The sequence below is a fragment of the Qipengyuania sp. L-5Y genome (assembly GCF_056859455.1).
This window is the reverse complement of the sequence record NZ_JBSXOM010000017.1, coordinates 1-84472: the sequence shown is the minus strand read 5'-3', so window position 1 is coordinate 84472 and position 84472 is coordinate 1. Positions and strand designations below refer to the sequence as shown.

Annotated in this window: 69 protein-coding genes and 1 pseudogene; 36 read left to right on the top strand and 34 right to left on the bottom strand. The window is 61.3% G+C overall.

Translation table 11 applies throughout. From position 1 onward, the window contains the following. Positions 1-51: 51 nt before the first annotated feature. From AC13F2_RS01970 to AC13F2_RS01960, 3 genes are all read left to right on the top strand, one after another. Entirely contained in the window at positions 52-1908 is a 1857-nt protein-coding gene (locus AC13F2_RS01970; RefSeq protein WP_482970446.1) for a strawberry notch C-terminal domain-containing protein, read from the top strand. 104 nt (positions 1909-2012) lie between these two features. Then, positions 2013-3986, top strand: coding sequence for a ParB/RepB/Spo0J family partition protein (locus AC13F2_RS01965; RefSeq protein ID WP_482964125.1), 1974 nt, complete (start codon positions 2013-2015; stop codon positions 3984-3986). Positions 3987-4052: 66 nt separating this feature from the next. Then, positions 4053-4721 carry a DUF805 domain-containing protein gene (locus tag AC13F2_RS01960; protein WP_482970445.1) on the top strand — a complete coding sequence of 223 codons (669 nt, stop codon included), beginning with the start codon at positions 4053-4055 and terminating at the stop codon, positions 4719-4721. 16 nt (positions 4722-4737) lie between these two features. Here AC13F2_RS01960 and AC13F2_RS01955 read toward each other — a convergent pair whose 3' ends face one another. Further along, positions 4738-5370, bottom strand: a complete 633-nt coding sequence (locus tag AC13F2_RS01955; RefSeq protein WP_230292594.1) for a tyrosine-type recombinase/integrase — start codon at positions 5368-5370, stop codon at positions 4738-4740. A 687-nt stretch (positions 5371-6057) separates the two neighbouring features. On the opposite strand from AC13F2_RS01955, the gene AC13F2_RS01950 reads away from it, so the two are divergent. The 5 genes from AC13F2_RS01950 (at position 6058) to AC13F2_RS01930 (ending at position 8318) form a co-directional block, all read left to right on the top strand. Next, on the top strand, positions 6058-6465 hold the full coding sequence (locus AC13F2_RS01950) for a hypothetical protein (RefSeq protein ID WP_230832554.1): 408 nt from the start codon (positions 6058-6060) through the stop codon (positions 6463-6465). Positions 6466-6583: 118 nt separating this feature from the next. Further along, the gene (locus tag AC13F2_RS01945; protein ID WP_230292596.1) at positions 6584-7009 is read left to right on the top strand and encodes an organic hydroperoxide resistance protein; all 426 of its coding nucleotides are present in this window, start codon (positions 6584-6586) and stop codon (positions 7007-7009) included. Further along, a complete protein-coding gene (locus tag AC13F2_RS01940) occupies positions 7006-7476 on the top strand; it encodes a MarR family winged helix-turn-helix transcriptional regulator (RefSeq protein ID WP_046903469.1) in 471 nt (156 codons plus the stop codon). The genes AC13F2_RS01945 and AC13F2_RS01940 overlap by 4 nt, the downstream gene beginning before the upstream one ends. Before the next feature lie 129 nt (positions 7477-7605). Next, complete coding sequence (locus AC13F2_RS01935; protein WP_046903470.1) at positions 7606-7875, top strand: hypothetical protein; 270 nt, start codon at positions 7606-7608, stop codon at positions 7873-7875. 65 nt (positions 7876-7940) lie between these two features. Beyond that, the gene (locus AC13F2_RS01930) at positions 7941-8318 is read left to right on the top strand and encodes a hypothetical protein (RefSeq protein WP_063612560.1); all 378 of its coding nucleotides are present in this window, start codon (positions 7941-7943) and stop codon (positions 8316-8318) included. 422 nt (positions 8319-8740) lie between these two features. Here the strand turns inward: AC13F2_RS01930 and AC13F2_RS01925 are convergent, their stop codons facing one another. The 3 genes from AC13F2_RS01925 to AC13F2_RS01915 form a co-directional block, all read right to left on the bottom strand. Further along, positions 8741-9199: an ion channel gene (locus AC13F2_RS01925; protein WP_087910621.1), complete on the bottom strand. Its 459-nt coding sequence runs from the start codon at positions 9197-9199 to the stop codon at positions 8741-8743. A 71-nt stretch (positions 9200-9270) separates the two neighbouring features. Beyond that, positions 9271-9816: a sensor histidine kinase gene (locus AC13F2_RS01920; protein ID WP_230292598.1), complete on the bottom strand. Its 546-nt coding sequence runs from the start codon at positions 9814-9816 to the stop codon at positions 9271-9273. A gap of 417 nt (positions 9817-10233) precedes the next feature. Continuing rightward, positions 10234-10896, bottom strand: a complete 663-nt coding sequence (locus AC13F2_RS01915; protein ID WP_230292599.1) for a TetR/AcrR family transcriptional regulator — start codon at positions 10894-10896, stop codon at positions 10234-10236. A gap of 113 nt (positions 10897-11009) precedes the next feature. On the opposite strand from AC13F2_RS01915, the gene AC13F2_RS01910 reads away from it, so the two are divergent. Both AC13F2_RS01910 and AC13F2_RS01905 read left to right on the top strand, forming a co-directional pair. After that, positions 11010-11831 (top strand): IS5 family transposase, encoded by an 822-nt coding sequence (locus AC13F2_RS01910; protein ID WP_063506712.1) that lies wholly within the window; start codon positions 11010-11012, stop codon positions 11829-11831. Positions 11832-12294: 463 nt separating this feature from the next. Then, positions 12295-13809 (top strand): mechanosensitive ion channel family protein, encoded by a 1515-nt coding sequence (locus AC13F2_RS01905; RefSeq protein WP_063612715.1) that lies wholly within the window; start codon positions 12295-12297, stop codon positions 13807-13809. Positions 13810-13830: 21 nt separating this feature from the next. Here the strand turns inward: AC13F2_RS01905 and AC13F2_RS01900 are convergent, their stop codons facing one another. The 6 genes from AC13F2_RS01900 to AC13F2_RS01875 are packed head-to-tail and all read right to left on the bottom strand — an operon-like array spanning position 13831 to position 22658. After that, positions 13831-15312 carry a phospholipase D-like domain-containing protein gene (locus tag AC13F2_RS01900; protein ID WP_482599924.1) on the bottom strand — a complete coding sequence of 494 codons (1482 nt, stop codon included), beginning with the start codon at positions 15310-15312 and terminating at the stop codon, positions 13831-13833. A 29-nt stretch (positions 15313-15341) separates the two neighbouring features. Further along, complete coding sequence (locus tag AC13F2_RS01895) at positions 15342-15731, bottom strand: hypothetical protein (RefSeq protein WP_230292602.1); 390 nt, start codon at positions 15729-15731, stop codon at positions 15342-15344. Between the two features lie 32 nt (positions 15732-15763). After that, positions 15764-16996 (bottom strand): patatin-like phospholipase family protein, encoded by a 1233-nt coding sequence (locus AC13F2_RS01890; RefSeq protein ID WP_158246558.1) that lies wholly within the window; start codon positions 16994-16996, stop codon positions 15764-15766. Continuing rightward, positions 16983-18470, bottom strand: a complete 1488-nt coding sequence (locus AC13F2_RS01885) for an efflux transporter outer membrane subunit (protein ID WP_053833465.1) — start codon at positions 18468-18470, stop codon at positions 16983-16985. Before AC13F2_RS01885 ends, AC13F2_RS01890 begins: the two co-directional genes overlap by 14 nt. Positions 18471-18473: 3 nt before the next feature. Continuing rightward, positions 18474-21614: an efflux RND transporter permease subunit gene (locus AC13F2_RS01880; protein WP_160728978.1), complete on the bottom strand. Its 3141-nt coding sequence runs from the start codon at positions 21612-21614 to the stop codon at positions 18474-18476. Positions 21615-21617: 3 nt separating this feature from the next. Beyond that, a complete protein-coding gene (locus tag AC13F2_RS01875; RefSeq protein WP_482964126.1) occupies positions 21618-22658 on the bottom strand; it encodes an efflux RND transporter periplasmic adaptor subunit in 1041 nt (346 codons plus the stop codon). Positions 22659-22767: 109 nt separating this feature from the next. Between AC13F2_RS01875 and AC13F2_RS01870 the strand changes: the two genes are divergently transcribed. The 7 genes from AC13F2_RS01870 to AC13F2_RS01840 all read left to right on the top strand — a co-directional run bounded on the left by AC13F2_RS01870 (position 22768) and on the right by AC13F2_RS01840 (position 28451). Continuing rightward, positions 22768-24120: an NAD(P)/FAD-dependent oxidoreductase gene (locus AC13F2_RS01870; protein WP_482964127.1), complete on the top strand. Its 1353-nt coding sequence runs from the start codon at positions 22768-22770 to the stop codon at positions 24118-24120. A 462-nt stretch (positions 24121-24582) separates the two neighbouring features. After that, positions 24583-24753 carry a CPBP family glutamic-type intramembrane protease gene (locus AC13F2_RS01865; RefSeq protein WP_230292605.1) on the top strand — a complete coding sequence of 57 codons (171 nt, stop codon included), beginning with the start codon at positions 24583-24585 and terminating at the stop codon, positions 24751-24753. A 154-nt stretch (positions 24754-24907) separates the two neighbouring features. Then, positions 24908-25837, top strand: coding sequence for an ArdC family protein (locus AC13F2_RS01860; protein ID WP_482964128.1), 930 nt, complete (start codon positions 24908-24910; stop codon positions 25835-25837). A 14-nt stretch (positions 25838-25851) separates the two neighbouring features. Beyond that, a complete protein-coding gene (locus AC13F2_RS01855) occupies positions 25852-26292 on the top strand; it encodes a hypothetical protein (RefSeq protein ID WP_482964129.1) in 441 nt (146 codons plus the stop codon). 219 nt (positions 26293-26511) lie between these two features. After that, entirely contained in the window at positions 26512-27471 is a 960-nt protein-coding gene (locus tag AC13F2_RS01850) for a DUF2493 domain-containing protein (protein WP_482964130.1), read from the top strand. Positions 27472-27516: 45 nt separating this feature from the next. Beyond that, positions 27517-27786, top strand: coding sequence for a hypothetical protein (locus AC13F2_RS01845; RefSeq protein ID WP_050599525.1), 270 nt, complete (start codon positions 27517-27519; stop codon positions 27784-27786). Positions 27787-28052: 266 nt separating this feature from the next. Then, positions 28053-28451 (top strand): single-stranded DNA-binding protein, encoded by a 399-nt coding sequence (locus tag AC13F2_RS01840; protein WP_006832472.1) that lies wholly within the window; start codon positions 28053-28055, stop codon positions 28449-28451. A gap of 67 nt (positions 28452-28518) precedes the next feature. Here AC13F2_RS01840 and AC13F2_RS01835 read toward each other — a convergent pair whose 3' ends face one another. Beyond that, positions 28519-28785 carry a DUF6437 family protein gene (locus AC13F2_RS01835; RefSeq protein ID WP_230292609.1) on the bottom strand — a complete coding sequence of 89 codons (267 nt, stop codon included), beginning with the start codon at positions 28783-28785 and terminating at the stop codon, positions 28519-28521. A gap of 344 nt (positions 28786-29129) precedes the next feature. On the opposite strand from AC13F2_RS01835, the gene AC13F2_RS01830 reads away from it, so the two are divergent. From AC13F2_RS01830 to AC13F2_RS01810, 5 genes are all read left to right on the top strand, one after another. Further along, positions 29130-29351 carry a hypothetical protein gene (locus AC13F2_RS01830; RefSeq protein ID WP_230293779.1) on the top strand — a complete coding sequence of 74 codons (222 nt, stop codon included), beginning with the start codon at positions 29130-29132 and terminating at the stop codon, positions 29349-29351. Between the two features lie 730 nt (positions 29352-30081). After that, positions 30082-30414, top strand: coding sequence for a hypothetical protein (locus AC13F2_RS01825; RefSeq protein ID WP_482964131.1), 333 nt, complete (start codon positions 30082-30084; stop codon positions 30412-30414). Next, positions 30404-32716, top strand: coding sequence for a type IV secretion system DNA-binding domain-containing protein (locus tag AC13F2_RS01820; RefSeq protein ID WP_482964132.1), 2313 nt, complete (start codon positions 30404-30406; stop codon positions 32714-32716). Before AC13F2_RS01825 ends, AC13F2_RS01820 begins: the two co-directional genes overlap by 11 nt. A 59-nt stretch (positions 32717-32775) precedes the next feature. Continuing rightward, the gene (gene mobF, locus AC13F2_RS01815; RefSeq protein WP_482964133.1) at positions 32776-35700 is read left to right on the top strand and encodes a MobF family relaxase; all 2925 of its coding nucleotides are present in this window, start codon (positions 32776-32778) and stop codon (positions 35698-35700) included. Positions 35701-35779: 79 nt separating this feature from the next. Continuing rightward, the gene (locus tag AC13F2_RS01810; protein ID WP_482964134.1) at positions 35780-36682 is read left to right on the top strand and encodes an HNH endonuclease; all 903 of its coding nucleotides are present in this window, start codon (positions 35780-35782) and stop codon (positions 36680-36682) included. Between the two features lie 10 nt (positions 36683-36692). Here the strand turns inward: AC13F2_RS01810 and AC13F2_RS01805 are convergent, their stop codons facing one another. Continuing rightward, entirely contained in the window at positions 36693-37328 is a 636-nt protein-coding gene (locus tag AC13F2_RS01805; protein WP_006832465.1) for a S24 family peptidase, read from the bottom strand. A gap of 473 nt (positions 37329-37801) precedes the next feature. Between AC13F2_RS01805 and zorA the strand changes: the two genes are divergently transcribed. The 11 genes from zorA to AC13F2_RS01750 all read left to right on the top strand — a co-directional run bounded on the left by zorA (position 37802) and on the right by AC13F2_RS01750 (position 61459). Continuing rightward, positions 37802-39727, top strand: coding sequence for an anti-phage ZorAB system protein ZorA (gene zorA / locus AC13F2_RS01800; RefSeq protein WP_482964135.1), 1926 nt, complete (start codon positions 37802-37804; stop codon positions 39725-39727). 68 nt (positions 39728-39795) lie between these two features. Continuing rightward, on the top strand, positions 39796-40455 hold the full coding sequence (locus AC13F2_RS01795; protein ID WP_482964136.1) for an OmpA/MotB family protein: 660 nt from the start codon (positions 39796-39798) through the stop codon (positions 40453-40455). Continuing rightward, on the top strand, positions 40452-41858 hold the full coding sequence (locus tag AC13F2_RS01790) for an EH signature domain-containing protein (RefSeq protein ID WP_482964137.1): 1407 nt from the start codon (positions 40452-40454) through the stop codon (positions 41856-41858). The genes AC13F2_RS01795 and AC13F2_RS01790 overlap by 4 nt, the downstream gene beginning before the upstream one ends. Continuing rightward, positions 41852-45667, top strand: a complete 3816-nt coding sequence (locus AC13F2_RS01785) for a DEAD/DEAH box helicase (RefSeq protein WP_482964138.1) — start codon at positions 41852-41854, stop codon at positions 45665-45667. Before AC13F2_RS01790 ends, AC13F2_RS01785 begins: the two co-directional genes overlap by 7 nt. A 110-nt stretch (positions 45668-45777) precedes the next feature. After that, complete coding sequence (locus AC13F2_RS01780) at positions 45778-49077, top strand: STY4851/ECs_5259 family protein (RefSeq protein ID WP_482970444.1); 3300 nt, start codon at positions 45778-45780, stop codon at positions 49075-49077. Further along, on the top strand, positions 49064-55030 hold the full coding sequence (locus AC13F2_RS01775) for a DEAD/DEAH box helicase (RefSeq protein WP_482964140.1): 5967 nt from the start codon (positions 49064-49066) through the stop codon (positions 55028-55030). Before AC13F2_RS01780 ends, AC13F2_RS01775 begins: the two co-directional genes overlap by 14 nt. 85 nt (positions 55031-55115) lie before the next feature. Beyond that, positions 55116-56753, top strand: a complete 1638-nt coding sequence (locus tag AC13F2_RS01770; protein WP_482964141.1) for an ATP-binding protein — start codon at positions 55116-55118, stop codon at positions 56751-56753. A gap of 1 nt (position 56754) precedes the next feature. Continuing rightward, the gene (locus AC13F2_RS01765) at positions 56755-57579 is read left to right on the top strand and encodes an HNH endonuclease (protein WP_482964142.1); all 825 of its coding nucleotides are present in this window, start codon (positions 56755-56757) and stop codon (positions 57577-57579) included. A gap of 148 nt (positions 57580-57727) precedes the next feature. Beyond that, positions 57728-59398, top strand: coding sequence for a DEAD/DEAH box helicase (locus AC13F2_RS01760; RefSeq protein ID WP_482964143.1), 1671 nt, complete (start codon positions 57728-57730; stop codon positions 59396-59398). Continuing rightward, on the top strand, positions 59398-59832 hold the full coding sequence (locus tag AC13F2_RS01755; RefSeq protein WP_482964144.1) for an EcoRII N-terminal effector-binding domain-containing protein: 435 nt from the start codon (positions 59398-59400) through the stop codon (positions 59830-59832). Before AC13F2_RS01760 ends, AC13F2_RS01755 begins: the two co-directional genes overlap by 1 nt. Positions 59833-59899: 67 nt before the next feature. Continuing rightward, positions 59900-61459: a hypothetical protein gene (locus tag AC13F2_RS01750; RefSeq protein ID WP_482970443.1), complete on the top strand. Its 1560-nt coding sequence runs from the start codon at positions 59900-59902 to the stop codon at positions 61457-61459. On the opposite strand, the gene AC13F2_RS01745 is transcribed toward AC13F2_RS01750, so the two are convergent. The 4 genes from AC13F2_RS01745 to AC13F2_RS01730 form a co-directional block, all read right to left on the bottom strand. Next, positions 61412-61933, bottom strand: coding sequence for a very short patch repair endonuclease (locus AC13F2_RS01745; RefSeq protein WP_482970442.1), 522 nt, complete (start codon positions 61931-61933; stop codon positions 61412-61414). The two genes, AC13F2_RS01750 and AC13F2_RS01745, sit on opposite strands and share 48 nt — an antisense overlap. Then, on the bottom strand, positions 61926-63158 hold the full coding sequence (dcm, locus tag AC13F2_RS01740) for a DNA (cytosine-5-)-methyltransferase (RefSeq protein ID WP_482964147.1): 1233 nt from the start codon (positions 63156-63158) through the stop codon (positions 61926-61928). The genes AC13F2_RS01745 and dcm overlap by 8 nt, the downstream gene beginning before the upstream one ends. Before the next feature lie 114 nt (positions 63159-63272). Continuing rightward, positions 63273-64571 carry a type II toxin-antitoxin system HipA family toxin gene (locus AC13F2_RS01735; RefSeq protein ID WP_482964148.1) on the bottom strand — a complete coding sequence of 433 codons (1299 nt, stop codon included), beginning with the start codon at positions 64569-64571 and terminating at the stop codon, positions 63273-63275. Next, positions 64568-64927, bottom strand: a complete 360-nt coding sequence (locus AC13F2_RS01730; RefSeq protein WP_482964149.1) for a helix-turn-helix domain-containing protein — start codon at positions 64925-64927, stop codon at positions 64568-64570. Before AC13F2_RS01730 ends, AC13F2_RS01735 begins: the two co-directional genes overlap by 4 nt. A gap of 149 nt (positions 64928-65076) precedes the next feature. Here AC13F2_RS01730 and AC13F2_RS01725 point away from each other — a divergent pair, with 149 nt between their 5' ends. After that, positions 65077-65280 carry a hypothetical protein gene (locus AC13F2_RS01725; protein ID WP_482964150.1) on the top strand — a complete coding sequence of 68 codons (204 nt, stop codon included), beginning with the start codon at positions 65077-65079 and terminating at the stop codon, positions 65278-65280. A gap of 3 nt (positions 65281-65283) precedes the next feature. Here the strand turns inward: AC13F2_RS01725 and AC13F2_RS01720 are convergent, their stop codons facing one another. The 18 genes and pseudogenes from AC13F2_RS01720 to AC13F2_RS01635 form a co-directional block, all read right to left on the bottom strand. After that, the gene (locus AC13F2_RS01720) at positions 65284-67986 is read right to left on the bottom strand and encodes a conjugal transfer protein TraG N-terminal domain-containing protein (RefSeq protein ID WP_482964151.1); all 2703 of its coding nucleotides are present in this window, start codon (positions 67984-67986) and stop codon (positions 65284-65286) included. Between the two features lie 12 nt (positions 67987-67998). Then, entirely contained in the window at positions 67999-69435 is a 1437-nt protein-coding gene (locus AC13F2_RS01715) for a conjugal transfer protein TraH (RefSeq protein WP_482964152.1), read from the bottom strand. After that, a complete protein-coding gene (locus AC13F2_RS01710) occupies positions 69425-70255 on the bottom strand; it encodes a conjugal transfer protein TraF (protein WP_482964153.1) in 831 nt (276 codons plus the stop codon). Before AC13F2_RS01710 ends, AC13F2_RS01715 begins: the two co-directional genes overlap by 11 nt. Continuing rightward, positions 70252-71985: pseudogene (locus tag AC13F2_RS01705) on the bottom strand (conjugal transfer protein TraN). The gene AC13F2_RS01710 and the pseudogene AC13F2_RS01705 overlap by 4 nt, the downstream one beginning before the upstream one ends. Then, positions 71982-72734 (bottom strand): type-F conjugative transfer system pilin assembly protein TrbC, encoded by a 753-nt coding sequence (gene trbC, locus AC13F2_RS01700; protein ID WP_482964154.1) that lies wholly within the window; start codon positions 72732-72734, stop codon positions 71982-71984. The pseudogene AC13F2_RS01705 and the gene trbC overlap by 4 nt, the downstream one beginning before the upstream one ends. After that, a complete protein-coding gene (traU, locus tag AC13F2_RS01695) occupies positions 72731-73744 on the bottom strand; it encodes a conjugal transfer pilus assembly protein TraU (protein ID WP_050599555.1) in 1014 nt (337 codons plus the stop codon). Before traU ends, trbC begins: the two co-directional genes overlap by 4 nt. Continuing rightward, positions 73741-74379 carry a type-F conjugative transfer system protein TraW gene (traW, locus tag AC13F2_RS01690; RefSeq protein ID WP_082835680.1) on the bottom strand — a complete coding sequence of 213 codons (639 nt, stop codon included), beginning with the start codon at positions 74377-74379 and terminating at the stop codon, positions 73741-73743. The genes traU and traW overlap by 4 nt, the downstream gene beginning before the upstream one ends. Next, on the bottom strand, positions 74376-74897 hold the full coding sequence (locus tag AC13F2_RS01685) for a S26 family signal peptidase (RefSeq protein ID WP_050599556.1): 522 nt from the start codon (positions 74895-74897) through the stop codon (positions 74376-74378). The genes traW and AC13F2_RS01685 overlap by 4 nt, the downstream gene beginning before the upstream one ends. Then, on the bottom strand, positions 74894-75280 hold the full coding sequence (locus AC13F2_RS01680; RefSeq protein ID WP_482970441.1) for a type-F conjugative transfer system protein TrbI: 387 nt from the start codon (positions 75278-75280) through the stop codon (positions 74894-74896). The genes AC13F2_RS01685 and AC13F2_RS01680 overlap by 4 nt, the downstream gene beginning before the upstream one ends. Continuing rightward, positions 75273-75653 carry a hypothetical protein gene (locus tag AC13F2_RS01675; RefSeq protein ID WP_482964155.1) on the bottom strand — a complete coding sequence of 127 codons (381 nt, stop codon included), beginning with the start codon at positions 75651-75653 and terminating at the stop codon, positions 75273-75275. The genes AC13F2_RS01680 and AC13F2_RS01675 overlap by 8 nt, the downstream gene beginning before the upstream one ends. Then, positions 75650-78193, bottom strand: coding sequence for a type IV secretion system protein TraC (gene traC, locus AC13F2_RS01670; RefSeq protein WP_066284723.1), 2544 nt, complete (start codon positions 78191-78193; stop codon positions 75650-75652). Before traC ends, AC13F2_RS01675 begins: the two co-directional genes overlap by 4 nt. Then, positions 78190-78777, bottom strand: coding sequence for a hypothetical protein (locus AC13F2_RS01665; protein ID WP_050599560.1), 588 nt, complete (start codon positions 78775-78777; stop codon positions 78190-78192). The genes traC and AC13F2_RS01665 overlap by 4 nt, the downstream gene beginning before the upstream one ends. Further along, the gene (locus AC13F2_RS01660; RefSeq protein ID WP_050599561.1) at positions 78774-79646 is read right to left on the bottom strand and encodes a DsbC family protein; all 873 of its coding nucleotides are present in this window, start codon (positions 79644-79646) and stop codon (positions 78774-78776) included. The genes AC13F2_RS01665 and AC13F2_RS01660 overlap by 4 nt, the downstream gene beginning before the upstream one ends. Further along, on the bottom strand, positions 79643-80959 hold the full coding sequence (locus tag AC13F2_RS01655) for a TraB/VirB10 family protein (protein ID WP_006834211.1): 1317 nt from the start codon (positions 80957-80959) through the stop codon (positions 79643-79645). The genes AC13F2_RS01660 and AC13F2_RS01655 overlap by 4 nt, the downstream gene beginning before the upstream one ends. Beyond that, positions 80959-81774, bottom strand: coding sequence for a type-F conjugative transfer system secretin TraK (locus AC13F2_RS01650; RefSeq protein ID WP_006834210.1), 816 nt, complete (start codon positions 81772-81774; stop codon positions 80959-80961). Before AC13F2_RS01650 ends, AC13F2_RS01655 begins: the two co-directional genes overlap by 1 nt. Continuing rightward, entirely contained in the window at positions 81771-82340 is a 570-nt protein-coding gene (locus tag AC13F2_RS01645) for a type IV conjugative transfer system protein TraE (protein WP_066284719.1), read from the bottom strand. The genes AC13F2_RS01650 and AC13F2_RS01645 overlap by 4 nt, the downstream gene beginning before the upstream one ends. 12 nt (positions 82341-82352) lie before the next feature. Then, positions 82353-82640: a type IV conjugative transfer system protein TraL gene (gene traL / locus AC13F2_RS01640; RefSeq protein WP_006834208.1), complete on the bottom strand. Its 288-nt coding sequence runs from the start codon at positions 82638-82640 to the stop codon at positions 82353-82355. 31 nt (positions 82641-82671) lie between these two features. Then, complete coding sequence (locus AC13F2_RS01635) at positions 82672-83004, bottom strand: hypothetical protein (protein ID WP_482964156.1); 333 nt, start codon at positions 83002-83004, stop codon at positions 82672-82674. 368 nt (positions 83005-83372) lie between these two features. On the opposite strand from AC13F2_RS01635, the gene AC13F2_RS01630 reads away from it, so the two are divergent. Then, on the top strand, positions 83373-83864 hold the full coding sequence (locus AC13F2_RS01630) for a hypothetical protein (protein ID WP_063511185.1): 492 nt from the start codon (positions 83373-83375) through the stop codon (positions 83862-83864). After that, positions 83857-84072, top strand: a complete 216-nt coding sequence (locus AC13F2_RS01625) for a helix-turn-helix transcriptional regulator (RefSeq protein ID WP_063511184.1) — start codon at positions 83857-83859, stop codon at positions 84070-84072. Before AC13F2_RS01630 ends, AC13F2_RS01625 begins: the two co-directional genes overlap by 8 nt. Positions 84073-84472: the final 400 nt, after the last annotated feature.

Below are 84472 nucleotides of genomic sequence, written 5' to 3'. Positions count from 1 at the left end.
ATCTTGTTGGCATGGTGGTTCCTTCGACATGTTGAGGTCGAAGGACCGGTAATTATCTGGAGTAAAATCATGACGAACCGACGCAATCCCGCGCCTCCGGCTGCGACGCTCGACATAAACTGCGACTGCAAAGAATACGTCATCGACTACCTCGCCAAGAGCTTTCCGGTGCGCCTAATGCAGGTCTTCGCCGACGAGGATGGCAATCTTCGCTCCGAGGCGATGAGCGACGATGAGGGCAATCCCGTCTTCTGCCCGCGTGCCATTGCTGCGCGCGATGCGCTGATCGAACAGCTCTGCGCACTGCCGCCCATCGCAACGGCACTTGATGCGATCATTGAGCACTTCGGGACTGAGGCCGTCGCCGAGGTCACGGGTCGCACCCGCAGGCTGGTGATGGGACGCGATGGTCAGCAACGCCTCGAACGGCGAAGCCCCAGCGCCAATGTCGCCGAAGCCCAAAGCTTCATGGAAGGGACCAAGCGCATCCTGGTCTTCTCGGATGCAGGCGGCACGGGGCGTTCCTATCATGCCGACTTGGGCGCCAGGAACCAGCAGCGCCGGGTTCACTTCCTGCTTGAACCGGGATGGCGCGCCGACAACGCCATCCAGGGGCTCGGTCGTACCAACCGCACCAATCAGGCCTCGGCCCCGCTGTTCCGCCCGGTTACCACAGACGTAAAGGGCGAACGCCGTTTCATCTCGACCATTGCGCGAAGGCTCGATGCATTGGGCGCGCTTACGCGCGGCCAGCGCCAGACCGGCGGACAGAACCTGTTCGATCCGGCAGACAATCTCGAAAGCGACTATGCGCGAGATGCGCTCAGCCGCTGGTTCCAGTTGCTCTATGACGGCAAGCTCGAAGCCACGAGCTTCGGTAACTTCGTCGAGCGCACCGGCCTCCGGCTTGAAAGCCCCGATGGCGGGCTGACCGACAATCTCCCCACCATCCAGCGCTGGCTCAATCGCATTCTCGCGCTACCGATCGCGCTTCAGAACGCGATCTTCGACGAATATCTTGGCCTCGTCGAAGCGCGGATCGAAGCCGCACGCGAAGCCGGAACGCTCGACCAGGGGCTTGAGACTGTCAGGGTCGATCGCTTCACGGTCCTGGCAGATGAACTCCTGCGCACCGACCCCGTGACCGGAGCAGAAACACGTCTCATCTCGCTCGAAGTGACGAGGTACCTTCGGCCTTTGCAATTGCAGCGCCTCGTCCGGATGCACGAGATTGGCAACCTGCATGCGATCCCGATGCGCAATGCGCGCTCGGGCAAAGTCGCGCTCTCGGTTCCGGCCCGTCGCCTCATCGCCGACGACGGGGCCGTGATCGAACGCCGACGCCTGCTACGCCCGCTCAAGTCCGCGAACTGGACATTCGAGGCACTCGCTGAGAGCCACTGGGAAGAAATTGGCGTCACCGCGTTCACCAGCACCTGGCGGGCCGAGGAAGAGGAGGCCGCCGCTTCACCGGTGACCGAGCGCGTCCATCTCGCCACCGGACTTCTGCTTCCGGTCTGGAAGCGCCTCCCCGGCGATCATGTCCGCGTTACCCGGCTCGTTGCCGAGGACGGTCAGTCAATCATCGGCCGCGAAGTGCTCAATGTCGATCTCGCCGCAATTGCCGAGACCTTTGGCCTTTCCGGGGTTGTCGGACCGGCACCCGATCAGATCGGCGACCTCGTCCTCGCCAGCGGCAAACCGTTGGGCCTCGCAAGCCACGATCCACTCACAGTGAAGCGTGCGCTGGTTGGCGGCGAACAGCGCCTTGAACTGACCGGATTCTCGCCCGATCGCCTCGACTGGTACAAGAACAAGGGCTGCTTCACCGAGATCATCCGTTACCGCACGCGGCTGTTCGTGCCAGTTTCCGGAGCCTCGTTGGTCCTCCCCGCACTTGCCGCCTGATCCCTCGGACCGACGCCAGTCTCAGAATGAGAGTGGAGGGAGCCCTTTGGGCTTGTGGGCCTCGTGATCCTCACCTGCGCCTTCATTCCATCAGGAGAACACCCATGATCCAGTCGATTCCCTTGAAGAAGCTCGTCCCGAGCCCGCGTAACGTTCGCAAGTCGAGCGACGTGCTGGCCGACCTCCAGCTGCGGGCAGACATTGCCGCGCGCGGCCTGCTGCAGAACCTCGTCGTGCGCAAAGGAAAGCGCGGCAAGTTCGAGGTCGAGGCTGGCGGTCGCCGGCTCGCCGCGCTGCAGGCGCTGGCCGAAGAGGGCACCTTGCCTGACACGCACGAAGTCACCTGCCTCGTCATCGAAGGCGAGGAAAGCGAAGTGCGCGAAGCCAGCCTTGCCGAGAACTTCCAGCGACTCGCAATGAACCCGGCCGACGAGGCACAGGCCTTCGCCTCCATCATCGAAGCAGGAGCTACCACCGAAGACGTGGCGCGCCGCTTCGGCCTCACCCTCCGGTTCGTCGAAGGGCGCCTGCGTTTGGCAAGTCTGGCACCCTGCGTCTTCGAAGCGCTCGCCGAAGGCACGATCACGCTCGACATGGCCAAGGCCTACGGCGCGATCTCCGACGTCGAGCGCCAGGCGCATGTCTATGCCGAGCTGCAGGACGCCTGGTACCAGATCACGCCCGACACGATCCGCCGCATGGTGCTTGATGCCACGGTGCGCGGTTCCGATCCGCGAGCTGTGCTCGTCGGACGCGATGCCTACATCGCAGCGGGTGGCCGGATCGAGCGCGAACTTTTCGATGATGATGCCAGTGAAAGCTGGATCGATGTCGCGCTGCTCGAGGATCTCGCGCACAAAGCCATGGAAGAAGCCGCAGGAAAGGCCGCGCTCGAATTTGGCCTTGCCTGGGTGCGTCCGACGCTTGGCAATTATGTCAGCCATGACCTTGTCGAAGGTATGAGCCGCTTGCCTTGCGAACCTGCGCCGATGACCGAAAAGGAAGTACGGGAACTCGGAGAACTTGAGGCCGACTACGACCGCGTCGCCGCCGTGCTCGAAGACGAGGACAGCGACGAAGAGGAGATCGCCAAAGCCGAACGCGAACTGGTCGTCATCGACCGGGCCATGCGCGAGCTCAATGATCGTCCCCCTGTGCTTGCCGACGAGCTGAAATCCGAGGCCGGTGCCTTCCTCGTCCTCTCGCGCAATGGCGAGCCGACCTTGGTCCCACAGTACTACACCGAAACCGAAGTCATCGCTGACGAAGGTGTTGTCGAGGCAATCGAGGAAAGTGGAGCGGCAAAGCCCAAAGGGAGCTCTCTCTCACAGCGCCTGCTTGACGAACTGGCTATGCAGCGCCGGGACATCCTGGCGATCCATCTCGCTAACGATCCGGCCCTGGCGCTCGATTTCATGGTCTTCACGCTCGCCGATGCCGATGGGCACGACTGGCGTGCCAAGAAAGCGTCGACGCTCGTTGGGTCGGTGGCGTCGGGCCCGGTCACCGGGTTCGAGGCCAAGGATGCACCGGCGAGTGCTGCTCTGGCCGAGTTCGCCGGGTCGCTCGATGAAAGCTGGCGCTCGGGTGAGACCGACGTCGAGCGGTTTGCCAGGTTCCGAGCGCTTTCCGAAGAAGCGCGTTCGGCCTGGCTTGGCCATGTCCTCTCGCGCACGCTCGTCGCCAGCCTTGCCTGCGAAGACGAGCGTTCGGTCCCCATGCACGAAGCGCTCGGGGCTCTTCTGGAAATCGAAACCGCGCAGTGGTGGCGTCCCACTGCGGCCAACTACTTCGACCGCGTGGCCAAGGCCCGCACCCTCGAAGCGCTCGATGCTGCAGGTGGTCCGGAGCTGGTCAGTCGATACGCTGCTTCGAAGAAGGCTGAACTGGCGAGCGCAGCCGAGCGCATCTTCTCCGGCAACTTCATCGGCGAGGCCGAGGTCAAGGGACGGGCGCAGGCCTGGGTTCCACGGATCATGCGGTTCACCGATGCTGAGGAGGTCGCGCACGTGGATGCCGAAGTCCACGTACCGGTCAGCGACGACGCGACTGACGAAATTGCCGAGCAGGCTGCCTGACCCCTCCTGACAGGTCCAGGTCACTCGGCGGGCGGTCCGTCCCAAACGGGACGGGCCGCCTTTCGCATGTCAAATTTGGGGCCGTTAGCGGTCTGGCAGCTCTTGGTGTGGCACCGGCGGAAAGCTGCCATTCAGCTTCCGACCCCATTGCGGACATTTCTTTGCGCGCGTAAAAAGGCGATTGAAATTGGGGGGACAATGTTGCGTCAGCCTGCCGGGCGGATCGAATCCGAACACTTCATGAGAAGCGTTAAGTCGACCGTCGCCAACACATTCCGATTGTCGGGACGCTCTCGCCGGAGCGAGTTCATATTTTATTGGGTTGCGGTAGCCGCAGTGGGCATGATCCCCTTTGTCCTGCATGAAGCTATCTCTTACGGCGGCGACATCGGACGATCCGTTTTTGTACTTTCGGCTATCTTACTAATCCCCTTCCCAGCACTATTAGTGCGTAGGCTGCATGATCAGAACCGCAGCGGCTGGTGGGCTTTCGCATGGGCTCCTGCCGTTTTAACAGGGATCGTCAAAAGTGGAGAACCGATAGGCTTAGCTCTTGGCATCCTAGTGGGGCTCGGAAATCTTCTTGTCCTAGCGTTCCTGCTCTGGCCGGGTTCAACCGGCTACAACAGGTTCGGGCCGAGCCCCCGCGCCAATGTGAATAGCAGCTTTCCACCCAAAGCTTGTCGCGCTTCTCGCATGCGGAGGAACCTAGAAGCGGTCGATCAGTACTGCTGAGCGACCGCTCCTTTCGTCAGATTTCGGTTCTCTCCGCCAGCAGCAAGGCGTCTTCGACATCTACGCCAAGATACCGGACGGTGTTCTCGATCTTCGTGTGGCCGAGCAGAATTTGGATAGCCCGGATATTGCCGGTGGCACGATAGATCATAGCCGCCTTCGTTCGGCGCAGCGAATGCGTCCCGTATTCTGCCTTTCGCAGTCCAATCGCAGTCACCCATTCATCAACCAAACGCGCATACTGTCGCGTGCCCATATGGCCGGCGTAATCCACACGGCTCGGGAACAGATAGTCGCCTGTCGACCCGCCCCGGCGCTCGATCCATGCTAGCAGCGTGGCTCGAACGTCGGCCGTGAGTTCGAACTGCACGGGCCGATTGGTCTTCTGCTGAATGACGGTAGCGCGATTTCGTATCTCAGCGCCCGCAACCACGTCACCAATCTTGATCTTCACCAGATCGCAGCCGCGTAGCTTGCTGTCGATGGCGAGATCGAAAAGAGCCTTGTCCCTCAATCGTTCCTCGCGATCGAGATGGAAGCGGATCGCCCAAATCTGTTTCTGCGTCAGTGGGCGCTTCGTTCCGACATTCTTGCCAGCGTTCCAAGCCTGACGATGCCGCGTCGCTGCATCAAATCCTGAGTTTCCCATTCTGTTTCTCCTTGGCCATGATTGGCCAGAGGGAGAACGCTCGAGATGGTGCAGATTGGGCCGGTTGCTGACTGTCTGCTTTGGGCAGGCAACCAATGCAAATCGGCCATTTTGCTTCCGACCCCATGGCAGACCACCCATGTATGCCCAGCACCTGTTCAATGGCAGCCGTTTGTCGTGTCTCTACAATACATCAGGTAGCAGAAGCCCATGAAGTTCATCACTCTCAATCGCGCCTCGACCCTTTCCGTTGGGCTGAGCTGGCCGGGTTTCCGGCTCGTGAAGCAGCAATGCCGCTCGACCATACGCGCCTAATCGATACTTCTCTGCGCTTGGCGCAGATGCCATTGCCCGCTTCGTTCGCGACGGCTTCGTCTGGGTGGGTGCTGCATTTTCATCCCAGGTGGCCGCAGAAGTGCGCGCGATCCTGTGGGTGGCCACGGGATGCGATCCCGATGACTCGACCACCTGGACCCGGCCCGTCTCGAGCGGTTCGATCAGGCTCCGTTTCACGAAGCGGCAAACACAACCGCCCTGCATACAGCATTCGACCAGCTTGTGGGCAAAGGTCGGTGGCTGCCGCGGGGCGGACTCGGAACATTTGCTGTTGGCTTTCCATCTGCCGAAGAACCTGGAGACGACGGGTGGCACATCGAGGTCAGCTTCGCTTATGAGAAGCCCGACTTCATGGAGTGGCGGGCCAATGTGCACCGCAAGGGCCGCGCCCTGTTGATGCTGTTCCTATTCTCGGATGTGGGTATTCACGATTCCTCAACGCGCATTCGGGTCGGCTCGCATATCGATACAGCGCGACAACTCGCACCGGCCAAGGAAGCCGGTCTGACCCTTCGAGAGTTGGCCTCGGACGGATTCGCCGGATCGGCCCATCGCCTGGAGCAACTGGCAACGGGTCCGGCCGGCAAGGTGTATCTGTGCCACCCTTTCCTCGTGCATTCTGCATATAAGGATTACGGTAAGCAGCCGCGCTTCATTGCGCAGCCGCCACTGCTACCGCGTGAGCCGATCAGTCTCGAGCGTTCCGACAATAGCTACTCGCCGGTCGAGAAGACTATTCTGAGGGCTTTGGGCAGGTGACGCGGTCAGAATTTGACGCAAAGGCGTGTCTGCCAGCATGACGCGCCTTGCAAATTATATATTGCGCACAATATAATTGGATACTATTTATCCTGCTGTCTAACCGTAAGGAGCTAACATGAAAAATTTCTACAACACTCGCGTTAACGCCTATGGTGGCCGCGCCGGAAAGGTCAAAAGCGAAGATGGCATTCTCGAGCTCGACCTCGCTCTACCGAAGGAACTCGGTGGCAAGGGCGACGCGACTAATCCCGAGCAACTCTTCGCTGCTGGTTATGCGGCTTGCTTCGAAAATGCCGTGATCCATGTAACGCGGGCACAGACCGACAAGGTGGGTGACGACGACATTGAAGTCTCCTGCCAGGTCGGCCTCTTGCCGAATGGTAATGACGGGTTTAATCTCGCTGTCACACTGGATGTCGAAATTGCCGGGGTCAATCAGGCAAAGGCTGACGAGATCGTGAAGAACGCCCACGCTGCTTGCCCCTATTCCAACGCAGTTAGCGGAAACGTCGATGTGAAAATTAATGTGTTCGCCCAATGAATGACGGGGTGGCAGCAGCACAGGACCCGCGCGATCCCTTGTTGCTCGATCGACAGGTTTGCTTTCCCCTTTATGCTGCCACCAACCTCCTCAGCCGCCTCTATGGCCCTGTTCTTCGGGAGCTGGGTCTCACCTATCCGCAATATCTGGTCATGCTGGTATTATGGGAGAAAGAACCCCAGACGGTGGGCTCCCTCGGCGCGCGGCTTTACCTCGATAGCGGAACTCTCACCCCTCTGCTGAAGCGTATGGAGGCCGCCGGCCTGGTTCGACGAACACGCGATCCGGAAGACGAGCGCCGAGTGGTTATCGAACTGACCGAGAGTGGAAAAATACTGCGCAACCAGGCAGTGTATGTTCCCGAAACCCTCGCGAGGGGGCGCAAATCCGAAGGGATTGACGAACTGCGGGACAGCGTGCGCAGGCTTGTCGAACTGCTTGCGGAGCAAACCGGCTCGAAGAGGTGAAGCCTCTCAGCAGGTGTCGCACGTCTGCGAGGATTGCCTGTCCGATCTTCGTGGGGCGTCCACTGGGACGCTTGGCGATAGTCGAGCGACCTTGCGATGCAGTTCGTTTCCTCTCGCCCGCCCGCGTAAATGAGGACTGCCGACCCGACTTTACAGACCTATCTCGACCGCAATGTCGCCGGTGCCACTCTACTGGTGGCACCCGAGACCGGACAGCCAACATCGGGCGATCCGATCGAAATCGTCCTGACCGGCCCCGACATGTTGAAGCTGCAAGAGCTGTCGCAGGACGTGCAGGCGCTGCTGGAAGACGAGGTTGGCGTAGTCGACGTTCGCGACAATCTCGGTAGCATCAAAGGTGAGATCGCACTTCAGCCAAACCGCGAGGCTTTCCGATGAATCGGCAAGGTCAGAGACGTCGAGCCGTTCCACCGACCTGGCTCTTGCCGATATCCCGTTCAACCATGGCCGCCGCATTTCTGGAGAATGGCCAGGCGCGGACCCTGTGGCTGTCGGGCGTTCACCGGAGAAGTGCCACGAAGGCCGATGCCAAGATCCTTGCCGGACAGGATCTGGACTATTCGCTCGACCCCTTTGATGACCAGAGCTTCTACCGGTCGGCCGCGCGTTCGCGCAATGCCGCGCTGGAAGTTACCGTGGGCGTGTCGCCCAAGGCCTCGCGGGTCTGGCTTGGCAAGGCAAATTCAATCGAAGGGTTTGCCGCTTCGGCGGCGCTGCTCATCAACGCTGTCGCGGCCGCGAAGCAAGGAACCGCCGAGCCATTCCGCTTTCTCGCAACCCCGGTGCAGGCGCTCGACCCTGCACAAGTCAAAGGCGGATAAAGACCGAACCCAGGTCGCTTTGTTGCCACCGTTCGAGATGTCCTTAAGCCCAATCCATCTCCGTTAAGCCGACTAATCCTATTGTCCGATATGGGCATCGCTCCGACGCCCTCGAACCGACGTCCGCTTTCGGAACGTAGCCCTCAATGCTCGGATGACTGGGATGAGAGGGCGAAGCCGACCTGAGCGCATGCCATGCGAACATCTGCTTCTGGCGAACCGCCGAGTTGGTGGTTAGGACCGACATTAGAGTCGCAACCCGCCATTCCACTTTTGACCATCCAGTCTACGCAAGCGCCAAGCCCCAGACTATTTGTCGAAACCCGGGCGGATCGGCGTTTTCTACTTGGACAAGGCGATGCGGGTAGAGTGGGCAGGCACAATCGTTTATGCTAGCCAAAGTGAGCCGGTTCTGTACGAAGTCATTCTGCCGTCGAAATGTGGGATCGCGTCGAACTGCCTTTCTCCTCGCGCACCTGACCCACGAATTCGAGAAGAAACGCAGTGCTCAAACCGAACATGACGAGGCCGTTGGCAGCCACGATCGCAGACAGCAGCCGCACATCCTGCGAGAGGATAACGTCGCCGAAGCCTAGCGTCGTCAGGGAAACCGTTGCGAAATAGAGCGCCGGTTCCAGCGCTTCGAAGGCACCCAATACAATAAACAGGCCCGCCCAAATCCAAGCCGCCAGCGTGATAGCGAGCAGCATCCATATCGTAGAAGCGGCAAGAAGCAAGGTCGCTCCAAAGCGTGTTGTTCGCGTGCGAGGCGGCGTGAAGCGATCATCGACTGAGAAGGCTATTGCGGCAAAACACGCTTGCATGATGATGGTAAGTGCAACGGTCACCGTTCCGATCGCGAGTTGAGCGACGATACTCATCGTTGATGATCCTCAATTTTATCAATTTGATTTACTCCTCCGATTATTATCAGTCTGCAGTGGAGTCTCGCTCATTCTGAGCTTCTACCCGCCGACAACAGCACGACTTGCACATGCAGTCCTCGGCCCGGCTTGGACCGGAACGAGACGGAGCCGCCTATGGCTTCGGCAAGTCCGCAGACGATCGCTAAGCCAAGGCCGGCTCCGCCCGTCTGTCGATCGCGTGACGGATCGAAACGGGCATAGGCCGTGCCTAACGTCAGTTGTTGGTCGGGCGCAACTCCCGGGCCATCGTCCTCAAACGACCAGCAGGTCTTACCGCCATCCGAAACATTCCTTACCGTGACGGTCGAGGCGTGGCGCAGGGCATTATCGACGAGGTTATCAAAAATCCGTCCGAGCGCGGTGGGATCACCCAGCACATGGCTTGCCGGCGAAAGGTCGAGGCCGATGCGGTCCTCATCTGAATGCAGCGCCAATAGATCACCAGTCAGAGCCGTAAGGTTGACCTCCACCGTCGCCCAGACCGCGGCGTCGTTCTCTTTATAGTAAGAGGGCGACGCTGCGCTTCGTGAAAGTTTTGAGGTCAGGAGAGAGGCTCCCGACCGGCCCGTCATGGAGAAAACTCATGGGCTCCGCCGCGAACCCGAACTGCCCGATCATCTCGATATCGCACGAGAAACGCCGGACTCGTTACCGACCGGCGAGTTCGCGATTTTCGACGATGACCCGGATGAAGCTGCGCGCGCATCGGCCTTGCGGCGACGGATGCAAGGGCTGGCGCGACAGGCCTCGCAACCCCGACGACGGCATTGATCTGTAGGAGATCGTGATGCGAAGCGTTACTAAGGGTTTATCGAGACGCTCGGGCGGCGGTACGCCTCTGGCAGAACATTGCTCGACGAGATTCCAGAGCACATTGAGCCGGGGCCATCTTCTGGACACTCCGATCACGATGAATCCGAAGGATACTGAAATATCTTTAGGTTCAAACCAATGCAACGAAGTTACTGATTTATAAGATATGCGCCAGCTTACCGCCCATTCGTCGAAAAGACGACGCCAGTGCGAAGTGCAGCCATCACGAAATCAAGTTCCTTGTCCAGGCTGACGGATTGGCTGCCATGATATTCGGGACCCATGCCCCTCAGTATTTCATAATTCGGCAAGGAGAATAATAAGTCGAAGACTATCTTAGCGATCGCCGGGAAGTCTGAGAACGCAATTTCTCCGTTTGCGTAGCCGTCCTTTAGAATTTGGTTCATAACGCCGGTAACGTCAGCCACGGCTTTGGCCCTGATCTTGTTCTGCAAATCGGGGCGGTAATTGGCAAGCCATGTCAGCAAGGTCTGTATGCCGCGGCCTTCTGCGGTGAGCGAGGCTTCTAGAAATTTATGCGCAACGGCTTCGAGGCGCTCGCGAATGGGGCCATTGGCAGGAAGAGTGCTCACCGGACGGATGTGCTTCGCAATACCATAGTCCATCGTCGCACATAGCAGTTCATCCTTGGATTTGTAGCGTGCGTAAAGTGTTCGCTTCGATACGTGGGCCGAAGCGGCGATCGCGTCCATCCGGGACGCATCGAGGCCCTTAGCGATAAATTCCTGCAGCGCTTCCTGCAATATGTGCTCGCCTAGTTTCTCGGCCTCCTCTTTTGAAGGACGACCGCCGCTTGAGGTTCTGCGGGGAAGTGACATCTATTCTCTCAGAGCCTGACCCGAAACTAAGTTGGGTGATATCAGCGAGTTAGCTTGACGGCCAAATCCAGGGCTGATTCAGGAGTTTTGCGAAGAACTTCTGGAGATCAGTGATGTGGACCGATACCACCCGTTCGCAGTATGCGCGCAAGGGGCTGGCTTTGCCAAGCGATTTGACGGATACGGAATGGGCGCTTCTGGAGCCCTTCTTCCCCGCACCATCCGATACTGGTCGTCCGCGCAAATGGCCGATGCGGCGCGTGGTGGAGGCGATCCTCTACCTTTTGCGTGGCGGCCTGCCGTGGAGGATGTTGCCGCCCTGCTTTCCACCAGTCTCGACAGTTCAGCGCTGGTTCTACCAGTGGCGCGATGCGGGTCTGTGGGAACTGATCAACCATTACCTGTTGCAAGACCTTCGCACTGCGCAAGGCCGGGAGGCATCGCCCAGTGCAGGAGTGATCGACAGCCAGTCTGTCAAAACCACCGAAAGCGGCGGTCCGTGCGGCTATGACGCAGGCAAGAAGATCAAGGGGCGCAAGCGCCACATCATCACCGATACCGACGGCAATCTGGTTCATGGCATGATCCACACTGCCGACATCCAGGACCGCGATGGTGCTCCGCTGGTGCTGGCCGAGATTGTTACATCCTTCCCGTGGCTACGGCATCTCTTCGCCGATGGCGGTTATGCAGGACCGAAACTGAAGCGCGGCATCGCCCGTCTCGGACAATGGACCATTGAGATCATCAAGCGATCCGACAAGGCAAAAGGCTTCGAGGTCCTGCCTCGGCGCTGGGTCGTCGAGAGAACCTTCGCCTGGCTGGGCAGAAACCGCCGCCTCGCTAAAGACTTCGAGACCACCATAGCATCAGCCCGGAGCTGGCTCTTCACCGCGGCCGTGCAGATGCTCACTCGCAGACTGGCAAACCTATGAACTTACGCCAGATAGTTTCGAGTCAGACTCTCACTATTGCATTGGTTCGGCCATCTGATCTGCTGCCCAGTAGGACGAGGCCTTTGTGGTATGGCCAGGCAAAGCTCCGCAGCGGGCAACGCGGACTAATGATGCCCACATGAACGCTTGCCTGCCGCAACGGAAAACGGCATGGTACCGGTGAGTTTACTTTCTTTCATCGCCGGCGCCAGCAAAAATGGCCTTTCCCCCAAGGCAATCTCTCCGATCGATCAGTGAGCCGAGCTTTAGCGGTTGGAATGCAATCTCTGTCTTTCGTAGGTTCGTAGGGTTGAAGCCATTGCGGAACTGCGATGGCCAGCGCCTTCCAGATAATATCCCGATCGGACCGATATCGGTTCTCCGTCTTTCTGCCCTTTTATTGCTGGTCGCCTGCGCCGCCTTAACACCGGCTTCCGCTCAAATCGCTCCTGTGGCGGAGCCGATGGCCGAGCAGGCCGCTGAAGTGGCTACCGACCCTTTCGGTCGCGAGACGCCGCGTGGAACGGTGACCGGCCTGATCAGCGCCCTGGCGGCGAAGGACTACACGAGGGCTGCTCACTATTTCCACCTGTCTGCGGAAGAGGATGAGGCTCAACTTGTCGATCAAGGAGCGATCTGGGCCACCAAGCTGCAAGCCGCGCTCGACCAACAGGGGACGCTCCTGCCTTTCGGTGCCTTGTCGAACGAAGCGAGTGGGCGTCTCGACGATGAACTGCCGGCCGACACCGAAGAGGTAGGCAGGCTCGGCGGCGAGGAAAGTCTGCCGATCCTTCTCACCCGGACCGACAGCCCTGTCGGCAGCGAGGTCTGGGGGATTTCGCAGGAGACCGTTGAAGCTCTCGAAGCAGTGTCTGTGGCGGCGACAAATCCGGCTGAACCGGAAGACGGTGAAAGCGCCGAGGTGGCCGGAGCCCCGCTGCAGGACTGGGCTCTCTTGCTCGGGAGCGCAGCCGGCAGTTTCTTTCTCTACTGGCTTATATCGGCCGGACTTCTGGCCATCATGCGGCGTTTTGTGGCCGACCGCGAGAAAAGCGCGATCTACCGCTTCACGCAGGCCGCCTTGCCGCCGCTCAGCCTGTTTCTCGCAGTGGTGACCTTCCACCTGTGGACGGGCAGCATCGAGGCGTCCATCGTCGCGCGCCAGACCTTGCTGCGCTATATCGGTATCGTTGGCTGGGTAGCGCTTGCTTGGTTTGCGCTGCGCCTGGTCGATGCCATCGCACGCGTTGCTAGTGCCCGGATGGAACGCCGCCAGCGGCGGCAGGCAGTGTCGGTCGTCGTCCTGTTGCGGCGTACGGCAAAGATAGTGCTCTTCCTATTGGCGACGGTAGCGGTCCTCGACACGCTGGGGGTCGATGTGACCACGGGCATTGCCGCATTGGGCATTGGCGGCATCGCCTTGGCGTTAGGCGCACAGAAGGCCGTGGAGAATTTGATCGGCAGCCTGAACGTCATCGCAGACCGCCCTGTTCAGGTCGGAGACTTCTGCCGCGCGGGAGATATTGTCGGCACCGTAGAGGATATCGGTATGCGCTCGACGAGGATTCGCACGAATGAACGCACGCTCGTCACCATCCCGAACGGTGATTTTTCCTCCCGCGAGATCGAAAACTTCGCCAAGCGCGACCGCTTTCTCTTCAATCCCACGATCGGCGTCGAATACGGTATCTCCGCAGGCCAGCTGCGCCGGGCCGTGGAGATTATCGAGCAGATCCTGCGCGATCACCACCTGATTGAAAAGGATGGCCTCCGTGCTCGATTTGCTCATTTCGGCGAGAGCTCGCTGGATATCGAGATCTGGTCCTACATCATGGTTGCCGATTACGCGGAAAGCCGACTGATCCGGCAGGAACTGCTGCTGGCCATTTTCGAGAGGTTGAAGGCAGCCGGTCTCGCTATCGCCTACCCGACGCGGACGGTCCATTTGGTGACCCAGGAGAATGACGTCGGCGCGTAGGTCGCCGCGCCCAGATGGTATTCACAGCAGCCAATCGATCGGCGTTTTGCTGAGAAGGCGAGTGAGCACTCGCGACCACCATGTGGTTCCAGGCTCGGCCAGTTCACATTGACGGACATCGTCGCGCATGTCCATCCAGTTCAGTCGGCCTTTGTCATCCACGACGATTTTGTAGGAGCCGGACGCGATCATGGTATCGAAGGCGTGGTGCATCTGTGCCGCCAGATTCTCACTCTGGATGACGATCCCGAGCTCAGTATTGAGAGCGAAAGAGCGCGGATCGAAATTGAAAGAACCGACAAAGACCCGACGGCCGTCTACAGCGAACATCTTGGCATGCAGGGTGGAATTCTCGTTTGTGTTGCGCGGCGAAGGTCGACGCAGAGATTTGCGGGTGGTCTTGGGCCGGTCTCCAGGGGCAGGCATCTCATACAGACGCACCCCCGACTTCACGAGAAAATGCCGATGCTTTGCATATCCGGCATGAACCATAGCGACATCGGTCGAAGCAAAGGAATTGGTCAGGACGCGCACATCGACCCCGTTGCGTGCCATTTGCGCAAAGGCCCTGGCACCTGATGAGGTCGGCACGAAATAGCCCGAAACGACGAGCAATTCCCTTTCCGGTTGACCGATGAGACCCCTGAGGACGCTAGCCATGAGATCGCCTTGACGCGATTGTCCGAGAACCTTGGCGGGCCGATCGCTGACCAGCTCGACGGGCACCCATTCGAATTCAATCCGTCCGGCCCGCGCACGCTCTAGCAAAACAGATCCGGCGGCACGGCTTAGATAATCGGTCGCGGAGGGGCCGGAAACTGACCGCGTGAAATCAGTTGCCCCGCTTGCCGCGTACTGCTTCGGATCTTCCTTCACGATGCAGTCGATTTCGACTGCAGCGGGAAAATTCCAGAACGCATCGAAACATTCGGAGACTTCTTGCACCACCGCGCCTACGCAAAGCGCATCCACATCGGCAAAAATCCCCTGCTCTCGGTTGGCGAAGTACTCGTCTCCGACATTACGCCCGCCGACACAGGTTATCTGATTGTCGACTGTAAAGCTTTTCGAATGCATCCTGCGATTGACGCGGTGGAAATCCAGCAGGAAATCGAGCGGCTTGAAGTGTCGGTTTCGAAACGGATTGAAAATGCGGATTTCGAAATTGCGGTCGCTGGCCAGCCAGCGCAATTTGCGGTCGAGGCCGGGAATGCCGTTATCGTCAACCAGCAGACGGACCCGTACACCCCGCGCTGCCGCTCTGCGCAAGTCTTCCAGCAGGAGATTACCGGTCAGATCGTCGCGCCAGATGTAATATTGCAGGTCGATCGATCTTTCGGCCGCGGCGATGAGTCGAGAGCGGATGGCAAACGCGTCTATGCCGTCCTCGACAAGTGCAACGCCCGTCAGGCCGGGATGGCCCACCGCGTGCTTAGCGACACTTAAGCCGATTGCGGAAAGTGCCGTATTTCCGAACGCATGAGAAGCTGCGCGCTGTATCATGAACGGAGGGTGCCGGTCGCGCATCCGCGTTACGGTGCGCTGTCGGGAGGCGTTGTCTGCGACGGAACAGCAGGGCCAATGTCCGGTTCTGTTCCGGTTAGTGCAACCGACCTGTTGCACAGCTTTCTCGTCATCTTTCGGTCGCGAGTCGGGTCTGTCACGACCGCGCGACCCGAAGTCTGGCCACGCATCCCCATGAGACCGCAAGGACCGGGATGGTCGCCGCCTTCCGCTTGCGGATCGGTCACGGCCTGTAAGACACGCAAAGTGCCGTGCTCGGCATCGCGACACGCCAGCAGCACGCGCACGCCTTTCATCGCCAGGTGCGGGGCGATCTCGTAGCCGGTGCCGCTATTGGCGCCGTTAACGACGGCCGGCCGTCCGGATTGATGGGGGATATCGGAAAAGGCGAAGCTCATGCGGTATGTTCGTCCCGGTGCCATGACGGGCGCTAATCCTCGGAACTCGTCGTTTCGGGCACGGCTGATGCGACAGTGTCCGGATCCGACGATGGCGGACTATCCTGCCATGCCTGTGCCCGACCGCGCTCCACGCCATAGTCGAACAGCGTGCGCATATAATCCTGCTCGAAAAGATCGTGCTCGTCCGCGTCGAAGTCCTGCTCGATAAAGGTCAAGTGATATCCGGCGCCGGTCGATCTCGCCCAGACATAGGCCGAGGCCACACGGTCCTGGAGGCTGGAGAAGAGCATCACCTCAAGCGTCCGCTTGGCGATGCTGGAGAGACCTGCTTCGATCAGCTCGAACTCGCCTGCCATCTTGCCGTTGACCAGCAGATACAGCTCCGTTGGGGACTGGCTGTCCCGCAGGATCTGGTCGTTCGCGACCGGCGGAGCGGCCATCAGGGTCGCAATGGTGCCGCCATCGACATGGAGTTCGCTGATTCGCTCTCCCTGCGCTTCCATCTCGATCAGCACCGGGGGGAACTGCACCGGGACGGAGCTGCTGGCGAGCAGGATGCGCCGGAAAAGGGCATAGCGACCGGGCGCATCACCGGCCGCGATCGCTCCCATGTCCCAGATCGCATTGCCGGGGCGGTCGAGGCTGACGGTGCCGACGAACAGGCGCCGGCCCTTGCGGTGCTCTTCGCCGATGGCATCGATCACCGCATCAGTGGCGAAGCGGGCGATTAGAGCCTCGAGCGGCCCGGTCGTCGCGACGCTGGTCGAGAACGGGATCGCCAACGCGAAGCGGTCCTTGTAAATGTCGTCGGGCGTGATCTCGGTATAGGCGCGTTTCAGCTCGTCGTCGTAGTCCGGCCCGAGCAGCGCGAAGGGGGCGATGAGAGCCCCGGTGCTGACTCCAGTGACCACGGCAAATTCAGGTCGCTTGCCGGTTTGCGACCATCCGTTGAGAAAACCCGCACCATAGGCCCCGTCATCCCCACCGCCCGACAGCGCGAGCACGCGCAGTGGCTCGCCCGGCGGTGGCGGGGCGATCGAGATCTGTGTCAACAGGTCGGGGGAATTGGCCCAATGGCGGATTTTCGGCGAATCCGGCGCGTGCGCGGCTTCGATCTGCGCGGCCTCGAACGGTTGCCGGTCGAAGCTGGCACAACCGCCAAGCAGCAATGCGGGGCCGAGCACTCCCAGGACGAGCGTTCGCACCAGGTCGATGGCCTGTCCCGGCATCATGGTCAGGCGGAGTTCTTTACGGGTTCGCATCGCCATCCTTCTCGGAAATCTCTGGGGGATCAGCCTCCGGCGCGTTCCAGCTTCCGCCGAGCGCCAGATTGAGCGTGACGAACTGCTCGCGTTCCATGCGCTCGATCGTCGCCAGATCGCTGCGCGCAGTGATCGCCTGCTGCCGGATCTGCAACACGTCAAGCAGGCTGCTTTCGCCGACCCTGTACCGCAGATCCTCGATCCTGAGCGCTTCCTCTATCTCGCGCACGCGGATGACGGCCGCGTCCCGGCGGCGGCGAAGCACCACGCCGCTGTCGAGCGCGGTTTCCACCTCCTCGAAAGCGGCCAGCGCGGCGCCGGCATATTGCGCGATCGCCGCGCGCAGTTCGGCATCGGCAATGTTTTCGCCGGCAGCCAGCGCGCCGCCCTGGTAGATCGGCGCCGCGACATTGCCGCCAATGCTGAACAGGGTCGCGGTAGGATCGAAGATATTTTCAAGGGCGTCCGACACCGCGCCCGCCAGCCCCGTGAGCGACAGGCGCGGCAGGCGCGCCTTGCTGGCCTGGTCCTCGGCATGCAGTGCGGCGGCGACGCGCCGCTCGGCCGCGACCAGATCGGGCCGCCGCTCGAGCAGCGTCGAAGGCAGCCCGGCAGGCGGCGGCGTTGGCATGGGCGGCAAGTCAATTCCCGAGGCGAACTCGGCCGCGGGATAGCGCCCGACCAGTAGTTCGAGAGCACGGATCGCCTCGCGCCGCGCGCCCTGTGCCCGTGCGAGAGCCTCGCGCGCCTGTTCGAGATTGGCGCGGATCAGTGCCAGATCGCCATCCATCGCGACGCCCTCGCGGACCTGCAGACCCACCAGGCGATGCAGATGTTCGAGCGTATCAACCGCTTCCTCGGCCAGCCCCACCTGCCGCGAAGCCTCGATCGAGACCAGATAGGCGCGCGCCACGCCCGCGGCAATCGATTGCCGGGCCGCGAAATAGTCGGCGCGGGCAGCCGCCTCGTTCTCGAGCGCGGCATACCAGCCATCGCTGATCCTGCCCCACAGGTCGATTTCCCAACTCGCCTGCGCCAGTCCCAGAAAGCTGGTGCTGTCATATTCGATGCTGGACGGCACCGGCAGTCCGGCCTGCCCGCCGATTTCGATATCATCGATCTCGATATGGCTGCGCGAACCCAGGCCGACCGCCTGAACGGCCGGACGCAGCCCGGAACGCGCCTGACGGGCAAGTGCTGCGGCGCGCTGGACCTGCGCCGCGGCGGCCTGAAGATCACTGTTCTTCTCCTGCGCTTCGGCCACGAGCGCGGCGAGGCGCGGGTCGCCGAAGGCGGCGACCCATCCGTCCGCGACCGGCCCTGCGGCATCGGCGACTGCCCGCCAGCGTTCCGGCAAAGGCGGCAGGGCCGCGCGGGCGGGTGCGACCGGACCATCGCCGACCCTGTCGGGATGCGAGCAGCCTGACACCAGCATCAGGCCGAGCAACATGGCGGTGAGAGGGACGATGCGCATGGTTCAACTTGCCCCCTGTGGCTCGGCTGCGGTCTCGTCAGGGCCGATCTTGAAGAAGATTGCATAGAGGACCGGCACCACGAACAGGGTCAGTACCGTCCCGAAGGCCAGCCCGAAGGCCAGGACCACGGCCATCGCCTTGAAGAAGGCGTCGAACAGCAGTGGGATGACGCCGAGTACCGTCGTCAGCGAACTCAGGATGACCGGGCGGGCGCGATCATAGGCTGCCTCAATGATGGCATCGAAACGCGGTTTACCCTCGCCGATCTCGATATCCATCTGATCGACCAGCACGATCGCGTTCTTGATCAGCAGGCCCGAGAGCGAGAGCACACCGAGAATGGCGATGAACTCCATCGCTATGCCGGTGATGAGCAGGCCGATGGTTACGCCGATGATCGCCAGCGGCACGATCATGAAAATGATCACCGGCTGGCGCACTGCGTTGAACAGCACGATTACCACCAGCACCATGCCGATGACACCGAGCGGGACCACGCCAATCAGCGAATCGATCGCCTCGGTGCTCGTTCCTTCCTGGCCGTCCCATTCGAAATGGTAGCTGGAAGGCAGTTCGATCGCCTCGACGTCTCCGCGCACGCGATCGAGCAGACGGTTGGCGGTTTCGCCCGGCGCGGGATCGGCCTGGGCGTTGATTGCCCAGCGCTGATCGATCCGCTGAATCTGCGAATGACGCCAGCGGGTCTCGAAACCGTCGATCACTTCCTGCAGCGGAAGCGAGGCGCCGCTGGCGCTGAACACCTGGATTGCTTCCATGTTCTGCGCGTCGCGCGTTTCGCTTTCGGGCGAGCGGGCGATGATCGGGATCAGGTCGTCGCCCTCGCGGAAGACGCCTATCGGACGGCCCGCGAACGTGCCCTGCAAGGCCTCGGCCACGTCCTCGCGGCTGACGCCAAGGCGACGCGCGCGCGTTTCGGAATAGAGCGGGTGGATGACCGGCACCTGCTCGCGCCAGTCATCCTTCACGAGGATGGCCGCTTCGTCCTCGGCGAAGACATCCTTGGCCTGCTGCGCCAGGCTCTGCAGAACCGCCGGATCGGGCCCCGAAAACTGCGCCTCGATCTTCGAGCCGCCACCCGGCCCCAGTTCGAACAGCCAGACCTTGGCGCGCGCTTCGGGGGCGTTCTTTTGCAAATAGGCATGCACATCTGCCTGCAGCCGCTCGAGCGTCGAGGCGTCCTCAACCCGCAGGATCATCTGGCCGAAGGAGGATGTCGGCGCCTCGGGCTGATAGACCAGCTTGTAACGCAAGGTACCCATGCCGACCACGGTCTGAACGTCAGTAACGCCGTCCATCGTCGCCAGATCCTCCTCAATCTCCTCCAGGTCGGCATTGGTCCGCTCGATATCGGTGCCCGCAGGCAGCCAGTAATCGACCATCAAATGCGGCGTGGTGGAGGCGGGAAAGAAACCCTGTTCCACGAACGCGAAGCCCACAAGGGAGACGGCGAACAACCCCCCGGTCAGGCCCATGGTACGCCAGCGATGGCGCAGCGCGCGCGCGAGCCATTCGCGATAGGCGGTGCCGATCCGGCCGGCTTCGCGCTGCGGGGCGGCCTCGTCCTCGAGACCGTCGTGGCCTGCATCGAATCCTGTCTCCCGATCAGTGCCGGAAGCGGCAGCATCCTCCTCCTTCTCGAACAGCCAGTTGGCGAGAAAAGGCGCTACGGTGACCGCGAAGAACCACGAGAACAAGAGCGAGATCATCATCACCCAGAACAGGTGATTGGTGTATTCGGCGACCTGCCCGGGGGCGAGGCCGATCGGGGCGAAGGCGATGATGCCGACCAGCGTGCCTCCTAGTAGCGGCCACAGCATCTGGCCCACGATCGCGCGCGCCGCCTCCAGCCTGTTTTTGCCCTGCTTGAGGCCGACGAGCATCCCCTCGACCACGACGATGGCGTTGTCCACCATCATTCCCAGCGCGATGATCAGCGCGCCCAGCGAGATGCGGTGCATCGGTATCCCGCCGGCATTCATCCCAGCCAGCGTCGCCGCGACGGTGAGCATGAGCACGGCGCCGATGACCACGGCCGAGCGCCAGCCCATGAAGATCAGCAGCGTGACCACCACGATGACGAGCGCCGTCGCGACATTGATCACGAAATCGCCGATCGCGTCCGACACCACCTTGCCCTGGTGGTAGAATTCGTGGATCTCGATGCCGATCGGGCGGTCGCTCTCGCTCGCGCGCAGCTTGGCTTCGATCGCCTCGCCGACCTCGACCACATTTGTGCCGGTCGCATTCGAGATGCCCATGCCCACCGCCGGCCTGCCATTGTAGCGCAGGATCTGCATCGGCGGATCGACATAGCCGCGCGTCACGCGGGCCAGATCGCCCAGTCTCACGACCGCGCCTTCCTGGCCGGTCATCACCGGCAGATCGCGCAATTCCTCGACCGAATCGATCTCGCCGGTGGGAACGATCTCCAGACGCTGGTCGCCGACGCGCACGCTGCCCGCTGCGACGACGGAATTCTGCTGTGCTAGATCCTGATAGACGCTCTGCACCGACAGCCCCAGCGCCGCGACCCGCTCGCGCATGATCTCGACATAGAAGGCCTCGCGTTGCTCGCCCGACAGCACCACCTTGCCCACACCCTCCACACCGCTCAGGTCGGTGCGCAGCTTTTCGGCATAGTCGTACAGCTCGGCCGGCGAATAACCATCGGCGGTTAGCATGTAGAAGATGCCGAAGACGTCGCCGAAATCGTCGTTGACGATCGAGGGACCTGCCCCGGGCGGAAGCAGCCGGGCGGCATCGGCCACGCGGTTGCGCAGCTTGGTCCAGACGATCTGGAGCTGTTCCTTGTTGCGCCCGAACTCGTACTTGATCTCCACCTCGATGCGCGACTGGCCCGCCTCGGAGGTCGAAACAATCTCCTTCACCTCCTGCATCTGCCCGATCTCCCGCTCGAGACGCTGGGTGACCTCGGTGGCGACCTCCATCGGCGATCCGCCAGGATAGGGTGTTACCACGACAGCGCGGCGGATGGTGAACTCGGGATCCTCGAAGCGCGGCAGCGACCCATAGGCCGCCATCCCGGCAACGATCGTCCCGATGATGACGAGCAGGATGAGCAGGCGATTCCTGATCGAGAAGACGGCGGGATTAAACGACATGGCTCAGTCCCGCTCGTAGGGGCGGACTTTCATCCCCTCTTCGAGATTGGCGAGCCCGGCGGCTACGATCAGGTCTCCGCGGCCGATGCCGGCAGTTACAGGCAGCATTCCGCCTGCTCCCTTGCCTACGGTGACGCGGCGCAGCGCGATGGCTCCGGTCCTGCGGTCCACGCGCCAGACGAATGTCTTTTCGTCACGCCCAACGATCGCTTCCAGTGGCACAGCCGGCATCTCGGCATCATCGGTATCGAGCTCGACATGCAGTGTTCCCGTCATGCCCGGCAGGATCAGCGCGCCGGAAGGCGGATCGAACAGGAACGTCGCCTCGTAGGTGAGCGACTGACGCGTGGCGTCGGTGGCGAACGAGCCGAACCGGGCCGCGAACCGCCTGTCGGGGAGACTGTCGAGCGCGATCGCCGCGTTGATCGGGGCCCGCTGCTCGGCATTGGCAACGATGGACGAGGGAACCTGGACCACCGCCTTGGCGGAACCGGCGGTCTGTAAGGTCACGACCGGCTGCTGCGGCGAAACATATTCGAACGGCTCGGTCAGTCGCCTGGCCACGCGGCCCGAAAAGGGCGCCCGCAAGACGGTCTTCTCCAACTGCTCGCGCGCATTGTCAAGTTCGGCTCGCGCAGTGTCGCGCTGCGTTTCGCGCTGAACGTGCACTGCCCGCGGAATCGCGCCTTCGCCGACCAGCGCGTCGGCGCGGCGGAATGCATCCTGTGCCGCCTCGTACTGTTCGCGTGCCTGGACGAGCTGGTTGCGCGCGATGGTCTGGTCGAGCTGCGCGATCACCGTGCCGGCCCTGACGAAATCGCCCTGATCCACCGTTAGCCGGACGATCTTGCCCGGAACATCGAAGGTTAGATCCGAAGATGTGCTTGCCTCGATAATCGCGGGAAATTCATAAGTCCTGGCTTGGCCGCCTGTCGCCACGGTGTAGAGTTTGACGGGACGCCGATCGGCCTCCTCCGGAACGGGGGCGTTGTCACAACCTGCGATCAGACATGTGAAAATGAGCGAAACGAATATGCGCAGCATGAAGGGTTTGGGCCCAAAAACGGTTCGGCGCGAATCAGACTTTGACATGCGCCCAAAATGGAAACGAATAAGTTTACATATCATCGCTCGTCGCAATAGGAAGACCCAATTGCAAGGCCAAACGCTTTCGCTGAACCTGTCTCATCCCGAATCGGCGAACCGCCCCCGGGTCGTCATCGTCGGCGCCGGTTTCGGCGGCATGGCTGCAGCGCGCGCTCTTCGCGGCAATGCCGCGGAAGTGACGCTGATCGACCAAACCAATCATCACCTGTTTCAACCGCTGCTATACCAGGTCGCGACTGCGGCGCTTTCCCCGTCCGATATCGCTACGGCCAATCGTGTGCTGATGCGCGGTGGGTCAAACCTAAGTGTGTTGATGGCGGAGGTTACAGGCGTCGATATCAGGGCGCGCTCGGTGCTGCTGCGCGATGGGCATCGGTTGCCATACGATTATCTCGTACTCGCCACGGGATCGGCCTCGAGCTTTTTTGGACAGGACAACTGGCGCGAACACACGCTGGTTCTCAAGACGATTGAGGATGCGCTTGCCATCCGCGCGCGGTTGCTGGAAGCGTTCGAGCGGGCCGAGCAGTCGACCGACGACGCAGAGATACGACGCCTCCTGACCTTTGCTATTGTTGGGGGCGGCCCAACTGGCGTGGAACTGGCTGGGACCATCTCCGAACTCGCACGCGCGACTTTGGCGCGCGATTTCTCTCGCATCGATCCGCGCGACACGCGTGTGGTCCTATGCGAGGCGGGCGTCCGTTTGCTGTCGGGTTTCGATCCCGCGCTTTCGACCTATGCGACCGAAGCTCTAACCTCGATGGGGGTGGAGGTGCGGATTGGCACGGCCGTCGAGGCAATCGATCCCACCGGCGTGGTGCTCGGTAGCGAGCGGATAGATACCGGAGCCGTGCTGTGGTGTGCCGGCACTGAGGCCCGTCCGGCTGCTGAATGGCTTGGAATCGATGGGGTCCGCAACGGGGCTGTAACGGTCCGGTCCGATTGTTCGGTGCCGGGTCATCCAAACATCTTTGCGATCGGGGACGTCGCAAGTTTCGAAGCAGGCGGCGACGAGCGCTTGCCGGCTCTTGCACCAGTTGCCAAGCAGCAGGGCACATATGTCGGGAAGCTGCTCGCGGCCCGTATCGCCGGTCGGCGCGAGCCCGGCGCCTTCCGCTACCGCGACTATGGTACCATGGCGGTGATCGGGCGCTCGCGTGCGGCGGCGCAATTCGGCAGGCTCCGGCTCACGGGATTTCTCGCCTGGCTGGTCTGGTCACTTATACATTTGATGCTGCTTGTGGACTTTCGCAGCCGCCTGGTCGTCTATGTCAACTGGGCTTGGGCATGGTTTACTTACGGACGCGGGGCGCGGTTGTTGACGGGATCAACCACAAGCGATGCCCGGCAGCCGCCGCTCAGCGACCCAGAAAGCGGGCGGCCCGATGACAAGTAGCGGTCTCAGCCAATATTCAAATAGTTGACCATGATGAAAGCATGCTCCCGCACCGCCATCTAGGACCATTCGAAGGCTCGCCTGGCCTCGCTATCCATCACCTGCAAGTTGTCGCGACCTAGCTTGCACTTGATCGCAGGAAGCGCTCGAAGCCAAACCGCATCTAAGATCAGCGTATCTGTCTTTGGCGTCGATCTACCTCAGTTGACTAAGCAGCGGTAGGCATGGCGGTCGCATGAAGACCGAACGGCTTCGGCGACACTACGTCATAGCTCTCATCTTCCCTGGAAACCCGGCTAGCGGCGAAGATATCGCGTTTCAGCTCACCATGCCGGGTTTGGAGGAGGAGCTCTTCTATCGTGGCATCCTGCTGTTCGCGCTGGATCAGGCTTTCACCGGAAGGAGACGGTTCCTCGGGTCGATTGGGGATGGGGCGCGGTCCTGTCGTGCTTCCTGTTCGGATTGGCACATGCCTGTGGCTTCTCGGACGACAGCTTTGCCTTCGATCCCATCACGATGGCGCTGACGGCAATCCCAGCCTTTATCGCGGTCTGGCTGCGTTTGCGCACCGGAAGCCTGCTCCTGCCGGTTCTGCTTCACAATTTCGGCAATTCGCTCTCGTTCATCGTGTGAAGATGTCTTCCCGGAATGCCCGCTTCCGGGATCAGCATTCTGCCCGTAAAATGACCGAATTTAGGGCGCATAGCGGCAATAATTAACAAGAGGGGAGGGAGCTTTGCTCTTCCTGAACCGGGGCATGTCCGTTCCGGCGATCAGGAGAACTCCCATGAAAAAGTCCCGCCGCACTGCATCGACTTCGCCTGCCGCGCGCATCACCGCCGCCATTATCGAAAAGCTCGAACAGGGCACAAAGCCGTGGGTCAAGCCGTGGCGCGGCGTGCCAGTCTCCCGTCCTTTGCGTTCTTGCGGAACGCCCTATCGCGGAATGAATACCTTCTGGCTGTGGATGGTGGCCGATGGCTGTGGCTACACCTCGCCATACTGGATGACCTACCGCCAGTGCCAGAAGCTTGGTGGACAGGTCCGCAAGGGCGAGAAATCGACCATCGCGATCTTCTACAAGAGCTACACGAAGGAGATTGAGACCGCCGAAGGCGAAGCCGACACCGAGAACCGGCGCGTGCTCAAGGCCTATGCTGTCTTCAATGCCGACCAGTGCGATGGCCTCTCGGAGTTCTACCATCCCAAGCCACTGGTTGCCACGCTTGAGCCCGAAGGGCGCGAAGACCGGCTTGATGCCTTCTTCGCCGAGATCGGCGCAGACCTGCGCCATCATGGTGCCCAGGCCTATTACGAGCCGCTGCGCGACCGGGTCACCATGCCGCCTGCTGAACTCTTCGAAGCCTATGACCACTATTACGCGACACTCGCGCACGAGCTGTCGCACTGGACGGGGCATTCCTCGCGGCTCGATCGCGATCTCAAGAACCGTTTCGGCAGCGACGCCTATGCTGCCGAGGAACTGATTGCTGAGCTGTCCTCGGCCATCCTTGGAGCCGAACTGGGTCTCCCAGTTACCCACCTCGACCATCACGCCAGCTACATCGCGTCCTGGCTCGAGATCCTCAAGTTGGACGAGCGCGCGATCCTGACCGCTGCGGCCAAGGCCGAAGAAGCAGCCAGCCTGCTGCTCGAACTGGGTGGTCACCAGTCCAGCAAAAGCGAGGCCGACATCGATCTCGCTGAAGCGGCCTGAGCGGGAGACTGACGATGGGACGTTCCGTCAGTTATCCGACCGGCTCAGTGGTGGCCTTTCGCCTGCTTGAAGACGGCGAAGACGACGATATCGACTGGGTCTACGAGTGCCTCGTCGACGAAATCATCGATGCCGCGAAGGCGGTCTTTCCCTCCTTCGAGCGTTTCGATGGATGGCGCGGCCGCGAGGATCGTATCCTCCTGCGCAACGCCTTCGCCGATTGCGGCATATCGACCTATTGCGGGCTTGCCGCGATCTGGCTCGTCGAACGCGACGATCCCCGATACTGGGAGGCCGATTTCTGCATACCGCGAACAGCACGGGCACGGCACTGGCTTGGCCAGGTGTCGGATAGGTTCATCGACCTGTTCGGTGAACTGCGCCTGGTCGGGCGGTTCTCGAATGGCGAATCGATCTTCGAGCGCTCCCGATCCGCATGCGCCACCGGGTCCTGATCCTGCCTCGTCCCTGTCCGCCGGGAGAGGCCCCTGGGCCGGTCGGGGCGCGCCGCAACCTGCGGCCCATCGGCCCGTGTTGCCCGCGCCAGCCTAGGGCCGCAGGTTTCCCGCTACGCGGTGCGCCTTGCCCCTTTCCCCGGCCCTGATCGGGCTCCGGCGGACAGGGACGAGGCAATGGTGCCTCCTCTCCTTGTCCCCGCGATCAGGAGACACCCCATGTACGACAGCTTCATCGACCAGTTGAGCGGCCTTGACCTTTCAGGCCTCAGCATCAGGCCGGCCCCATTCAACGAAACCGACTTTCCCTGCGAGGTCGCGATCGAGCAGACGCTTGGCGCCGTATGGTCCGACCTCTTCACGATGTTTTCCGACACGGCCCTGGAAGCTGATGCCGAGGACATTGCCTGGGGCGTGGTCAATCTGTTCCACCGCGCAGCTAGCCGCAAGTCGGCTCAGCTTGATCGGGCCGGCGACGAGATCCGTGTCCTCCTCGCATCGGCCGATGGCTCCGAAGTGCATTCGAGCAATCTCGAAGAGCAGGTCGAGCGCGCGCAGGCTGCCGAAGCCAGCATGCTGGCCTTCGAGCAGATGCGTGAGGCGGCGGCAGCACTATACCGCGACGAGACCGGTTCCTCGTGGAAGCCCGTTTCGGGCTCGCGCACGAGCCATTCGCGCCACCTTACCTCGGCTGTGATCGATGCCCGCGATTTCCTCCGCGCTCGCGCCGAGAACCGCCGTCACGCCCTTATCCCGGAAGGAACTCCGGTCGTCTTTGCCGGTGGTCGTCAGAGCTTCGAGAGCGTCGAGGATGCACGTGTTTATGCCGACAATATCTGGGCGACGCTGGACAAGGTTCGCGATGCGGTTCCCGATCTCTTCCTGGTCCATGGTGGCGACGGCAAGGGTGCCGATCGCCTCGCCGCCAGCTGGGCTGAGCGCCGCGAAGTACAGCAGCTGACTTACTCGCTGGATCGTCGGCTTGGTGCCCGCGCCGGGTTCAAACGTAATGAGCAGATGCTCTCGCTCAATCCGCGTTATCTCGTCGCCTTTCCGGGCAATGGCGTGACCGAACGCCTTGTGATCGATGCCAAGACGCGCCGGATCACCGTGGTCGATCGTCGTGGCCCGTTGGGCACCTCTCCGGCTCCTGAGGGGCCCTTCATCATCTGCATCTAAATTGCCTGGATGTGCATTCGGCGCCGACCCGACTATGGACCGGTCATGCAACTTGACGATCTGCTGCAGCGCTACTTTGCCACCACTGACCTCTCCGGAGTTGCTCCCGACGCCTTTGCAGCCGGCATCGAGCACTGCCGGGTCGATCTCGGCCTTGAGGAAGACCGGGGCAAGCGCTTTGCACTGTGGTCGTTTCTGCACATGTTCGGGTCCGCCCCCGATCTCGATGTGGCTTTCGAGAACGAGGAAGACCGGGAAGCTGCGCGCAACTTCATGGATCTCCTGGCGGCCTCGGAAGGCGATGTAGCAGGCTGATTACGGCAGGGTCTTGGCACCTTCAGACCCGCACCCGATACCCATCCGGCTTTCTTCGCGAACAGTCCTGAACCAGGTCAGCTGAGGACGGCAACCCGTTCCTTTCCGGCCGTGTTGGCAGCTGCGCTGCCTGCCCGCACCACCCGTCATGAACAGGTTCCCCTTGGAGCTTCGCTCCTGCGGTGCAGTCCTCCCATGCCCTGCTTCTTCTGGATGTTCGCAAGCCGGAGATGGTCTCCGGTTTGAGGAACTGAAGGAATATCATCATGACCAATATCGCAATCCTCACCGGACGCATCGCTCGCGATCCGGAAACACGCGAGACCAAGGGCGGCACCAATGTCACCGGGATTACCGTCGTCACCGATCGCCCCGCACGCGACAAGGACGGCAAGACCTACAAGGACGAGAACGGCTATACCGCCAAGGAAAGCGAGTTCCACCGGGTGACCTGCTTCAACGGCCTCGCCAAGACCGTCGGCCAGTACTGCTCCAAGGGCCAGCTGGTCAGCGTCCAGGGCCGCATCCACTACACCCAGTGGGAGGACAAGGACGGGGTCACCCGCTACGGCACCGAGATCCTTGCCGACAAGGTCGACTTCCTCTCCCGCGGTAACGGGTCGAGCGACGACAACGACAACACCGACGCTCCCGATATCGACTGACATCGATGCCGGTCGTTCCCCTTACGAAGAGGCTCTGCCGCGAGCGGCAGGGCCTCTTCTTCTGTGGTTACTGGGATCCCGGCGCTGCATTCGAAGCACGGGTTGAACCGCGCGCCGTCAGTTTCTCGATCGTGGCATCCTCGCCGAGTTTCCCGAGTTCTTCGGCAACCTTCCTCAGGCCCTTCTTCGAGAAGCTTTCGAGGCCGCTTCCCAGGATGATTTCGCCGAGTTCCTTGGCCGCTTGCACTTCAAGTTCGCGTTGTTTGGCGTCGAGCGCCCCGCGGTCCGCTTCGAGTTTTTGCAGGGCTGCAATCGCGCTCCTGTTTCGGGGCATGTTTCTTGTCCTTTTCCCCCTCGCTTCTGCTCCCCGGTTGTTTCCATGCCCGCGTCACCGGGGTGTAGGAAAGGCAATTCGCACCCAGCAGACGTTCGATATTGGGGCAGAGGTGGTGGGTCCTGGCTCACGGTTCTCCCAGCATGATGGCCTTGCGCCTCCCGCCTCAAGGACGGCGGGGCCCCACCATTTTGCCCGCCACCGGATTGCATCCGGCAGCGAACAAAATCGTTACCCCCACCGCCGCTTTCGCGGTCGCCCATTCGGGCGATCCCTGACCCGGGATGCACAAGACCATCGCGCGCACCTCCTGTCGTCTCACGACAGAAATCAGGAGGATTATCATGGCTTATTCGATGCATCGCGCCCTTCCGTCTCGGAGCTATTTCGAGGCTCTGGAAACAGCCGAGAAGAGAGCGCTGCACAGCTTCTTCGATCAGCACGTTATCGAGGATGACGAACTCGGGTACTTTGCCCTCGACGAGGGCGACTACAACATATTGCCAACGCATCTCGCAGCGCGGGTGGTCCACACGGTCCACGGCGGCATGCTCGACGAGTTCTGAGACTATAGACAGGGCGGGAACCGGGAACGGTTCCTGCCCTTTTTTCTTGTTCGCCGGGTAGTCCAACCAAGCACAAGAACCCCGTTCGGTCGGTTGCTCTGACGGTCGCCCACCGCAATGCGGCGGCGCCCGATAAATGGAGCGGGGCTGTGGACGCACTCTGTCCCGCGCATCTTGCGATGCGTTCCTGAGGGTGCGACGTAATTTGTTCTTGGGCCCCGCGCGCACTTGCGAACCGGCACCGGGTCGGGCGGCGGGAAGCTGGGCACGCGACATGCCCCGCTTGCCTTGCTTCCCACGCGCCCTTGGCCGCTGCCTTTTTCGCAGGTGCTGTCTTTGGCTGGAGGCGTCGAAATGCTCTCGATCTGCATCCGAAGAGGTGCCAGGCCTGGTTGCTCGCGCTCCAACATGGCGATCGGGAAAGGTCGTCCTTGATCAATCCCCCTCATTGTCTGGACCACCTCGCGCGCTTGGGAACAAGGGAGCACACCCTACCCCGCGATTTCGGGATTTATCTCTCTGTTATTGATGAAGAATATGGTTTTGGGCGAAATCAACTCGTCTGCGAGTAGAGCGGCTTCGCGCTGATCCGCAGACAACTCGCATCTCTCTACAACGCTGAAAGATAGTCCGAATCTTTCGATTGACTGCGAGTTGTTCACGATTTATTCTCATCGTCACCTTCCGCAAGGTGAGCCAGGTTCCGTCGGCCCGACAAGGAACCTGTTTCATGACCCGACAAGATCGGCTTCAGACATTCGTATCTCTCTCCGTTGGTAACTGGGTTCGCCAGTGTGCCGCGGACCATGGCGTTAGTGTCAGCGTCTTTATCCGTGACCTCATTGTCGCAGCGTGGCAGCGCGATAACGAGGCGAAGGACCGCCCAGCAGGGCTCGATCCCACGCGCCAGGCTATCTTCATTTCCGTGGCGCTCGATGCGCTTCTGGCCAGCCATTCTGACGCGAGTTTGCGCGACCGTACCCACGAGGCGTACAGACGACGCCTCGAGCGTCTTGGCCTCCCCGTCAACGCGAGCATGGGAGGCCATTCCCATGAAGCATAATCTCCTGAACTTCACCCGCGGGAGCCAGCTGCTCGGCCACTTCGGTTTCATGTTTGCAGCGGGGCTGAAGGGTCCACTGATTGTCACCGGCTTGGTTGCAGTCGGCACCTGTTATTGGGAAGTGCGGTCGGCTCTGAGTGATCACCAGATCTACTTGGTCTGGATGCACATCTACGCCAGTCTCTATGCCTTCATGGAGTTCGATCCGGCCAAGCTGGTCAACCTGGAATTGCTTGACGGCGAACGGGTCGGCCTCCCGTTTGCTATCGTTCGCGAATTCCCGCCGATGCGCGAAGCGGTCGAGGCGTTTCGTACGGCAGTGAAACAGGGATTGCTGCTCTCGGCGGTACTGCTGATCCCTGCCTTCGTGTTCTTCTGGTGGTTCGCCGAGCGCTTTGGCGGGCGGTCGAAGGAACGAAAGCACGAGCGCGGCGCAATGCTTGTTTCGCTCGACGAACTCGAAGAAGAAATCGAGCGTCACAACAAGGCATTCCGGGCCGAAGAACTGGGACGCAAGTTCGGCCGGAAGTGGCGGCTTGCGAGCTCGTCGGCGCTCGCCGAAGCGGGCCACTACCAACCCGCACATCTCGCCGGCGTGAGCTGGCCGTGGCGGCTCGAGCAGAGCCACGCTATGCTCATTGGCACAACCGGAACCGGCAAAACCGTGGCGCTCACCGAACTTGTTGCCGAAGCGCGTGAACGCGGCCAGCGCGCGGTCATTTTCGATCTCACAGGGGCATTCATTGAGGCCTTCTACGATCCCGCGCGCGACATCATTCTCAATCCTGTCGATGTGCGGTGCCCACTGTGGAGCGTGTTCAACGACTGTACGACGGAGGCGGAGTTTCATGCTGCCGCTGAAGCGCTCGTGCCCCATGACGGGGGTGGTTCAGAACAGTTCTGGGTGCTCGCGGCACGCATGCTGTTCGTCGAGATGTGTCTCCATCTTGCCCGCACCGGCACAGCGACCAACGAGGCCTTGGCTCGGCGGCTGATGACCGCTGACCTGTCCGAAGTTCACAAGCTGATGCGAGGAACGATGGCCGATCCGCTGACCGCCCCGGAAGCGGCCCGCATGGCGGAATCGATCCGCGCGGTGTTCAATGCGAATGCGAAAGTGCTCAAGCTCTTGCCCTCATCCGGACCGCGTTTTTCGGTCCGTGACTGGGTCAAAGGCGACTGCCAGGCAGGCTCGATCCTGTTCCTGTCTGCCCGCTATGTCGACATGAGCATCTCCTCGCAATTGCTGACGCTGTGGCTCGACACGGCGATGAATACGCTGATGACGCTCGAGCGCACCCAGGACCTGCGGATGTGGTTTCTGATCGACGAACTAGGCGCCCTTCACCGACTACCGGCGCTTGAAAAGGGGCTGCAAACCGCGCGCAATTTTGGCGGTGCGATCGTCACCGGGGTGCATGCGTTTGCCAAGCTCAAGGAAGTCTACGGCGAGAACATGGCCATGACATTGTCCTCGCTTGCGCGAACCAAGCTCATCCTGGCGACGGCCGATCGCGAAACGGCGACCTGGTGCTCCGATTTCATCGGCCACCGGCAGGTGCGCGACATGGAAGAAGGCTACAGCTACGGGTACAACAATGCGCGCGACGCAGTCAGCCTGACGCCGAGGCGGCAGATCGAGCCATTGCTCCTGCCCGACCAGTTCATGAACCTTCCGAGGTTGTCGGCCTACATCAAATTTCCTGATGGATTCCCCGCTGCGCCGGTTTCGCTCATTCCGCGCGCGCGTGGCCGTATTGCCGAAGGATTCATCGCCCGCGAGAAACCGCTCATAAGGCCTGGCCAGGGTCCTGCGGCAACTACGCTCCAAGCAAAACCGGGTTCCAAACCGAATGACGAGCATCCCGCCTCGAATGATGACGGTGCCGGTAAGCCCGTCGACTCAAAACAGCTCAAACTCGATCTGGAGGGGCAGCGCCGTGTCGCCGATGAACCGCAAGATCGACAGGAGCGTGTGTCGCTTGAAAAGCTGAACGCAGGGCGCGCTGCTGGTGATCTTGGTGCCGAAACCCGCTTCGATGCTCATCGGGATGCGGGGCCATCGCTACCTCTCGCTGCTGTGCAAACCAGCGAGGATGCTCCAGCAGTGGGCGCGGAACAGCATCCGTCCGAACCAGGAACCGCCGGTGATGACGCAGCTGGAAAGGGCGGTTCGACGCCACGAGGCCGTGCGGCGGATAACGGACGCCAGCCTGTCACACCGGTCGAAAAAGACTTGCGTGAAGGTGCGGTCGCAGATCCCCCGGAAAAGGATTTCGGTGAGTTCGAGCCCGACAAGTGAAGGACAAATGGGGAGGGACTACCTGGCAGCGAGGGGAGCCGTGATGAGGATTAGACTGGATGCTTTCCGTCGCCAATGTGCGCTCCCCTTCGGCTGCTGCGAGCTATTTCGCGGCAGACAATTACTACACCGGCGCCGATGCCGATCGTTCCGGAACCTGGGTCGGGAAGGGAGCGGAACGTCTTGGCCTTGAGGGGCGCGTAAACGCCGAGCAGTTCGATGCCTTGCTGCGAGGAGAACTTCCAGGCGATATCCAGGTCGGCAACGCGGGCCAGGCCCACAGGCCGGGAACCGACCTCACATTCTCACTGCCGAAAAGCTGGTCGTTGCTTGCGCTGGTGGGCGGCGACCAGCGGATTATCGATGCCTATCGCGAGGCCGTCATCGAGACCTTGCGCTGGGCAGAAAAGAACGCGGCGCAGACCCGGATGGGCAGTCAGGCTGGCTACGGGAAGGTCGCGACAGATAATCTGACGATTGGTCTTTTCCAGCACGACACCAACCGCAATCAGGAGCCAAACCTGCATTTTCACGCGGTCGTGGCGAATGTCACGCAAGGCAACGACGGGAAGTGGCGCGCGCTTCGCAACGACAAGCTTTGGTCGTTCAACACCCTGCTCAACTCGATGACCATGGCGCGCTTTCGTCTGGCGGTCGAGAAAATGGGCTACGAAGCAGGGCCGGTTGGGAAGCATGGCAATTTCGAAGCAGCGGGCATCGCCCGCGAGCAGGTGATGGCCTTTTCGACGCGGCGCGAAGAAGTCCTCGACGCGGTACGCCAGCTGGGTGAGAACACTCCGAAAACTCGCGACATTGCTGTGCTCGATACAAGGAAAAGCAAGGCGCCCGTCAGGGACCGGGACGGCCTTCTCGATGCATGGCGGCAGAGAGCCCGGGAAGTCGGGATTGACCTTTCCGGTCTCATCGATGCGTCGCAGATGCGGGCTGCAACGAAAGACATTCCCAGCTCGAAAGAAGGGAGCCTTCTTCAGCGTGGAATTGCGAAGCTGAGAGAGTTCGCGCAGCGGATCAAGGGCGATCCGGCTGATCCGCTAATCCCTGCCCATGTCCTCAAGCAGGATGCGCCTACCATCGCAGCCGCGCAGGCTGTTGCTTCCGCAGTACGCCATCTCTCGCAGCGCGAGGCAGCGTTCCCGCGTGAGGGATTGCTGAAAGCGGCGCTTGATTTTGGGCTGCCGACGACGGTGGATCACGTCGAAACCCGTGTGAACGCATTGGTCAGAAGCGGCACACTCGAGTCCGGCAAAGGCGAACACAGAGGCTGGCTGGCGAGCCGGGAGGCGCTTGACCTTGAAAGCACCATTATTGCGAATGTCGACCAGGGACGAGGTGCGGCGTTGCCCATCCTGGATCGACCGGACGCCGCAGAACGGGTTCAGGCAGTTGCCGCGATCAACCACGGAATTTCGCTCAACGAAGGGCAGGAGGATGCGGCGGGCCTCGTGCTCTCATCGCGTGACAGGATTGTAGCGATCCAGGGCATTGCCGGGGCGGGCAAGAGCAGCGTGATGAAGCCGGTCGCCCAATTGCTCCGCGAGGAAGGCAAGCAGGTGCTGGGGCTCGCGGTGCAAAACACGCTCGTCCAGATGCTCGAGCGCGACACCGGCATCCGTTCGATGACCATCGCCCGCTTTCTCGCGCAATGGGGCAGGCTTCTGCACGAGCCGGGAAATGCCGCGTTGCTGAGTGAGGCTCGGAGCGCGCTCGGAGACCATGTCCTAGTGCTCGACGAGGCCTCGATGGTGTCGAACGAGGACAAGGCCAAGCTGGTACGGCTGGCAAACCTAGCCGAAGTCCATCGCCTGGTTCTCGTCGGCGACAAGCGACAGCTGGGCGCCGTCGACGCCGGTAAGCCCTTCGACCTCGTCCAACAGGCCGGGATCGAGCGCGCCAAGATGGATGTGAATTTGCGCGGCCGCGATCCAATCCTGCGGCGAGCCCAGGCCGCCGCGCAGGAGGGACGTATCGACGATGCGCTCCGGGCGCTTGCGCCATCAACCATCGAGGCTCGCGGGGACAGCGCGATTGTTGCTGCCGAAAACTGGCTTTCGCTCAGCCCGGCGGATCGGGATCGGACATCGATCTACGCGTCGGGACGGGCCTTACGGTCTGCGGTCAACGAGGCTGTCCAGCGCGGACTCAAGGCCAATGGCGAGCTCGGCTCACGATCGGGACGGCTGACCGTTCATTCGCGGGTGAATGTGACACACGAGGAGTTGCGATACCTTCGCACTTACCAACCGGGCATGGTCCTCAACCTTCGCTCGCGCGACAGCTCCCAGAAACTCTCCAAGGGCGACTACACCGTCAAAACCATCGATCATGCGCGCAAGCAGCTCGTGCTTGAGGACAGGAAAGGACGGCTTCGCAAGTTCAATCCCGCGCGCTTGCGACCGGGCGCAAACGATAGTCGGCTGTCGCTCTTCGATCGCAAATCGCTGTCCATCATCGAGGGTGACAAAATCCGTTGGACCGACAACGACCACAAGCGCGGGCTGTTCAACGCCGACCAGGCGAGGATCGTGGCCATCGACACAAAGGGCGTCCTGGTGGAGACATCAGCGGGCAAGGAGCTCCGCCTGAGCCGCGGCGACCCCATGCTCAAACGCATGGACCTCGCCTATGCCCTCAATGCGCATATGGCGCAGGGACTGACCTCTGATCGCGGGATCGCGGTGATGGACAGCCGCGAACGCAATCTCGCCAATCGGCAGACCTTCCTGGTCACGGTCACCCGGCTTCGCGACGGCCTTACCCTGATAGCGGATAATGCCGAGAAACTCGGCCGGGCCATCAAGTCTAACAGCGGCGAGAAGGCATCGGCCCTCGAAGTAACGCAAAGGCTCAAAGCGGCGGCTGCCAAAGGCCTTTCACAGGACAAGGATGTTGGCAGCGCTTCGCCTGCAAGTGACAAGCCCGAACTCACCAAGGAAAGGGTAAAGCCTTTCGAAATCGGCATTTGATCACCGACGGCCTGGACGATTTCCGCGTTACCAGGCACGATACGTGTTCGAGAGAAGTGCGGAGCGTGGCCGGTGAAGGGTGTTTTCGAGATCAGCGGCAATTCGCGCTACGACGACCTCATCACCGAGCGATATCATTTCCCCTCGCAATATCTTCCCCAAGGCCCGCCAGCTTGAAAACGACTGGATCCTCTACCGCGAAACCCGCGTATCGGGCGGCCGGATGGCCTACATCGCGACTGCTTTCGTCGAGCGGATCGATCCAGATGAGGCTGATCCAACCCATTACTATGCGCGCGTCAGGGACTATCTACCCTTCGATGATGCGGTCTCCTACCGCGACAAGGACGGACGCTTTGCCGAACGCTTCCTTCGCGAGATGGCCCGTCCTGGCGATGCTGGGAGGACGCTGCGCGGCAAATCGGTGCGCACGCTCGATGGCGATGATTTCGTCGCAATCGTCAATCAGGGCCTGAGCGAGACACTCGATCCGGACAACCGGATCAGGCTCGAGCTCGACGAGCGGTACATCGACGATGCGACCGCCGCGCTGCTGGCCGATGATTTTGGCAAACGCCGGATCGAGCAGATCCTGGTGAACAAGAAAATCCGGGCGGCCAGTTTCCGCAATCAGGTTCTCGACGCTTATGACAGCACCTGCGCCGTCACGGGATTGCGGATCCTCAATGGTGGCGGGAAAGCTGAGGCACAGGCGGCACATATCTGGTCCGTCGCCGATGGCGGACCCGACGTGGTACCCAACGGCGTGGCACTCTCGGCTACGGCCCATTGGCTGTTCGACCGACATCTCATCACATTCGACGACAACCTGTGCCTGCTCGTATCGCACAACAAGGTGCCGTCCGACCTGTTGAAGCTCTTCCCGCCTTCAGGACAGAAGATCAGGCTTCCGGTCGATCCGCGGGATCACCCCAGGCCGGACTTCGTTGCCAAGCATCGCGCGCGTTTTGCGGGGTTCTGATCAGGTCGGATCAGACCGCGCGCCCGAACCAGATGACACGGCCGACCACCTGAATTTCGGACCGGTCGACATCATCCCAGCTGGGATAGGCCGAATTATCGCTACTAATCGTGATCTTGCGGCCACCGGGCTTGAGCGTCACGCGCTTGACGACCAGCGCATCGTCGGCGCGCAGGACGTAGATGCCGTCACGTAGCCGCGAACCCTGGTCCGACGCATCGACGAGCACTTCGTCGCCATCGCTGAGTGTCGGCTCCATGGAGTCGCCCAGGACGTGGATGATCGAAAGGCTGGCACTCTTTGCTCTGGTGAGCCTGGCAAGCCAGCGTTCGTCGAAACCGAAGCGGGTATGGGCAGTCTCGCTTTCGGCAATCGCTCCAAAGCCCGCCGACGCATCGACATTGAGCACAGGTATTTCGATCAACCCATCACGCATGGGTGCAGGCGGTCCGCCAAGCACTTGCTCGTCGACCCCGAAGAAGCTGGCAAGCGTACGCCGGTCATCGTCATCCAGCTTTCGCGGCGAGCCGCGCTTGATGAACTGCTGAATATAGGACGAGTTTCGTCCGATCATCCGCGAGATCGAGGAATATCCGAGCCGTCGCTGCTGGATCAGGCGATCAAGCTCCTCTCTGACATGTTCCATCGTGTCGTTCCTTCTGACGGTCTGAGGAGAGAAGGAAATCTCCTAGACTCGATGGAACCTTCCTACTAAGAACAAAACAGGAACACAAGTGCTGAGTGAGTCGAGGAAGGCCATGAAATTGCTGGATCGCATTGAGCGTCATTTGAAGGAATCGCACATGTCGGCGACACGTTTCGGTCGTCGGGCGGTTGGCGATCCGCGCTTCGTGCTTGACCTACGAGCTGGTCGCAGGCCGCGCAGAAGGACTATCGAGAAGGTGGAGTACTACCTGAAAACAAGAAACCCGCTTCAATAGTTCTTCGAAATTCACGAAATTCTCATGGGTTTGTCGCAACCTGCCTTGGCGCGAGCTCTGCGGTCCGATACCGTCTGGCTCATTCAGGGTTTCTCCGTCCGGTTGCATTTCGCAAGCTTGGCCTGCTTCCGCACCGGTTCGCAGGAGCCCGTTACCTTTACGGGCTTCTGGGGGCTGCATGGAAATTACCGAATGGCTTGGCCATGGGCTGATCTACTTCTTCACGGAAATCCCGCTCATCGGCGATGCGATGGCGGCATTTCTGGCGATCGTGCTGATCGGAACAGCCTTCGCAATCGCGTACCGTTACAAGCGGCAATATCATGCCCCTCTTGCTGATGCGATCGACGCCCGCGTTCGCCTGCTCGACGAGATAACCGGCGGCAGCACTGCCGATGTCGATCAGGCGCGCCTCGAGTTCGCGCGCCGCTTCAATGATATCGACGCCCAGATGATGGAGGCGAATGACGCTGAGGCGCTTCCGCTGCGCAGAACCTGGGAGGAATATCGCGAAACGATCGTCGATCCCTCGGCCGATGTTCTCCAGAACTCCGCTCGTCCCGAACACTTCTTCGTCAATCTTGGCGACCGTCATCGCGGGCTGAACTGGTTTGCGAATATCTTCATCGCCATCGGCCTGTTGATCACCTTCCTGGGGATCATCGCAGCTCTCTCGACACTCGACTTCAGCGGCGGTGTCGATGCGATGCAGGAGCGGCTCAATGATCTCATGAAGGTAGCGGGAGCGAAGTTCTGGGCCTCTGTGGGGGGCATCGTGGCTTCCATCGTCCTTCGATCCTATGACTACCGCTTCGGCAAGCGCATCAATGATGGGCTGTCCATGCTGTGTGACAAACTCGAGCATGGAATGGCCTATCTGCCGCCGCAACGGATCGCGAGCGATCAGCTGGCACAGCTCAAAGAGCAGACTCCGGCACTCCGCACCTTTTCCGAACAGCTTGCTGCCGCCCTCGACGGGGCCTTGGAAAAGCAGATGGCGCCCATGATCACGCACCTGGGGTCGATCCAGCAGGGCATCGACAAGATCAGCGGTGGCGGGGGTGAAGCCGTCCGCGACGCGATCGCTTCAAGTGCCGGTGCAGAGATGGCGGGCCTCGCAGATGCCATTGGCGCAATGACCGTCTCGATGGCCACGATGTCCGAACGTATCGAAAAACAGACCGGCGAAGCTGACCGCCAGATCGAGGAAGCTGTCAGGCGCTTTGGCCAGGTTTCGGAAGAGATGCGTTCGGCTTTTGGCGAGCTCAACCGCAATTTTGGCGTCGTAGCGGACCGCATGCGCGAAGAAAACGAGCAGGCAAGCGAGCTTGCCAGGCAGCGGATGGACGAATTGCTGAGCAATCTTGGCAATACGCTCGACGATATGAAATCCGGCCTCGCCTCGGCGGCCAGCCAGATGGGTGAAGCCTCGGCACGCGCGGCGAATGACGCGGCCCGGATCGGCCAGGAGGCAATGGAAAAGTCATTTTCCGAGTTCGTCGAACGGTTCAACCAGACCGGCGGCCCGCTGGTAGGCAGCATGAAAGACGCGGGCGATGCCATTTCTACGTCTGCGGACCGTCTCTCGACCGCACAAAGTGCTATCGGAGATCACGCGCGAGCGATCGAGCAGGTCGCTGCTCGCTCGAGCGATCTGGCGACGGCGTTCGGAACGGTTGCCAACGACGTTGAGGCGGCAACCGCGCCTGTACGCCAATCGGCAGTCTCAATAGCCGAAGCAGTCAAATCGGTTGAGACCATCGTTTCCCGAAATGCGCAGTCATCCGAGAGCGCTCGTGACGAAATGCGGCAGCTTGCGGCAGCGCTAAGCGAAACCGCAAGTGCGGCCTCCTCTGCATGGTCGGAATATCGTGCTCGCTTCGAGGATGTGGACCGCGCTCTTGGTGACGCAATCGAGAAGATCTCGGATGCTGCCGGCAACCATGCGTCGAACCTCAACGAACGGGTCGGCCAGATCGATAAGGCTTTGGGCGATGGTGTGGCGCAGCTCGCCGGCGCACTCGAACCCCTCACGACCCTGCGGGATACCGTTGAGGAACTTGCCGGCATCCTTGCAAACCAGAACAGGGAAGCCGCTGAATAATGGAAGGCGTGGTTCGCCGGAAGCCGCCTGAAGAGGGCGAAAGCTATTTCATGTCTATGACGGACATGATGGTCGGCCTGCTTCTTATTTTCATCATCCTGTTGGCCTACTTTGCCCTCAATCTGCAGACCAAGACCGAAGAGCTGACCGGCGCAAACAGGACCCGCGCCGAGATCCTCAACGATCTGCAGCAGTCCTTGAAAGACCGAGGGCTCCAGGTAGAAATCGACACAAAGACCGGAGTTCTGAGGCTCCCCGACGATGTCCTGTTCGACAAAGGCCAATGGGAACTGACGGAGAGGGGGCAGGCCGCCATCAGCAAAGTTGCCAGCGCCATGGTTGAGGTCCTGCCGTGTTATACCGCCTCCGATCTTTGCGAAGGCGAACGCTCGCCGCATTTGATCGATGCTGTCTTTGTCGAGGGACACACGGACTCCGACGTCATGTCTGGTGGCATGAACAACTATGGACTTTCGGTGCGCCGGGCAGAGACGACCTTCACCATGCTCCAGCGCAACCAACCGGCCCTTCGCGGTTTTCTCAATAGACCGGCGGGAGAGGACGGCTCGGCACCGATCCTAAGTCTGAGCGGCTACGGTCCCGACCGTCCCGTCGATCGTGGAGATTCCGAAGAAGCCAAGAAGCGTAATCGTCGGATCGACTTGCGCTTCCTGATGACGACGCCAAGCGCCGGCCTCGACCGCGATATTTTGAGGCAGGAGCAATGAGTTCGCTGCGGTCTGCAATCGCGAGAATGGAGGCCCTGGCATCGGCTGGACTGGCTAAACCTCCGACGACACAGCCTGAGTTGCAGCGACAATTGGCAAAGCTCGATGCATGTGTGGGCGAAGCAGAGCCCGTCATTGAGCTTAAGCCATTCCTGCGAGGAGCGGCCGATACCGGTGCAAACGGGTTACCGCGGTTTCAGCTCAACAGGGTCCTGCGCGGCGCATGGTGCGACCCGGAGTTCGATGAGCTGGGCGTGGCGGCGCTCGAACGGGCCGATGTCGATCATCGGCGCAGTTCCGACCAGGCCGTGATCGATGGCTACCTTACCTATTTCCCGACAGGCCGCTCGATCATGCCAATGCTAGCAGAAGCTGCATCCCGAGCTGCCGTTCGGCATGACTGGGCATGGCGCGAGCGCGGCGCACGGTGGGATCTGTTCAAGCCGCAGATGGGACCAGCCAAAGTGGCGCGCGATTTTGTTACGCGCGATGCAGACGGCATTTCCCATTTGATGCGCGAGACAGGTCTTGGCGCAAACCTTGCGGCGAGCGGGTTTGGTCAGGCAACTTTCGCCGAGACCTGCAAGGCAACCGCAGAGCTTCAGCCTGCAGAGGCAGCCGGCCCGCAGCGCAGTATCCTGCGTATGTTTGATACAGAAGCGCAGGCGGGTCAGTTGGAACTGGTTGTCCGCGCCCTGCTAGAACCCTGGATCAGGACCAAACCCGAACCCGAGCATCGAAAGGCAATTTCCGAGTTTCTGCTCGATCAGGTGGGTGATCCGCGTCTCCAGCGTACCCGGTGGGACAGGATCGTACGATCGCTCGCCGAGTCGATCGGCGAAGAGCGTGCGCGCGAGGTCACTCAGGTGTTCAAGCGCTGGCTTACCGAAGTCGCCATGCGCGAGTTCTTCCGCGCCATCGCGAAGACCACGGATCGGCCTGATCAGTGGAAGCAACGCGAAGCGTTTTGGATTGCATACCTCGATGAAGGATTGGTCACCGACGCATGGCCCGCGCTGGGATCACGCGCGAAATATCAAATCGATTCTCTTATTCGCCAGAGTGGCGAACGACCAGAATACGGTCAAATTCGAGGAGGTCCCTCCCAGTCTTCATCCATCATCATGCAGATAGGCGATCTGCGCATATCGGAATGGAGCGATAACGGATCCTGCCGCTTTTGGAGTGACACCGATCCCGGAGCTCCGAAACTCTACGCAAAGGTCTACGACGGCGGGAAGCTGCGAACCACCAGCGGACGGTCGGATTTCGAGTATGAGTCTCATGTCCCTGCGAGTCCTGGGTGGGAAGGCAAGTTCGCCGGTATCATCCATCGCCGGACATCAATCGCGCATCCCCGTTTCGGGAGAGGCCGGGGCCGCAACTGGAATGATCGATGGTAACGACCAAGTTCATTGCCACACAGAACGAGGACGGCGGTGAGACGATTGCGCTTCTCCGCGAGCAGCCAGGCGGGCTTTTCCGGCGAGCATCAAGCGAAATTGTGCCGGTCTCGGAGTGGCCAAGAGCAGCCCCTGAAGCTGGTCAGGCCGCTCTGGCGCTGGCTCGAGCTCTCGATAACGATGGTCATATCAGCGAGGAGGCGGAAGGCATAGTCCTTCCACCGCAGATCGTTGCCCGGCTCGATGAGGCCGACGCATTCGCCCTCGGCCTTCCTCCGGCCACGTCGATGACCCTTCAGCTTAACTCGGGAGGTTCGCTCGCTGAAGGAACAATCAAAGTCGATACGAAATGGGTCCGCCGCGGTGGTCTGCCGGTTCGAGCCGACATCGCTGGCGCGCGTCTGCGAGAGGGAGGGCGTGTCGGACGAATTCCCGAGCCGATCTATTCGGCCTTCCAGGCCGCACTTGCAGTCAATGCGGCTGATGATCCCGATCAGCGCCGTGCTGCCTTTGCCGAGCTTCGTTCGACGCTCGGAGATGACATCGGCACCGGCATCGAGGCGGATGGCTTTCTCGAGCGTGTCCGGATTGCCTATGCCGCCAATTTTTCACTCAACGCAAAGACCGACCATGGACGTTTCGACTTCGACCCCGTCCTCTTCTCGAGAAACGTAAGCGAGAGCGCTGAGGGTGACCTGGTCGACGAAGAAGAAGCGTCGCTGCTTACCCCGCAGGACAATCAGCATTTTCAGCGCAGGTTCCGGGGTCAGGACGGCGGGCGGCGAAGCTATCTGCTTTCCGACGGAACGCTCCTTTTTCTTGACCCGATGCTGGGCAAGGCCCTGGACATCGTGCGCGCAAAGCAGGTGGGCACCTCACAGGAAAAGCGCGAATTCCTGCGTTCGCCGCAACGTATCCTGCGTGAGGAGCTCAAGCTTGACGCGGCAGGCGATGACGAGGCAGCTGATCGTCTCTTCATCGAGACACAGCAGTTTTCCGAGCGGGTCAGCGGGATCGAGGTCTGGCAAAAGCCGGTCCTACCCTGGATCAAACCCAAGCCGAACAGCTGGCTGCCCGAAGGGTTTGGATTACGGATCGGCGATCCGCCCGACGCGCGTCATGTCGAGTTGGCTCCAGGTGAAGCTGAAACGATCGCAAGCGAAGTCGAGACAGCGATTGACGCAGGCAAGGAAACGATCGCCTGGCGCGACGAAAGCATCCCCGCGACGCCTGCAACCTTGCAGGCCGCGCGAGCAATTGCAGACCTTGAACGTGAGATCGCTGATGAGGTCGAGGGACGCGCCTCGGACAGAACCGAACGCGAGAGCGTCGATATCTTCTTCCTTCAGGTCGGAGAGAATTTCGAGCAGCTGGACTATGCGCGGCTGCCTCGTCCCGACGCTGAAGTGCAGGATTTCGATGCTCCTGGGCTCCCCAAAGGACTGAAATCAGAACCCAAGCCTCACCAGGTGCAGGCGTTCGCATGGTTTGCCGAGGCCTGGGAGCGCCGCATGCCGGGCGTCTTGCTCGCCGACGATATGGGGCTCGGAAAGACCTTCCAGGCGCTCATGTTCCTGCTGTGGCTGCGCAGCAAAACGCCTCATCCGAAGCCCGTCTTGATTGTCGCGCCCACAGGTCTTCTGCGGAATTGGCAGGCCGAGCTCTCGCAGCACATCGAAGCAGATCTCATGGGGCCTGTTGTCGAGGCGTTCGGCGCAAACCTGCGCAATTTCCGTCTCGAGGCTGGGAGCGACATTCGCGGGGGAACCTCGCGTCTCGACGTGTCCGAATGGAATGACGCCGGGATCGTCCTGACGACCTACGAAACAATGCGCGATTATCACATGAGCTTCGCGCGCATTCCGTTCGCTGCAATCGTCTACGATGAAATACAGAAGCTCAAGAATCCTGCCAGCCAGATGACCCGCGCCGCAAAGGCGCTGAACGGCGCAATCCAGATCGCTATGACGGGCACACCGGTCGAGAACCGGTTGCAGGACCTGTGGTCGATTGCCGATACGGTCTATCCAGGTTTTCTTGGCTCGAGCCGGGAATTCGAAAGCAGCTTCCCTGCGAACGATCTCGAGCGCCTTGGCGATCTCCAGCACCGTCTGATCGAGCGCGACAAAGAACTTCCGCCTTTCATGCTGCGCCGGATGAAGGACGAAATCCTGACCGGGTTGCCGGAGAAGAAGGCCCGCAAATATCCGGTCGAGATGCCAACCGCGCAAGCGCAGGCCTACGACCTCGTGCTGGCCAGAGCGCGAGCGCTACGGGAAAGCGGCGAACAGGGTGCGATGCTCAAAGTGCTGCATATGCTGCGCGGTACATCGCTCCACCCGTCACCGCCGCGCGGAATTTCGAACATCGACGAGTACATCGGGCAATCTGGACGGCTGAAGAAGACCTTCGAAATCCTTGAGGAGGTCAGGCAGCGCGGCGAAAAGGCCCTGCTATTCTGCGAAGATCTCGAGATGCAGGCCTTCCTCGCGATGGCAATTCAGGAGCGCTTCGCGCTCGAGCGCCGCCCGATGTGCATCAGCGGGAAGGTTGCGGGCCATAAGCGCCAGGAGATGGTCACTGCCTTTCAGAGTTCGCCGGCCTCATTCGACGTTCTCATCCTGTCGCCAAAGGCGGGCGGCGTGGGGCTCACGATTACCGCTGCAAACAATGTGATCCATCTGTCCCGCTGGTGGAATCCGGCCGTTGAAGATCAGGCGACGGACCGCGCCTACCGGATCGGTCAGACCAGGCCGGTGACCATTCACATCCCGATGGCTGTCCATCCGGACGAAGCGATCGGACCTTCAAGCTTCGACCAGCGTCTCGACGCCCTCATGGAGCGTAAGCGCTCGCTGAGCCGGGGTCTGCTCATGCCGCCGGAGAGCGATCGCGATGTAGAAGACCTGCTTTCCGATGTGCTCGACGGGCGCCCTGCAGAGAACCGTGATCGAAGTAGTGCGTATGCCGCCGCAGGGCAGGTGGACAAGGATATCCAGGACACCGATTACAGCGCGAGTGTTCGACAAGCAGAACCGCCTGCCCCGCCAGTCGCACAGCCGGAAATCGAAGAGCCGACGGGAGACGAGGAGAGTGCTCGCTCCCGCGGACCCGCGAGCGACAACACAGCGAGTTCCGCAAACCTTGATCCGGCTGCGGAGCACGCGGCAGAACCAGGATTAGACGAAGCGGCGCGATCGCAGCCTCACTCGGATCCTGGCGAGACGCCATCGAGCAATGCCGAGCGCAAAAACCGGCGCCCCATTCTCTCTGTGCGTACTCCCGTCGAGGCGGCTGAAGCGCGCGTTCCCTTCGTTCAGCGGGTCGTGTTTGAACAATATGGACACCGCGACTGGACGATTTTCGAGCAGTACGCGCGCGACGCGCGAATTGAACGGCTCGAAATCCAGGACCCCTATTGTTGCGCTGACGAGCAGGCTCGCGGGCGCCTCATCAATTTCATCGGTCGCTTTGAACAGCTCGCTTCGGAAATCGCGGCCGTGCAAATCGTGACATTCGACGCCGATTCCGTGCAGACTCGTGACCCTGAAAGCACGCGTGACCAGCGCCAGGACCTTGAAGATCGGTGGAACCGTATGCTGGCCTCGGTTCCCCTCCACCTCGCACAAAAGTCACGGCGCTCGGGCGGCGACCTGCACGATCGTTTCGTGAGGGCTAAACTGGAGAATGGCGATACCGTCATCTGGGATCTTGGACGGGGTATCGACGGCGTCATGAACGCGCGCTGGTCTTGCGTCGTGAATGCTTTTTACGAGGGTTCGATTTCGACCTCTCGGGCAATGCACTGAAAAACCTGACCTTCATCATTGATTATGAAGTAACGTTCAGAGATGTTGAGGTAAGTGAGGGTGTTGTCTGGCATCCGTGATTGCGAGAGGTGCCGGGGGTGAGTGCGGGGATGGAAGGACGCGATTTCAAATCTGAAATCGACGCGGCGCAAAACGACCCGGTTCGGCTGCGCAAGATTGCCGATGACATTCACGCTAGCGGCGGTTCGCGTATCCTGATGATCCGCGCGATCCAGCTGGCCAGGGCAGCAGATAGCGGACCGCATCCTTTGGGTAAGACTTGCGGGGATCTTGGTTTACCTCGCCCCACCGGACTGCCGCTTTACCGCTACAAGCTCGCACCGGGAATTTTTCAGCGGATCGAAGCAAAGCTCTCTGCCAATCTCGCATCGGATTTGCTGCGGCCGTCGCTAGCTCCAGCTTTCGTCATGTGGGCGGCAGACTGGTTTCGACGCTCCTACCAGGGCGGCATGCAGCGCTGGGCCGATATCGAAGCGGTTTTGAAGCTCCAACTCCCACAATCGGAATGGCGGGCACTTGCAGACCGCGGTTTCGATGCCTGGGGCGTTGAACCTCTTATCACGGCGCACGGAAACCAGCGTCTCTCCAATCTCGCGCGGCATGGGGGCTTTCCTGCGGCGGCAATCGCAGGCGGTGCGACCTGGCCGCGTCGTTTCCTAGAGCGGGCAGTCGGGGAGCTGCTCGGGGCAGACATTCAGGACATCGCTACCGCTGTCTCGATCTGCGAACGCAACGAATATTTGCTTCCCTCAATCTGGCGCAGCCCGGAAATGCACGCAATCTGCGGGGAACTTGCCCTCAAGATCGTCGAGCTTCGTGCATTCATCGACAAGGAAGTGCCAGTTGACGGTCGCCCTTATTCGGCCCGGCTGGACCACGCTTACGAAGACTGGCGCGATGAACTGCCCATGACGCTCGACGGGGCAGCTGCGGGCCTCATCGATACGCTCCTTGAAGCCAGAAAGCTGACCGGAACAGGAAGCATCCGGGTCGGACGTTTGATACGTTCGCAGGATGGTGAATGGCGCGAAAGTCTGGATTTCCATCTCGAAGGTCGCTGGGACGACAAGGATCGTGTGCTGTCCGCAGGAGAATATGTTCGGGTGTTTCTTCAGCCCTCGGGTGCCTTGGCAGACCGTATCTCCGGTCGGCTGGCTTACCTGGAGGTTGAATCAGGCAATTGCTGGATCGCGCGCGCTATGCGCAGCGAAGCTGCGATCGATTTTCCCTTGGACCTCTCCGTCACCGCCGAATTCCATGCGCGCGGCGAAAGACTAGCCCAAAGCTTTGTCCTGCCGGGCGGCAAAGCGGTTGGGGATGGACTGCGGATATTTGAGCGGCGGACCGGAGACACGGAGCTAGGCGCGTTTTCCCTTATCGGTCAGGGGTCGGGTGGTTATCGCGCCGAACCAGTCTTTGTAGATGTACCGCAGGATTGGATGCTTCGCGGCAAGGATAGCAATACCGAGATCGAAGCCGAGGACTTTGCCTTTGCACCTGGTCGTTCGCTCTACCGCTGTGCTGGCCAGATCATTGCCGAGAAGCCCAATGGCGACGCATTTCTGGTGCGGACGGGACAGAGTGCAGATCGTAAGGATCGCCTGACCATAGTCGCCCAAGAGGCGACCGGTGTGCAGGCACCCGGCGGCGAACGGTTGATCAAACATCCGCTGCATGCAGAAGTCGAAGACGGGGTTTCCCGGCGCACTGCAACGCGTGGAGAGGTCGGCTGGCGGTTTGCAGGGGAAAGCACTTGGCGCGATGATCTTGTCAACGCGGGCCCTGGGCATTGCGAGTTCGCCTGGCTCGATGGAGCGACCAAGCACGTTCGAGACCGCACGAATGCACTGGTTCTGCCGGCTGAATTCGCACTCAGCCAGCGGATCAATGCGGCCCATGCGGAAATCCTTTTGGAAGGTTGGACCGGAGAAGCGGTGCTCAGTGATGAAACGCCGATTGCGGACCATCGCTGGCGGGTGCGGATCGATCCGCCCCGACGCGCGCTGCTCGGCTTGCGCCTCACCCCAAGGCATGGCTCCACTTTCGACGTCAATGTGCCTTTGCGATCGAAAGAATGGCTGACGACCTGGGATGGCGAACTTCTCAGGCGCGATACTGTCGTAGGCCTCGCCGATCTTCGTGACACCGTTGCCCGCGCGCCGGGCCGTGCGATGCTGATGGGCGAAGTTGCCCATCACGCTGGAGCATCGCTTGAGGCGAGTTGGAAGGTCGATGTCGAACTGGGCTTGTCGGCTCTGCGGAACGATATTGCCGCCTTGATGCGGCCGCTCGGCATCGATGCCCAGGTCCGGCTCGACTTCCACAACGGCAGCAATGACAACTGGTACGTCACGGAATTCGGCAATTCTCTTGAGTGGGAACCTTCGGGAGGGCTGCGTCCGAAAACGGCCATTGTCGGCGAGGATGTCCGCGTTGGCGGCCGCTTTCTTGGAGCTCCCGAGAATGAGGTGGATTTCGGTCCGTTTGACGGATTGCTTGGCGGCCTCGGAGGGCAATTGATTCAACTGCCGCGATTGCGCGGTCCATGGCTCGTCTATCTGCGGGAAGGTGCTCGCGTCCTCACGCGGCCAAAGTTTATCGACGGCGATCCGGTTCACGACGTGCCGCAACACAGGCTCGGCCGGGCAATGGCACAGCCTCTTTTGCAAGCGCGCGAGGACCTCGTAAGGCTGGCGGAGGAACTGGCTGTCGAGCCCATGTCTTCCGAAGCGACCCAGACCATTCGTGCAGTCATGGACTTGGCGCTGTCGCTCAATGGCTTGCCTCCGCAGACATTCGAAATCTTCAGCAAGTTTGAGATTGCCGGTCCGCTTGCGCCGCTCCTTCTTTATCGCTGCGAGGAGCAACACCTCTCGACGATCCTCGAGCTGTTTGATGGCCTATGCTCAAGCTGGTCTCTTTTGCCGATCAAGGCCTGGGACGCTGCCTTTCAGGCTCAAGGCAATTATCTGGTCAGCCGGCTCGATGACCCTCAGTGGGCGTTGGCAAACATCACGGAACGTCAGAACGAAATCGCGGCGCGTGCGCCGCAGCTTGCGCCACTCATTTGCCGGGACTTCTCGCCGCTCAGCTGGGAAGAGCTTCGCAACCACTTCACGAGTCATACAAGCGAGGGCATCAATATGGATGCCGGCGGCTTCAACCCTTTTCGGCCTGCTTACAGCGAGCTACTGCCAAGAGAGAACTTCGTCGAAGCGCTGATGCGGGTCTTCGATGCTCCTTTCGCCGCTGCTCTGTCCGCTACCGGACGTGCTTCTCTCGAGAAGGAGCAGGTGCTCACCATCAAGGACGTCGAACGACGTCACCCCGACTACTTTGCCAAAGCCTTTGGCTATGCCCTTTCGGAGCTCAAGAATGGCCGCCAGTGATCCCCTCCCTACATCCCGATTGTCGCCGATGGAGGTACACCAGCGGCTGAGGACTGGGCTCGCCGAAGCGGTGGTCTCGCGGGCGGGTATCCGGCACGAAGGACTCAACGCTTTTCTCCGGAGCACGCTTGCCGGTACGGACCCAGCAAACGGTAGCCTCCTTTCCGAACAGCTTTTTCAGGCTGCTCCCGGCTATGTATCCTCAGGAAAGAGCGCCAACCAACTTCAAGCGCTGCTGCATCAGCGCACGATCGAAGCGATCACCCAAACGTCGGATACTGATCTACGCTTCGATTACCCCGCCTACGCGCACCAGCTGGCGACGTGGGAACTGCTCAGCACGCAAGAGCCGCAATCGGTTCTGGTTTCGAGCGGCACAGGGTCGGGCAAGACCGAATGCTTCCTGGTTCCGATGCTCGATGATCTGGTCCGGGAGTCCGCAGAGCAAGGTCCTCTGACAGGGGTTCGGGCGCTCATGCTCTATCCGCTGAACGCTCTTATCGCGAGCCAGGAGAAGCGCCTCACAGCCTGGACCAAGCCGCTTCGCGGCGATGTCCGCTTTGCCCTCTACAACGGATTGATGGGAACGGCGCGGAAGTCTAATCGCGACAAGGCCGAGCACGAGATACCGCATCAGGTTCTTTACCGCGAAACCCTCCGGGCCAACCCACCGCCGATCCTCGTTACCAACCAGACGATGCTCGAATACATGACGATCCGGCGCGAGGATCGTCCTATCCTCGATGCATCAAAAAGGAAGTTGCGCTGGATCGTGATCGACGAGGCGCATAGCTACATCGGCTCGGCAGCGGCGGAGCTCTCGCTCCTGCTTCGCCGTGTGATGAACGCATTCGATGTGACGCCCGATCAGGTCCGGTTCGTTGCGACGTCGGCGACCATCGGCTCTGCGGACGACCAGAAGGCCCGCGAAGACCTTCAGAGATTCCTTGCCGACATTGCTGGCGTTCCGCTTGAGCGGGCGCATGTCGTTGTTGGAAAGCCGCAGCCGGTCGATCTCTCGAAAGTCCTGACAGCGTCCGATAATCCGGCAGCTTCGTCGGTTGCCGAGAGGCTGGAAGGTGAGCCCCAGACCCTGGCCTCGCTCAAAGCGCTCTCGCCGGACGCCGAAAGGATTTTGCTCGATCTGTCGGCCCATAATGCAAGCGAAGCGAAGCCTGTCCTGCCGATGCGAGCGCACAGCTTCACGCGGGCAGTTGCCGGGCTCTGGACCTGCATCAATGTCGATTGCCCGGGTGAGATGCGGCCCAAGGATTGGCCATTTGGCGCCGTACTTTTCGACCATCGGGATCAATGTCCGCATTGCCAGTCGATGGTGTTCGAAATTCAGAACTGCCTCGATTGTGGCGAGCCCTTCCTCCCGGCCGATGACATGGGCGACAGGATCGTACCGCGGCGAAGTGATCATGATGCAGATGAGTTTCGCGAAGATAGCTATCGTGACCGTGATCATGATGATGACGAAGATGAAGATGAGCACGAGGGGATCGGCCATCCGCGTCTGATTGCTATCAACCCGAAATCCGAAGCGACCGCGACCGCTTTCGATGTATCCAGCGGAGAGTTTACTGGCGAGGCGGGGCATTTTCATCTGACCCAGCTGGACGAAGGACGTTGCCCGGCCTGTCTCGGAAACAAGCGGCGCGGGCGACCGGCGGTCTTTCCCTTTCGCTTTGGCACACCGTTCCTCACCCAGAATGCAGCACCGATCCTCCTTGAGGGTGTGTCGCCACATCAGGCGGAGCACGCCCTGCCGTTCGATGGCCGTCAGCTGATCAGCTTTTCGGACAGCAGGCAGGGAACAGCTCGCTTTGCTGCCAATATTGAAACCAACGGTGAGCGGGGCTTCGTTCGCGGCTTTATCTACCATGCCGTTCAGAAGGCTGCCCAGGGTAGCGACCTGACCGAAGAGCGCAGGGAAGAGCTGCTCAAAAAGAAGGCTGCTCTAGCGAACCTCGTGGCAGACATGCCTGCGTTCAAGGATGATATCGCCAAGATCGACGCGGAGCTCGCGGGCGGCGCGGCAACCGGAATATCCTGGAAGGACCTCGTATCCGGGCTCGCTTCTGAGCCGGCGATTGGCATGATGGCCAAGGTCTGGGACCTCGATCGCAGCGAACGGTTTCACGATAACAAGGAAGCCCTGGCCCGCTTCATGCTCTTGCGCGAACTTGCCCGTCGTCCGCGGAACGCCAATGCGATGGAGACGCTTGGCCTGGCACGGCTCCGTTTCCCGGATATCGAGCGGATTGGACCGGATAAGCTACCTGAGCTTGTCGGCCAGAAGGGCTATTCGATCGAAGATTGGCGCGGCTTCCTCTACTACATGGTCGACTATCTTCGCGGCCAGTTTGCCATTGAAGTGGACGACGGTGATGCGCGCTGGATGCCTGGGCGCGCGCGGCCTCGCAATGTGATCGGGCCCGACCAGCCCCCTGGCGCCAAGCGCGACGTCTCCTGGCCTTTGGTCAATACCAAGGGGCGTCAGCCCGACTCCATTCTTCTCTTGGCGTCAGCTCTGAACCTTGACCTTACTTCTCAGCGCGACCGCCATGAAATCAATCAGATCATGCATGCCGCCTGGAATCAGCTGACTCCCCTTCTGTCGGGTGTTGGTGGTACATTCAGCCTGCGGTTGGAAAAATCCGCCGAGGTCGAAGCGGTTGGCAAGGCTTGGCAATGCCCCTTGACCCGGCGTGTCCTGCCCCGCCTGGTCTTTGGCAGGTCACCCAACCTAGTCAGTGCTGGCAAGATTTTCGCTAACAAGCCGGCGCGTGAAATCGAGTTTCCGCGTCTCCCAAGGACAAGGCCTCTCGCAGTGGATGGCCAAAAGGAAATCGCAGCCTGGCTCCAGACCAACGAAGATGTCGCGGCCCTTCGCGAGGGTGGCATCTGGATGAACTGGCACGATCAGGCCGCGCTCGCCACGCCTTATCTGCGGGCCGAGGAACACAGTGCCCAGCAGCCCCCGCACCGACTGCGGGAGTTCGAGGAGCAGTTCAAGGAAGGCGATATCAACCTGCTCGCCTGCTCGACCACCATGGAAATGGGTGTCGACATCGGCTCGATCGAAGCAGTGCTGATGACCAACGTTCCACCCTCGATCGCCAACTACAATCAGCGTGCCGGTCGCGCAGGCCGCCGCGGACAGGGCTTTTCGACAAGTCTCACAATTGCCCGCAATACACCGCTCGATCTTGAAACGTTTGCCGATCCTGCGGGCTATTTGCGCCGCAAGCTCGCATCGCCGCGCGTTTCGCTTGATTCTGATCGGATCGCGCAACGTCACGCGAACGCCTATCTTCTCGCTCATTGGTTTCGCGAAGTTGAGGGGGAGTTTGCCCGGACCAAGACCGGAGATTTCTTCGGCTGTCGCGCTGACCTTCGCCCTTTCGAAGGTCTCGCTCCCGTGGATGCCTTTTGCGAATGGCTCGATCTACCAACAACGGCATCCGCAACCGAAGAGGGTCTGCTGCGGCTCCTCAGGGGAACAGGTCTCGAATACGATAGCGAAATCCGGGGGCATACGGCGGAGATGTTTGGGCAGGAAGCTGCGAATTTCCGGCGTACATGGCAGCGCTTGAAAGAAGATTCGGACGCGCTCGAGGGGGCCGCAAAGAAGGCGATCGATTTTCAGGCGCGGCGGTTATGCAAGGAGTTCCTCTTGAAGGAGCTCGCCAATCGCTCGCTTATCCCTGGAAGCGGTTTTCCGACATCAGTTGTCCCGTTTGATACCCTCTGTGCCGAGACCCAGAAGGCGCAGGATCGCAATCGTTCGGAAGAGGAAGGTGCACGTGATCGGCGCTATGAATGCCCGACGCGCAACGCCGATATCGCCATTCGGGAATATGCCCCGGGGGCAGAGGTCGTCGTAGACGGGCTTGTTTGGAAATCGGCCGGAGTCACCCTCAACTGGCTTAGCCCGATCGACTGTGGCCAACGTGAGCCGCAGAACCTTCGTTGGGCCTGGTGGTGCGACCATTGTGGCGGGGCGGGCAGCGACCACCAGATGCCGGACCAGTGTGCCCATTGCGGCGAACGAAGCATTACCATTGAGCAGTTTCTTGAACCGGCTGGGTTCCGCGTCGACTGGAATGCGCAGCCGCATGCCGACACCGATCAGGCTGTCTACATCGAACCCAAGTCCCCGAAGGTCAGTGTCGGTGATGCCCTGTGGCAACCCATGCTGCAGCCTGAAACCGGTCGGATCCGGGCTTCGCATGAAGGTTACATCTACCATCACTCTCGCGGACCCAATGACAAGGGCTACGAGATTTGCCTGGAATGTGGGCGCGCCGGGGATGCTGGGACAGACGCTCTCAAAGACCATTGGCCACTTACGCCGAGAGATCGAAGGGCGATAGATCGTTGCCCGGGCAATGACGAAGGTTATGCGATCACGAGCGCTCTTGCGCTGGGCCATGAAGTTCTAACCGATGTCGTAGAGCTGCAATTGCCTGGATTGGAAAGTGACGGTGCGGCCTGGGCGCTTGGCGCAGCCTTGCGGGAGAGTCTTGCGCGCTGGCTTGGAATCGAGCCGCGCGAGCTTGGAATTTCTGTGGCAGCTCGAGACGGCAAGCTCGGTCGCAGAGTGCCGTCGGTCTATATCTTCGATGAGGCATCTGGAGGTGCCGGATACGCTCCGAGACTTCTCGACGACATCTATCATGTCTTCGAGCGAGCGGCCCGCGTCCTCGATTGCCCCAAGGAATGCGAGATGGGGTGTTCGGCCTGCGTCCTCGCTGCCGATCTCTACAAGCAGCAGGGACGTCTCGACCGGCGGTCTGCGCACCTCGCGGTCCAAGCGTTTCTCGAGACAAATGCTGAACTGCCGCAGGAAGATCGTGCGGTCCCCGATGCTAGGGCAATCAATGACGCGGCAAACACACTCCTTTTGAGAGCGCGAAGCGGAGACAGCATTTCGGTCCTGTTGCCCACCGTGTTCGATCTTGCAGAGCTGACTTCGACCAAGATGCGCACCTTCTTTTCTGCCGCCTCGGCCCGCGGCGTTCCGGTGACGCTCGTGCTTGATCCGAGTTCCTTTGATAAGCTCGAAGAGGTCGAACGGCGCTTTTTGCGCGATGCCTCGGTGCGGTTCGAATTCTCTTTGGCCCTGGGCAAAGGAGAAGACGCACCCTTTGAGAGCAAACGCTTGGCCGAATTGATCTCGTCTGATCGTACCACAGGGTTCTTCTCCCGCGATGCGAACGCGGCGCAGCCGGGGGAGCGATGGGGTCTGGGTGATACGCATGCTGTCGTTGCCGGTACTCTCAGCGGCCCCACCGCCTACAGCCCGATCAACCCGGATGATCTGGAGCGACAGGTTGCGGCTGGTGATCAGGTCGAGCTGATGCAAGGTTTTGGGCAATGCCCGGTTGGCCAATTTGGCAAACGCTTTGGCTCGAAACTGAAACAGCAGATGGAAGCGGCTGGTGTTTGGAGGCCTGGCAGTCTTGTGCGGATCACCTACGCCGACCGCTACCTGAACTCTCCGCTGACCATGCTCCTCTTCCTGCGGACGTGCGAAGCTCTATCCGCTGACTTGAAGGCGGATAGTCCCGTTGAAGTCGATATCCTGGTTCAGCCACTAAAGAACGATCGTAGTCCTTATCAGATCAAACACGATTGGACTTATGAGGATGACCGAGCGGAAGTAGCCGAGCTTTTGGGAGAAAAATTTGGCCTCGATGTCGATCTTCAGGTCACGCAAAATTCCGACCACGGCCGCAAGCTCGAGCTTGAATACGTCGATGGTCAAAAGGTCCTCGTGCTGCTCGACCAAGGGTTTGGATATTGGCGCATAGCGGGTAGCCCGCCGCGGCATGACTTTCGTTCGGCACCCGCTGCGCAGGCGAGTGAGCTCCTACGCTCATCGACTGCGGTCGCCGGCGTTGGGGAAAGCTATTTTGCAGTGAAGAACGTCAGGGCCAATTGAGCGTGGATTGCCACCGCAGAGGTTTGGCCTTCTTAATAACAATGACCTACACCATCCCCCGCAATTCTGAACCGACTGGTGCCCAATGAACGATCTTATCAACCAACCCGATGCTCCTAGGCTCATCTACGGCCTTCGTGACACCGGCTACAGTTTTAATACTGCAGCAGCAGATATCATTGACAATTCCATCGCTGCGAATGCGTCTGAAGTAAATGTTCGGATAGAGTTGGCTGAAGATGGTCGGAAGTTTGTCTGTTTCGGTGACAATGGGGACGGCATGAACGGCGAAATGCTATTTAATGCCATGCGTTACGGTGCACCCGCCAGAGCGAATCTTGCGAGCCTCGGCAAATTCGGTCTTGGCCTTAAAACGGCATCCAGTTCGGTTTGCCTCCGGTTTACGGTTATTTCCCGCCAGTCCGACGAGGCTGACTTCGCTAAGCTCGCTTGGGACCTCGAGCATGTCGAAGAGCAGAACCAGTGGGAAATGCTCCGCGAAGAAATGACCGCAGACGACTATGAGCTCTTTGAAGAGCTTTGTGGTGACAAGGGCACGCTAGTAGTCTGGTCCAAATGTGACCGTCTGTTGTCGAAGGAATATGACGATCCTGGCGGCGCGAGGGAACAGGCTGCAATCAGGAGGCTGGGTGAGCGGCTGATCGACCATGTCGCTCTTATTTATTATCGCTTCCTCGACGAGGGGGACGATCGTGAGAGGCACGTTTCAATAAGCGTAAATGGCGAGCAGGTCAGACCGTGGAACCCGTTTTATCCTGAAAAGGCCGATCAAGTCCTCTCTCCTGAACAGCAGAAGCTTGAGATCGAACTGGAAGACGGGTCTGTTGAAACAGCGCAAATCAGGGCGTGGATTTTGCCCAACCGCCGGGATCTCACCAAAGACGAGCAGAAAGTCGCGAATATCACCAACCGCGGTCAGGGGTTTTACATTCATCGCGAAGGCCGTGTGATCCAGCAGGGTGGCTGGCTCGGCGTGTTTGGCGCTGTTGAGCCGCACACATCATTGTTGCGCGTCGAGTTCGACTTCACTCATAAGCTTGACGAGGCCTTCAAAGTCGACGTCAAGAAGTCGAAAATTCTCTTCGACCCGGCTCTTGAGGAAGCTCTAAAGACCCTTCTTCAGCCGACTTATCGCGAAGCAGGCAACCGCTACCGGCGCAAGGAGAAAGCAGCTGCGGTGGAGCGCGGCGTCGATCACGGCAGCGCGAATAAGGTCATCGGCAATACGCCTTCGACCAAAAAGCCGGACGTTCAGTCTGCCGACGCGGGTCAGAAAACCGCTACGCTCAACAACAATCGCGGTGCAGGCATTAAGCTCCGGGTGCCCGTGGATACGCACGTAAACCCGGATAGTATTCACGTTGAAGCTGTTGAGACCATCACGTCCGGCGATCTCTGGGAGCCGGCTATGCGCAGCGATGCCGAGTCAGGCTTCGTGGCAGGCGTCCGCATTAACAAGCACCACGACTTCTATCTGAAAATCTATCAGAGGGCTGCCGCCAGCGGCTATGCAGTTGAGGGCATGGATCTGCTGCTGTGGGCTTTTGCTGTGGCTGAGCAGAACAACACCAACGATGACCTTGAGCCGATATTCGAAGACATTCGCAACGAGATTTCGACCAATCTCAAGAAGCTGCTGCGTGAAGTGCCTCTGCCCGACGACGAAGAGCTGACAGAAGCCGGGGACGAAGAAGGGGACTGAGATGCTTGCCGAGAAGCAGGCCCTGATCCGCCGGGAAGTCGAGGAGGGAACCGGCGCTGCAATTTGTCTGGAGGAAGACAGGTCCGGAGTGCAGACAGCAATCAGGCTCTGGTTTGCAGACCTTGAGCGCTCTCACAGCCCGATAGTCACTCTTCGGCCGACGGGTCTGCGCCGCTTCGAAGCGAAGCTGGCATTCGGCAATTTTGCAGCTGATACGATCCGGCAGATGCAGCAGGCAAGCGCAGAAGAAGTTCAGCTTGCAAGGGCGCTCGTCGCCTCAGTAGCGTCGAGCGCGGATCTGAAAATCGGTAACGGTCAGACTACCGAGGGCTGGACGATCGACAATGGCAGTTTCACGATCATCGCAGAGAAGCGGGGTATCGAGAGCCGGTTTGACGATGATTCCGTTGCGGAGACCTGTCGTGAGCTCGTCATCCCTGTTCTTGCCGCAATGGCAGAACTTTATGGATACGACCCGATCGAGGAAAGCGCGCCGTCTGATCAGGAAGCACTGACTGAAGGCGCCGTTAAACTCACCGTCGTACGCCGGCGCGAACGGAACCCACGCAATCGTCTGCTCTGCCTGCGTATCCACGGCGCCGTCTGCAAGATCTGCAGTCTTATTCCCGGCAAACTCTATGGCGATGCCGGGGCTATCATTGAAGTGCACCACCTGCAGCCTCTGTCTCTTTCCGGGGAACCCAGACCATACGATCCGGCAACAGACCTGATACCACTTTGCCCGAACTGTCATCGCGCGGTCCACACAAGGCGCCCTGTTCCGTGGACACCAGCAGAACTCAGAAGCAGGCTGTCCAGTGACTGACGGGCCTGCATCACTTCCTGCCGATTTCAGGCAGATTTCAGCGGCACCTCCCCAGGGCTGGGAGCTGTCGTCAAGAATTGTGCAGCCGGAAATCCGGATCCGGAAAGAGGGTGCTGGTTTTGCGATCCACGTTGCTGGCACCAGAACTGTGCGGGGGGAAAAGAAAGTCTGGGACGCGCCCGGCCCGGATTACAACTGGGTCGCCGACGGAAATGTAATCCGCCCACTTCCTCACGATACGCCGGCCATAGTCCGGCAGATGCTGGGCGGGCAGCTGCCGAAAACGCTCAGCTTTCCCGATGTGGTGCGTCTTGTCCGGCTGCGTAATCCCGACATACCTGTCATAGCTGAAGAGAGCGTCTTCCACTCAGCGCAATCGGCTGCTGCCGACCTGCGCCCGGATCAGGACATTCCGGGTCTGCATGCGACTCTGTTCCCGTATCAGGCTCAGGGCGTAGCATGGATGGACCAGACCATACGGCATACCGGCGGCCTCATTCTCGCTGACGAGATGGGGCTCGGAAAGACCATCCAGATCATTGCCCTGCTGCTCTGCGAAAAACCGGAAACGTCACGACCAGCCCTCATCATCTGCCCGACGAGCCTGATCGCCAACTGGCGGAAGGAGATAATGAAGTTTGCGCCCGAGCTTTCTGTTCTCATCCACCGCGGACACAACAGAACCGGCATCACCGCGGGTCTGCAGCGGGCCCAGGTCGTGCTTTCAACCTACGACACTGTGGTCAACGATATATCCATTTTTGCAGGCATGACCTGGTCATGGCTGATCTGCGATGAGGCGCAGGCTCTGAAAAACCCCGATTCCGGGCGCAGGCAGGCGATTGGGAGGATTCCCAGGCAGCGAACCATTCCGATGACAGGGACGCCGGTCGAGACATCGCTGCTGGATCTCTGGTCGCTTGCCGACCTCGCGATACCTGGATTGCTGGGAAGCCGGGAGGACTTTGAAGCCGATCATCCGGACTCCGAGGAATCGGCAAAGAATCTGGCTCGGCTGACCGATCCCGTGGTTCTCTGCCGAAAGGTGAGTGATGTCGCCGGCGATCTTCCGGAGCGCATCGATATCGATCTGCCACTCGAACTCGGCGATGAGCTTTCCCCGCGTTATGATGAAGTACTGGCCGAGACGCTTGAGAAGTACCCTGTGGCAGGCAATCTCGTCGCGACAGGTCAGTTGCAGCTCTTCTGCGCCCATCCCTGGCTGCAGGGATCCGGCGATCCCGACGGAGATCAGGACGCGAGGATCGATCCGTCAGCCGGAATGCCGCTCTTCACACCGAAGGTGGAGCGCACAATCGCCATTCTCGAAGAGGCATTCAGGAGCGGACGCAAGGTTCTCCTCTTTGCAATTTTCAATCGCTGTGGCGAGATTATCCGTGAGGCAGCGCAGGGACGGCTGCCGGATGCATTCTGGGGGGCGATCAATGGGTCCACGCCGCAGGAAGAACGGCAGGTAATCGTTGACGCATTCTCCGGCCACGATGGGCCGGGCTGTCTTGTACTCAATCCAAAGGCGGCGGGTGCGGGACTCAACATAACCGCTGCAACTGTAGTCATTCACTTCACACAGGCATGGAACCCTGCGCTTGAATCCCAGGCAAGCGCCCGCGCGCACCGGCGCGGGCAGACCGAACCTGTCTATATCTACCGGCTGTTTTACGAGGACACGGTCGAACGGGTAATGATTGACCGATCTCAGTGGCGTCGCGAACTTGGCAACGAAGCAGTCCCGGTGTCATCACGTGATGCCGATGATCTGAAGCGGGCCCTCTCAATCCGGCCCGGCGGAGAAAATTGATGAGCAGTCAGACATATGAGAAGCCGCTGACGGCGAACGACACCGGAGAAACCGGAGGTCATCAGGCAGGAATACACATACCGAAATCACAGACGGATCTGATCGCGCTGCTTCCGTTCCTCGATCCTGCGCAGAAGAACCCCGATGCGTGGCTGGAAATGACGGACGACACGGGTGTGACCTGGCGCTTCCGCTATATCTACTACAACAACAGGCTTCATGATGAAGGCGGGACTAGGGACGAGTACCGCATCACCCATATGACCAAGTTTTTCCGCGCTGTTGGCGCGACGGAAGGCGATGTACTCGTGCTTACCGGATCTCCGGGAAGTCTGACCTATTCTGTGTCAGTCCGGAAGGAAGAGTCGCGTCAAGGCGAGGAGGCGGGTGCACCGGTGAGGGTCCGCCTGAAAGGCTGGCGCCGTGTACATTAGAGAAGCTGGAGAGCCGGTAGATCCGCCAGGAGCGCAGCACCAGGGTAGCATCCGACAACCTGGATCGGTGGATAATCTCCCGATCGGTGTCCTTCACCTTGGTGTGAAGACTGCAACGCTGGAGAGGGCCGGTTTCCGCACCGTCGGCGATCTCGCCAGCGTAACCAGGGAGCAGATCATCCGGATCCCCACAGTGGGCTGGCGTACAGCCGATCTGCTATGTGAAAACCGGCAAGCGCTGATTGATGTTTCGGATGCTGAGACGGGCACTGACTGGGACAGGTACTGCGAAACCACGCGTATCCCGCTCCTGCCGCATGAGGGCCGGCCGCGCTCGGGTAAAGACTTTCTGGCTTCCCTTCCGGACTTTATCGAAGAGGTCGCCGACAATCTCGCAGACGAAACCTTTTCAGCAATTCTTCGCGAACGCATCTGTCAGCCCCCGGAACGGCAGAAGACGCTCGATGAAATAGCTGCGACAACCAGCCCTCCGGTCACCCGCGAAAGGATCCGACAGAAGGAGAAGAAGCTGCTGGGGCAGCTGACCGGCGGGCTACTTAACGAGACCTATGGAACGCTGGGAATACATTTCCGTCCGGAGTTTTCGATCTGGTGGAAACGGGCTGCTGACCGTCTTTCCCACCTTGAGGAAATCGAGTTCACAGATTTCGTAGAGGCCCTCTCCGCTGAATGGGAGGTGCCCAATCATGCGGTCATAGCACAGCTCCCGATCATCCTTGCGATCGTCACCGGCGAACCGCAGATGTCCGGTGAGTTTCGGGCAGCGAGTCGTGTCGATCCACGGCTTTTCGGCGATCTGAGGGGGGAAGTGGTCGGGCTCCCACTGAACCGACTCAGACTGGGCAGATACGTTGAGCGTCTGGCTGAAGCCGGATCAGAAACTGTAGGGGATATCGTCGCGAGGTTGCGCGCCGGCAGCCTGGGGGCAAAGGGAGGAAAGGCGGCCGAGGTGGCTGCGATGCATGCAAATCAGCTGGCCTCCTGCCTCCGTGATGATGGTCTGATCGACTGGCCGTCATACCGGACAGCCAACGCACTGAGCTGTCTGCCAGCCTCGCCAACGGTCAATGCCGCTGAGTTCGTCGCCACACTTCGCGACACCGTCTGTGACTTGCTGACCGCGTGCCGCGTTACGAAGCGCGCGTCCGAAATTTACCGTCTCAGGACGAGCCGCACTCTTGGGAGCCAGATGACACTGCAGGCTGTCGCCGACGCCCTCGATACCCATCTGCCCACGGTCAAACGCGAAGAAACGGTGTTTCTGAGTTTTCTGAATGGAGTGCTGATCGGTCACGACTTCAGCAAGCTGCCTGTATGGCTGGATGACCTCTGGCTGGAATACTGGGACGAAGCCCGGGCCAGCTACGAAAGTGCCCGGGACAACTACGGAGAATTCTCGGAGAATCTTGCCTGGAAATGGCGACTGACGGTGCGCGACATCGGCAAAGCAGCACCAACGATCTGGGCAGTGCTGAGCGGCTACCCGAACGACAGGCGCTCGAAAAGAGCCATCAGCAAAGCTCCCGTCGTGAGCCCGATCATTGATCCGGACCCTCAGTTACCTGCCGGAAGGATCCGGCTCCGTGGCTTCCGGCGGGTGCATTGACGAGGCACGCATGGATTTTACATCCTGGCCTCTGATTTCGAGCAGTAGTTCATCACCCCTGAGCCAGGATGTCAGCCGCGTCAGGAGTTCCTTCAGTTCAATTCTGCTCTTTCCCTTGAGCGCGCACTCCCAGACGGTGGCAATGCGCCATCCTTCCGAAAGCAGCGCTGATCCGACAACTTTGTCCCGCTCTTGATTGGCGCCGATCTTTGCCGCCCAGAATTCGGTGCGTGTACCTGGAAGCCGGAACAAATGGCAATCATGACCATGCCAGAAGCAGCCGTGCACAAAGATAACTGCATGAAACCGGCTGAGGACGATGTCGGGCTTGCCGGGCAGATCCTTCCGGTTGACCCTGAAGCGATAACCCTGCCGGTGAAGGCCACTCCGAATCAGAAGTTCAGGCTTCGTGTCCCTTCCCCTGATAGCCGCCATGTTACGGCTTCTCGTCGCGGGATCATGGACGTCAGGCATACTCCCGGACAGCCACCTCATCGTTCGGGGCTGCTTCCCGGGTTATATGCGGACGCATGATCCTTGCGACCTCGCTAAACACCGGCACTGCCACCGAGTTACCGAACTGCTTATACGCCTGCGTATCGGAAACAGGGATCCGGAACGTGTCGGGAAAACCCATCAGCCTTGCGCATTCCCTCGGGGTTAGCCGTCGGGGATTCTTGCGTCCCTTTTGCTGCACAAGAATTTCAGAGCCGTCCTTGTAATAGCGCGCTGAGAGCGTTCTGCAGGTGTCGTCCGGGCCTACCAGGCCATAGCCAAAGCCATTGCCTGCTGCACGATGCTTGGCTGAGTAATCACGGAGATATTTCCAGAGGTGATTGCTCAGGGTATACTTGGCACTGACCGTCGCAAGTTCTCCCTCCGTATAGTGCGATTCTGCAATTTCGCTGCCGTTCTCGGGATGCAGTACCGATCGCATCCGCGCTTCGCCTTCAATCGGAAGCTTCAAGTCCGCCCAGTCGAATCCACTTTTTTCGCGGAAGCCAACGAGCACTATCCGTTCACGGTTCTGCGGAAGAAAATGACGTGCGTTTAGAACGCGAACATGGAGCTCGTATCCGAGGTCTTTCTCCAGAATTTTGCGGATGACCTCGAAGGTCCGTCCTTTGTCGTGGCTTTTCAGATTCTTCACGTTCTCGAGCAGGAATGCGCGTGGTCTGTGAGCCTTCAGGATCCGCGCAACATCGAAGAACAGCGTTCCCTGAGCTTCGTCAAGGAACCCATGCTTCCGGCCCAGCGCATTCTTTTTTGACACCCCAGCGATTGAAAATGGCTGACAAGGAAAGCCTGCGAGGAGAACGTCGTGCTCAGGAATCTCATCGACGGGGACTTTGGTAATATCACCGGCGATTGGCCGGTTGTCCGGATAGTTGGTGTGATAAGTAAGCTGTGCATATTTGTCCCATTCAGACGTGAATACGCAGCGGCCGCCTACGCCGTCAAAAGCCCGGCGTAGTCCTCCTATGCCGGCAAAGAGGTCAATGAATGTGAACCCCCCCGCATTTGTGTGTGTCGGGACTGTATCGGCTCGCTCACGCAGCCAGTCGAGCACGACTTTGCGAGGTCTGATCTGTCCGGACTCCCAGCGGAAAATCTCCCGTTCGGAGTAACCCAGTCTTTCTGCGAGTTCCTCGGTCGAGAGCCCGGCCCGGCAGCGTAGAATTCGGAACTCAGATTGCATATGTCTGCCTCGGGTGGTTGTGGCGACGGGATGTCATGAAAGTTCCCCACGGGCAAGTGCAGACATTTCAGTTTCAACAAGCAGCTGTAGGCGATCGCCCGGCCTGTCGGCTTCTCAGCCGATATCGCGGAATCCGCGCCTAGCCTTACATGCCATGTCGTCTTCCACTCCGGCGGTATTGCAGTGCCTGTTCCAGTTACTGACTGCGGCCCGGATCGTGTCGATGATCGACCTGGTCTCAGTAGGTTTCAGGTCAGCAAAGCGTCCGAACTCCAGCAGGTCATCGAGTTCGAAGCCATCCGTTTTACCGGCCAGAGACATCTGGTGCTCGTTGGTCCAGTCCCCGTCAGGATTGTAGGCGTAGACGACATCGAATGCGGGCGAGAGGCTCCAGCGACCCGCGCTGTCCATGAGGAAGGCGATGTTCTTGGTGTGGTCGTCCTGGTTCCGAATGAAGACATTGAGCAGCGCGCGGCGCACCTGCTCCCTGATCGCTTCGCGTCCGAGACCGAGCATGCGGATGGTCTCAATTGCCTGCTCATAGCTGTAGGCCCGAGCGAGGTTGAAATCGAAATGGCGCATCGCGCAAAGCGACTGCATGTGGAGCTTCTTGCCGTCAGGCGTGCGGTCGAATCGCTGGGTCATGAAATGTGCCCGCCCGCCTTCTTCGTGCAGACGAGAGCGAGCCATGTCGATGCCAGCCTCTCGGGCTAGCAGATAGCAGGCGTATTCAAGCCGTCCGAAGCCCATCGGGTCGGCGAGTTCCTTGTCGGCATTGCCCGACACTCCATCGAATTTGACCAGCCATTGCGTATAGCCGGGTCCTGCGGTCAGCTGCCCTGAATGGAATTCTCCGGTCTCCTCATTCCAGGCGAGGACGGCCTTGGCCCGGGCACCACCAGCAGAGGTGCCGACGCGCAGGATCTCTTGAAGTGCGCGATGATCATCTTCACCCTTGAGCACACCGGCCAGTTCTTCACGCGCAGCAATGACCCTGTTGGCGAGCTCTACGAGCGGGGCGATATCGACCGGCCGACCCTGTTCACGGCGCTCACCGGTGGCAGGTTCGAATTCGAGCGCGCCCATGCCTCTGCGGCCGGTGTAACAAAGGCGCTCGACCGGATCGAAGCTGTCGGCTGTGCGGCCCTGCTCGGCAAGGCAACGATTGATCAGCGCGGTGCCAAATTTGTCGGGCAGGCTGTCTGCCAGCATGCCCGGTAGCCCTTTGAAGGTCTCGTAATTCAGTGCGGGAAAGTCGTAGACGCCGCTTCGCAGAGGCATTGTGAGCGGGGCAACTTCGATACCGCTGCGGCTGAATTCCGGAGTGTATTCGAAAACCCCGACATCGCGATCCTCATCCCACAGGACGGCGCCGATCTGACGACCCCAGAGATTGACTACGGCGCGGGTCATGGGGCCTCGTCACCCCAGCTCCATTCCTCGCCAGCTTCACCTTCAGAAGACTTACGCACCCTCTGCCGCGCCTTGCCGGTGTCGGACCGGGGATCGAGCGGGCTCAGCTTGGCGTCCGGCATGATATCCAGGAGGCGGTCTTCAATTTCAAGCGCACGCATTATCCTGGCAAGGCTATCGATGGTCCCGCCATTGCCGGCTTCCAGGCGGACGAGCGTTGAACGCGAGATGCCAGCCATTTCCGCAAGCTCGGCCTGCTTGAGATTGCGTGATATGCGATACGCTTCGATCTGCTTCCCGAGGTCGGATAGCAGCACTGAGAGAGGGCGCAGGTCTGGTGAATCATAATGTGTCATTATCGAGACATTATCTCCGATATGGAGCTTTGTGTAGCGATTTTGCGTCTTTACATGAAGACACTTAATGTGTCAATATCGAGACGTAAATTGGCTTATTACCGATAATGCATCAAATTTGAGACTTTATGTAGGTCGGAGTGATGGAAATGGATGACGAGAAGGAGCAAAACGACCAGACGGACTGGAAGGGTCTACGAGAGATCGACCGTGCCATCTCCGAAAATCGCCTAACGTCATACTCTTGGAGGAAGGCTTGGGCCGACCCCTGGGGACGGGCGAAGATCATCACGGTGCTCACGCTGCTTGTAGCATTTGTGATCTTCGTTATCGTCTACGATCTGGTCCTCTGAACCCTACCACTGCTTCACATCATCTGCCGCTTCCTCGCTTGCGCCCGTGGCGCCCTGCGTTTGGCGGTCCAGGTAACCTCGAACGGTACCAATCCTTCCACGACCCTGCTGGCGAACCCGCTCGACCTCATCCGTGATGTCAGACCGATCAGGAGCATCGGGCATTGAGGGACCACCCGCAGAACCTACAGTTCCCCTAGCTCGCACCTGCCCAGCACTCCCGATCCCGGGGCGGCTGACAGGAGCGAAGTCCGGCAATGAAAGGTCGGCTTCGATGTCGTCCTGCAGCCGATCGGCATAGCTTTCGACAAACCGAGATTGCAGCTGCTGGCCGCGCGCGCTCATCTGGAACTCGATGTCATCGAAGCGCACCGGCCCGTAATAGTCGCGATTCCCTTCGATCTCGGCCATGCCCCATTCGCGATAGGCCTGGCTCAGGTTCAGCGTGCCTGCGGCGCTGTTGGCCTCGTACCAGCTGGCATGGTTCTCGAGGCGGCTGGCCATCTCTTCGGCCCGACGCGCCTCTCGCGTGTAGCTTTCGGCTTCGGTCAGCGATCGGCTGAGACCCGACGAGCTGGTCGACACTTGCGATACCGAGCTCGAGTTCGTCTCGCGCAGGAAGCCTTCACGCGTGTTCGACCAGTTGCGACTGTCGGAAAGCTGACGCAGCGTTCCCATGATCCTGCCACGGTCTTCCGAGGCGATTCCGATATCGCTGTCCGTCCACGATTGATTGCGACCGCCAGCCGCCTTGGCCCCAAGAGTTGCTGGCCCCAAATTGCCTCCTACGCCTGCGGAAGCTTCTCCATTTAGGAACCAGGATACAGTAATGTCGTCGGACGCGCGCCGCGACAGGCCGAACTGCTGCTGGAGCGTCCTTGAAGCATTGTCGACTTCGCTGAATGCCGTGCCAATGCTGTCGTTCGTGCCGACGCCGCTGACCGTGTCGGAGCTCTGACCCTGGCTGTAGGCGTTGCGAATCTCGCTGAACCGGGTGAGCGCAGAGCTCGTCGATTGCTGGGCGAGGTTGGCATAGGTCTCGCTCTGCGTCCGGCTCTGGCTCGCCATCGTTCCGAGGCGTCCGGTAAAGTCCTGCCCCAGTGTCGGCGTGAACGGATAGCTTGAATTCGGGACAGCAGCGAACTCGCCATCGGGGAAGCTGGTGGTCTGCGTGCCGCTGTCGCTGAAACCACGCGTCTGTGCCGCGCCATAGGCGATGTTGGGTGCAAGATTGCCCTGCGCAAACTGGCGGGAAAACACCGTCGAATTGTCGATGTTCGAATTGCCGAGCGAGACATTGCCGGTGCTCGCTTCGCGCGAGGCTTCCTCGGCCGCGTTCTGACTCGGGTTGAGATAGCTCGTTGCCTGGCCCGAGATCGCCAGTGCACCGCGCGCCACCCCGCCGGCAAGGAACGGGATCGAGGCGACAAGATAACCCGCCAAGATGCCGATATCGCTGTTGACGTCGCTCATGCCGGCAAAGGTCGCGAGGCTGAGACCCGTGCTGCCGCCAGCGGCGGCGACATCGCCCGCACCTTTGAACATCAGGATCATGTGCAGGATCACGAAGAGCGGTCCCCACGCCGCAAGGTAGAAGAATCCGGTGACATAGCCTCTCAATGCAATGGGGCCGGTTCGCGGCATCAGGAACAACGGAAACAGGACAGGGAACAGCGCGTAGAACACCACCGTCAGCACGACATTGAGGATCGGGACCCATTTCATCGCGTTGTGCGCGATCGAGGAATAGGTCCGCTCGGTCTGAATATCGGCCCGGGTCTGCGCAAAGACGTCGATACTGCCCGTTCCGCTCGCCCCTGCAAAGCCATGCATGGCCTGGTTCATGGCATTGATCGTCAGCACCTGGCGGAAAATGTCGCTCGCGCTGCGCGAGATGCCGGTGAGATACTGATAGGCAATAGGGAGATCGGCCATGAGCTTGGCCTTGGCGAGTGCTTCGGTCTGGCGCGGATAAAGCTGACGCCCCGCGACAAGCGTCATCTCGTCAATGAGGCTCGCCCATTGCCCCGACAGCGCGGTGTAGGCTTCGCGGCAGGTGATGATCGAGGCCGTCACGCTATCGTCGGCCTGCCGGGTCAGGAATTTCTGCGCGCGCGCCGCGCTCCCCGGTGCGATCGTCGTCCAGATGTCATCGCTCTCGGACAGCTCCTTCATCGAATAGCGGCCGAGCAGCAGATCGTAGAACACGCATTGCCGGACATGCTCGTCGAAGTTCGCGGCAAACTCCGGATCGGAAATGCGCAAGCTGCGCGTCGATTCAAGCAGCCGCGCGCCATAGATCATGCCATTCTTCGAGTAGTTGAGGTCGTCCGGCAGGCCGAAGACGAGCTCGGCCGAGCGGGTCAGATAGTCCCCCGCCTGGCTGGTGAAACTTGCCATCAGGGCAAGCCCAAGTGGGACATTGGCCACCGTTGCCGGTGCAAGGCTGGGATTGACCCGGTCGGTTACATGGACGTCCATGCGCGGCACCATCAGGCACATGTAGATGAGCGTCGCACCGAGGAACCAGTTGAGCCAGGCACGCCAGTCCTGGTTGAACGCGACCACTATGACCGCGAGCACCATGCCCATCACCAGCGCGACCTGAATGAGGCTTTTGTAGCCGCCCGCACCTGTCCAGGCGGCAACGGCGTTGAGGACATTGACGATGTACTCGCCGCCGCCGACCGTGAAAATCTCGACCATGCTGCCTGACCCTTATGGAACGATGGAGCGGGACTGCATCCCGCGGGACCAGTCGAGCGCGGCCGCCATCGACGGCGACATCGAAGCGGCGAGCATGTTCTCGATCATCGCCGTTTTCTCAATGATCTGCATGATCGCCGAGACCCGCGCCTGTCCGGTCGCTTGCCGCTGGGCGAGGCTTGACCGGACCTCGGCGACCTGAGCGCGCCAGATCGCGAGTTTCGCTTCATCGGCCGCAATGAAGCTCGCCATCGAGCGTCCGGCCTCTGCGGTGATGCGTTCGAGGATGGCATAGAGGAGATCGATGCTGGCGATCTCGGTCAGCGTGTTGCGGTCGTCGGTTGCCATCCCGCGTCCATAGGCCGCCTGCACGGTGAGGATCTTGTAGAGCGGCACCGATGCCACCTGGAGCAATTCCTTCTCCTCGTCGCCGATCGCGGTGTCGCTGCGGATGGCCTCGACCATGCTGCCGATGAGCCGGGCAACGCGCGGCCGGATGGCCTTCGCGCTCGAGAGGCTCATCTGCTGGAAGGTGGGGTTGAGGCACTGGTCGGGCTCGTCGCACTGGAACACCCGCACCGACTGGCCCTGCGTCCCGTCGAGCAGCGCGGTGACGAGAGTCGAAGAGGCATCGCCCGCGAAAGGCACGAATTTGCCCGGTTCGTCGTCGCGGGGCGGCACGTAGATCACCGTGCCGATGAGCGTCATCGCATATTCGGCAAGGCCGCGGTCGAATGTGCCACCGGGGTTAAAGAAGGCGCTCTGCTTGAGGACATGCCAGGTGTAATTGCGCGGCACACCGGGATTGACGTCGGCATAGTCGGCGCCGGCACCCTCGTTGGTCGAGGCGCGCTGGCCGCGCGTCCCGCAGCCGTGTTTGGCGGCGGCATAGTCGGTAAAGATACCTTCGGAATTGCCGATCGCTTCGCAGATCGCCTTGTCGGCGAGATCGCCCTTGGGCCAGACGCCGCCGACCAGCCCCTGCGCCATCTCGCAGGAGTTGATCGAGAGATTGTTCATGAGCTGCGCCTTCTGGCTGAACTCCTGCATGATCTTCGAGCATTCGGGGCAGACGGTGTCGATCGCGAGGCTGAAGGCGAACCCCACCGCATTGTTGGCGACGGCCTTGAGCAATGCGACCATCTCGCTCGCGTTGATGAAGGAGAAGGACCCGGCGAAGATATCGATACCGCCGCAACCAGCGCGGGCACGCGGCAGCTGGAGATTAGCGATGTTGGTCGTCTTTTGCGGGAAGCGCGTCCAGACATTGCCGAGGCTGTAATAGCCCGCCGACTGGCCTTCGAACGCGCTCGGCCCGGTGACATTGGCCGCAGCGCCCATGTCGTCCATGAAGCGGTCCATGCTGTCGCCGACGTTTGCGGCGACGGGGGACGCGACCATGCTGGCGGCCGCTATGGTGAGCGCCGCATTGCGGATGCTAGTAATCATGTCCGGCTTCCTTCGAGGTGAGGAGGTAGATGCGATCCTGCAGCTCGTCGGCCGAGAGCACGCCGTATCCGATCGGGATCGGGCGCCTGGCCACGCTGTCCCACAGCACGAGCGCCGGGGTAATGCCGGGTTCGAGCCCCATGCGCGGCCGCTGGCCGCTTTCGACTTTGTAGTCGGGGAAGTGCCGAGACGGTCCGCCATCGGTCGAGATCGCCCGGACCGTGATATGCCAGCGGTCCGCCACCGAGCGCACGATCGGGCTCATCACTTCGCACGCGCCGCAGGTCTGGGCGAAGAAGTAGAACAGTCCATAGCGCTCGGAGAGCCTGGCCATCACCGCATCGCGGTCGGCAGCGCGCGCGTCCTGCCATTGCTTCTTGGCGAGCGCGCCAACCGGTCTCTCGAGCGTGTAGTCGAGCTCGGGATCCTGCCAGATCGCGCGCTGCCAGACATCGGAGAACAGCGAAGCGCGGTCGAGCTGAGCACGCTGGAAGCGGATATAGGCGGTGACGTTTTCCGGCGTCGGATAGAGGATTGCCCGTGCCTTGAGTTCGCGCAGTTCTCCCGTGACCGCGTCCAGCTCCTGCGTGGCGGTTACCTGGGCCGGTGGCTGCGCCATCTCCGGCTCCTCTGCCGGCACCGGCTTTACGCAATAGAACCAGTAGCCGAGCCTGCGCTGCTTGCAGTAGAGGCTGTCTGCCGAGGCAGCTGGCTCTACCTGGCGCGCTTCCTGGGCAACTGCCCGAACGGGAAGCAGTGCAGCGAGACACATGGCCAGTGCTGGGAGGGCCAGCATCGGCAGTGATTGGCGGCGCGTCATTGGCCACTCCTTGCGTAATAGTCTTCGATTTTCTGCTGGATGAGGATGCTGGTTTCGAGCTCGTCGGGGAGCCGCGCAGCCTCGGTGAACTCGGCATAGACTTCACTGAAATCCATCTGGCTGAGGTCGAGACGGGCGAACTCGTCGAGCGTGAACCCCTCGCACTGCTCTTCCTTGGGCTTGTCCCAGGGCTTGGGGAGCTGGCGCCGGCCCTGTTCCTGCAGGGTTCGCGAGAGCTTGCTCTCAAAGCAGCAGTAGACCTTCTTCTTCGTCAGGCAGACGCCGAGGAACTTGTCCGAACAATAGGTCCCCACATAAGCGCACAATCCCTGCGCATCGCGCTCGTGAAGCAGCACTTCTTCGCGGTTGCAGCCGAGCGCGACCAGTAGGCTGATCCCGGGGATGAGCGGGAAGCCCTTGCCCTTGCAGCAGTTGAGGACGCCAAAGACCTTGGAGGAGCAGGTGTTACGCGTGCCGCGGAACAGCGTCAGCGTCTCGGGATCAAACTGGCCGCGGGCCTCGTCCATCGCATGGAGCGCGGTGACAGCATCCTTGAACTCGTCGTTCGCAGTGCGCTCGATCGTCTCGCAGCTGCCGTCGATGCAATAGACATCGCCGTCGCAGACGTACTGGGTGGAGCTGTCGTTCCCGGGAAGCGGGCACTCGTAGATGCGCTCCCAGGTCTCGCAGAGAGTTTCGTCAGTGAGACATTCCTCGCGGACAAAGCGGCAGGTGCCCTGGCTTTCGATGTCGGAGCAGTCGGTCGCCGCTTCGCGCGCGATACAGGTGTAGCTGCGTTGCCATTCCCAGCAGGGCCGTGTGACAGAGACGCCATCGACCACGCGGGTCTGCGGATCGCTATCGGTGCAGATCTATGCGTCCAGCGTGCAATCGCTATTGTCCGCAAGACCTGTGCACTGGCTTTCGTCAGGGATCGTTGTGACGGTGGTCGCCGTGACGATGCGGTAGGGCGTCTGCCCCGCGACCTGTTCGTCGCAGGTCAGCTCGGTAATCGGATCGCCCGGCTCGGTGCACCACTTGCGACCGCCGGACCAACCCCACTGCAGGCAAGGACCGTCCCGGTGTCCGGTCACTCGGCAAAGAGCGCCCGAAAACTCTTCGCAGTCCGGCTCACCTGCCAGGTTGAAGCTGCCCAATGGGCTGCAAAGGTAATGATACTGCGGTTGCTGGCTGACCCTTGCGACGAGCGGGACCGTGCATTGGCCAACCGACTGATCGATCCGTGTGCCCGTATTGCAGGTCGCGGTATAGGTGCCCGCCGACCCCGAACCAGGCGGCAGCGGAACGCACGATCCCTGGCTGCCCGAAATTGCCATGCCGCTGGTGTAGTCGAGCGGCGTCTCGTTGATGGCGAGGCTGCGCGCGATCACGTCCTCGATCTCGTTCGGCTCGAACCGTGCGCGATTGGCCATGCTGTCGCGGATCGTCCGCATCGGCGTGCTGGTCGTAGCGGCGCTGCGGGCGCGGGTCTCGATCTGGTCGGGATCGCGCGCAAGATCCTGCAGATCGCGCGTCGCTTGCGGATCGAAATTGGGAACGCGTGCTGCGTCGGGATTGGTCGTTGCTGCCTCGCGCGCTTCGCCCAGCAGCTCGGTGGCAAAGTCCTTGCCGTCGGCCCTTGCTGCATCGCGGGTCTGAGCCTGAATGGAAGCCGCGCTTGTGAGGGTGACGAGTGCCACAAGGAGATGGGCGAGGGTTTTGGCGGTCATGGCCGTTCCTCCCTGGAGAGCTGGCGCAGATGGAGGCGGGCAAGTTCGGCGCCCGGACCCTTGCCCGAGGCAAAGGTCTCGAGGACTTCGCCCACGCTGATGTTGCCGGCGATGCGGTCGTGCGGCGGCACCTCGCTGGTGCAATCGAACCCGTCGCAGGGACTGAACTCGGTGCTCAGCATAATGAAGCTCGGTGCAGCTTCGATGTTGAAGGCGCGGAACAGCCTTGGATCGATGCCGAGCGAACCGGCCGCGTCTCGGGTGCTCCAGATGGCGGCGAGCCGCTTCTTGAATGCCTCGCTGTTACCTTGCGGGAAGCCGCGCAGCACGGTGACGCCTCCCGCCCTGGTCATGTCGTGGACCAGCGCCTTCAGCGCTTCGGGCGGCATCGACAGGCTGGCAAAGGCAATGAAGCGTGGGGCTGTCCCAAGCGATGCCTTCTCTTCGGCGGCTTGCCCCGCGATCATCGCATCGAAGTCGAGGACGGCGTCGGTCTCGATTGCCTTGATGCTGTCCGCATAGGCAGCGCGATTGGCCTGCGCTTGCGCCTGGATAGCCTGTGCATCCTCGGTCAGCGCCTCGGCGCGTTGGCGGACATTGGTGCTGAGCGCCTGCGCATCGTCGGCATGTTCGGCTGCACGCTCGCGGATCGCTTCGAGGTCGATGCCTTCGGGCGCACTCTGGGCGAGAGCGAGGCCACCGAGGGTGACGGCAAGGCCGACGGGCAGAAGGAGGAGGTACTTGTTCATAGCGCGCAGCAGTTCCGCTTGCGCCAGACCAGGTATCCCATGTCTTCGCCGATGGCGGGGATGACCTGTCCGGCCGATTGAAAGGTGGTGGAGGCGCCGATGGGCGGGCAGGCGTAACGGCCCGAGGTCGCCGGGTTGGGGTTGGTGGCCTGGAAGCGGTATTGCTGCTTGCGCATCACCGGCATCAGGTATTTGCCGCACAGGCCCTTGGACCCCATCGTCCCCCACGAGACGAGTTCGCGGTGGAGCTTGTAGGCAAAGCGCGAGAGCACGAGCCGCGAGGCCTGGACGTGGCCTATGCTGGCCGAGACATTGCCGTTCATCGGGTACATCGAGCCCTGGCAGCCTGCGCACCAGAACATCTCGTCGATCGGCAGCTTCGCGGTCGAGGCGACGCAGTCGGCCGCACAGGCAGCGAGCGCCAGCGGGTTGGCGAAGAGCACGGCCTCAGGGTTGATGATCGCGGTGAGCTCGGAATCCTGCCACAGCGGATCGATCTCGGAGATGTAGAGAATGTCGATCGAGCCCGATTCCAGGCACAGGAAATCGGCGACGATCTCCATCCAGTAGATCAGCGGATAGGCATACCAGTGGACGTGCCAGCTCGAATAATACTGGCTCGCGCCGCCGACCGCCGATGGACCCGAGATCGAGCGGAAGCCGATATCGAAGCCCGGATCGAGTTTCATGCCGCCGAGGTTCACGAAGCACCACGGCTTCATGCTGACATCGGCAAGCCGAACGGGCTCCCAGAAGCCCATCGCGATCCCTGGTCTCAGACCGCACAGGCACACCGGCAGATCGGGGTTATCGGGATCGGGCCGGCTCGACGGCCAGATGTCCAGCCCGCCGATGGAGATCGGGAACAGGCAAGACCAGCAGATGTCGGTGATCGGGTTGACAAAGCTTCCGGTGCAGCGTCCCGGACCGGCATCGGCCATCGCGGGCGTTGCAGTGGCGAGACCAAGAATGGCGGCCAGCATGAGCGCCAGCTTTCTTAAGTGCGTCATTGGGCCGTCCTCCTTTTCGGTGGCAGCGCGATTTCGCTGATCTCGAGCAGGCGGCCCTGCTGGCGCACGCGTGCGGGCACCGATCTGATCCCGAACCTCTCCGTGAGCTTGCCGCCCTGGTCGAAATAGAAGCGGCGCTGGCGGGCCTTCATCAGCTCGAGCGGCGCACCCTTCACCAGGATCAGCTTGGCATTGGCGGCCTGCTTGAGCGCCCAGGCGAGCTGGTCGGGATCGTCGCCGTCGAGGAAGAGAAGTTCGGCGCGTAGCTGCACGCTGTCGAGCGGATTGACCCTCGTGCCAGCGGCATGGATCAGCTCGCCTTTTGCCCCGCGGATATCGGCAGCGAGCGTGATCGTCGGATCAAATTGCCAGCGACGGGCTTCGCTGGCCCGGACGATTCCGGCGACGGGGTCGGGCCGGTTCACGCGCGCGATCGTGCGGCGCTTCAGGTCTTCATTGAGCCGCGCGGTCTCCCCCGAACGTTCCATCTGCGTCAGGCGCGAATGAATCTGCTCGAGGAGGTCGCGCTCGATCACGGGAAACACCGTGCCGCGCTGGCCATAGTCGCGCGCCAGCACCTCGGCAGGGCAGAGCAGGACTGCAAGTAGGGCCGCAGGGAGGATGAGCTTGCTCACAGGATCGCCCTCCCGCTGCCCAGGATCTGGCCGCGGCAGACGAAGCCGATCTCGGCGTAGCGGCTGTCGAGGCCGCGCTGATGGCTGGTCCCGGTGTAGAAGCAGCCGTCGGGGATCGGGCCTTCGGGGCCCTTGTGAAGCGCAATGCCGAGACGGGTCTCATCGAGCCGCGCGGCGATCTTGCGGCCGTTGATGAAGACCTCGTGGCCACGGTGGCTCACGACATCGCCCGGCACGCCCAACACCCGCTTGCCGAAGAGCTGCGCGCCTTCTCCGAAATGCGCTTCGACGAGTCTGCTTGCCGGCGGCTCGAAGAAGATCAGGCTGCCGCGCTCGATCCGCGCATGCTTGTCGAGCCAGAAGGCCCAGTTGGGCAGGCTCGGGCTGGCATTGATGAGGAAGGCATGGTCTTTCGCGAAGGCGTCGACCGCGCCCCATCCAAGTGGCAGCAGCACCAGACCGGTCAGGACGAGCGGTCGTTTGAGCGTGCGGACAAAACGAGAGGCAAAGCGCGTCACTGGCCGCCTCCCTGCCCAAGCTGGCGAGCGATCCGCACGCGCAGTTCATCGGTAGCATCGGGGGCATCGCCCGCGAGCACTGCTTCGCCGACCAGCACCACGCGGCCATCGGCCCCCATTTCCGCAACAGCGCGCTCGGACGCCTGAAGGAAGGCGAGCACGCGCGCCTGGCTGGCTTCGGGATCCTGCTCTGCGCGCGCTTCGGCATCGACGAATGCGGCGATGGTCTCGGCAAGCCGGACGGTGACGATCTGCTGGCGCGGCTCGGACAGTTCGCGGCTGACCCAGGCTGCCCAGAGTAATGCGACCACGAGCGCGAGCACGCCGAGAATTCTCAGCATCAGCGGGCGATTAAAAGATTGTAATCTGCGCGTCTCAGTCAAGGTTTGCCTCCCGGGCCGAATGGTTGTCGAGATCGGCCGCGAGCCGCCTCAGGAAGCGGGGCATGCGAAACAGCGTCACCGCGCCTATCAGGATGAGGAAGCAGCCCTTGAGGTCCTGGCTGAACAGGCTGCGGCGCAACGCGTCGGCTTCGAGGTAACGGTCCGACAGATTGGCGAGCTGGGTGAAGAGGCCGCCTAGGTCCCAGCCTGCAACGAACAGGAACAGCGCGAGCGGCAATCCCAGCACGATCAGCAGTGAAGTCGCGGCAAAGCGCGCGGTCTCGATGAGGACGAAACAGCTCCCTTGCAGGAACGGCAGCAGGCTGCGGAGATTGGCCGGAGGGGTCCGGTCGACGAGATGCGAGACCATCATTGTCCGCCTCCCGCCACGATCCGGATGGCATCGGCGAGGCTGTGCCCGCGCCGCTCGCAGTCCTGGATCGCCGCATAGGTGTCGGGATCGGAGGAGTAGATCGTCGCCGAGAAGGGATCGAGCACGAGCCGACCGACCGCCTCGGTCTCGGGGCCTTTGATGAAGACCTCGCTGTACTCGGTCCCCGAACGCTTGAGGCTGCGGATCAGCGTCTCGGTGCGGTCGTCCATGTCGAGCCGCGCGTTCGCCCTGAAATCGGCGATCGTCTCGGCCTTCTGCTGAAGTACCAGCATCCAGTCGCTATTCTCGAGCGCGGCGCGCGCGCCGTCGGACTTGTAATAATCATTGAGGGACTGGGTCGCGGTGGCGAGCGCGCCGCCGTACTTGCGGGCAGTGCGGGCATAGGTTTCGACGAACTCGCCCATCGACCCGCCCTTGAGCATGGCCCAGGCCTCGTCGATCAGCAGCAGCTTCTTGGTTGCTCGCGACGAGCGGGTCATCGCCTGGCTGGTCATGAACATGATCGCCGAAAGGACGACGCTGCGCAGTTCCTCGCGGCTTGCGAGATCGCTCATCTCGAAGACGGTAAAATCATCGTCGAGCGCGAAGCTCGCCTTGCCTGCAAAGAACCCGCCGTAGCTGCCGCCGCGGCAGAAGGGCGCGATCGCGGTGGCGAGATCGCGGCCCGCCTCGCTTTCCGATCCATGGAGCGCATGCGCGACATCGTCGACCGATGCGCCGCTGCCGAGTGCCTCCCAGGTCGCGGTCACGGCCCGATCGATGAGCCCGCGCTCGGTATCGCTCGGCGCGGTGCCGGGACGCGCCATCTGGCCAATGATTGCCTTGATCATGGCGAAGCAGTCGAGGCGGTAGTCCTCGTCTTCGTGTGCGCGGGCATCGTCGACCATCGAGAAGGGGTTCAGGGAAAAGCCCGAGGCGAGCGTGAACTCAACGAAGCGTCCGCCCTGCAGTTTGACCGAATGCTCGAAGCTGCGGCCGTCGTCGATCACCACGACCTTGGCACCGGCGCCGCGCAGGGCGGCGCAGAGTTCCTGCAGCAGCACCGACTTGCCCGAACCCGACTTGCCGCAGATCGCGATATTGTGGTTGCCGGCACCGTTCTCGAATGGCGACCACCAGAAGGGCTGGCCGCGGCGGCCAACGAGCAGGAGGTGCGGGATTACGCCGCCGAGATATTCGCCCTGCATCGGCGCGATATGTGCCGCTGTCGTCGAGAGCATGGTCTTGAGACGCTTCAACCGCGCCATGTCGTCGGCGAGGCCATCGGCGAGGCACAGGGGAAAGGCAGCGACGAGGCCTTGGAGCTGGAGGAAGCGCTCGTCGGCAAGGTCCCAGCCCGCCGCCTTGTAGATCGCCTTGATGATGCGTTCATGCGCGTCGCCCTGGCCGAGCGGCGAGATGCTGGTGAGCCCGTAGAACAGCTTCACGAGCTTCTTGCCAGCCTGGAGTTCGGCCTGGACGTGGCGCCACTCGGCCGACTGTTCGGCAAGCTTGGGCAAGAAACGCGCGCTCTTGGTCTGGCTGAGACTGGTCGTGCGCATGAACTTGAAGCCCGCGCGCGCCGAAGCAGCTTCCTGGTCGGGGTAGACCAGGCACAGCATGGTTGCCGTCGGACAGGGGAAACGCAGCTTGTCGGTGAACATGTCGCCGATGAGCCGCGCGCATTCCCAAGGTGCCCAGCGCTCAGGGGTAGAGCGCACGGCATAGTGCCGCACATCGAAATGGTCGGGATAGCATTCGCCGACTTCAGGATTGCCCTCCTCGTCGCGGCCCGTCTCGCGAAAGCGCTCGGTCCTGAGGATCAGGCGATCGTCGCCGACCTCGAGCTCGATGTCGCGGCGGATCGCTTGGGACTGAAGCGTATCGTGCGGGTTCCACGCATGGATATCGGTCTCGTGCGCGGTAGTCGGCGAGGTGAGCTCGTCGATCAGCGCCAAGAGGCCGCCCGGACGCAGCTCCTGCGCGTGCAGTCCGAGCGAGTGGAGCATGCCCATCAGCCCTTCGCGGCATTCCGAAAGTTCCGCGTCGGTCACGCTTCCGGGCACCGGCACGCCGAGCGAGACGATCAGCCGGACGTTGCGAGCATGGAACGGCGCATGCGCCGAGCCCGAGCTCCAGACGAGATCGTAAAGGCGCCTGGTGCGCGCTCTGGCGATGGCCTCGTAGATCCCGCCCTGCTCGTAGCGCGGAGCGAACCAGGGGCCGACCACGCTGCCGATCCGCGGAGATGCGAAGTTCAGGACCTGGAGGCAGGCGCCCTGCGGCAGGCCTTCGGAGAAGAACTGACCGAGGATCTCGCCGGTCCGTTCGTCGGCCCCGATCAGCGGGGTGACTTCGAGCACGAAGCCTTTGGAGCGGGCGTTGCGGTAGAGCTTCGCCCCCTCGTCATAGACCCGGTAGGGCAGCCAGTCCGAGAGCATATCGAGCCCGAAATGCGCCCGCGGCTTTTCGGGCCGAGCCGTGTCGGCAAACAGGCCCCGCGAGAGTGCGTCGCGCGCGGCAGCAAGGGATAGCGTCACTGGCTCTCTCCTTCGGTCATGTCAGGTTGGGGGACCGGCTCGCGGGGAGGGGAAAACGAGCCAGGTCCCCCGGGTTCCGGCGCGTCAGCGCCGGGCATCGCCGGAACGGGCTGCGAGGGGATGAACAGCTGTTCCGGCAATGTGTCTGCCTCTTGGATTTTTGGCGGTTGGAAATCGGTTGCGGGGTTGCTCTCGCGCGTCGCGGCAATAGTCGATGCCAGCGAGCGCAGGACTTCGCGGCGGCCCTGCGGCGTGCGCCAGCCTGTCCCTGCCTGTTCGGGCAGCGTCAGGTGAACGACGCGCGCCTCATGGTCGCGGCCCGCCGCGTCACGGTAGCCTGTCAGCACGACCAGCAGGCGACGAACCGCTTCGCCGGTCGGGGTCACCGTCCGATGCGCGTCAACCGTGTCAGCCTTTTCAATGCCGGTCGCCCCGGCATCGATCGCGGAAGTCGGCGCGCAGGTCCCTTCCGGAGCCCGGCAGGCAAAGCTGCCTTTGACGTTGCCGCCGAGGCTGGCGCAGCCACTGGCCAGGAGGAGCGGCGCAGCGAGCACCATGGCGCGAAGGATTGGAAGCCGGCTCATTGCGCCACTCCCTTGCCTTCGGCGACGAAGCGGCGGATCGCCGCGGCATCGCGGTAGCCATGAAGCACCGCCCCATCGCGGGCGCGCACGATGACCGGAGTTCCGGCAAACCCGTTGGCCTTCGCGAAGGCTTCGTTGGCATCGAGTGCCTTGGCCTCCTTGCAGGTCTTATCAGTCGCCAGAGCCTGGCCGGAATAGGCCGCATGGAGTGCCTTTGCCGGATCCTTAGCGCACAGCACCGCCTCGGAAATCTTGCGGCTTGCCGCGCCGAAGATCGAGATCGGTCGCTCTTCGACATGAACCTTGGCCTTGGCGAGTTCGGCGGTCAGGCGCTGGCAATACCCGCACTGGAAATCCGAGAAGACGACCAGGCGTTCGCCCTTGAGGTTGCCCCAGTGGATCGCGCCGGCAGCCGGAAGCGACGAGAGGTCGACATGGTTGGCGGCCGCCTGGACAGGCGTTTCGTCGCGTCCCGCCGGCGCGTCACTGGCTACGCGCGCCGCACCGGCCGCGAGCAGATCGGGATTGAGTTCGAGCAGGCGGGCGGCAGTGACGTCGCGCCGTTCTTCCATGTCGTAGAGACGGCCTACGAACAGGTAGCGGGCGGTCTCGTCGATGTAGAACAGCGTGTCACCCGAGACGACTTCGCACCAGGGCCCGAGCGTGTCGCAGCTGATCGCATCGATCGGGGTCTTGGGCAGCCGCAGTTTCAGCGCCTGCGCGACATCGCTCGCCATGCCCGCGGCGCTCGCAGGCATCGCAGTGACGGCAGAGACGCCGAGCGTCAGCACGGCGGCGGCGCTCGAGAGGGCAAGGGCAAGGTGGGCGGCGCGCGCCTTCAGGCTTGGCGGCGAGTCATTGTAGTTCATTTGGAGGGGCTCCTGACGTGGACGCCGTCGAGAAAGACGATCTCGACCTCGATGCCGGTCGGCATCTCGACGACGGGTTGGTATTGTTCGGCGCGTTCGATGAGGTATCGGCTGACGGTGTCGGCGGCTTCGCCGGCACCCTGGCCAAAGCCACCGGCGAGGATGTCGGTCGGCGACAGCGCCTCGCGCTGACCGTTGGCGCCGACCTGGCCGGTAAAAATGCCGTTGGCGTTGGCGGAAAATCCGCGGCCGAAGCCGCCCACAATCCCGGCGAGCAGCGCCTGGCTGACAAGGCTGCCTTCGCGGCTGACCACGCGGCCGCGCACGCCCGACTTTCCGGCGAAGGAGATGAACCCCTTGACCTCGCTCACCGCGAAGCGCCCACCGGGTTGCGCGCAGGTCATGCGCACCAGCTTGACGTAGACCTTCTCCGCCGAGAGATCGCCGCGCGCCGCGCCATTGACGAGGCAGCCGGTGATATCGGTGGTGAGCAGTTTGTTGCCGCGCATCACCGAGCGGGCCGGACCGGTGATCCGGAGCACCACGGGAAGCGGATCGCTCTGGCTGGCAACGCCGGTCGAGGCATCGACACCCACGATGACCGTTGCCGGTGCGTAGCTGTTGGGCGGAAGGTAATCGCGGCTCGCTTCGAGCAACAAGGCTGGCGCAGTCTCTGCCGCACGCGGCTTGCCGTCCTTGCCCGTCTCCGCGCTGAAGCTCATCAGGCTGAGCTGTCCGCCTTGCGTTTCCGGCGCTCCTTGCGGTGGCTGGACAGCTCCGCCGGTGCCGACGCCGGGTCCATAGGCAGGTGGCGGTGGCAGTGGCGGCGCGGCGGCAGGTGCCTTCGCAGCTTCGCTCAGCTGTGATCGCAGATTGGCATTCTCGGCCGAGATCGCGTCGATCGCCGCCTGGCCGTCGGAGCGCATCTGCGCGTTCTCGCTGCGCAGGGCTTCGAGCTCCTGTTCGATCTCGGGGCGCGGCAGCTGGGCCTGCTGGAGATCCTTGATCGCGCGGCCCTGTGCATCGAGCCGGTTACCGTAGCTCGCGACGAACTCGCGCTGCGAGAGGTTACGATTGACGAGGCCGCCGGTGTCGATTGTCGCCGCACCATTGGCATCGGTGCCAGCCTCGTCGCCGTCGCCGCCGAAAATGAACATGCCGCCGCCGATGAGCGCGATGGCCCCGATCCCGGCGAGCAGCATCTTCTGGCGCTGTGCGATCTGCGAATTGAGGTTGCGCCGTCCGCTTTCTCGCGCTTCCGGCGAGCCCGGCAGAGGCCTCTTTCCGGCGTCCTTCTGTGGTGCCTCGGCCATCAGTCGAGTCCTCCCTTGGCAAAGACTAGGAAGGCACTGGTCGCTTCACCGGGAGCGAGTGCATCGCGGCCATAGGCAAAAGCGAGCGCGCCTGCGGCACCTTCGCGCTCGGAGCCAAGCGCAAGGCTTTCCTGGCCGAGGTTGCGCACGAGGAAGCGCTGTCCGGTAAGTTCATCGCCCTGGTATTCGGCGACCAGCTGGACCTCGATCCCGCCGGTACGGCGCGGAGCCGACAGTTCGGCGCGGGCAGTGAATCCGGGCAGGACGGCATCGCTCGCCATCGCCTCGATCAGGCGGATCGCGGCGTCCTCGGGACCGGTCTCGGTCTCCCATTCGGTGGCCGCGGCTTTAGCGAGCGCGGGATTGGTGATGAAGAGCTGGGTCGCTTCCTCGCCGCCGAGACGGCAGGCGAACTTGTAGACGTAGCCCGCCTTGCTGGTCGCAAAGAAGCTGACCCGGGCAGCGGCAAATTGCGGGGGCACGGAGATATAGATGTCTCCGCGCACTGGCTCGTGCGTCACCTGGAAATCATTGTAGGGAAAACCGCTCGCGATCTTCGAGACATTGGCAAAGCCGTCATCGATAAGCGCGATCCGGGTGAGTTCGCCGCGAGCGAGCTCGCAGTCGATGGTCGCGTTGTCGGCCGCTTCGACGAATTGGTCGGCATACGCCGGGACCGGCGCGAGCGCGAAGGCAAGCACGGCGAGGCCGGTCAGCTTGAGCCCGGGATCGGGGCGCCTTGTCGCGCCGATCGCGAAACAGGCAAGGCCGGTTCCGGCAAGCGCAGCAGCGAGGGGAGATGGGAGAAGGCTCATTGGCCGGGTTCCTCCTTGTCGGTGGGAAGTTGCTCAAAGCCGGCGAGCGCAAGGCTGAGGCCACGCTTCGACCAGCGGAAACGGAAGGAGCGGCGCTGGCTCGCGATCACCTGCGTGCCGACAAAGGTCTTGAGCGTGCCGGTGACGGTCGAGGTCAGGGCCTTGGGGTCGACGTGCATTTCCGCGATCACGAAGGCCTGGCTGATGTCCGAGCCGCGCTGTTCCTCGACGATTTGGACGAGCTCGGCCTTGAGGCGGCCGTGCGCGGCGGGATCGGCGAGCTTCAGGATGTTCGTCATCCAGTAATCGAGGCTTTCGGGCGCCCGGTTGAGGAGCATCAGCGCCGTGTCGCGGGTGACGAGCTCGAGATAGGGCGCATCGATCCCACCGCTCGAGACGGTGATCCGCTCGGCGGTAATCGGCACCAGCACCACCTGCTCGTCGCGGGTGACCGCGGCGCCGAGGCTGACCAGCGTGGTCAGGCCTAGGACACCTGCCAGCACGGCAAAGCGGTTGCGTTGCCGCAGGTAGGTCTGCGCCTGTTCGTGCGCGAATTCTGCTCGCATGGGTCGCCTCCCTCAGCCCGCCAACAGGCGGCAGTGGGAGGGCGGCGTGGCCTTCAGCCCGAGAAAGCTCCCGGGCAGGTACCAGTACGCAGCATGCACCAGTGCCGAACCGGCGCCGCGTGCCTTTGCCTTCCGCAAGGCAAGCCAGGCCCCGGCGGCCAGGCCGATACCGATGAAGATATGCTGCGAGAGAATGCCCCAGGCGAAGGGAATGAGAATCCCTGCAAACTCGTCGATGGTCCAGAAGCCGATGAGCTCCGGGTCGTCGAGCCGCCGTGGAACGAGGTACCTGTCGGCCATGCCGCCCTCCTGTCGTGACCGGATCCGCTGATCAGATCACCGCGGTCACGACCGAGGTGACGATCGGAACGCCGGTACCGACACCGATCCCGACGCCGACCGGCACCGCGACCTGGCCGAGTGAGAAGCGCCCGGAGGCGAGACCGATCAGACCGCCCGCGAGGCTGAGCACGGTGATGATCTTGCCGCCCGAGCCTTCGAGGAAGTCGGTGAACTTGGTCAGCGCGGGATCGAAGGTGGTGTCGGCGCCGGCAAAGGCGGCACCGGCGCAGGCCAGTGCCAAGCAGGCGGGAAGAACGTAGTCGCGGCCCCGTGCACGGTTGGGCGTGCGCTGTTGGACCGGAAGGGCAGTCTTGGTGGTCATGGATGGAACCTTTCGAGGGATTGAACATCAGCCAACGATGCGTTCGCTGTATGTTCTTTCCTCTCCCCGGAGCCGGGCTGTAGGAAATCGGGAACTGGATTTTGGGGCTGCTGCCCAAGCAAAAAGCGACATCTGGAGGTGCGCAGGCTGGGATTCGCGCAGGTTGATCGCGGATCAGCGCCAACTGTGCCGAGTTTGGCGAGGAGCGTGCCGCCATATGCGCGAACACGACCGGAATTCGCGCGAATCGCCGAAGGAAGCCGATTCGGTGGTTCCTCTATGTTCTCTAATTGTTCTTTTTGTTTTCCTACAGGCTTCCTTCGCGGTTAGCCGGTGAGTCGATCACCTCCAGAGATAAGGATTCGTCGATGACCAACATGGCGCTCTTTGCCGAACAACAGGTTCGCGCCGACCTTGCCCGGCTGCTTTTGGCTGCCGTCGAAGCCAGCGGCCGTGCACGCTGCGACATCGCGCGCGACGCGCAGATCCATAAGGATGCCCTGCGCCGCGTCCTTGCCGGTGAACGCTCGGCTAGCCTCGGCGAAGCCTTGCGCGTTCTCGCCGCGTGCGGCGTCGCTCCTCATGCCCACCTGCTGCTGTTCCTCGTCAGCAGCGGCGATCACGCGATTGCCTGGCTGCAATCGGACCTCGCGCAGTTCTTCGAGGACTTTTCTGGCGAACTGCCTTCAGCGCTCGAACGAGTCCTAGGCAACCAGGTTCATGAGGTGAAGCCGCGTTGGGCCAAGGGCACGGCACACCGTGTCGCCCGCCTGCTTTCCGATCACATCGATGAGCTCGAACGTAAGGACGCGCTGCTTGGCGATGTCTTCGCCGGTGCCGAAAGAGGCCATCGTGGGTGAAGAGATCGACAAAGGAGCGACGGAGTCTCGCCGGGTGACGCGGCTTATTCGCTTGCCCGAAGTGCAGCACCGCGTCGGGCTTGGCCGTTCGACGATCTACCGTTGGATGAGCGAGGGCAAGTTTCCCAAACCCGTACAGCTCGGAGGCTATTCCGTGGCATGGTCGGAAAGAGAAGTCGAAGCCTGGATTTCGGACCGCCTGAAGTGACCGCTTATTGGTCTGGAGCTGACTGGTTGGAGGCGGACGTGCCATCGACAGGGGCAGTCAAAGGCATCCTTTGCGCGGTCGCCAGATCGAAGCAGTCGGCCCGATACCCTCGAGTATTGGGAGCGCTCGTCGCTGCAAGAACCGAGCTGCTTTCGGAAGCCACCGGCGCCTATTAAGGAACATACAATATTGAGTAGGTCGAGCCGATCATGACAAAGTGCATCGAACAAGATTTCCCGTGTCAAAATCAAGAGTACGATGCGTTCGATCAAATAGCGCTCTTAGAGCCTGACCCGAAACTAAGTTGGGTGATATCAGCGAGTTAGCTTGACGGCCAAATCCAGGGCTGATTCAGGAGTTTTGCGAAGAACTTCTGGAGATCAGTGATGTGGACCGATAC

Excerpts from the sequence above, each read along its gene's own strand:
- AC13F2_RS01965 (WP_482964125.1), top strand. The coding sequence starts at position 2,013 with ATGATCCAGTCGATTCCCTTGAAGAAGCTCGTCCCGAGCCCGCGTAAC.
- AC13F2_RS01960 (WP_482970445.1), top strand. The coding sequence starts at position 4,053 with ATGTCAAATTTGGGGCCGTTAGCGGTCTGGCAGCTCTTGGTGTGGCAC.
- AC13F2_RS01955 (WP_230292594.1), bottom strand. The coding sequence starts at position 5,370 with ATGGGAAACTCAGGATTTGATGCAGCGACGCGGCATCGTCAGGCTTGG.
- AC13F2_RS01950 (WP_230832554.1), top strand. The coding sequence starts at position 6,058 with ATGGAGTGGCGGGCCAATGTGCACCGCAAGGGCCGCGCCCTGTTGATG.
- AC13F2_RS01945 (WP_230292596.1), top strand. The coding sequence starts at position 6,584 with ATGAAAAATTTCTACAACACTCGCGTTAACGCCTATGGTGGCCGCGCC.
- AC13F2_RS01940 (WP_046903469.1), top strand. The coding sequence starts at position 7,006 with ATGAATGACGGGGTGGCAGCAGCACAGGACCCGCGCGATCCCTTGTTG.
- AC13F2_RS01935 (WP_046903470.1), top strand. The coding sequence starts at position 7,606 with ATGAGGACTGCCGACCCGACTTTACAGACCTATCTCGACCGCAATGTC.
- AC13F2_RS01930 (WP_063612560.1), top strand. The coding sequence starts at position 7,941 with ATGGCCGCCGCATTTCTGGAGAATGGCCAGGCGCGGACCCTGTGGCTG.
- AC13F2_RS01925 (WP_087910621.1), bottom strand. The coding sequence starts at position 9,199 with ATGAGTATCGTCGCTCAACTCGCGATCGGAACGGTGACCGTTGCACTT.
- AC13F2_RS01920 (WP_230292598.1), bottom strand. The coding sequence starts at position 9,816 with ATGACGGGCCGGTCGGGAGCCTCTCTCCTGACCTCAAAACTTTCACGA.
- AC13F2_RS01915 (WP_230292599.1), bottom strand. The coding sequence starts at position 10,896 with ATGTCACTTCCCCGCAGAACCTCAAGCGGCGGTCGTCCTTCAAAAGAG.
- AC13F2_RS01910 (WP_063506712.1), top strand. The coding sequence starts at position 11,010 with ATGTGGACCGATACCACCCGTTCGCAGTATGCGCGCAAGGGGCTGGCT.
- AC13F2_RS01905 (WP_063612715.1), top strand. The coding sequence starts at position 12,295 with ATGGCCGAGCAGGCCGCTGAAGTGGCTACCGACCCTTTCGGTCGCGAG.
- AC13F2_RS01900 (WP_482599924.1), bottom strand. The coding sequence starts at position 15,312 with ATGATACAGCGCGCAGCTTCTCATGCGTTCGGAAATACGGCACTTTCC.
- AC13F2_RS01895 (WP_230292602.1), bottom strand. The coding sequence starts at position 15,731 with ATGAGCTTCGCCTTTTCCGATATCCCCCATCAATCCGGACGGCCGGCC.
- AC13F2_RS01890 (WP_158246558.1), bottom strand. The coding sequence starts at position 16,996 with ATGCGAACCCGTAAAGAACTCCGCCTGACCATGATGCCGGGACAGGCC.
- AC13F2_RS01885 (WP_053833465.1), bottom strand. The coding sequence starts at position 18,470 with ATGCGCATCGTCCCTCTCACCGCCATGTTGCTCGGCCTGATGCTGGTG.
- AC13F2_RS01880 (WP_160728978.1), bottom strand. The coding sequence starts at position 21,614 with ATGTCGTTTAATCCCGCCGTCTTCTCGATCAGGAATCGCCTGCTCATC.
- AC13F2_RS01875 (WP_482964126.1), bottom strand. The coding sequence starts at position 22,658 with ATGCTGCGCATATTCGTTTCGCTCATTTTCACATGTCTGATCGCAGGT.
- AC13F2_RS01860 (WP_482964128.1), top strand. The coding sequence starts at position 24,908 with ATGAAAAAGTCCCGCCGCACTGCATCGACTTCGCCTGCCGCGCGCATC.
- AC13F2_RS01855 (WP_482964129.1), top strand. The coding sequence starts at position 25,852 with ATGGGACGTTCCGTCAGTTATCCGACCGGCTCAGTGGTGGCCTTTCGC.
- AC13F2_RS01850 (WP_482964130.1), top strand. The coding sequence starts at position 26,512 with ATGTACGACAGCTTCATCGACCAGTTGAGCGGCCTTGACCTTTCAGGC.
- AC13F2_RS01845 (WP_050599525.1), top strand. The coding sequence starts at position 27,517 with ATGCAACTTGACGATCTGCTGCAGCGCTACTTTGCCACCACTGACCTC.
- AC13F2_RS01840 (WP_006832472.1), top strand. The coding sequence starts at position 28,053 with ATGACCAATATCGCAATCCTCACCGGACGCATCGCTCGCGATCCGGAA.
- AC13F2_RS01835 (WP_230292609.1), bottom strand. The coding sequence starts at position 28,785 with ATGCCCCGAAACAGGAGCGCGATTGCAGCCCTGCAAAAACTCGAAGCG.
- AC13F2_RS01830 (WP_230293779.1), top strand. The coding sequence starts at position 29,130 with ATGGCTTATTCGATGCATCGCGCCCTTCCGTCTCGGAGCTATTTCGAG.
- AC13F2_RS01825 (WP_482964131.1), top strand. The coding sequence starts at position 30,082 with ATGACCCGACAAGATCGGCTTCAGACATTCGTATCTCTCTCCGTTGGT.
- AC13F2_RS01820 (WP_482964132.1), top strand. The coding sequence starts at position 30,404 with ATGAAGCATAATCTCCTGAACTTCACCCGCGGGAGCCAGCTGCTCGGC.
- mobF (WP_482964133.1), top strand. The coding sequence starts at position 32,776 with ATGCTTTCCGTCGCCAATGTGCGCTCCCCTTCGGCTGCTGCGAGCTAT.
- AC13F2_RS01805 (WP_006832465.1), bottom strand. The coding sequence starts at position 37,328 with ATGGAACATGTCAGAGAGGAGCTTGATCGCCTGATCCAGCAGCGACGG.
- zorA (WP_482964135.1), top strand. The coding sequence starts at position 37,802 with ATGGAAATTACCGAATGGCTTGGCCATGGGCTGATCTACTTCTTCACG.
- AC13F2_RS01795 (WP_482964136.1), top strand. The coding sequence starts at position 39,796 with ATGGTCGGCCTGCTTCTTATTTTCATCATCCTGTTGGCCTACTTTGCC.
- AC13F2_RS01790 (WP_482964137.1), top strand. The coding sequence starts at position 40,452 with ATGAGTTCGCTGCGGTCTGCAATCGCGAGAATGGAGGCCCTGGCATCG.
- AC13F2_RS01785 (WP_482964138.1), top strand. The coding sequence starts at position 41,852 with ATGGTAACGACCAAGTTCATTGCCACACAGAACGAGGACGGCGGTGAG.
- AC13F2_RS01780 (WP_482970444.1), top strand. The coding sequence starts at position 45,778 with ATGGAAGGACGCGATTTCAAATCTGAAATCGACGCGGCGCAAAACGAC.
- AC13F2_RS01775 (WP_482964140.1), top strand. The coding sequence starts at position 49,064 with ATGGCCGCCAGTGATCCCCTCCCTACATCCCGATTGTCGCCGATGGAG.
- AC13F2_RS01770 (WP_482964141.1), top strand. The coding sequence starts at position 55,116 with ATGAACGATCTTATCAACCAACCCGATGCTCCTAGGCTCATCTACGGC.
- AC13F2_RS01765 (WP_482964142.1), top strand. The coding sequence starts at position 56,755 with ATGCTTGCCGAGAAGCAGGCCCTGATCCGCCGGGAAGTCGAGGAGGGA.
- AC13F2_RS01755 (WP_482964144.1), top strand. The coding sequence starts at position 59,398 with ATGAGCAGTCAGACATATGAGAAGCCGCTGACGGCGAACGACACCGGA.
- AC13F2_RS01745 (WP_482970442.1), bottom strand. The coding sequence starts at position 61,933 with ATGCCTGACGTCCATGATCCCGCGACGAGAAGCCGTAACATGGCGGCT.
- dcm (WP_482964147.1), bottom strand. The coding sequence starts at position 63,158 with ATGCAATCTGAGTTCCGAATTCTACGCTGCCGGGCCGGGCTCTCGACC.
- AC13F2_RS01735 (WP_482964148.1), bottom strand. The coding sequence starts at position 64,571 with ATGACCCGCGCCGTAGTCAATCTCTGGGGTCGTCAGATCGGCGCCGTC.
- AC13F2_RS01730 (WP_482964149.1), bottom strand. The coding sequence starts at position 64,927 with ATGACACATTATGATTCACCAGACCTGCGCCCTCTCTCAGTGCTGCTA.
- AC13F2_RS01725 (WP_482964150.1), top strand. The coding sequence starts at position 65,077 with ATGGATGACGAGAAGGAGCAAAACGACCAGACGGACTGGAAGGGTCTA.
- AC13F2_RS01720 (WP_482964151.1), bottom strand. The coding sequence starts at position 67,986 with ATGGTCGAGATTTTCACGGTCGGCGGCGGCGAGTACATCGTCAATGTC.
- AC13F2_RS01715 (WP_482964152.1), bottom strand. The coding sequence starts at position 69,435 with ATGATTACTAGCATCCGCAATGCGGCGCTCACCATAGCGGCCGCCAGC.
- AC13F2_RS01710 (WP_482964153.1), bottom strand. The coding sequence starts at position 70,255 with ATGACGCGCCGCCAATCACTGCCGATGCTGGCCCTCCCAGCACTGGCC.
- trbC (WP_482964154.1), bottom strand. The coding sequence starts at position 72,734 with ATGAACAAGTACCTCCTCCTTCTGCCCGTCGGCCTTGCCGTCACCCTC.
- traU (WP_050599555.1), bottom strand. The coding sequence starts at position 73,744 with ATGACGCACTTAAGAAAGCTGGCGCTCATGCTGGCCGCCATTCTTGGT.
- AC13F2_RS01675 (WP_482964155.1), bottom strand. The coding sequence starts at position 75,653 with ATGATGGTCTCGCATCTCGTCGACCGGACCCCTCCGGCCAATCTCCGC.
- AC13F2_RS01665 (WP_050599560.1), bottom strand. The coding sequence starts at position 78,777 with ATGAGCCGGCTTCCAATCCTTCGCGCCATGGTGCTCGCTGCGCCGCTC.
- AC13F2_RS01660 (WP_050599561.1), bottom strand. The coding sequence starts at position 79,646 with ATGAACTACAATGACTCGCCGCCAAGCCTGAAGGCGCGCGCCGCCCAC.
- AC13F2_RS01655 (WP_006834211.1), bottom strand. The coding sequence starts at position 80,959 with ATGGCCGAGGCACCACAGAAGGACGCCGGAAAGAGGCCTCTGCCGGGC.
- AC13F2_RS01650 (WP_006834210.1), bottom strand. The coding sequence starts at position 81,774 with ATGAGCCTTCTCCCATCTCCCCTCGCTGCTGCGCTTGCCGGAACCGGC.
- AC13F2_RS01645 (WP_066284719.1), bottom strand. The coding sequence starts at position 82,340 with ATGCGAGCAGAATTCGCGCACGAACAGGCGCAGACCTACCTGCGGCAA.
- traL (WP_006834208.1), bottom strand. The coding sequence starts at position 82,640 with ATGGCCGACAGGTACCTCGTTCCACGGCGGCTCGACGACCCGGAGCTC.
- AC13F2_RS01635 (WP_482964156.1), bottom strand. The coding sequence starts at position 83,004 with ATGACCACCAAGACTGCCCTTCCGGTCCAACAGCGCACGCCCAACCGT.
- AC13F2_RS01630 (WP_063511185.1), top strand. The coding sequence starts at position 83,373 with ATGACCAACATGGCGCTCTTTGCCGAACAACAGGTTCGCGCCGACCTT.